This window comes from Citrobacter sp. CK194 (genome assembly GCF_030333395.1).
GTDB lineage: Bacteria > Pseudomonadota > Gammaproteobacteria > Enterobacterales > Enterobacteriaceae > Citrobacter_B > Citrobacter_B koseri.
Window position 1 is genome coordinate 461,373 of record NZ_JAOWGA010000013.1, and the last position, 111,030, is coordinate 572,402.

Genomic DNA, 111,030 nt, shown 5'->3' on the forward strand with positions numbered 1-111,030 from the left:
CTTAAACGCTGCTGGTACTGCTGCGCGCGCGTTTGATCGCTGACCGCGCCAACCTGAACCACGAAACCGCTGCTTGCGGCAGCCGGGGTTGGCGTCGGGGCAGCGACTGCGCCCTGAGTCGAACCAGGAGCCGTTACCGGCGCGGCGGGTGTCGCTGCGGCGGGTGTCGCTGCGGCGGGTTGTGGCGCGGGCGTTGCTTCGCTGCCTTCGAGCACCCCGGAGGCGAGCGTGGTCGGCGCGCCAAGGAAGCCGCTGCTGTTGACCGGTGCGCCGCTCGGGTCATCGCTTTTCAGCGTCGAATTGCTTATCGCCCGGACATCGCCTTGCGGCTGTACCGATTCCGGCGCGGAAGAGACGCTGCCCATGCCGCCGCTTAAATCAGGGCGCGCGGGCAGGGCGTAGGTCTGTTTCGCCACAGTCGTGCAGGCCATGCCTGGCCCTGACAGTGAACCGTCCTGCGCAACGATAATGGGATCAACGCGGACTTTGGTGTTATTCGACGTATTCAGACGATCGGCCGCCGCGCGGGAGAGTGAAATCACCCGATCGTTACCGTAAGGGCCGCGATCGTTAATGCGTACCACGATCATCCGGCCATTCGCCAGATTCGTGATTCGCGCATAGCTCGGGATCGGCAGCGTTGGATGCGCAGCGGTGAGCTGCATCGGGTCAAACGCTTCGCCTGATGCGGTCAAATTGCTGCCGGGTTCCGCATCATAAATGGCGGCAAGCCCGGCCTGGCTAAAGCGAGACGGGTCCTGGACAATTTTGTAGCTTCTACCGTCTCGTTGATAATCCTGATTTGCTGTCGGGCTCAGAGGTTCATAACGTGGCTCCGCCCCGCCGATCTCAACAATCGGCCCGTTACACACCGCAGGCTGCGGCGCGACGGCAACCTGCTGCTGACCATCATCACTCGAACACGCCGCGAGTAACATTATTCCTGCCGCGACGCAGACTCCTGGCAACTGCTTACGCATTGCGCACCCCTTACACGCTTTTCGACAACATTTTTCTGTGGGTGTGGATCGACATAACAATCCCGAACCCGGCCATCAGCACTATCAGTGCGGAGCCTCCGTAACTGACCAGCGGGAGTGGAACCCCTACAACGGGCAGAATACCGCTCACCATACCAATATTTACGAAGACATAAACGAATAATATCAACATTAAACCACCGGCCATCACGCGGCCAAAGGTGGTTTGCGCGCGGGCAGCGATCCACAGTCCGCGCATAATCAGCAGAATGTAGAGCGCCAGCAGGATTAATATTCCCACCAGGCCTAACTCTTCCGCCAGTACGGCGAAGATAAAGTCGGTGTGGCGTTCGGGTAAAAACTCAAGCTGCGACTGAGTGCCGTGCAGCCAGCCTTTACCGCGCAGGCCGCCGGAGCCAATCGCAATTTTAGACTGGATGATATGATAACCCGCGCCTAAAGGGTCGGTCTCCGGGTCGAGAAGCATCATGACGCGCTGGCGCTGATAATCATGCATCAGGAAGAACCACATGATCGGGATAAACGCGGCAATCAGCACCACCGCAATGCCGATTAAACGCCAGCTCAAACCAGACAAAAACAGCACGAACAGGCCGGAAAGGGCGACCAGAATCGAGGTGCCCAGGTCAGGCTGCGCGGCAACCAGCAGCGTCGGCATAAAAATCAATACCAGCGCGATAGCCGTGTTTTTCAGCGACGGCGGGCAGACATCACGGTTGATAAAGCGCGCCACCATCAGGGGGACGGCGATCTTGGCGATTTCAGAAGGCTGAAAACGGACGATCCCCAGATCCAGCCAGCGTTGCGCTCCTTTGGATATCGCCCCGAAGGCGTCTACCGCCACCAGCAGGATGATGCAGAAAATATAGAGATAGGGCGCCCATCCTTCGTAGACACGAGGCGGGATTTGCGCCATCACCACCATAATGACCAGACCCATCGCGATCTGACCGATTTTTCGCTCCATCATGCCAATATCCTGGCCGCTGGCGCTCCAGATGACTAATGAACTGTAAACCAGCAGCGCCAGCAGAATCAGTAACATCGTGGGATCGATATGGATTTTATCCCAGAATGTTTTTTTGTTCGGATTATCCGTCACGATTATTGGTCCTCCGCCGCTGCAACCGCCGGGTTTTCCGCAGGCAAATTGGTGTTGTTGTCGCCCAACATGATGTGGTCAAGAATCTGACGCATGATTGTACCGACAGCCGGGCCCGCGCCGCCGTTTTCCAGGATCATGGCGACAGCAACCTGGGGATTGTTATACGGCGCGAATGCCGTCATCAGTTTATGGTCGCGTAGTCGTTCAGCAATTTTGTGCGCGTTGTAGGTTTCGTTGGCTTTCAGGCCAAAGACCTGCGCCGTACCAGACTTCGCGGCGATTTTATACGGCGCGCTGGCGAAATATTTATGCGCAGTGCCGTTAGCGCGGTTTGCGACGCCGTACATGCCGTCTTTGGCGATTTCCCAGTAACCGGAGTGAATATCGCCGACAGGCGGTTCGTGCGGCTGTACCCACGGCACCTGTTTGCCATTCTCCGCCGTGCTCATCAGCAGATGCGGCACTTTTACCACCCCGTCGTTAATCAGGATCATCAGCGCTTTGCTCATCTGGATCGGGGTCGCCGTCCAGTAACCCTGGCCGATGCCCACCGGGATGGTATCGCCCTGATACCACGGCTTTTTAAAGCGTTTTTGCTTCCATTCACGGGTTGGCATATTGCCGGAACGCTCTTCAGCCAGATCGATGCCGGTATATTCCCCGTATCCAAATTTGCTCATCCACTCGGAGAGTCGGTCTATCCCCATGTCATAGGCCACCTGGTAGAAGAAGGTATCCGCTGACTCTTCAAGGGATTTGGTGATATTCAGATGACCGTGACCCCATTTTTTCCAGTCGCGGTAACGCTTCTCAGAACCCGGCAACTGCCACCATCCGGGGTCGAACAGGCTGGTATTGCGGGTGATCACCCCAGCGCTTAAAGCGGACACCGCGACATACGGTTTAACCGTTGAGGCCGGCGGGTAAACACCTTGCGTCGCCCGGTTAACCAGCGGCGTATTCGGGTCGTTGAGTAACCCTGAGTAATCTTTGCTGGAGATGCCATCCACAAACAGGTTCGGGTCGTAGCTCGGCATGGAAACCAGCGCCAGTACGCCGCCTGTCCGTGGGTCGGTTACGATCACGGCGGCGCGGCTGCCCGCCAGCAGCGTTTCAATATATTGCTGGAGTTTCAGGTCAATTGTGAGATGGATGTCATGCCCGGCCTGCGGCGGCACCTCTTTAAGCTGACGGATGACGCGGCCACGGTTGTTGACTTCAACCTCTTCATAACCCGTCTGGCCGTGCAGCACCTCTTCGTAATAGCGCTCAATCCCCAGCTTGCCGATATCGTGCGTGGCGGCGTAGTTGGCCAGCTTACCGTCTTTATCAAGGCGTTCGACGTCTTTATCGTTAATCTTCGAAACGTAGCCGATGACGTGGGTCAGCGCGGAGTTGTAAGGATAGTAGCGGCGCTTGTAGCCTTTCACTTCCACGCCAGGAAAACGGTACTGATTGACGGCAAAACGCGCGACCTGCACTTCGGTCAGGTTCGTTTTGACGGGAATAGAGGTAAAACGGTGTGAACGTGCGCGCTCTTTCTTGAACGCGGCAATGTCATCGTCGTTCAAATCGACCACGCTGCGTAACGCATCCAGCGTTTGCTGAACGTTATCGACCTTCTCCGGCATCATTTCTATCTGATAAATAGTGCGGTTGAGGGCGAGGGGGATGCCGTTACGGTCATAGATGATCCCACGGCTGGGGGCGATAGGGACCAGTTTGATGCGGTTTTCGTTCGAGCGGGTCTGGTAATCGGTAAAACGCACGATTTGCAGATTATAAAGGTTGGCGATGAGCACGCCGGTCAGCAGCAAAATACCCAAAAAAGCGACCAGCGCCCGGCGCACGAACAGCGCGGACTCAGCCGTATAGTCGCGAAAAGAATTCTGTAGTTTCATCCGCTGCTTAATCTACTCAAGGCTTAATAATCACTCACGGTGATAAGGGTGGTTGGTGGTAATGCTCCACGCCCGGTACAGACTCTCTGCCACCAGCACCCGAACCAGCGGGTGGGGGAGGGTTAACGCAGAAAGTGACCAGCTTTGTTCCGCCGCCGCTTTACAGGCCGGAGACAACCCCTCAGGGCCGCCAATCAGGAGACTGACGTCGCGACCATCCAGCTTCCAGCGCTCCAGCTCAGTCGCCAGTTGCGGCGTGTCCCAGGGTTTCCCTGGGATATCAAGGGTGACGATACGGTTTTTGCCTGCGGCTGCCAGCATCTGCTCACCCTCTTTATCGAGAATACGTTTAATATCCGCGTTCTTGCCGCGTTTGCCCGCTGGAATTTCGATCAGCTCAAACGGCATGTCTTTCGGAAAACGCCGGAGATACTCCGTAAAACCGGTTTGTACCCAGTCGGGCATTTTCGTACCGACAGCGACAAGTTGAAGCTTCACGCATTAACTCCAGAGTTTTTCCAGTTCATACAGGCGACGGCTCTCTTCCTGCATGACATGGACAATCACATCACCCAGGTCAACGACAATCCAGTCGGCTACGCTTTCACCTTCAACGCCAAGCGGCAACATGCCCGCCGCGCGAGATTCCTGTACAACGTGGTCAGCAATAGACATAACGTGACGGCTGGATGTACCGGTGCAGATAATCATGCAGTCGGTGATACTGGATTTACCCTGAACATCTAAGGTGATGATGTCCTGACCTTTCAGGTCATCAATTTTGTCGATTACAAAATCCTGGAGTGCTTTACCCTGCAAGTTTTCCCCCTGGGTATTACGGATGAATATAAATAAGCCTGTCAGTATACCTGAACCCGAGGCGATGTCGGGACTAATGTCATCAACGGGCGTTTAAAAGTGGGTTATCATCCCATCCCGCACAACAGATTGCATCGCCATTTTTGTAAAACAATTTCTGCAAAGCTCTGAAGGGCGGGAGAAGTCTGGCGCGGAGGATAGCAGCCTGTCAGGGGGTGTCAATGGTCGAAACGCCCCCGAGGAGAAAAAACAGAAATATCACTCGCCGTGATGCCAGACGGCCCGACTGTTTAACACCTTCAGCGTGGCGAAATCTTCACAAAAATCAATGGCGCTCCAGCATCCTTGCTCAACCCTGAAATGCCATAATGAGGCGGCGGGCATGGACAATAATCGCGCGATCATGAGACTCAGAACCCCCTGGTGGCTCACGACCAGCAGGTTTTTATTATCTTTATAATCAGTAAGTTGTGCAATAAAACGCTCTACGCGTTGTGAGAACGCCTGGAAGCCTTCCCCATTGGTCGGGACGGCGTTCTGCCAGTCGGTGCACCAGGCCGCGTAACTTGCCGCGTCTTCGCGGCTCAGATCGCGGTGATGACGCATCTCCCAGTCGCCAAAAAACATCTCGTTAAGCTCCGGGAACAGGCGCTGCGGTACGTCGCGGTCGTGAAGCACCAGCCGCGCCGTGTGGCGGGCGCGTTCCAGTTCGCTACAGAATACGTTGTCAAAGGGGACATTGCGCAGCAGATTATTCAGCGTTTGCGCCTGGGCTATCCCTTTTTCTGTCAGCGGAGTGGGGGCGTGGCCGCTGTATAATCCGGCTACATTGGCTTCGGTTTCCCCATGACGAACTAACCAGAGTCGCATGTTTTTCCTCGTGATACGTATTCGCGCAAAATATGATATTCACCCTGATTGCGCAGCGCTTTTTCACTAAAATAGACTTTTTATCGGAGGCAAGATGCCTTTACTGAAGAGTGCGCATGGCGGTAACACCCGGGAAGCCGCCGCATTGTTGGGCATCTCGCCTGAACAGTTGCTGGATTTTAGCGCAAATATTAATCCTCTGGGTATGCCAGGGCGCTTAAAACGCGCGCTTATCGACAATCTTACCTGCGCGGAGCGGTATCCTGATGTGGATTATCAGCATTTGCACCAGGCGCTGGCGCAGCACCATCAGATCCCCGCGTCATGGCTCCTGGCCGGAAATGGCGAGACGGAATCCATCTTCACGCTGGTTCACGGGCTGAAGCCGCGTCATGCCATGATCGTCACGCCGGGCTTTGCCGAGTATCGCCGTGCGCTACAGTGGGGCGCGTGTGAGATACATGAATTTGCGCTTCGCGAAGCCGATGGCTGGCAACTCACGGACGCCATTCTGAATGCGCTGACCCCGGAACTGGACTGCCTGTTTCTCTGTACGCCAAATAATCCAACCGGACTCCTGCCTGCTCGCGAACTGTTACTGGCTATTGCGGAGCGCTGTAAGACGCAGGGGATCGCGCTGATCCTGGATGAGGCGTTTATCGATTTTATTCCGGGTGAAGAGGGCTTTATTCCGTTGTTGCAGGGCAACCCGCATATCTGGGTGCTGCGTTCGCTCACCAAATTTTACGCCATTCCGGGGCTGCGGCTGGGCTATCTGGTGAACAGCGACGAGCAGGCGGTCGCGCGAATGAGAGCGCAACAGATGCCCTGGTCAATCAACGCGTTTGCGGCGCTGGCCGGAGAAGTTATCTTGCAGGATGCCGCCTATCACCAGGCGACCTGGCAGTGGCTGGCGGAGGAGGGACAGCGCTTCCGTCAGCGGTTACATGCGTTTCCTGAGCTAACGGTTTATCCCGGTCGGGCGAATTATCTTTTATTACGCTGTGAGCGGGAAGGTCTGGATTTGCAACGCGCCTTGCTGGAGAAGCACATTCTGATCCGCAGCTGTGCTAACTATCCGGGGCTTGACGCGCGTTATTACCGGGTGGCGATTCGCAGTCAGGAAGAGAACAGCCGCCTGCTGACGGCGCTGGCGGAAGTCTTTACCGATACAACCCTTGCTGGTTGATGTAGTTCAGGACGGATTCCGGCATGAGATCGTCGCACGGTTCGCCTTTCTCCAGCCGCTCGCGGATAAGGGTGGCGGAAATATTGAACCAGGGCGTTTCAGCCAGATAAATTTTACCCGCCGGGAGCGCGTGCAGATCGTCCGGCGTATGGGTTAAATGGCGCTCCAGCCACTGCTGATGTTGCTCTTTCACCATCTCAAGCGGGTAGCCGGGGCGTCGGCAAACGATCAGGTGAGTGTTGTCCAGAATGGTTTCATAGTCGTGCCAGGTCGGGAACGTCAGTAAGGAGTCCTGGCCGATGATAAACGCCAGCGGCGCGTCCGGGCCTTGCTCTTCCCGCCACTCTTTCAGCGTTTGCGCGGTGTAAGAGGCGGTATCGCGTTTGAGTTCGCGCTCATCCAGGATAAACAGCGGTTTGTCGGCGATAGCCAGCTCAAGCATATATTTACGCTGTGCGCTGGACGCTTCAGGCTGTGGACGATGAGGCGGTACGTTATTGGGCATGATAATCACCCGCGACAGGCCAATCAGATTGGCCAGCGTTTCCACGGGCTTGAGATGACCATAATGCACGGGATCAAAGGTGCCGCCGAACAGAGCCTGTAACGATTTCATATCAACCATCAATAAAAACATCTGCCAGCGCTTTGTGGCAGAGAAGAAGAGAAAGCCCCTCCAGCTCAGCCCACACTGACTGTCCATAATCTTGTTTTAGCGTAATTTCCGTCCGCGTCAACAGTTGCACTGCCTGGCGAAGCTGGGTTTGCTGGAGGCGATTCAACGCATCGCCAATCATGCCGCGACGGTTTTGCCATACCCGATGTTTATCAAACAGCGTGCGCAGAGGCGTATGGGCGGATTGCCGTTTAAGGTTAACCAGCATCAGTAATTCGCGTTGCAGGGTGCGCAGCAGGATCACGGGCTCACTGCCCTCAAGGCGCAGTTGCTGCAAAATATGCAGGGCGCGTTTGCTTTTGCCCATCAATAACGCATCCACCCAATGGTATGGCGTGAAGTGCGCCGCGTCGTTGACGGCCTGCTCTACGCGTGGAAGCGTGAGCTTACCGTCAGGCCAGAGGAGTGAAAGCCGCTCCAGCGCCTGCGCCAGCGCCAGCAGGTTGCCTTCGTAGCAATAACACAGCAGCTGATTCGCGGCGTCATCCAGTTGCAAATTATTCTGCTTTGCTCTGGCGGCAACCCAGCGCGGTAGCTGCGCCTGCTCCGGCGTCTGACAGCTTACCTGCACGCCAGTGCCCGCCAGCGAGGTATACCAGGCGGCGTTTTCCTGGGCTTTGGTGAGCTTGTTTCCGCGCACGATCAGCAGCAGGTCGTCATGCAGCAAACCGCTGAGCGTTGCGAGCTGTTCATTGATCGCCGCATTCGGGCCATTTTCCGGTAGCAATAACAGCAGCGTTTGACGGCTGGCAAACAGGCTCATTGCCTGACACTGTGAGAACAGAGTTCCCCAGTCGGTGCTGGTGTCGATCGTAAAGGCGTGGTGTTCTTCGAACCCTTGCGCAGCGGCCGTCAGACGAATAGCGTCCTGGCTTTCCTGCAACAAGAGAGGGTCGTTGCCCAGGAGCAAATACGCCGCGCGCAGCCCTTCATTGAGCTGTGCGCGGAGTTGTTCAGGGTACAACCGGATCATCAGTTACCCAGCGTGGTGGACACGCGTGCCGGGGAAGATGCTGGCGTCGCCGTGGTATTTTCAGCGGCGTCCGCGTTTTCCTGGGATGACTGAGCATCAGCGACATGGATACTCGGCAGCTTGCGAATCAACTGTTCGGCCGCTTTGTCATACATCTCTTTGATGATCATATCCTGTTCATTATCCTTCGCCAGCGCGGTTTGCGGGTTATCAAAGAATGAACGGTACACTTTCGTGCTGATCGGATAAATATCATGACCCGGGATCAGAACGCTTGCACTGACGCTCATGACCATCTGGTATTCCGCCGTACGGCCATCCTGGAACACGGAGGCGGTATCTTTAGAGATACTGGTCCGGCCAAGGCGCAGTGACGGAACATCCTGGCGCGTTGTATCTTTTTCAAGCAATTCAATATTGTTAAGACGCAGTTGGTTACGTACCGCCCGGCTTAATGGTCCATTCGGATCGCTTGTATCAAGAATCATAGTTTTCATCGTGCTGGGTACCTGCGTAGTGCTACGCAGGTGCCAGCCGCACCCAGCGGTGACCAGCACCGCCAGGGATAACAACAATGTTGTCAGATGTCGCACGCTTCCTCCCGCGCTTAGCCAACGACCAAATTGAGGAGTTTACCCGGAACGTAAATCACTTTACGCACGGTAACGCCATCAAGATATTTTGCGACCAAATGTTCCTGGCCAGCACGTTCACGAACCTGTTCTTCAGTGGCGTTCACCGGTACGGTGATTTTGCCACGGACTTTACCGTTCACCTGAACCACAACCAACGTAGAGTCTTCTACCATTGCTTTGTCGTCAGCGACCGGCCACGGCGCGTTATCGATATCGCCTTCGCCTTTCAGCGCTTCCCACAGCGTGAAGCAAGCATGTGGGGTGAACGGGTTGAGCATACGCACGACAGCCAGCAGCGCTTCCTGCATCAGGGCGCGATCCTGCTCGCCTTCCTGCGGCGCTTTCGCCAGTTTGTTCATCAGCTCCATAATTGCGGCAATCGCGGTGTTGAAGGTCTGACGGCGGCCGATATCATCGGTCACTTTCGCGATGGTTTTGTGGACGTCGCGACGCAGCGCTTTCTGATCTTCGCTCAGCGCATCAACGTTCAGTGCCGCAACCTCGCCTTTCGCGGTGTGCTCATAGACCAGTTTCCAGACGCGCTTCAGGAAGCGGTTTGCCCCTTCCACGCCAGATTCCTGCCATTCCAGCGTCATATCGGCTGGAGAAGCAAACATCATGAACAGACGCACGGTGTCCGCGCCGTAACGCTCAACCATTACCTGCGGGTCGATGCCGTTGTTTTTGGACTTGGACATCTTGCTCATGCCGGTGTACACCAGCTCATGGCCCGCCGCGTCTTTCGCCTTAACGATGCGGCCTTTCTCGTCGCGCTCAACGATGGCATCAACCGGGGAAACCCAGTTACGCTCGCCGTTTTCGCCTACATAGTAGAATGCGTCTGCCAGCACCATACCCTGGCACAGTAGCTGTTTCGCCGGTTCGTCAGAGTTCACCATGCCCGCGTCGCGCATCAGCTTGTGGAAGAAGCGGAAGTAGAGCAGGTGCATGATCGCGTGTTCAATACCGCCGATGTAGATATCGACCGGCAGCCAGTAATTTGCTGCTTCCGGGTCCAGCATCCCTTCGTTGTACTGCGGGCAGGTGTAGCGCGCGTAGTACCAGGAGGACTCCATAAAGGTGTCAAAGGTGTCGGTTTCACGCAGCGCAGGCTGACCGTTAACGGTGGTTTTCGCCCACTCAGGATCGGCTTTGATCGGGCTGGTGATGCCGTCCATGACGACGTCTTCCGGCAGGATGACCGGCAGTTGATCTTCCGGGGTCGGCAGAACGGTGCCGTCTTCCAGAGTCACCATCGGAATCGGCGCGCCCCAGTAACGCTGACGGGAAACGCCCCAGTCGCGCAGACGGTAGTTGACTTTTCGCTCGCCGACGCCTTTTGCCGCCAGTTTATCGGCAATCGCGTTGAAGGCGTCTTCAAAGCCCAGACCGTTAAATTCGCCGGAGTTAAACAGTACGCCTTTCTCGGTCAGCGCCTGCTCGGACAGATCCGGTTCAGAGCCGTCCGCCGCCAGGATAACCGGCTTGATGGTCAGGCCATATTTGGTGGCAAATTCATAGTCACGCTGATCGTGGCCCGGAACGGCCATGACCGCACCGGTACCGTATTCCATCAGCACGAAGTTGGCGGCCCATACCGGGATCGCTTCGCCGGTCAGTGGGTGAATGGCTTTAAAACCGGTGTCGACGCCTTTTTTCTCCATCGTCGCCATATCGGCTTCCGCCACTTTGGTGTTGCGGCATTCGTCGATAAAGGCAGCCAGTTCCGGGTTGTTGGCAGCCGCTTTCTGCGCCAGCGGGTGACCTGCGGCAACCGCCAGGTAAGTGGCGCCCATGAACGTGTCTGGACGCGTGGTGTACACCGTCAGCGTATTGTCGTAGCCGTTCACGTCAAAAGTGATCTCGACGCCTTCAGAACGGCCGATCCAGTTGCGCTGCATGGTTTTAACGGTGTCTGGCCAGTGATCCAGTTTATCCAGATCGTTCAGCAGTTCGTCAGCGTAGGCGGTGATCTTAATGAACCACTGCGGGATCTCTTTACGCTCAACTTTGGTGTCGCAGCGCCAGCAGCAGCCGTCGATAACCTGCTCGTTCGCCAGTACGGTCTGGTCGTTCGGGCACCAGTTCACCGCAGAGGTCTTTTTGTACACCAGGCCTTTTTTATACAGCTCGGTGAAGAATTTCTGCTCCCAGCGGTAGTATTCCGGGGTGCAGGTCGCCAGCTCGCGGCTCCAGTCATAGCCGAAGCCCAGCATTTTGAGCTGGTTTTTCATGTAGGCGATGTTGTCATAGGTCCACGGCGCCGGCGCCGTGTTGTTTTTCACCGCCGCGCCTTCAGCAGGCAGGCCGAAAGCATCCCAGCCGATGGGCTGTAGAACGTTTTTACCCAGCATGCGCTGGTAGCGGGCAATCACATCACCGATGGTGTAGTTACGCACATGGCCCATGTGTAGTCGACCAGAAGGATAGGGAAGCATCGACAGGCAGTAATACTTCTCTTTGCTCTCGTCTTCGGTTACTTCAAAGGTGCGCTTCTCGTCCCAGTGTTGCTGGACTTTTGATTCTATCTCTTCCGGGCGGTATTGCTCTTGCATGGCAGCCAGTGGTCCTGTTTTCATTACGGCTACAAACGTAGCGTTAGATGTGGTGTTTCAGATCCGCATAGCATAGCCCAAACGCCCGCGCCAAAACAGCCTTTCGCGCATTCTGCATTGAATTCCCGCCATGCTAATCCTTGCATGAATTTACACAGTCTGTGGGCGGTCTTGCAAAGCGCGGCGTAAATAACGTCTATTATTATAGACAGTTAACGACCCAGGAGGCGAAGCGATGAACAAGGTTGCTCAATATTACCGTGAACTGGTGACGTCATTAAGCGAACGCCTGCGTAATGGCGAACGCGATATTGACGCGCTGGTGGAACAGGCGCGTCAGAGCGTAATGAAAGCAGGGGAGTTAACGCGAATTGAGGTGGACGAACTGACGCGCGCCGTCAGACGCGACCTGGAAGAGTTCGCCATGAGCTACGAGGAGAGCCAGGAAGAGGAGAGCGACAGCGTCTTTATGCGGGTGATTAAAGAGAGCCTCTGGCAGGAGCTGGCGGACATCACCGACAAAACGCAACTGGAGTGGCGCGAAGTGTTCCAGGATCTCAATCACCACGGGGTCTACCACAGCGGCGAGGTGGTCGGCTTGGGCAACCTTGTGTGCGAGAAGTGTCATTACCATTTAGCGGTGTATACGCCGGATGTACTGCCGCTGTGCCCGAAATGCGGCCACGACCAGTTCCAGCGCAGACCGTTTGAGCCGTAATCGGCAGTGCCGGATGGCGACGCGAAGCGTCTTGTCCGGCCTACAAATTGTACGCTGATGTAGGCCGGATAAGCGTTAGCGCCATCCGGCTGGTTATGATGCGTAGAACGCCAGCCTCTCCGCCAGCAAATCCACAAAGCCCTGCCGGTCGATATCGACCATCACCGTCGCATTCGGTTTATTCCCCGTCAGGAAGTAATAATCCACGACCGTCATTCCCTGGGTGTATTTCCCCTGAGTCTCCACGCCGACCCAACGTTCAACGGTGGTGAAAAGCTCGGGTTTTAGCAGCCAGGCGATGGTGCAAGGGTCATGCAACGGCGCGCCGATAAAGCCCCACTTTTCGTCTTTGTGATATTCGAGGAAGAAATCCAGCAGCTCCGCCACGATCGTGGAAACAGGATTGCCTATCGCCCGGAAACGCTCGGTATCTTCAGCGTGAATCTGCGCTTTGTGCGTTACGTCCAGCCCGGCCATCACCACGGGAATCCCTGACTGGAAAACAATCTCTGCCGCTTCGGGGTCGACGTAAATATTGAATTCTGCCGCTGGCGTCCAGTTACCTAATCCCATCGCGCCGCCCATGATCACAATACGGGCGATTTTACGGTGCAATTCTGGATGGCTGTTCAGCAGCAAGGCGACGTTGGTTTGCGGCCCGGTGGCGACGATGGTTACCGGTTCCGGGCTTTCGCGCAGGGTTTTCGCCATCAGCTCAACGGCGGTGCAGGTCTGCGGCGCAAATGACGGCTCCGGTAGCGCCGGGCCGTCCAGTCCGCTTTCGCCGTGTACGTTATCGGCGATGATCAGATCGCGCATCAGCGGTTTTATCGCGCCACCCGCGACAGGAATATCGTTACGCCCCAGTAGCGTCAGCATACGCAATACGTTACGCAGCGTTTTGTCAGGCGTCTGGTTACCGGCGGAAGAGGTGATCGCTTTCACATCCAGTTCAGGCGATGCGAGGGCGAGAACAATTGCGATGGCGTCGTCATGACCTGGATCGCAATCAAAAAGGACTGGAAGTGCCATTGTTGCTCCTTGTAAGTGGTACTTTGTGACAAGGGTAACGCCGGGATGAGTGCGATTCGAGATATGAAGAGATAAAGCGTGATATGGCGCGCACTCTGTCGTGCGCGCCGGGAGGATTAATGCAGGATTTTCGCCAGGAAGTCTTTGGCGCGGTCCGATTTCGGGTTGGCGAAGAACTCCTCTTTCGGTGAGTCTTCGACAATTTTCCCCTCGTCCATAAAGATCACCCGATTGGCCACCTTACGGGCAAAGCCCATTTCGTGGGTGACGACCATCATGGTCATCCCTTCGTTTGCCAGCTCGACCATAACGTCCAGCACTTCGTTGATCATTTCAGGATCGAGTGCGGATGTCGGTTCATCAAACAGCATAGCGATAGGGTCCATGCACAGCGCGCGCGCGATTGCCACACGCTGTTGCTGCCCGCCGGAAAGCTGCGCCGGGAACTTATTGGCATGGGCCGAAAGTCCTACGCGCTCAAGCAACTTCTGCGCTTTTTCACGGGCGGGCGCTTTGCCGCGTTTGAGCACTTTCACCTGCGCCAGCGTCAGGTTTTCAATGATCGACAGATGTGGGAATAGTTCAAAGTGCTGGAACACCATTCCGACCCGCGAGCGGAGCTTCGCCAGATCCGTTTTTTTGTCATTCACTTTGGTGCCGTCAACGGTGATTTCACCCTGTTGCACCGGTTCCAGTCCGTTCACCGTTTTGATCAGGGTCGATTTACCGGAACCCGACGGGCCGCAGACCACCACCACTTCACCTTTTTTCACTTCCGTGGAGCAGTCGGTCAGCACCTGAAAGTGACCATACCATTTAGAAACATTTTTCAGGGTAATCATTAAACTGTCCTTTTCTTCAAATAGCTGACCAACAACGACGCGCTCAGGCTGATAACAAAGTAGACGGCACCGGCAAACAGGATCATTTCGACCTGCGTACCATCACGCTCGCCAATGGTGGTGGCGGTGCGGAAGAAATCCGCGAGGCTTAACACGTAAACCAGGGAGGTATCCTGGAACAGTACGATACCCTGGGTAAGCAGCAGCGGCACCATCGCACGGAACGCCTGCGGCAGGATGATGAGCTTCATCGACTGCCAGTGGGTCATCCCCAGCGCCAGCGCAGCGCTGGACTGCCCGCGTGAAATGCTCTGAATACCCGCACGGATAATCTCCGAGTAATACGCCGCTTCAAACATGGAAAACGCGACCATCGCTGAAATCAGGCGAATATCCGTTTTGGGCGAAATACCCAGTACGTCCTGCAACAGCCCCGGCACAATCAGGTAGAACCATAGCAGCACCATCACCAGCGGGATGGAGCGGAAAACGTTGACGTAAGCTTTCGCAAACCAGGCGACAGGGGCGAAACTTGAGAGACGCATTACCGCCAGAATAGTGCCCCAGAGAATCCCGATCACCACGGCGGTGACGGTAATTTTCAGGGTGATCACCAGCCCGGCCAGCAAGTACGGCATGGAAGGAACGATCGAACTCCAGTCAAACTCGTACATTATTTGCCTCCCATATTGCCAGGCAGGCGGACTTTACGTTCCACCAGATTCATCACCAGCATAATGACGGCATTAATCAGCACGTAGGCCAGCGTAATCGCGGTGAACGACTCCCAGGCGTGGGCGGAGTAATCCAGCAGCTTGCCCGCCTGCGCCGCCATATCCACCAGACCAATGGTCGATGCGATGGCGGAGTTTTTCACCAGGTTCATCATTTCCGAGGTCATCGGCGGGACAATCACCCGATAGGCGTTCGGTAGCAGAACATAGCGATAAGCCTGAGGCAGCGTCAGCCCCATCGCCAGCGCAGCGTTTTTCTGCCCGCGAGGCAGCGACTGAATCGCGGCGCGTACCTGCTCGCAGACGCGCGCAGCGGTAAACAGCCCCAGACAGATCATTGATGAGAGGAAAAATTGAATGTTCGGGTCCAGTTCCGCCTTGAACCACATGCCGATATTTTCCGGCAACAGCTCAGGCACGACCAGATACCAGGTAAAGAACTGAACAATCAGCGGGACGTTACGAAACAGTTCCACGTAAAGCGTCCCCATTCCTGAGAGGAAGCGGTTAGGTACAGTACGTAAAATGCCGAATAACGAGCCGACGAGGAAAGCAATAATCCAGGCGGTGATGGATAACGCGACGGTGACCTGGAAGCCGCTCCAGAGCCAGCCGAGATACGTGGTGTTGCCGAACGGGGCTTGTTGTAAAAAAATCCCCCAGTTCCAGTCTATTGACATAAATCTACTCCAGAAAAAAAAGGGTAGCAGCGCTACCCTCGAAGATTGTTATCCAGCGTTTTGCGGTTTTCAGGCCTGATGGGGAACGACCATCAGGCTTATAGTCTGTCCGTGCTGAATGACAATCGAGAGGGCAAGGAGATCCCGCCCCATTTATTTTAGTTAGTTAAGTGCTTTGTCATTCGGTTCTTTGAACAGCGCCTTCATCTCGTCGGACAGTTCGAAATTCATGTTCAGGTTTTTCGGCGGGATTGGGTTTTTAAACCACTTATCAAACCATTTTTCCGCTTCGCCTGAGGTCTGCACCTGGGCAATCGTGTCATCTACCAGCGTTTTAAACTCAGGATCGTTTTTACGCAGCATACAGCCGTAGGCTTCCTGAGATTGCGGCTTACCGACGATCTCCCAGTTGTCTGGTTTTTTGGCTTTCGCACGTTCACCCGCCAGCAGGGCATCATCCATCATAAAGGCGACGGCGCGACCGCTTTCCAGCGTACGGAAGGAGTCGCCGTGGTCTTTCGCGCTGATAATGCGCATATTCATTTTTTGTTCTTCATTCAGCTTGTGCAGCAGAATTTCAGAGGTGGTACCGGAGGTGACCACGACCGCTTTTCCTTTCAGGTCCGGGAAGTCTTTAATATCGCCGTCTTTTTTCGCCAGCAGACGCGTACCGACGATGAAAATGGTGTCAGAGAACGCAGCTTGTTTCTGGCGTTCGACGTTGTTGGTGGTGGAGCCACATTCAAAGTCGAAGGTTCCGTTCTGCAACAGCGGAATACGGTTCTGGGAGGTAATTGGGATCAACTTCACCTGCAGGTCAGGTTTGTTAAGCTTTTTCTTCACGGCTTCAACGATGGCGTTGGAGTAGTCCTGTGAATAACCGACCACTTTTTGCTGGTTGTCGTAGTAAGAGAACGGCACGGAGGACTCGCGGTGGCCAACGACGATAATGCCATTCTTCGCGATTTTATCCAGCGTACTGCCCGCCGCCGGCGCGGCGTCTTCCGCGTGTGCCAGACCGGCAGACATTCCCATGACCAGCATTGCTGTGGCTAGCTTACGTAATTGCATATCCAACTCCTTTATCGTCTGCGCCATCGACGCATTGATACCCATTGTGAGTGTTTGTGTTGTTATCGTCTGCAACTTGAGCGTGCAGTGTTATGCGTGTTTGTTAACATTTAGTTTGGCTGAATGTAAAGATTTTGCTGCTTTATTGTTTATTTTTGCGAAGTGCGCCGCACCGTTTAGAGGCAAAAATCTTTCATTGCACTGTTTGGGTGCTACCGATGATCGATATTGGTGCGACCAGGTTGCACATATAGCCAAAACAAGGTTTACCTTGTTTAACAAAGCAATAGGCGTGCCAGAATGGAGGGATATAGCCAGGCCGGGTAAGACGCATCGCGTCTTACCCGGTAATAAGGGAGATTATTTACGACGCTGACGCAGGCTCATCACCACGGCGCCAAAGCCCATCAGCGCGGTGAGCAACCATAACGGCCAGTTGCCGGTACGGGCATAAGGCGTTAAACCACGGGTTGGCGTAACGTGGGTGGTCAACACGTCGCGGGTAAACTGCGGGATCATCGCCTGAATTTCACCCTGCGGGCCAATGACTGCCGTAATGCCGTTGTTGGTGCTGCGCAACAGCGGGCGCGCCAGCTCCAGAGAACGCATTCTCGCCATCTGGAAGTGCTGCCACGGGCCGATAGATTTTCCGAACCAGGCGTCGTTAGAGATGGTCAGCAGATAGTCAGTGTCCGGGCGGAAATTGTCCCGAACCTGTTCACCCAGAATGATTTCGTAGCAAATCGCCGCCGTCAGTTTAAAGCCATGCGCATGCAGCTGTGGCTGTATGTACGGCCCACGGCTGAATGAGGACATCGGCAGGTCAAAGAACGGCGCTAACGGGCGCAGAATCGACTCCAGCGGCACGAACTCGCCAAACGGCACCAGGTGGTTTTTGTTGTAGCGATTGCTGGAATCGTAGTTGTACGGGCTGTCTTTACCCAGCGTGATAATCGTGTTGTAGGTGTCGTAGCGGTTCTGCTTGTTCAGACGCGCATCGACGATGCCGGTAATCAACGTGCTGTTTTTGGATTTCAGCAGATCGTCCATCATGCCCAGAAAACGCTGCTGATTAATCTCCAGATCGGGAATGGCGGACTCTGGCCAGATAATCAGTTGCGATTTACCCATTTCCGGCTGGGTGGCGTCGAGATAGATTTTCAGCGTATTGATAAGCTGACTCTCATCCCACTTCAGCGATTGGGGAATGTCGCCCTGAACCAGCGAGACCTGCGTTGTTTTTTCCGGCTCCAGCGTATACCACTGGATGTAACGCAGCGGGAAGGGCAGGGCAAATAACACCAGCGCGGCGACCAGAGGACGCCAGTTGCGGGTGACTGCCGCCAGCACCAGTAGGCCGCTGACCATCATCAGCAGGAAGTTGATGGCCTCAACGCCCATCACCGGCGCCAGCCCCTTCAGCGGGCCGTCAATCTGGCTATAGCCGAACTGTAGCCACGGGAAGCCGGTCAGTACCCAGCCACGCAGAAACTCGGTGATTTGCCAGACTACGGGGGCGGCGATCGCCACGCGCAGCCAGGTGGTTTTCGGCCACAGACGCGACAGAATACCGGCAAACAGGCCCGTGTAGAGGGAAAGGTATGCGGCAAGCAGCACCACAAGAAAGACGTTTATCGGGCCGGGCATACCGCCGAACTGCGCGATACTAACGTAGACCCAGTTGATGCCGGAGCCAAAGAGTCCCAGCCCCCAGAAGTAGCCGATAGCAGCCGACTGGAGCGGGCGGCGGTGTAAGGTTAACGCCTGTAGGCCCATAAGCGAGATAAGCGCGGCGGGCCAGACGTCATACGGAGAAAAAGCCAGCGTTCCGCAGGCGCCGAATAATAACGCCAGCAGCAGGCGAATGCGCTGGCGTTCAATCAGTGAGGCAAATGCCATTTAGTCTTTAGTCCACTTTTGGTTTTATTCGTCCAGTTTAGGCTGGGGCGAGTCATCCGGTATTCTGACATGAACCTGAATAATACGACGGCTGTCGGCCATAGCGACTTTGAACTGGTAACCATCAATGTCAATGGTTTCACCGCGCGCAGGCAGATGACCGAACGCCTGCATCACCAGACCGCCAATGGTATCGACCTCTTCATCGCTGAAGCTGGTGCCGAAGGCTTCGTTGAAGTCTTCAATCGGTGCGAGAGCGCGAATGGTCCAGGTGTGGCGACTGAGCTGACGGAAGTCGATATCGTCTTCTTCATCATACTCGTCTTCAATTTCACCCACGATCAGTTCGAGAATGTCTTCAATGGTCACCAGACCCGACACCCCGCCAAACTCGTCGATAACGATCGCCATATGGTAACGCTGGGAACGGAACTCTTTGAGCATACGGTCAACGCGCTTACTCTCCGGGACAACAACGGCCTGGCGTAACACTTTTTCCATGCTGAAGGCTTCGGCATCGCTGCGCATAAACGGCAGCAGATCCTTCGCCATCAGAATCCCTTCAATGTGATCTTTGTCTTCGCTGATGACCGGGAAACGCGAGTGTGCTGACTCAATGATGACATCAAGGCACTCATCCAGCGTCTGGTTGCGTTTCAGGGTAATCATCTGGGAGCGGGGGATCATGATGTCGCGAACGCGCTGGTCCGCAATGTCCATCACCCCTTCGAGCATATCGCGCGTATCTTCATCGATAAGGTCGTTCTGCCCGGAATCACGGATCAGCGCCAGCAGTTCGTCACGGTTTTTGGGTTCACCGTGGAAAAGTTGGCTCAGTAACAGGGAAAAAAATCCCTTTTTGCTGTTTAACGTGTCACTACTGTGTGAATTGTCGTCGCTCATGGCGTCGTATGGGTTCTCATGTTGGTTAATAGGTCGCTCGTCATGCATATACTTAACGGCTGACGGCATGTTTGTTCATCGTACTTAGTCTTTCTCGGAAATGTACGGGTCCTCATAGCCCAGAGCAAGCATAATCTCTGTTTCGAGGGCTTCCATCTCTTCCGCTTCATCATCTTCGATATGGTCGTAGCCCAGCAAATGCAGGCTGCCGTGCACGACCATATGCGCCCAGTGGGCCTCCAGCGGCTTATCTTGTTCTTTCGCTTCTTGCTCCACCACCTGGCGGCAGATGATCAGATCGCCCAGCAGCGGCATCTCCATACCTGGCGGCGCTTCAAACGGGAAAGAGAGCACGTTGGTTGGCTTATCTTTCCCGCGGTAGGTCAGGTTAAGATCGTGGCTTTCGGCCTCATCCACCAGGCGAATCGTCACTTCTGATTCTTCCTGAAACTGTGGGATCACCGCATTCAGCCACGTCTGAAACTGGCTCTCTTCCGGCAGGCCGGAATGGTCTTCACATGCCAGTTGTAAATCGAGGATCACCTGACTCATTTTTGTTCCTGCTCCTGCGCTTCACGCTTACGTTCTGCCGCCAGCGCTGCCTTGCGTTTTTGCTCCGCTTCTTCCCAGGCTTCATAGGCGTTAACGATACGGGCAACCACCGGATGGCGCACCACGTCTTCGCTGTGGAAGAAGTTAAAGCTGATCTCTTCGACTTCCGCCAGCACCTCTATCGCATGGCGCAGGCCAGACTTCGTATTGCGCGGCAGGTCAATCTGCGTGACGTCGCCGGTAATGACCGCTTTCGAATTAAAGCCGATACGCGTCAGGAACATCTTCATCTGTTCGATGGTGGTGTTCTGGCTCTCATCGAGAATAATAAAGGCGTCGTTCAGCGTACGACCGCGCATATAGGCCAGCGGCGCGACTTCAATGACGTTGCGCTCAATCAGCTTTTCTACTTTCTCGAAGCCGAGCATCTCAAACAGCGCGTCGTACAGCGGGCGAAGATACGGGTCGACCTTCTGGCTCAGGTCGCCTGGCAGAAAGCCCAGTTTTTCCCCGGCTTCCACCGCCGGACGGGTCAGCAGAATACGACGAATTTCCTGACGCTCAAGAGCGTCCACGGCGGCGGCAACGGCGAGGTAGGTTTTCCCCGTACCGGCAGGGCCAACGCCGAAAGTAATGTCGTGATCGAGAATGTTGGCGATGTACTGCGCCTGATTCGGCGTGCGCGGCTTAATCACGCCACGCTTGGTTTTAATATTTATCGCCTTGCCATAGTCAGGAACGCTCTCCGCGCTTTGTTCCAGCACGCGCGCTTCTTTAATCGCAAGGTGGATTTGTTCCGGCTCGATGTCCTGAATCTGACCGCGCATCGGGGCGGTATCGACGTACAGGCTGCGCAGGATATCTACCGCGGCGGTGACGCAAATCGGGCGACCGGTCAGCTTAAAGTGATTGTCACGACGGTTGATCTCGATGCCGAGACGGCGTTCCAGTTGTTTGATGTTGTCGTCAAACGGGCCGCAAAGGCTCAACAGACGGGCGTTGTCTGCGGGCTCAAGGGTAATTTCGCGAGTGTCTATGTTCAAACTGTTCCTCTTATGCCTGAGTCGCCGGAAAATGAAAATTCACCGGCAGATAAGGAAATTATTCACGCCACGGGATAAAGGCGCAAGCATTGCAATGAAGATGGGGGCGTAGGGGGGAATTACAAGGTCTGCCTGTTATTTGCCGGATGGCGGCACAAGTGCCTCATCCGGCCTACGAACCATATTGTGCCGTAGGCCCGATAAGTGCAGCGCCATCGGGCATTTTTTCGCTTTTCAGCAGGATTAAGGCTGGTAAAAACCGACGCCAATCTCGTTTTCTTTACGGGTGCGGGCAATGACTGACTCCGGCGTTTCAGCCACACGCAGCCCCATCTCATCTTCGGTGCGTACAACCTTGCCGCGCAGAGAGTTGGTGTAGACATCGGTGATTTCCACATCCACAAACTTACCGATCATCTCCGGGGTGCCTTCAAAGTTCACCACGCGGTTATTTTCGGTACGGCCTGACAGTTCCATAATGCTCTTACGCGAGGTGCCTTCCACCAGAATACGCTGGACGGTGCCGAGCATCCGACGGCTCCAGGCCATCGCCTGCTGGTTAATACGCTCCTGTAGAATATACAGACGCTGCTTTTTCTCTTCTTCCGGCACATCGTCAACCATATCGGCCGCCGGTGTTCCCGGACGCGCCGAGAAGATAAAGCTGTAGCTCATGTCGAAATTGACGTCGGCAATCAGCTTCATGGTCTGTTCGAAGTCCTGAGTCGTTTCGCCAGGGAAGCCAACGATGAAGTCCGAGCTAATTTGAATATCCGGGCGCGCCGCGCGCAGTTTACGGATGATCGCTTTGTACTCCAGCGCCGTGTGGGTACGCCCCATCAGGTTCAGTACGCGATCCGCGCCGCTCTGTACCGGCAGGTGCAGGAAGCTCACCAGTTCCGGCGTATCACGGTAAACTTCGATGATGTCGTCGGTGAACTCGATCGGGTGGCTGGTGGTGAAGCGGATGCGATCGATCCCGTCGATGGCGGCAACCAGACGCAGCAGGTCGGCAAAGGAGCCGGTGGTGCCGTCGTAGTTTTCACCGCGCCAGGCGTTAACGTTCTGACCGAGCAGGTTGACTTCACGCACGCCCTGAGCGGCAAGCTGGGCGATCTCAAACAGGATGTCGTCAGACGGACGGCTGACCTCTTCACCACGGGTATACGGCACCACACAGTACGTGCAGTATTTATTACACCCTTCCATGATGGAGACAAACGCGGTCGGGCCTTCCGCACGCGGTTCCGGCAGGCGGTCGAACTTCTCGATTTCCGGGAAGCTGATGTCCACCACCGGGCTGCGGTCGCCACGAACGGAGTTGATCATTTCCGGTAAGCGGTGCAGCGTTTGCGGGCCAAAAATAATATCGACATAGTGCGCACGCTGACGGATGTGGTCGCCTTCCTGGGAGGCCACGCAACCGCCGACGCCGATAATCAGGTCCGGGTTCTTCTCTTTTAAGAGCTTCCAGCGGCCTAATTGATGGAAGACTTTTTCCTGAGCCTTCTCGCGGATTGAGCAGGTATTCAGCAGCAGCACATCCGCTTCTTCCGCGACCTCGGTCAGTTGATACCCGTGGGTAGCATCCAGCAGATCGGCCATCTTCGATGAATCGTACTCGTTCATCTGACAGCCCCAGGTTTTAATATGGAGTTTTTTGGTCATCGACTTGCTCTTGCGAAATAGTGGCTGAATTGCAGGGCGCATAGTGTAATGCTTTGGCGCGGTTGTGACCAGTATGACGCTTATCAGCCCTTAGAGGTAAAAAATCCTGTAAACTTGTCTTATCAACGTAACAGGATGAGTGACCATGACAAATCAACCAACGGAAATTGCCATTGTTGGCGGGGGGATGGTCGGTGGCGCGCTGGCGCTGGGACTGGCGCAGCATGGATTTACCGTCACGGTGATTGAACATGCTGAGCCTGCGCCGTTTGTGGCCGACAGCCAGCCTGATGTGCGTATTTCAGCGATCAGCGCGGCGTCGGTGTCGCTGCTTAAAGGCCTGGGCGTCTGGGATGCGGTGCAGGGGATGCGCAGCCATCCGTACCGTCGTCTGGAAACCTGGGAGTGGGAAAACGCCCATGTGGTGTTTGACGCCGCCGAGCTTAAGTTACCGCTGCTTGGCTATATGGTTGAGAATATCGTGCTGCAACAGGCGCTGTGGCAGGCGCTGGATGCGCACCCAAAAGTGACGCTGCGCGCGCCTGCTTCACTGATTGCGTTGCATCGCCACAATGATCGACATGAGCTGGAGCTGGCGGATGGTGAGCGTCTTACCGCAAAACTGGTGATCGGCGCTGACGGTGCGAACTCGCAGGTACGACAGCTGGCGGGGATTGGCATTCATGCCTGGCAGTATGCTCAGTCCTGTATGCTGATTACCGTACAGTGTGAGAACGATCCCGGTGACAGCACCTGGCAGCAATTTACGCCAGACGGCCCACGGGCCTTTTTACCGTTGTTCGACAACTGGGCATCGCTGGTGTGGTATGACTCACCAGCGCGTATTCGCCAGTTGCAGAACCTGAGTATGCCGCAGTTGCAGGCGGAAATTATGCAACATTTTCCGTCGCGTCTGGGGGAGGTCACACCGGTTGCGGCAGGTGCTTTTCCGCTGACGCGCCGCCATGCGTTGCAATACGTACAGCCTGGCCTGGCGCTGGTGGGGGATGCGGCGCATACCATTCATCCATTAGCCGGGCAGGGGGTAAACCTGGGGTATCGTGATGTGGATGCGCTGCTGGATGTGTTGATCAGCGCCCGCAGTCATGGCGAAGTCTGGGCCAGTCACCAGGTGCTGAAACGCTATCAGACGCGCCGCATGGCGGATAACTTCATTATGCAAAGCGGGATGGATCTGTTCTATGCCGGTTTCAGCAATAATCTTCAGCCGCTGCGCATTATGCGTAATATTGGATTGATGGCGGCAGAGCGCGCAGGTGTGTTGAAACGTCAGGCTCTGAAGTATGCGTTAGGGTTGTAGGATGTTCTGTGCCTGATAGCGTTGCGCTTATCAGGCCAACACCGCCACCCGGCGTGCCGGGCAGAAAAGCAAAAAGCTCGCCGAAGCGAGCTTTTTTAATGTGGCTGGGGTACGAGGATTCGAACCTCGGAATGCCGGAATCAGAATCCGGTGCCTTACCGCTTGGCGATACCCCAATGATTGGGTTTTTGCGTTCGTCATCCGAACGTCTTTCAAATTTGGCTGGGGTACGAGGATTCGAACCTCGGAATGCCGGAATCAGAATCCGGTGCCTTACCGCTTGGCGATACCCCAAGAATTTGGTGGCTACGACGGGATTCGAACCTGTGACCCCATCATTATGAGTGATGTGCTCTAACCAACTGAGCTACGTAGCCAGATTGTTTTCTTCGATGGCTGGGGTACCTGGATTCGAACCAGGGAATGCCGGTATCAAAAACCGGTGCCTTACCGCTTGGCGATACCCCAATGACCGTCGCGGCAATCCGCAAACTCGAAGAAATATGGCTGGGGTACCTGGATTCGAACCAGGGAATGCCGGTATCAAAAACCGGTGCCTTACCGCTTGGCGATACCCCATCCGTGCAACGCGTACTGGTGAATGGTGCGGGAGGCGAGACTTGAACTCGCACACCTTGCGGCGCCAGAACCTAAATCTGGTGCGTCTACCAATTTCGCCACTCCCGCAAAAAAGATGGTGGCTACGACGGGATTCGAACCTGTGACCCCATCATTATGAGTGATGTGCTCTAACCAACTGAGCTACGTAGCCATCTTTTTTCGCGTTACCTTATCGGCGTTGCGGGGCGCATTATGCGTATTGAGTCTTGAAGCGTCAACCTCTTTTTCATTGAAAATGGCCGGAATGTGACTGTTTGGTTAGGTTGCGAACAGCGTGACGCAATATTCGGCAATTATTGGTTATTAATCGTTTTTTGCGGTGAAAAAACGGCGTAAAAAAAGAGCCCCGCAGGACTCTTTTTAACACGATAACTTATTTATAAGCGGACTGGTGTACGCCGACGGCGCGGCCTGATGGATCGTCCATCGTTTTGAACGCCTCATCCCATTCGATGGCCTTCGCAGAAGAACAGGCGACGGACGGGCCGCCTGGTACACATTCTGCCGCGCTGGGTACCGGGAACAACTCTTCGAAGATTTCACGGTACAGGTACGCTTCTTTAGAAGATGGCGTGTTGTACGGGAAACGGAAGCGGGCGGTTTCCAGTTGCTGGTCGGAAATTTGCTCCGCCGCGACCTCTTTCAGCGTGTCGATCCAGCTGTAGCCGACGCCGTCAGAGAACTGCTCTTTTTGACGCCATGCCACGCTTGCGGGCAGGTAGGATTCAAAACATTCACGCAGGATATGTTTCTCCATTTTGCCGTTGCCGCACATTTTGTCTTCCGGGTTGATGCGCATCGCCACATCGAGGAATTTCTTATCCAGGAACGGGACGCGGGCTTCGACGCCCCAGGCAGACATCGCTTTGTTGGCGCGAGCGCAGTCAAACATATGCAACGCCTGTAGCTTACGCACGGTCTCTTCGTGCAGTTCTTTGGCGTTTGGCGCTTTATGGAAGTAGAGATAGCCGCCGAACACTTCATCGGAACCTTCGCCGGACAGCACCATTTTGATTCCCATCGCTTTGATTTTACGCGACATTAAATACATCGGCGTCGAGGCGCGAATGGTGGTGACATCGTAAGTTTCGATGTGGTAAATCACGTCGCGAATCGCATCCAGACCTTCCTGCACGGTGAAGTGAATTTCGTGATGCACGGTGCCGAGATGGTTTGCCACTTCCTGCGCGGCTTTCAGGTCCGGGGAGCCTTCCAGACCGACAGCAAAGGAGTGCAACTGAGGCCACCAGGCTTCCGAACGTTCCTGATCTTCCACGCGGCGTGCGGCGAATTTCTTGGTGATGGCGGAAATGATGGAGGAATCCAGGCCGCCCGAGAGCAATACGCCGTATGGCACGTCTGACATCAGGTGGCTTTTGACGGACTCTTCCAGCGCCTGGCGCAGCACGTTTTTGTCCGTTTCGTTGTCTTTTACTGCGTCGAACTCGAACCAGTCGCGCTGGTAGTACTGACGAATCTCACCGTCTTTGCTCCACAGGTAGCTGCCTGCCGGGAACTCTTTAATCGTGCGGCAGACCGGCACCAGCGCCTTCATTTCAGAGGCGACATAAAAGTTGCCGTATTCGTCATGACCCATATAAAGCGGGATGATTCCAATGTGGTCGCGACCAATCAGCCAGGCATCCTGTTCGCTGTCGTACAGCGCAAAGGCGAACATACCCTGTAGGTCGTCGAGAAATTCCACCCCTTTTTCCTGGTACAGCGCGAGGATCACTTCACAGTCAGACCCGGTCTGGAACTGATAGCGGTCGCCATATTCCGCGCGTAATGCCTGGTGGTTATAAATTTCACCGTTAACGGCCAGCACATGTGTTTTCTTTTCGTTGTACAGCGGCTGCGCACCGGCGTTGACGTCGACAATAGACAGACGCTCGTGTGCCAGAATCGCGTTATCGCAGGCGTAAATACCGGACCAGTCAGGGCCGCGATGGCGCATCAAACGTGACAGCTCAAGGGCTTTTTTACGCAGCTCAACCGCGTCTGTTTTGATATCGAATACGCCAAAAATAGAACACATAACCTTCTCCATTAACCCGTTGCGTGGTGCTTTTTTGTGTTTGCTTGTTTATGAAAATGCCGCAAAGCCGCAGGGTTCGCAAGAGATTTGGCGTGATGAAAGCAAAAAATGCAATGGCAGTTGTTGAATGATGAAAAAAGATTACGTAATGAGCATGTTTATTGATGAATCGATAATTTTATGGCGATTTTATTAAACGATGTTTTTTATCAGGCCTACGATTCGAACAGAACAATATTGTAGGCCTGATAAGCGCAGCGCCATCAGGCAGGGGGATGTTTTCAGATAACGTCGATTTCGGCGACGGAAGGATAAATCCAGCTTGGTCTGAACGGCATGTCGTCGATATCGTTGAGCGTTGAGACGCCAGAGAGCACCAGAATGGTTTCCAGACCGGCCTGGAATCCCGCCAGAATATCGGTGCGCAGATTGTCGCCGACGATAACGGTCTCTTCCGAGTGCGCCTGCATTTTGTTTAACGCGGCGCGGATAATCCACGGGCTGGGTTTACCGACGTAAAAAGGCTTACGGCCAGAAATTTTTTCAATACCTGCACAGAGCGCACCGCAGGCCGGATAGAAACCACGACCGTGGGTATCGGGGTTAGTGGCGATGAAACGGGCGCCGTTGGCGACGAAGAAGGCCGCTTTATGCATCATGTCCCAGTTATAGGAGCGGGTCTCGCCGACAATCACAAAATCGGGATTGACGTCAGTAATGGTAAAACCTGCTTTATACAATTCGTGAATTAGTGCGCCTTCACCGACCACATAGGCTTTCTTGCCTTCCTGACGACGCAGGAAATCGGCGGTGGCCATCGCGGAAGTATAAAAAACGCTGTCCGGTACGTTAACCCCTGCGGTAGCAAAGCGGTTCGCCAGATCCTGGCCGGTCTGCGAAGGGTAATTGGTCAGCAGCACCAGCGGCAGACCTTTTTCCATTACATCCGTCAGAAATTCTGCCGCACCGGGTACGGCAACATTGTCGTGCATCAGCACGCCGTCAATATCACAAATTACATTCTTGATGGTCATGAACTACCCAAAGGATTTAGTCATAATGCGCCACTATAAAAGCTCATTAATTTTCCAGCAAATGTTGCAACAAAATGCCGTTGAGCATGGCGCGTTTCACCAGCGCAAATGCGCCGATGGCGGAGCGGTGATCCAGCGTGGAACGGACAACCGGCAAATTTTTGCGAAACGCTTTCAGCGCCTGTGTGTTGATGCAGCTTTCGATCGCCGGCAGCAGCACTTTATCCGCTTCGGTAATTTCACCGGCAATCACGATTTTTTGCGGATTAAACAGGTTGATAGCGATAGCGATGGTTTTGCCCAGATGACGACCAACGTGTTCAATCACCTCTGCCGCTAAGCTGTCACCTTTATTGGCTGCCTTGCAGATGGTTTTAATCGTGCAGTCGTCCAGCGTAACGCGACTTTGGTAGCCCTGCTTGAGTAAGTGCTGTACGCGTTGTTCAATGGCCGCGTTGGCGGCGATGGTTTCCAGACAGCCAAAATTGCCGCAGTGACAGCGCTCGCCCAGCGGCTCGACCTGAATATGGCCGATCTCTCCGACGTTGCCGTTGCGACCAATAAAAATGCGGCCATTTGAGATAATCCCGGCGCCAGTCCCCCGGTGTACGCGCACCAGAATGGAATCTTCGCAATCCTGGCTTGCACCGAAATAGTGCTCGGCCAGCGCCAGACTGCGGATATCGTGACCGACAAAACAGGTTACGTGAAAACGTTTTTCCAGCGCTTCAACTAATCCCCAGTTTTCAACCTGAATATGCGGCATATAGCGGATCACGCCGCTTTCGGGATCGACAAGACCCGGCAGGATCACAGAAATCGCGATTAACTCGCGAAGTTTACGCTGATTACTGTCGACGAATGTGGTGATGGCATTGAGCAGGGCATGTTCCAGCGTCTCCTGAGTGCGCTCTGGCAGCGGGTAGTGCTCTTCAGCCAGCACTTTACTGCTCAGGTCAAACAGGGTAATGGTTGCGTCATGACGACCCAAACGCACGCCAATAGCATGGAAATTACGGGTTTCGGTAACGATGGAGATGGCGCGGCGGCCCCCGGTGGAGGCCTGCTGATCAACTTCTTTGATCAGCCCGCGTTCAATGAGTTGACGCGTAATTTTGGTTACGCTGGCGGGAGCAAGCTGGCTTTGCTCGGCAATCTGAATACGCGAGATTGGCCCGTGCTGGTCAATCAGGCGGTAAACGGCCGCGCTGTTAAGCTGTTTTACGAGATCAACATTACCTATTTGAGCTTGTCCGCCTGGTGTCATACTTTCTCTTACTCAGTAACGACCTCGTTACCATTAACGATGGTCTTGATGATTTTAAAGTCGTGGGTGAAGGCGGTCAGGTTCGCAACTTTACCCGGCGCGAGGCTGCCGAGCTGCTTATCGACGCCAATCGCGCGCGCAGGGTAGAGCGTCGCCATACGCAGCACTTCATCCAGCGCAATACCACAATGTTCAACCAGATTACGCACGCCTTCGATCATGGTTAATGATGATCCGCTCAGCGTACCGTTCTCATCCACACACAGTCCATTACGGTAGTATATTGTTTTACCAGCAAAAATGAACTGTTCAATGTTTGCACCCGCCGGGGCGGTTGCATCGGTCACCAGGCAAAGTTTGTCACCTTTCAGACGTTTAGCGTTACGAATGTTGACGTAATCAACATGCAGACCATCCGCGATGATGCCGCAATAAATATCGGCATCGTCAAGAATGGCGCCCGCCAGACCCGGTTCACGGCCCGTAATATACGGCATCGCGTTGAACAGGTGGGTGGCAAAGGTGATCCCTGCGCGGAAACCGGCTTTCGCCTCTTTTAACGTCGCGTTGGAGTGACCGGCTGAAACCACAATGCCCGCCGCCGTCAGTTTGGCGATCACTTCCGCCGGCACCATTTCCGGCGCCAGCGTGACTTTGGTGATCACATCGGCATTATCGCACAGGAAGTCCACCAGCGCAGCGTCAGGTTGGCGGACAAAACTCGGATTATGGGTGCCTTTTTTGACCAGGTTCAGCCACGGACCTTCAAGATGAAGACCTAATGCCTGATTCGGGTATTTCGCCAGGTATTCACGCATGACGCGAATGCCCTGTTTCATCAGATCGTCGCTGGTGGTAATCAGCGTCGGCAGGTAGCTGGTGCAGCCTGATTTCTCATTGGCTTTCTGCATGATTTCCAGCGTTTCGACAGTCACCGCGTCAGCGGTATCGTTGAACTGGACGCCGCCGCAGCCGTTTAATTGCACATCAATAAAACCGGGGGAGAGAATGGCCCCATTCAACGCGCGTTGTTCTATCTCTGGCGGCAGTTCCGCCACTGGACAGATGCGATCAATCAGGCCATTGGCGACAACAATCGCATGGTCATCAAGAATTTCGTGACCGGTAAAAATCCGGCCCTGGGTTAAAGCATACATTCCGACCCCCGATTTCAAAAAATGCCGCCCTGCGTCTGCGTGCAGGGCGGAGATAACATTACAGACCTTTAATATTTTCGGCTTCTAACTCGTTGAAATATTTCAGCGTCTTAACTTTCAGTTCCATAGTGGAAGGTTCGTCGCACACCACGACCGCTTTCGGATGCAGTTGCAGACAGCTAATGGTCCACATGTGGTTGACGTTGCCTTCGACAGCCGCCTGTAGCGCCTGCGCTTTCTGATGGCCCAGCACCAGAATCATCACTTCTTCTGCGTCCAGCAGCGTACCCACGCCTACGGTCAGCGCATATTTCGGCACCTGGTTGACGTCGCCGTCAAAGAAGCGGGAGTTTGCCACGCGGGTGTCATGGGTCAGCGTTTTGATACGCGTACGGGAAGCCAGGGAAGAAGCCGGTTCGTTAAACGCGATATGGCCGTCGTTGCCTACGCCGCCCATAAACAGGTGAATTTTACCGTAAGAACGGATTTTTTCTTCATAATTACGGCATTCCGCATCGATATCCGGCGCGTTACCGTTGAGCAGGTTAATATTTTCTGCCGGAATATCAACGTGATCGAAGAAATTGCGGTGCATGAAGCTGTGGTAGCTTTCCGGGTGTTCTTTCGGAAGGCCAACATATTCGTCCATGTTGAACGTCACCACATGCTTAAAGCTGACCTGGCCCGCTTTGTGCATTTCGACTAATGCTTTATACGCCGTCAGCGGCGTGCCGCCGGTCGGCAGGCCCAGGACAAACGGGCGATCGGCGGTAGGTTTGAAGGCGTTAATACGGTTAACGATATGGCGAGCAGCCCATTTGCCGACCTGTTCAGCGGACGTCAGGGGGATCAGTCTCATTCTTCACCTCAAAAGTAAAAGTAATAAATTGGCGGATTGAGCATCTGTACGTTAGTAAGCGTAACCTGGATTCGTATGGACAGGCGCCAATCCGTGTTGATTTTTTGAATGATAAAATAAGTTTTCGCAGTTAGCCAGTATAAGGGAGGGTGAATAACGATATTTGGTGATTCAAATCACAAAAAACACGCGTTTAATTTGCGATACGAATTAATTTTTCACACACTCTGAGCGTAGATGAATAATTCATACCGTTGTTGCCAAACATCACGCTTTAACGATTTGTCGCACAATAAAAAAATGGCTTCCAGAAGCCTAATCGGGGTCTCGTAGGGGGAATAAGATGAATATTTTAGGTTTTTTCCAGCGACTGGGTAGGGCGTTACAGCTCCCTATCGCAGTGCTGCCGGTGGCGGCACTGTTGCTGCGATTCGGTCAACCAGATTTACTGAATGTCGCCTTTATCGCGCAGGCGGGCGGGGCGATCTTCGATAACCTCGCACTGATCTTCGCCATCGGTGTGGCATCTAGCTGGTCTAAGGACAGCGCGGGTGCAGCAGCGTTGGCGGGTGCGGTCGGGTACTTCGTCCTGACCAAAGCGATGGTGACGATTAACCCGGAAATCAACATGGGCGTCCTGGCGGGTATCATTACCGGTCTGGTGGGCGGCGCCGTTTATAACCGTTGGTCCGGTATCAAACTTCCTGATTTCCTGAGCTTCTTTGGCGGCAAACGTTTTGTGCCGATCGCCACGGGCTTCTTCTGTCTGGTGCTGGCGGCGATTTTCGGTTACGTCTGGCCTCCGGTTCAGCACGCTATTCATGCGGGCGGTGAATGGATTGTCGGCGCGGGCGCGCTGGGCTCCGGTATCTTCGGTTTCATCAACCGTCTGTTGATCCCGACAGGTCTGCATCAGGTGCTGAATACTATCGCCTGGTTCCAGATTGGCGAGTTCACTAACACGGCAGGTACGGTATTCCACGGCGACATCAACCGCTTCTACGCGGGTGACGGCACGGCGGGGATGTTCATGTCCGGCTTCTTCCCGATCATGATGTTCGGTCTGCCGGGTGCGGCGCTGGCGATGTACTTCGCTGCGCCGAAAGCGCGTCGTCCAATGGTTGGCGGTATGTTGCTGTCCGTTGCGATCACCGCGTTCCTGACCGGTGTTACTGAGCCGCTGGAATTCCTGTTCATGTTCCTGGCGCCGTTGCTGTACCTCCTGCACGCAATATTGACCGGTATCAGCCTGTTCATCGCGACGCTGCTGGGTATTCATGCGGGCTTCTCCTTCTCCGCAGGCGCAATTGACTACGTGTTGATGTATAGCCTGCCTGCGGCCAGCAAAAACGTCTGGATGCTGCTGGTGATGGGCGCGGTATTCTTCGTCATCTACTTCCTGCTGTTCAGCGCGGTAATTCGCGTGTTCAACCTGAAAACGCCAGGTCGTGAAGATAAAGACGATGATATCGTGACTGACGAAGCGAACAGCAACACTGAAGAAGGTATGACCCAACTGGCGACCAACTACATTGCTGCGGTTGGCGGTACGGATAACCTGAAAGCGATCGATGCCTGCATCACCCGTCTGCGTCTGACCGTTGCCGACGCGGCTCGCGTGAGCGATGCGATGTGTAAACGTCTTGGTGCGTCCGGCGTGGTGAAACTGAACAAACAGACCATCCAGGTTATCGTCGGCGCGAAAGCGGAATCTATCGGCGACGAAATGAAGAAAGTGGTGGCGCGTGGCCCGGTTGCGGCAGCGTCTGCTGACAGCGCGCCAGTGACTGCGGCGCCGGCGGCAAAACCGCAGGCGGTTCCTAATGCGGTGACTATCGCGACGCTGGTTTCTCCAGTCACGGGTGACGTGGTTGCGCTGGAACAGGTTCCTGACGAAGCGTTCGCCAGCAAAGCGGTTGGCGACGGCGTGGCGGTTAAACCAACGGATAAAACCGTTGTTTCCCCGGCGGCAGGCACCATTGTGAAAATCTTCAACACTAATCATGCGTTCTGCCTGGAAACTGAAAAGGGCGCGGAAATCGTTGTCCACATGGGGATCGATACCGTTGCGCTGAACGGTCAGGGCTTCAAACGCCTGGTGGAAGAGGGTGCCGAAGTGGTTGCCGGTCAGCCGATCCTGGAAATGGATCTGGAGTTCCTGAACGCCAATGCGCGCTCGATGATTAGCCCGGTGGTTTGCAGCAACATTGACGATTTCAGCGGTCTGGTGATTAAAGCTGAAGGTCAGGTGGTTGCGGGTCAAACGCCACTGTATGAGATTAAAGGCAAATAATCGCTCCTGAGTAGAGTTTGTGCCTGAGCGGCGGGGGGAAACCTCCGCCGCTTTTTTTGCAGCCTGTAGGCCGGATAAGGTATAGCCGCTATCCGGCAAATGCGCCTGATGGCGCTGCGCTTATCAGGCCTACGGTTCGACACAGTTTGTAGCAGTTTGTAGGCCGGATAAGGCGTAGCCGTCATCCGGCAAAGCGCCGTCGCTTTTTTTTACAGCAATCAGCCCCCATATTTTCTTCAAAGCCACTTTTTAAGTAACTAAAGGTTGTCAGTCTGTCCGGCTTATAAGATCATATGCCGTTATACGTTGTTTACGCTTTGAGGAATCCACGATGAGTGAGGCTGAAGCCCGCCCGACTAACTTTATTCGTCAGATCATCGATGAAGATCTGGCCAGTGGTAAGCACACCACAATCCACACCCGTTTTCCGCCGGAGCCGAATGGCTATCTGCACATCGGCCACGCGAAATCCATCTGTCTGAACTTTGGCATCGCGCAAGATTATCAGGGCCTGTGCAACCTGCGTTTCGATGATACCAACCCGGTAAAAGAAGATATCGAGTACGTTGATTCGATCAAAAACGACGTCGAGTGGTTAGGTTTTCACTGGGCTGGCAACGTTTGCTACTCCTCAGATTACTTCGATCAGCTGCATGCGTATGCGGTTGAGCTGATCACCAAAGGTCTGGCGTACGTCGATGAGCTGACGCCGGATCAGATCCGCGAATATCGCGGTACGCTGAAAGAGCCGGGTAAAAACAGCCCGTTCCGCGATCGCAGCGTGGAAGAGAACCTGGCGCTGTTTGAAAAAATGCGTACCGGTGGTTTTGAAGAAGGTAAAGCGTGCCTGCGCGCCAAAATTGATATGGCGTCGCCGTTTATCGTGATGCGCGATCCGGTGCTGTACCGCATTAAATTTGCCGAACACCACCAGACCGGCAACAAGTGGTGCATCTACCCGATGTACGACTTTACTCACTGCATCAGCGATGCGCTGGAAGGCATTACGCACTCTCTGTGTACGCTGGAATTCCAGGACAACCGTCGTCTGTACGACTGGGTGCTGGACAACATCACCATCCCGGTTCACCCGCGTCAGTACGAATTCTCGCGCCTGAATCTGGAATACACCGTGATGTCCAAGCGTAAGCTGAACCTGCTGGTGACGGACAAACACGTTGAAGGCTGGGACGATCCGCGTATGCCGACCATTTCTGGCCTGCGTCGTCGTGGCTATACCGCGGCCTCCATCCGTGAATTCTGCAAACGCATCGGCGTTACCAAGCAGGACAACACCATTGAGATGGCGTCGCTGGAGTCCTGCATTCGTGAAGATCTGAATGAAAACGCACCGCGCGCGATGGCGGTTATCGATCCGGTGAAACTGGTTATCGAAAACTACCCGCAGGGCGAAAGCGAAATGGTCACCATGCCGAACCATCCGAACAAACCGGAAATGGGCAGCCGTGAAGTACCGTTTAGCGGTGAGATCTGGATCGATCGTGCTGACTTCCGCGAAGAAGCGAACAAGCAGTACAAGCGTCTGGTGATGGGGAAAGAAGTGCGTCTGCGTAACGCCTATGTGGTGAAAGCTGAGCGCGTGGAGAAGGATGCGGAAGGCAATATCACCACCATCTTCTGTACCTATGATGCGGATACCCTGAGCAAAGATCCGGCCGATGGCCGTAAAGTGAAGGGCGTCATTCACTGGGTAAGCGCGGCACACGCGCTGCCGGTTGAAATTCGTCTGTACGATCGTCTGTTCAGCGTGCCGAACCCGGGCGCCGCAGAGGACTTCCTGTCCGTGATCAACCCTGAATCGCTGGTGATTAAGCAGGGTTACGCAGAACCGTCGTTGCAGAACGCCGTAGCGGGTAAAGCGTATCAGTTTGAGCGTGAAGGCTACTTCTGCCTGGACAGCCGCTACACAACGGCGGATAAACGCGTGTTTAACCGTACCGTAGGTCTGCGCGATACGTGGGCTAAAGCGGGCGAGTAAAGCCACCGCATCACATCACCTCATCACCTTCCAACGCCGCATTTTGCGGCGTTTTTTTATCCTTTCCATTTTGTCATCCCGCTCTCTGTTTGCAGAGCGAATTAATGCCGCCAGGAAAATAATTTCGCAACAAAATAGTTTTGGCATAGTGAATTTATGGAATGAATATCATTTCATGTGAAACCGATTTCATGTGCATGGAAAACAAGACAATTTTAACTTTTGTTCATCTTTTTTAGCGCCTGATGAAAATGTAACAGAAAGCAATGAAATATGTGCGGTTGCTCATACTCTTACATTCTCGTTACAGAAAGAGATTGATAATTCGCGTCGCGAAAAATAGTCTGTTCACTGTAGTCTGCGAGGTTTTTCTCAACGCTACTTTTACATTTTTATTTTTCGCTGTCCGCTTTTGTTCGGCAGCATTTTATACGTCAAAGAGGATTAACACATGCGTACGTTTAGTGGCAAACGTAGTACGCTGGCGCTGGCTATCGCCGGTATTACAGCAATGTCAGGTTTGGTCGTCGTTCCACAGGCTCAGGCCGAAGGCTTTATTGACGATTCCACGTTAACAGGCGGCATCTATTACTGGCAGCGTGAGCGTGACCGTAAAGATGTCACCGACGATGACAAATATAAAACCAACCTTTCACACGCGACCTGGAACGCCAACCTGGATTTCCAGTCTGGTTATGCGGCTGATATGTTCGGTCTGGATATCGCGGCATTTACCGCGATAGAAATGACGGAAAACGGCGACAGCGGACACCCCAACGAAATCGCCTTCTCGAAAAAGAATAAAGGTTACGATGAAGATTATTCTGGCGATAAGAGCGGGATCAGCCTTTATAAAGCCGCGGCAAAATTTAAGTACGGGCCAACCTGGGCGCGTGCGGGGTATATCCAGCCGACCGGTCAGACGCTGTTAGCGCCGCACTGGAGCTTTATGCCGGGTACTTATCAGGGCGCGGAAGCCGGAGCGAATTTTGACTACGGTGATGCGGGCGCGCTGAGTTTCTCCTATATGTGGGCCAACCAATATAAAGCGCCGTGGCACACCGATGTTGATAAATTCTATCAGGCCGATAAAAAGACCAAAGTGGATTACCTCCACTCTATCGGCGCTAAATACGATTTCAAAAATGACCTCGTGCTGGAAGCGGCATTTGGTCAGTCAGAAGGGTATGTCGACCAGTATTTTGCCAAAGCCAGCTACAAATTTGATTTGGGCGGCAACCCGTTCACCACCAGCTATCAGTTCTATGGTGCGCGCGACAAAGTTGATGATCGCAGCGTAAACGATATTTATGACGGCACCGCCTGGTTGCAGGCGCTGACTTTCGGTTACAAAGTGGCCGAAGTCGTCGATTTGCGCCTGGAAGGGACCTGGGTTAAGGCGGACGGTCAACAAGGTTACTTCCTGCAACGTATGACGCCAACTTACGCATCCTCAAACGGTCGTCTGGATATCTGGTGGGATAACCGCTCAGACTTTAACGCCAACGGCGAAAAAGCCGTCTTCTTCGGTGCGATGTACGATCTGAAAAACTGGAACCTGCCGGGCTGGGCAGTGGGGGCGTCATACGTTTACGCCTGGGACGCGAAGCCATCAACCTGGCAGATTACCCCGGATGCGTACTATGACAAAAACCGTACCATTGAAGAGTCTTCTTACAGCCTTGATGCGGTCTACACCCTACAGGAAGGCCGTGCCAAAGGCACCATGTTTAAACTGCACTTCACGGAATATGACAACCACTCCAACATCCCAAGCTGGGGCGGCGGTTACGGCAACATCTTCCAGGATGAACGTGACGTGAAGTTCATGGTTATCGCTCCGTTCACTATTTTCTGATGCCCGTTGCGGCAGGCGATTTGTCTGCCGCAACGTTGAGGACACTGATATGAAAAAACTGTTACTCATCGCCATGATGGCATCGGGACTGGTGGCCTGCGCGCAGCCAACCGCGCCCAAAGAAGACAGTCAGTTAAAAGAGGCGTACAGCGCCTGCATCAATACGGCGCAAGGTTCACCAGAGAAAATCGAGGCCTGTCAGAGCGTACTGAACGTGCTGAAGAAAGATGACCAGCACAAGCAGTTTGCTACAGAAGAGAGCGTGCGCGTGCTGGATTATCAGCAGTGCATTCAGGCTACGCGTACGGGGAACGATCAGGCGGTGACCGCCGATTGCGACAAAATCTGGCAGGAAATTCGCAGTAAAAATAGCGCCAAATAAAAGCAGGGCGGGTTAATGGCGGGCGGAGAGAACTCTCCGCCCGTTTGCGTTTTTTAAGGCCGCTACCGGGTCGGAGGCATAAAAAAAGCCAACCGGTCGGTTGGCTTTTTAGGAGGTTTCACATTACTTCGCGTCGTGCGCGTGCTCGTCTTCCCGGCAATCGCCTTCAGCGCAGTGGCCGTAGAGATAGAGGCTGTGGTTCGTCAAACGAATGCCATGCTTAGCCGCAATCTCACGCTGGCGCGCTTCGATAGAATCATCACTGAATTCGATCACTTTGCCACAATCGAGGCAAATAAGGTGATCGTGATGATGCTGTTGGGTCAGCTCAAAAACGGATTTACCGCCTTCAAAATTGTGGCGGGTTACGATACCGGCGTCATCAAACTGGTTCAGCACGCGGTACACGGTCGCCAGCCCAATCTCTTCACCCATGTCGATCAGACGTTTATATAAATCTTCCGCACTGACGTGATGGTTATCCGGTTCCTGAAGAACTTCCAGAATTTTTAAACGAGGAAGCGTTACTTTCAGGCCAGCCTTCTTTAATGCGGTATTGTTGTCAGTCATGCGGAATCTGTCCTGTTGCTAAACGATTCACTTCAAACAAAGAAGTGACAGAAATTGCACTTGAGATAATGCGTTTCATTATAGAACTGCCACGCCTAAATGAAAACTGCAAGCCTCCGGCAAATATTGTTAATAAAAACGAGGTATCGCCAACAAACACACTGTGCAATACCAGAATAACACCCGGACATTGTACAGGGTCAGGCAAGAAAGTTACAAATTTGTAGCAATTATTTTAATTGGTTTTATCTATTGATGCGACGCAGATGCTTTTCTGCGCCGCACAAAATCAGGCGTTAATGATTTCGTCGAGGTGCAGTTCGCCGGAAATCTGTTTAACCCATTTTTCAACGCGCTCTGCGGTCAGTTCAGGCTGACGGTCTTCGTCGATAGCCAGACCAACAAAGTGATCGTCGTCAGCCAGACCTTTGGACGCTTCAAAATGGTAGCCCGCCGTTGGCCAGTGGCCGACGATGGTCGCGCCGCGCGGCTCAATGATGTCGCGGATGGTGCCTAACGCGTCGCAGAAATATTCTGCGTAATCTTCCTGGTCGCCGCAGCCGAACAGCGCCACCAGTTTACCGTTAAAATCAATCTCTTCGAGAGTCGGGAAGAAGTCATCCCAGTCACATTGCGCTTCACCGTAGTACCAGGTCGGGATGCCCAGCAGCAGGATGTCGTACCCTTCCAGGTCCTCTTTGCTGCTTTTCGCAATGTCATGCACATCGGCAACGTCTTTACCAAGCTGTTTTTGAATCATTTTTGCGATATTTTCGGTATTACCGGTGTCGCTGCCGAAAAAGATGCCAGTGATTGCCATGAGTAAAATAACCTCTTGAAACTTATTGAAATGGTGGTGGCGTATTGCCCGCAGATAAGGGCAATCATAGCAGAACAGTCAGGCATGCGGAAACAGCAATCACGCGGGACTGCACTCTGTGCTACATGATTTATGATATTGAGCAGTTTTTCAGACTACGCCCTGGCCGCGCAGCGCTGCCAGTTGAGTCATCAGCATCTCTTCGATGAGTTCGCTACGGCTCATATTGCGGGATTCGGCCAGCTCGTTCAGCGCATCGACAGCCTCAGCGTTGAGTTTCAGTTCGACACGCTTAAGGCCACGTACTTTGTCGCGTTTTAGCTGGTTACGCTTATTAATGCGCAGCTGTTCATCACGCGAAAGCGGATTGGTTTTGGGTCGTCCCGGGCGACGCTCGTGTGCGAACAGATCTAATGTCGTACGGTCCGTTTGTTCTTTGGCCATGATTTTGGTGACTTCGGGGAAACAATCAGCCAGGCGTCTGCCCGGATGGATAGCGCGCCATCATACATCAGCAAGGCAGACACGCCAACGCCCGCGGACGTAATCGCGCGCGGACGCTGAGTTTTTAATCAGTTGGCCTTATCTGCCAGATAGCGACGAATGGCGCGCAGCACCGCATCGGGTTTTTCCGCGTGAACCCAGTGGCCCGCTCCGGCGATGACGTGCGCTCGCGCCTGAGGGAACTGCGCCAGCAGATCGTGACGATATGCTTCGGTCACATAAGGGGAGTTGCCGCCGGGGATAAACAACGCCGGGCGATCCCAGGCTGGAATGGTCTCCCAGCCCACAATATGTGGATACTGTTCCCACAACACCGGTACGTTAAAGCGCCATTCGCCGTCGATAAACGATTTCAGCAGAAACTGGATGACGCCTTCTTCTTGCAGATGTTGACGCATAACGGTGGCGGCCTGTTGACGGGTTTCGGCGCCCGCGTCGGTGACGGCATTGATGGCGGCGAAGATTTCATCGTGGCGGCGAACGTGGTAATCGACCGGCGCGATGTCGATCGCGACCAACTGGTCAATACGCTCCGGCGCCAGCGCGGTGAGCGCCATTACCGCTTTACCGCCCATAGAGTGGCCGATAAAGGTGGCTTTCTCAATGCCTTCGGCATCGATGGTATCCAGTAAGTCTTGCGCCATCGCCGGGTAGTCCATCACCGGATCGCGAGGGGAGAGACCGTGGTTGCGCATATCAACCTGAATGATATCGTGATCGGTCACCAGGTCGCGCGCCAGCACGCCGAGGTTGTCCAGGCTGCCAAACAAACCGTGAACGAGGACGATGGGAGAATTATTGTGCAGGTTTTGTGCAGTTTGCGCTCGGATATTCAATTTCATGGCAAAGTTCTTTTTTTCGCTCTGTCGGGTTAGGGTATTATGTTGACTATTCTGCCACAGGGCTGCAACAACTACGGTTTACTCCGAGTTTTTCCGTCAGCCAGGTTTGACGCTATCCGCTGTTGGAATTTGCCTTTACACTACGTGCAGGTAATCCCAACGACTTGTATTCAGATAAGACACCGCACTGGATTAAGATGAAAACGATTGAAGTTGATGATGAACTCTATAGCTATATTGCCAGCCACACCAAGCATATTGGCGAGAGCGCATCCGACATTTTACGGCGCATGTTGAAGTTTTCCGCCGTATCACAGCCTGTCACTCCGGCGGCGAAAGAGGTTCGCATCGCGCAACCTGCTATCGTGGAAGCGAAGCCCGTCAACCCCGTAAAAGATAAAGTCCGCGCCATGCGTGAACTGCTGCTTTCCGACGAGTACGCGGAGCAGAAGAAAGCGGTAAACCGCTTCATGCTGGTGCTGTCTACACTCTACTCACTGGATAATCGCGCGTTTGCCGAAGCGACGGAGTCGTTGCATGGCCGTACGCGCGTCTATTTTGCGGCTGATGAACAAACGCTGCTGAAAAATGGTAATCAAACCAAACCGAAACATGTGCCCGGCACGCCGTATTGGGTGATTACCAACACCAACACCGGCCGTAAATGCAGCATGGTTGAACACATCATGCAGTCAATGCAATTCCCGGCGGAATTGATTGAGAAGGTTTGCGGAACAATTTAATCCTTGCATTAAAAGGACCAGGCAATGGCAATCCACAACCGTGCAGGTCAACCTGCGCAACAGAGTGATTTGATTAACGTCGCCCAACTGACGGCACAGTACTATGTACTGAAACCCGAAGCAGGGAATGCAGAGCACGCCGTGAAGTTCGGTACGTCCGGGCATCGCGGTAGCGCAGGTCGTCATAGTTTTAACGAGCCGCACATCCTGGCGATCGCCCAGGCGATTGCGGAAGAGCGTGCAAAAAACGGTATTACTGGTCCTTGTTATGTGGGCAAAGATACCCACGCGCTGTCTGAACCGGCATTTATCTCTGTACTGGAAGTGCTGGCGGCGAACGGTGTTGATGTCATCGTGCAGGAAAACAATGGCTTCACGCCAACGCCTGCCGTTTCTAACGCTATCCTGGTTCACAATAAAAAAGGCGGCCCGCTGGCTGATGGCATCGTGATCACGCCATCTCACAACCCACCGGAAGACGGCGGTATTAAGTACAATCCGCCAAACGGCGGCCCGGCGGATACCAACGTCACCAAAGTGGTGGAAGACAGGGCCAACGCGCTGCTGGCTGACGGCCTGAATGGCGTGAAGCGTATCTCTCTGGATGCGGCGATGGCCTCAGGCCACGTTAAAGAGCAGGATCTGGTGCAGCCGTTCGTTGAAGGGCTGGCGGATATCGTCGATATGGCGGCGATTCAGAAAGCGGGCCTGACGCTGGGCGTCGATCCGCTGGGCGGTTCCGGTATCGAATACTGGAAGCGTATTGCTAAGCACTACAACCTGAATCTGACTATCGTTAACGATCACGTTGATCAGACGTTCCGCTTTATGCATCTCGACAAAGACGGTGCAATCCGTATGGACTGCTCCTCCGAGTGCGCGATGGCGGGTCTGCTGGCGCTGCGTGATAAGTTCGATCTGGCGTTCGCCAACGACCCGGACTATGACCGCCACGGCATTGTGACTCCGGCAGGGCTGATGAACCCGAACCACTATCTGGCGGTAGCGATCAACTATCTGTTCCAGCACCGTCCGCAGTGGGGCAAAGAGGTGGCGGTCGGTAAAACGCTGGTTTCCTCTGCGATGATCGATCGCGTGGTGAACGATTTGGGGCGTAAACTGGTGGAAGTGCCGGTCGGCTTTAAATGGTTCGTTGACGGTCTGTTCGACGGCAGCTTCGGCTTCGGCGGCGAAGAGAGCGCCGGGGCGTCTTTCCTGCGTTTCGACGGCACGCCGTGGTCTACCGATAAAGACGGCATCATCATGTGCCTGCTGGCGGCGGAAATCACGGCCGTCACCGGGAAAAACCCGCAGGAGCACTACAACGAGCTGGCGGCTCGCTTTGGCGCGCCGAGCTATAACCGTTTGCAGGCAAGCGCAACGTCTGCGCAGAAAGCCGCATTGTCTAAGCTCTCTCCAGAAATGGTGAGCGCCAGCACGCTGGCGGGCGATCCGATCACCGCGCGTCTGACGGCGGCGCCGGGTAACGGCGCGTCGATTGGCGGCCTGAAAGTGATGACCGACAACGGCTGGTTTGCCGCGCGGCCTTCTGGCACGGAAGACGCTTATAAGATTTATTGCGAAAGCTTCCTCGGCGAGGAACACCGCAAGCAGATCGAAAAAGAAGCGGTTGAGATTGTCAGCGAAGTGCTGAAAAACGCGTAAGTGCGGTTTGTGTGCCGGGCGGTACTGCGTTTGCCCGGCCTACAACAACGATCGTAGGCCCGGTAAGCGTTAGCACCACCGGGCTTTTTTTTTAGCCGTGTTTGTTTTTCAGCTCAAAGCGCGGCGATACCAGTCCATACAGCGTCCAGCCGAGGAAGGTCACGATGGAGCCGTACAGCATCGCTTCTTCACCGGAGGAATACAGCGCATAGAAGCTGTACAGCGCACCGATGAATGCCACGAAGTTCGCCGTTTTGGCTTTTGACGACGGAACATTTGCCACTTTCTGAATGATCACCAGCGCGGCCATCGACAGAATGTACGGGATAATGTTTGTTACCACCGCCAGGTTAACCAGCACGTTGAACTGGCTGTTCAGCGATGGGCTGATGGTCATCAGCGATAATCCGCTCTGGATAATCACGATGGTCAGCATCCCCTGAACCGGCGCATCCACTTTCGTTACGCGAGAGAAGATTTTCGGGAAATAACCTTCATCCGCCGAGGATTTGAAGACCTGGGCGATAGTGAACTGCCAGCCCAGCAGCGAACCGCAGCAGGACATCACCATCAACGCCATGATCACTTTACCGACTTCCGGGGTAAACATCTGTGCGAACGCCAGACCGAACGGCGCGGTGGAGTTGGCCAGATCCATGTTCGGTACGATCCCGGCAATCACGTTGGTGGAGATGATGTAAATCACCGCCGCGCCCAGCGTACCGCCTAATACCGCAATCGGTACGTTACGCTCCGGGTTTTCCACCACTTCGGCGTTGGCGCAGGCAGATTCCAGACCGAGGAAGGCCCACAGCGTCATCGCAATAGAAGAACCGACGGCGGTGAAGAACGGTACGTGATGCGGGTTCCAGGAGTTGGCGTACAGCGTCGGGCTAAACCAGAACCAGCCGATGATGCACAGACCGACAACTGGAATAATCACGCCCCAGACGGTGATACTGCTGATTTGCCCGGTAATGCGCGCGCCGCCGAAGTTGGCGACGGTGCACAGCCACAGCACGCCGATGGTCGCCAGACCGATCTGCACCGGTGACAGCGTGGCGCCGAACAGCTCGGTGCCGTAGCCGACGGCGGAGATGGCGATAGCGACGTTGGCAATCAACAGCGAAACGCCATAGGTGTAGTTCGCCATAAAGTTGCCGGACTTACCAAAGGCATACTCCGCGTAGCCGCCCATACCGCCGGATTTACGGCTGAACATCCCGCATTTGGCGAAAGCCCATGCCAGCGCCATTGAACCAACGGCAGTCACCAGCCACGAGATGATCGAGATGGTGCCGACCTCTGCAAGTTTGGTGGGCAGCATGATAATCCCGGAGCCCATCATATTGACCATTGTCAGGATGGTGAGCTGAACGACGCCCATTTTATTGGATTTGGCTTTACTCATAATTTTTCCCCTTTCAGCAGGGTGTTCTGTGCTTCGCGCGGTTTAATGACGTAGCACCACACCTGTTTACGGCCGTCGTGTTCTTCGATGTAAACGCCCTGTAGTTCAGGCGCAAAGCCCGGCAGCAGGTTGATCCCTTCTTCCAGCGCGCTGAAATAACGCAGCACCGCACCGCCCCAGATTTCACCCGGAACAACGCACAAAACCCCTGGCGGATACGGAAGCGCGCCTTCTGCCGCGATCCGTCCTTCCGCGTCCGGCAGGCGAACCAGTTCGACTTCACCGCGCAGATAGGCGTAGTTGGCGTCCTGCGGGTTCATGCTGACGCGTGGGAAATGGGATTTACGGAACATCTCTTTTTGCAGCTGTTTCACGTTATGGCGTGCGTACAGATCGTGCATCTCCTGGCACAGCTGACGCAGGGTGTAGCCGGCATAACGCGCTTCATGCTGCTTATAAATTGACGGCAGAACGTCAGCCAGCGGCGCATCGGCTTCCAGCAGTTTCTCAAAGCGCACCAGCAGGGCGACGAGTTGCTGCAATTTCGCCATATCTTCCGCTGGCGTCAGCAGGAACAGGATCGAGTTGAGATCGCATTTTTCCGGTACCACGCCGTTTTCACGCAGGAAGTTGGCAAGGATGGTCGCCGGAACGCCGAAGGTGTCGTATTCGCCGTTGCGCGCATTGATGCCCGGCGTCGTGAGCAGCAGTTTGCACGGATCAACAAAGTACTGGTGTTCGGCGTAGCCTTCGAAGGCATGCCAGTGTTCGCCCGGCACAAAGTGGAAGAAGCGCAGGTCGTTTGCGATCTCCGCCGTGGGGTAAGACTGCCACGGTTTGCCGTCGATCAGTTCCGGCACGAACGGACGGATGTGATGGCAGTTATCAAGGATCAGCTTACGTGCATTGATGCCGTTCGCCACGCAGTCCATCCACATGTTACGGCCACCGACGCCTTCGTGCATTTTGGCGTTGATGTCCAGGGCGGCGAACAGCGGGTAGAACGGGCTGGTGGAGGCGTGCATCATGAACGCGTTATTCATACGTTTATGCGGCACATAGCGAGACTGACCTTTGATATGGCTGTCTTTCTTGTGGATCTGCGAGGTCTGGGAGAAACCGGCCTGCTGTTTGTGAACAGACTGCGTGACCAGGATACCCGGATCGTTCTCGTTCAGGTCCAGCAGCAACGGCGAGCAATCGGCCATCATCGGAATAAACTGCTCGTAGCCGACCCATGCGGAGTCAAACAGGATGTAGTCGCACAGATGACCAATCTTATCCACCACCTGACGGGCGTTGTAGATGGTGCCGTCGTAGGTGCCTAACTGGATCACCGCCAGGCGGAACGGACGGGCGTCTTGCGCGCGTTGCGGCGCCACTTCGCTGACCAGTTCACGCAGATAGCCTTCTTCAAAGCAGTGGGCGTCGATCCCGCCGATGAAACCGTACGGGTTGCGCGCGGTTTCCAGATAAACCGGCGTCGCGCCCGCCTGCAACAGCGCGCCGTGGTGGTTCGATTTGTGGTTATTACGATCGAACAGCACCAGATCGCCTGGGGTCAGCAGCGCGTTAAGTACCACTTTGTTTGACGATGAGGTGCCGTTCAGCACAAAGTAGGTTTTATCGGCGTTGAACACTTTCGCGGCGTGTTGTTGCGCGATGCACGGCGCGCCTTCATGGATAAGCAGATCGCCCATCGCCACGTCGGCATTACACAAATCAGAGCGGAAAAGCGTTTCGCCAAAGTACTCAACAAACTGGTTCCCTGCGGGGTGACGGCGGAAGAATTCACCGCCCTGATGCCCCGGACAGTCAAATGCGCTGTTGCCCTGATTTACGTAGTCCACCAGCGCCCGGAAGAACGGCGGGCGCAGTTGCGTTTCATAGTGGCTGGCAGCGGTCTCCAGTTGGAGGCCATAGAAGGCGTTACGGGCTTCATTATGTTCGAATACGCCCGAGATCCGCGGCAGATATTCCGCCGGAACGCGCTCTTCATTTTGTGTCGCGATAAACACGGGAATACCGTAGCCCGTCGCATCAATCTCATCGAGTTTACCTCGTTCAATATCATTGATGGATAACACGATAGCGGCAACATCAATGAAATTACTTTCATCAACATTAACGATACTGCGCTGTGTAGAAAAACAATCAGGGCAGGAACGACTGACGGCAATTTTTAATTCAGACATTTTCATCTCTTTATTTTCAGGTAATAGCAGGTCCTCAATTTCTCGAATGAGAAACTGATAGCTCCGGAAAAAAAGCAATACGACGCCACTGATAAATAAATCAGTAAATTGCTTTTTAGAAGATGCAATAAACCCTAACCTTTCCGGTCACAGGTAAAACAGGGTTATGCAGTGTGAGCACCACGAGATACAGGCGTTAGCCTGCGATACAAGGGGTCAGGAAGACCTGTATGCTGGAGTGCCCTTAGTCGAAAGACTAACGGGCATTAAAGAAATGAAAGTCGAAGCTGTTACGGTGAGCAAACATCATAATATGAGTTGTCCGCCTTATATGGGGCATTGTACGGCTATTATTTTCCATTTTGGTTACCTTTACTGGATAAGTGGAAGGTGAGGGTATTTTATCCAGGAAATGAGCCTGATCTGTGAAGAAGATCAATAAAAAACGATCATTTCTAAAATATTTAGTCGTTGTTTATGCATATCACACGATAAGATATCGTATTGTTGTTTATATGTTATAAGTTTGTGTTTTTATATTTTTTAAGGAATGAGCTTACACTGCAAAATACATTATTTGCAGTGTGGTTAATGATAAAAATGATATTTAGGAATTAATTAAAAAAAATGAATAACCATTCATGGCATAAAACGATAACCGATTCCGGTTTCGGTAATGAAATGGCGGGGGCGGGCGGGATCTTTCTCCAGTTTCTGTCGCAGGTGACCCATATAAATACGCAAATAGTGACTGTGCTCGACGGCGTTCGGGCCCCAGACCTGGTTCAACAGCTGCCGCTGGGTGAGCACTTTGCCCGCATTATTCAGCAACACGGCCAGTAAGCGAAACTCAATCGGCGTCAGGTGAATTTCTTCTTCATCACGGTGGACAAGGTGTGCTGCTAAGTCCACTTTTATGCTGGAAAAGTGCACGATGGGGTCAGGAGAAGGGCCGCTGGCGTGACGGCGCAGCGCCACGCGTAAGCGCGCCTGTAGTTCGCCAATGCCGAAGGGTTTACTCAGATAGTCATCGGCGCCTGCATCCAGCGCAGTGATTTTATCGCTCTCCTCGCTGCGAGCAGAAAGCACAATCACCGGAATTGCGCTCCATTGTCGCAGGTCGCGAATAAAATCGATGCCGTCGCCGTCAGGCAGGCCAAGATCAAGAATGATGAGATCGGGTTTCCGCGTGGCGGCTTCCAGCAACCCACGGCTTAGCGTCTCTGCTTCGTACACGCGCAGCCCGTCGCTTTCCAGCGCGCTGCGCAGAAAGCGACGAATAGCCTGTTCGTCTTCAACAATCAGAACGTTGGTCACATATCCTCATGAAAATCTTCAAGTTCAGGCGCAGTTTCCTGCGGGAGTGTAACACGGAAACAGGCTCCGCCCTGCGGGCGATTGTGGGCGGAAATCGTTCCACCGTGCACTTCAACAATCGCCTGGCAAATAGCCAGCCCCAGCCCAACGCCCGGTACGGCAGACTCTTTATTTCCCCGGGCAAATTTGTCGAAGATGCTTTTCTCCTGCCCGTCAGGAATGCCGGGGCCATTATCCCAGACGTCAAGCTGAAGATGTTCGTCTTCAACATGGGCATCAATGCCGATCTCTGCCTGTGAACCGGCGTATTTGACGGCGTTTTCCAGAAGGTTGATCAGTACCCGTTCAAACAGCGGGCCGTCAACGTGTATCAGCATCAGCGGCGCTGGCAGCGACAGGTTAATGGGGTGGGATAGCCCCGGCTCCAGCATTTGCAGAGCGCTGCCGACAACCTCTTCCAGCGTCAGCCACTCTTTTTTAAGATTAAATCCACCGGACTGGATGCGCGCCATATCCAGCAGGTTATTCACCAGCCGGGTGGTGTTGAGTATGTGCTGGCGGATTTCGCTGGCCTGGCGCGCATGTGGCGATCCTTCACTTGCCAAATCCAGGGTTAAAATCTCCGCCTGACCAAACAGCACCGTCAGCGGCGTGCGCAAGTCGTGGGAGAGGGCGGCGAGCAGGGCATTGCGAATGCTCTCGCGCTCGCTGGCGAGTCGGGCCAGCTCTTCACTGGCGGTAAGCGTCAGACGCTCCAGCGCGCTGGCGACCAGCAAGGTGAATGTTTCCAGTAGCCGCTGTTGCTCCGGGATCATCAACTGACGAAGATTCCCCGGCTCGACCACCACCAGTCCATGCGTTTTATCGGCGCTTTTTAACGGTAAAATTTGATACGGCACGCCGGGCAGGGTATCCGTGCCCGCCCCGGCCGGCAGGCCTTTGTCAAAGCTCCACCGGGCGATGGCGTCATCCCACGGCGTTATGCCCTGCTGGTGGGTCAGCGGCGTCAGCGTGCCGTTTTCATCCGGCAATAACACCTGGCTGCGGGCCTGAAACGTGGAAGCGATAAACTGTTCGCTGGTGGCGGCGATATCCTGCCTGCTTCGCCCCACCGCCAGCGCTTTGGACATCTCGTACAGATGGCGCGTGCGCTGTTCCCGATAGCGGGCAACCCGCGCCTGATAGCGCACGCCCGCCGTCAGGTTACCGATCACCAGCCCCACCGTCAGCATCACGGCGAAGGTCAACAGATACTGCACATCGGAAACGGCAAGCGTGCCGCGAGGAGCAATAAAAAAGAGATCGAAGCTGGCGACGTTAATAAAGGTTGCCACTACCGAGGGCCAGCGCCCATAAAACAGAGCGATAATCACCACGCCCAGTAGATACAGCATCACCAGGTTAGCGGCATCAAAGGCGACCATCCACTGTACGGCGATGACGGTGGTCACCGCGCAAAGGGCGATCGCGACCAGGCAGCCCTGTATCTGCACCCGCCACTTATCTTTGAAGGCACGGGTATCCGGTGTCTGATTCAACGGGTGAGTCGGGGGATCATCAAGGGCGACGACCACCTGATCGAGATCCGGCGCCTGTTTCGCCAGGCGATCGGCAAACGAATCTCTGCGCCACCAGCGTCGCGTTGCCGGGCGACCCAGCACAATTTTGCCGAGGTTATGTTCCCGGGCGTAACGCACAACCGCTTTTTCTTCGGCGGGATCTGAAAGCGTGGCGGTCTCTGCGCCCAGCTCCTGCGCCAGACGCAGGGCGCTTAAGATGGCGCGCCGCTGCTTTTCCGGCAGGCGATGCAGCGCCGGGGTTTCGACATACACCGCGTGCCAGACGCTGCCGAGGCGGGCAGCCAGCCGCGCGGCGGTACGCACCAGTTTTTCACTGCCGGTGTTGTGCCCGATGCACAGCAGAATGGCGTCGCGGGTATGCCACACTTTCTCTTCGCCCGGATGGCTCCGCCAGGCGCGCATTTGATCGTCCACCCGGTCGGCCGTGCGGCGCAGCGCCAGTTCACGCAGGGCGATCAAATTGCCTTTGCGAAAGAAGTGCTCAATGGCGCGTTCAGCCTGACCGGCAATGTACACCTTGCCCTCCTTCAGACGCGCTCGCAGATCGTCAGGCGGCAGGTCGACCAGAACCACCTCGTCGGCGGCATCGAAGAAAGGGTCTGGCACGGTTTCACGAACCTGAATGCCGGTCACGCCGCTGACCACATCGTTGAGGCTTTCCAGGTGCTGGACGTTGACGGTGGTAAAGACGTCAATACCCGCTTCCAGCAGCTCTTCAATATCCTGCCAGCGTTTGGGATGGCGCGAGCCTGGCGCATTACTGTGCGCCAGTTCGTCCATGAGAATAAGCGCCGGGCGACGGGCCAGCGCCGCGTCAAGATCGAACTCGCTGAGATGGCGTCCGTGACGCGTCTGCCGTTTTAGCGGCAGGATGCTGAGGCCGTCCAGCAGCGCGGCGGTCTCTTTACGCCCGTGGGTTTCCACGACACCCGTCAAAATATCCAGCCCTTGTGCCCGCAGTCGCTGCGCCTCAGCCAGCATCGCCCAGGTTTTCCCGACGCCTGCGCAGGCGCCGAAGAAGATTTTCAGTTTTCCCCGGTGTGGTGCGGCGGTCTGTTCCAGCAGGCGATCGGGGTCAGGGCGTAGCGGTTCTTCATTAACCATCAGAGCTTATCCAGCGCTAAATTGAGTTCCACGATATTGACCACTGGCTGGCCGATAAAACTCACCAGCGGCTTTTGCGTATATTCTGCGACCAACTGCGTCACGGCTTCAACGCTGAGATTTCGCGCTTTGGCGACGCGCGGGATCTGCCACGCCGCCGCTGCTGGCGTCAGGTTATTGTCCAGCCCGCTGGCGGAGGCGGTGAGCAGTTCCACCGGAATCGTCGTGCTGGCGTCCGGGTTAGCGGCCCGCAGCGCCTTCACCCGCTGCTGCAACTGTTTATCCAGCACCGGGTTGCTGACCGCCAGATTACTGCCGCCGGAAGCCATGGGATTATAGGGCATTTCCGCCGTTGCTGACGGGCGTCCCTGAAAATGGCCGTCGGCGGTAAAATTCTGCCCGATAAGCGCAGAGCCGCGCACGAGACTGCCATCAACAATCAGTGAGCCGTTAGCCTGATGCGGGAACCACCATTGCCCCAGCGCGGTAGTAAGCAGCGGGTAAATGCCGCCGGTTAGCAGCGTCAGAAACACCAGCGTTGATAATGCAGGACGTAATCCACTCATTATAAACCTCACACCAGACCCAGCAGAGTCAGCAGTAAATCAATCACTTTAATGCCGATAAACGGCACAACCAGACCACCCAGGCCGTAGATCCACAGATTACGGCGCAGCATGGCAGAGGCCGAAAGCGGCTTATAGCTCACCCCTTTCAATGCCAGCGGGATCAGAAAAACGATAATCAACGCATTGAAGATCACCGCGCTGAGGATTGCGGAATCCGGCGAATGCAGACGCATAATGTTCAGCGTATTCAACTGCGGGTACGTCGCGGCAAACGCCGCCGGAATGATGGCGAAATATTTCGCCACGTCATTGGCGATACTGAACGTGGTGAGCGAACCGCGCGTCATCAGCATCTGTTTACCGATATGCACCACTTCGATCAGCTTGGTCGGGTTGGAATCCAGATCCACCATGTTACCGGCTTCTTTCGCTGCCTGAGTACCGGAGTTCATCGCCACCGCCACATCAGCCTGCGCCAGCGCCGGTGCATCGTTGGTTCCATCGCCGGTCATCGCCACCAGGCGACCTTCAGCCTGGTACTGGCGGATCAACGCCAGCTTGGCCTCTGGTGTGGCTTCCGCCAGGAAATCATCCACACCGGCTTCGGCGGCAATCGCCGCTGCCGTCAGGCGGTTGTCGCCGGTGATCATCACCGTTTTGATGCCCATTTTGCGCAACTGGGCAAAACGTTCCTTAATCCCGCCTTTGACAATATCTTTCAGCGCGATAACGCCCAGCACGCGGGAACCTTCCACCACCACCAGCGGCGTGGCGCCAAGACGGGCGACGCTATCCACTTTTTGCTCCACGTCAGCGGGGAAGTGACCGCCGCTGGCTTCAACGTGGCGGCGAATGGCATCCACGGAACCTTTACGGATCATTCGGTTATCAATGTTGATACCGCTCATCCGGCTTTGCGCGGTAAAGGGAACAAAGGTGGCATGGCGCGACTGCACATCGCGCTCGCGCAGATTAAAACGCTGTTTGGCGAGAATGACGATGCTGCGGCCTTCCGGCGTCTCGTCGGCCAGCGAAGAGAGTTGCGCTGCGTCGGCCAGCGTCTTTTCATCCACGCCCTGAGCGGGCAGAAAGTCCGAGGCCTGACGGTTGCCGAGGGTGATGGTGCCGGTTTTATCCAGCAGCAGGACGTCCACGTCGCCTGCGGCTTCTACCGCCCGCCCGCTGGTGGCGATGACGTTTGCTCCCAGCATTCGACTCATCCCGGCGACGCCGATCGCCGAAAGTAATCCGCCGATAGTGGTGGGGATCAGGCAAACCAGCAGGGCGACCAGCACCGTCACGCTGACGGCATGGCCGCCCCAGGCGGAAAAGGGCCAGAGCGTGGCGGTTGCCAGTAAAAAGACAATAGTCAGGGCAACCAGCAGAATGGTCAGCGCGATTTCGTTTGGCGTTTTACGGCGCTGCGCGCCTTCCACCATCGCGATCATCCGGTCAAGGAAGGTTTCGCCGGGATTCACGCTGCATTCGATGACCAGCCAGTCGGAGAGAATACGTGTTCCGCCGGTCACTGAGGCAAAGTCGCCGCCGGATTCACGAATCACCGGCGCGGACTCACCGGTAATGGCGCTTTCGTCCACCGATGCGCCGCCTTCAATGACCTCGCCGTCGCAGGGAATAATATCGCCCGCTTCAACCAGGACGATATCCCCTTTACGCAGCTCATCGGCAGGGAGGCGATCCGCCTGCGCGCCATACTTTGGTTCACGCAGTTTGCGGGCAAATGCCGTTTTCTTCACCCCTTTCAGACTGCTGGCCTGCGCTTTGCTGCGACCTTCCGCCAGCGCTTCGGCAACGTTAGCGAACAGGACGGTAACCCACAGCCAGAGGCTTATCGCGCCAGTAAACCGGGGATTCCCTGGCATCTGCCCGGTTGCCATCGCCACCGTGATAAAGGTCGTCAGCAGACTGCCGATCCAGACAATAAACATGACCGGATTGCGCCACTGGGTATGTGGGCTTAATTTTTTCACGGCCTCGATCAGCGCCTGAGCGACCAGGGAGGGTTCGAACAGCGCCAGTTGTTTGCGACTCATCACCATGTACTCCGCTTCGCTCAATATAAAGAGAGGTGTTCAGCAACCGGCCCAAGCGCCAGCGCAGGAATAAAGGTCAGTGCGCCCACCAGCAACACCGTACCGATCAGCAGGCCGACAAACAGCGCGCCGTGCGTCGGCAGTGTGCCGGGGCTGGCCGGCTGGCGCTTTTTACCGACCAGCGATCCGGCAATTGCCATGACCGGGATAATCACCCCGAAGCGACCGACAAACATGCAGAAGGCCAGCAGGCAGTTCCAGAAGGGTGTGCTGGCGTTCAGACCGGCAAAGGCGCTGCCGTTGTTGTTGGCCGCCGAAGAGACGGCGTACAGCACTTCGCTAAAACCGTGTGGGCCGGGGTTGAGCATTCCGCTACGGCCGGTTTCGGTCATCATCGCCAGCGCCGTACCGAGCAATACCAACGTCGGGGTAATCAGAATCGCCAGAGCGGTCATTTTCATTTCGCGCACGTCGATTTTTTTACCCAGATATTCTGGCGTGCGGCCAATCATCAGCCCGGCGATAAATACGGCTAACAATACGAACAACAGCATGCCGTACAAACCCGAACCGACGCCGCCAAAAACCACTTCGCCGATTTGCATCAGCCACATTGGCACCATGCCGCCCTGCGCGGTAAAGGAGTCATGCATAGCGATAACCGCCCCGCAGGAGGCCGCCGTGGTCACGACGGCGAACAGGCTGCTGACCAGCACGCCAAAGCGACTCTCTTTGCCTTCCATATTGAGGCTGCTGTCGGCGCCAAACTTCAGCAGATGAGGATTGCCCTGGACTTCCGCCGACATCACCACGGCGACGCAGACCACGAAAATGATCGACATCGCCCACAGCAGCATCTGCCCCTGACGGCGATCGCCTGACGCATCGCCAAAGGCAAAGCAAAGCGCGGCGGGAATCAAAAAGATCGCCAGCATCTGTACCATGTTGGTTAATGCGCTCGGGTTTTCAAACGGATGCGATGAGTTGGCGTTGAAGAACCCGCCGCCGTTGGTGCCGAGCATCTTTATGGCTTCCTGTGAAGCTACCGGCCCCATCGGCAAAAGCTGTTTCACACCTTCAACGCTGGTGAACGGTTGATAGGGCAGCAGGTTTTGCAGTGCGCCCTGCTGGATGAAAAGCAGGGCGATTAACAGGGCGAGCGGCAATAAGATCCACAGCGTAATGCGCACCAAATCCATCCAGGCGTTGCCCAGCGTATCCATGTTCTGGCGCGTAAAGGCGCGGATCAGGGCGAAGATCACTGCGATACCGGTAGCCGCCGACAGGAAGTTCTGTACGGTCAGTCCCGCCATCTGGCTGAAGTAGCTTAAGGTGGTTTCCCCGCCGTAGGACTGCCAGTTGGTATTGGTGACAAAACTGATGGCCGTATTGAGCGCCAGATGCCAGGAAAGGCCAGGCAACTGCTGCGGGTTCAGCGGCAGCAGGTTTTGCCCCAGCAGCATCAGAAACAGCACTGCCAGACCCAACAGATTCAGGGTAAGAATGGCCAGCAGATACTGTTTCCAGTCCATTTCCTGCGTCGGTATCCCCAACCCGCGCCATAGCAGACGCTCTACGCTGGCGGTGCCTGGCAGGGGAATGTCGTTGATAAGTCGCGCCAGACCCACGCCTAAAGGGCGGGCGAGCACGAACAGGATCAGTAAAAAACTGGCTGTCAGTAAAAATCCCTGGGCCGCCATCAGAATGCCTCCGCATTAATCAGGGCATACACCAGGTAACCCAAAAGTAAGAAAATCAGCACGATGCCGATGATTACGCCTGCACTCACGGTGCACCTCCAGTGGTTTTTCTTCTGATATGCGGAGGGTAATTTTTTGCCTGCAAAGATTTCGCAAAAATCGGCGCGTAGGGTGTAAAAAAAGTATAAAAATGGAAAAGACCATCATTTAACTAATGATTAGTATTAATTTAACTTTTATGTAACTTAATTACAGGGCGAATGTAAATAAAGCTTAAATAGACAAAAATAAGTGGTCGGATGAGTAGTAAAATTACACGCAAAGCGGTACTATTTTCAGCAGATAACCAATTTGACTTTACCGGTGATGATTACCGGCCAGATAAAGGGGAGAAAAGTATGGAACTCTATAAAGAATATCCAGCTCATGTTGTTTTGTTGCGCCGCATTCTCGCCGTTGTGGCTGGGGTTCTGGCGCTGCCGGTCATGTTGTTCTGGAAAGACCGTGCTCGTTTTTACAGCTATCTGCATCGCGTCTGGTCGAAAACCAGCGATAAACCGGTGTGGATGGAGCAGGCAGAAAAAGTGACCTGCGATTTCTACTGATATACAGCATCGTCCGAGAAAACCGCCAACAGAAATGTGGCGGTTTTTTTATACGTTATGCCGGATGGCGGCGATGCCTTATCCGGCCTACAGAATAGAGCCACACTGTAGGCCCGGTAAGCGCCGCGCCACCGGGCGTAAGGAATGTGGCGGTTTTTTTTATACGTTATGCCGGATGGCGGCGATGCCTTATCCGGCCTACAGGATAGTGCCACACTGTAGGCCCGGTAAGCGCTGCGCCACCGGGCGTAAGAAATGTGGCGGTTTTTTATACGTTATGCCGGATGGCGGCGATGCCTTATCCGGCCTACAGGATAGTGCCACGCTGTAGGCCCGGTAAGCGCCGCGCCACCGGGCGTAAGGAATGTGGCGGTCGGATGGCGGCGATGCCTTATCCGGCCTACAGATAGTGCCACACTGTAGGCCCGGTAAGCGTAGCGCCACCGGGCGTAATGTCATTCAGGACTCAACCGCCAGCGGGTGGTTTCTGAATTTGAGTGACTGATACAGCCAAATCAGCAGTACCAGCGCCACGCAGGCCAGCGCTCCCCAGGTTATCTGGTCGAACACATCGATATAGGCATTGATGGCGTAGTTGATCGCGCCGCTTGCATCAAACGCGCTCTGCGAGGTCTGATCGGCAATGACGCCAGCCAGATAGTTGGCGATTGCGCCGGAGAGCAACATATAGATACCGGTCAGAACGCCCGTCACGCCAGGGATCTCAATACGTGTAATCTGCGACATTGCGACCGGGTCGATGAACAACTCGGCAAAACCCATTACCGCCAACCCTAAGATCATCAGTGGCATAGAAGAGTGACCGTAGGCGGCAGATAACCGGGCGCTTACGGTCAGAATGCAGAATCCGGCGCTCATCAAACCGAGGCCCAGGGCGAATTTCCCCCAGATCCGCACGGTACGGTTGCCGCCCATACTCTCCTTAATCAGCCAGGCCAGCACCACGCCGCACAGCATGACCGCGAAGGCATTCACTGACTGGAACGTCGCCGTCGGTACTTCGTAACCCAGAATCGTACGGTTCACAAATCGGTCGATGTACAAACTGATGGAGCTGCCGCCCTGTTGGGCGAACGCCCAGAACAACATGCTGAAGAAGGTGAGAACCACAATCAGCCCCAGCTCTTTACGCTGTTTTTGCGTCTGTGCCTGACGGTAGATTTTTGTCAGTACCGCAAGACCAATGACGGTGGCGACAATCAGCGCATAGACCGACCATTCTTTCCAGAACAGCACCGTGATCAGCAGCGGCGCGGCGACCAACAGCACCAGCAGCCAACACCAGTTGGGCAGAACAAACGTTCTGGCGTGCAGTGCAGTTTTATTCACCCCAGTGGTGTGGGCGAAATGGCGATTGCCGCACAGAAAGATAATTAACCCGGCGATCATGCCGATAGCGGCCAGCGCAAAACCCATCGCCCAGCTGTACTCTTCCTGAACATAACCACAGGCGATAGGGGCAACGATCGAGCCGATATTGCCGGCGGCATACAGCAGTGAGAATCCCCCGTCGCGGCGTGGATCTTCCGGTTTATACAGCTCACCCAGCAGGCAACTGATGTTGGATTTGAACAGACCGTAACCGCAGACGATGATCGCCAGCGACAAGTAAAGGAAGGTCGGCGCGATTTCACTCGCCCCCAGCACCAGATGCCCAACGGCCATCAAAAATGCTCCCAGCATGACCGCCATGCGATTACCGAGCACTTTATCCGCCAGATACCCGCCGAGAATCGGGGTGACATAGACCAGCGAACAGTAAGCGCTGAACAGCGCATACGCATGGTTATCGTCGTATTTTAGCTGGTTGGTGAGATAGAGAATCAGCAGGGCGCGCATGCCGTAAAAGCTGAAGTATTCCCAAATTTGCAGTGCGACGACGTAATAAATGGCGCGCGGTTGAGAAGATGGTTTATTCATTGTGATTCCGGGATGGATGTCACACCGCAAAAGAAATCCGCGGCGTGAGTGTGTTTCCTTAAAGTTATAACTTCGATACAGATCTGATTATTTTTGCAATATGCTGTCTGATTGCATAAATATACATGAATCAGATCGAGTAAGGGTAAGCATTTTGCATCTTAAAACGGCGTGATTGTTTCTCAATGTGTCGAAGAAATGGCTATCGACGAAGTGACGGGAGAACGCTATTTTAACGTAGTGCACATATGAAGAAGGGAGCGATGATGAAAAACACCGAACTGGAACAACTGATCAATGAAAAGCTGAACAGCGCGGCCATCAGCGATTACGCGCCGAATGGCTTACAGGTTGAAGGCAAAGAGACGGTGCAAAAAATCGTGACCGGCGTGACGGCAAGCCAGGCCTTACTGGATGAAGCGGTACGCCAGCAGGCTGATGCGGTCATCGTTCATCATGGTTACTTCTGGAAAGGGGAATCTCCGGTCATTCGCGGTATGAAACGCAACCGGCTGAAAACGCTGCTGGCGAATGACATTAACCTCTATGGCTGGCATCTGCCGTTGGATGCGCACCCGGAACTGGGAAACAACGTGCAGCTGGCGGCGCTGCTTGGCATTACCGTGATGGGGGAAATCGAGCCGCTGGTGCCGTGGGGAGAGTTATCAATGCCGGTGCCGGGCCTGGAACTGGCCTCGTGGATTGAAGCGCGCCTGGGACGTAAACCGTTATGGTGCGGCGATACCGGGCCGGAAAAAGTGCAGCGTGTGGCCTGGTGTACCGGTGGCGGGCAAAGTTTTATCGACAGCGCCGCGCGATTTGGCGTGGATGCGTTTATTACTGGCGAGGTCTCTGAACAAACGATTCACTCCGCCCGCGAACAGGGGCTGCATTTCTATGCCGCCGGACACCACGCCACCGAGCGCGGCGGTATTCGCGCGTTAAGCGAATGGCTGACTGAAAATACGAGTCTGGATGTGACCTTTATTGATATTCCTAATCCGGCATAACGCATAAAACACGAGAGGGACGAAAGTGCAACGAGCGCGTTGTTATCTGTTAGGTGAAACGGCGGTGGTGCTGGAGCTTGAGCCGCCGGTCACGCTGGCATCCCAGAAACGCATCTGGCGACTGGCGCAGCGCCTGGTCGATATGCCGAATGTTGTTGAAGCAATTCCGGGTATGAACAATATCACGGTGATCCTGCGCGAGCCGCAGACGCTGGCGCTGGATGCGATTGAACGTTTGCAGCGCTGGTGGGAAGAGAGCGAGGCGCTGGAGCCTGATTCACGCTTTATCGAAATTCCCGTGACCTACGGCGGCGAGGGCGGCCCGGATCTGGCGGAGGTGGCGCGACACAGCGGATTAAGCGAAAAGCAGGTGGTTGAACTGCACGCTTCAGTAGAGTACGTCGTCTGGTTTTTAGGTTTTCAGCCGGGCTTCCCGTATCTCGGGGGCTTACCGGAACAATTGCACACGCCAAGACGGGCAGAACCGCGCCTGATTGTTCCGGCTGGTTCCGTGGGGATTGGCGGCCCGCAAACCGGGATTTACCCTCTGCCGACGCCGGGTGGCTGGCAATTAATCGGCCATACGCCGCTGAAGCTGTTCGACCCACAGCGGGATGAGCCCATCCTGTTACGTCCGGGCGACACCATACGCTTTGTTCCGCAGAAGGAGGGGGTATGCTGAACATTATTCGCGCGGGTATGTACACCTCAGTGCAGGATGGGGGACGACACGGCTATCGTCAGTCCGGTATTAGCCATTGCGGCGCGCTGGACAAACCGGCGCTGCATATCGCAAACCTGCTGGTGGGGAATGACGCCAGTGCTCCGGCGCTGGAGATTACGCTCGGCCAACTGGTGGTGGAATTTGAATCCGACGGCTGGTTTGCATTGACCGGCGCCGGGTGCGAGGCCCGTCTGGACGACCAACCGGTCTGGACCGGCTGGCGGCTGCCGGTGAAAGCGGGGCAGCGTCTGGCGCTGAAGCGCCCGCTCCACGGAATGCGCAGCTATCTGGCCGTGGCGGGCGGTATTGACGTGCCTGAAGTGATGGGGTCATGCAGCACCGACCTGAAAGTCGGCATTGGCGGGCTGGAAGGGCGCTTGTTAAAAGATGGCGATCGGCTGGCGACAGGAAGGTCAGAACGCCAGTTCAGCGGCCCGCAGGGCGTTAAACAGCTGCTGTGGGGGAACCGGATTCGCGCGTTGCCTGGCCCGGAATACCAGGAGTTTGAAGCGGCCTCGCAGGAGGCGTTCTGGCGCTCGCCGTGGCAGCTTAGCCCGCAAAGTAACCGTATGGGCTATCGTTTGCAGGGGCAACCGCTGAAACGTACCACCGAACGTGAGTTACTGTCGCACGGGCTGCTGCCGGGCGTTATTCAGGTGCCGCATAATGGTCAGCCGATCGTGCTGATGAACGATGCCCAGACCACCGGCGGCTACCCGCGTATCGCCTGCATCATTGAGGCGGATATGTATCATCTGGCGCAGATCCCTCTCGGGCAACCGATCCATTTTGTTCAGTGTACGCTGGAGGAGGCGCTTAAGGCGCGTCACGACCAGCAGCGTTATCTGGAACAGTTAACATGGCGACTCAACGATGAACATTGATCTTAACGCAGACTTAGGAGAAGGGTGCGCCAGCGATGCGGCGTTACTGCAACTGGTGTCATCCGCCAACATCGCCTGCGGATTTCACGCGGGCGATGCGCAAACCATGCTGGCGAGCGTGCGCGAAGCGCTGAAAAATGGCGTGGCGATTGGCGCGCATCCCAGTTTCCCTGACCGGGAAAACTTTGGCCGCACCGCCATGACGTTACCGCCGGAAACCGTCTACGGCCAGACGCTGTACCAGATCGGCGCGCTGGCGGCGATAGCCCGCGCGGAAGGCGGCGTTATGCGTCATGTCAAACCGCACGGTATGTTGTACAACCAGGCGGCGAAAGATCCACAGCTGGCGGATGCCATCGCCAGAGCGGTACATGCCTGCGATCCGTCGCTGATTCTGGTCGGGCTGGCGGGTAGCGAACTGATTCGCGCAGGCGAGCATTATGGCCTGACGACGCGTCAGGAGGTTTTTGCCGATCGGGGGTATCAGGCTGACGGCAGCCTGGTGCCGCGAACCCAGCCGGGCGCGCTGGTAGAAGACGAAGAACACGCGTTGGCGCAAACGCTGGGCATGGTGGAATCCGGTAGAGTGAAAAGCATTACCGGTGAATGGGCGAACGTTGTGGCGCAAACGGTATGTATTCACGGCGACGGCGAGCACGCACTCGCTTTTGCCCGTCGTTTGCGCGCGGCGTTTGAAGAACGCAGTATCAGGATTATGGCATAACCAATAACCAGGCTGACACAGTGCCCGAAGAGGCGCTGTGCAAATAAAAACAACGCAACACGACTGACAGGAACGGATCATGGGAGACGCAATTTCTCTCTGGCCACTGATGGGTATCGCCGTCATTGTGGCTGGATTTCTTTTACGCTTTAACCCGGTATTAGTGGTCATTATTGCCGGGATCGTTACGGGACTGGCGGCGCAGATGCCGATCGCCACGATCCTCGAAAAACTGGGTGAAGGGTTCCTCAATACCCGTAACCTGCCCTTTATTCTGCTGATTCCGCTGGCGGTTATCGGTCTGCTGGAACGCCACGGGCTCAAAGAGCGCGCGCAGGCGTGGATCGCGAAAATCCGCAGCGCCACGGCAGGACGTCTGCTGATTGTCTATCTGTTTGTCCGCGAAGCGACGGCAGCGCTGGGGCTGACCAGTCTCGGCGGCCATCCGCAAATGGTGCGTCCGTTGCTGGCGCCGATGGCGGAAGGGGCGGCAGAGAAAATACACGGGGAACTGCCAGGCACGGTTCGCTACCGGCTGCGGGCAATGTCAGCAGCCACCGATAACGTCGGGTTGTTTTTTGGTGAAGACATTTTCGTGGCTTTTGGCGCCATCATCTTTATGCACAACTTCATGCTGGAGTCCGGCGGGATTCAGACCGAGCCGCTGCATATTGCGCTGTGGGGGATTCCGACGGCGATCTGCGCTTTTCTGATTCACGGCGCGCGCCTGTGGCGTCTGGACAATTATCTGCAACGTGAAGTGGCGAAAGTCAGCGCGGCGATGAGCAAAGGAGAGGTGAAATGAATTTTCAACAAAGCTATCTCTATTGGCTGGCCGGTGTGGTGCTGTTGATTGTCGCCGTCATGTCGTGGCAGGACAAAGCCAACCCGCGTCGCCTGACGACGGGGTTATTCTGGGGCGTTTATGGCGTACTGTTCCTGCTCGGCGACTGGACTTATCAGCTGGTGGGCGACAAACGCATGGTTAACATCGCCGTCGGTGGGGCGGTGGTGGTGATGGCGCTGATTGCCGGTTTTGGCGGCGTGAAGCTCGGAAGCTATCACCAGCGAACTCGCGAACAGCGTGAGGAAAGCGCCAGTCGTCTGGGCAACCGCCTGTTTTATCCGGCGCTGGCGATCCCGGTGGTCACGGTGATCGGCGTGCTTATGTTCAACCATGTTCCCGGATTGCAGGAGGCGCTGTTCGGGCCGGGCAATCACGCCACGCTGGTGACGCTGTTTTCCATGACTGTGGGGTCATTGATTGGTCTGGGGATGGCGATAAAGATGACGCATGAGAAGGTGCACCAGCCGATTCAGGAAGCGCGTCGTCTGCTGGATTCCATCGGTTGGGCGTTCATTTTGCCGCAGATCCTCGCCACGTTAGGGCTGTTATTTACCGCGGCAGGCGTCGGCAGTGGAATTTCGTATCTCACCCAGGAATATCTTGCCGTCGATAGCCGTTTTATCGCCGTGGCGGTCTACACCATCGGTATGGCGCTACTGACGATGGTGATGGGGAACGCCTTTGCCGCATTCCCGATTGTGACGGCGGGGATTGGGATTCCAATCCTGGTGCTGCAACATGGCGGGAACCCGGCGGTGATGGCGGCAATCGGCATGTTCTCCGGCTACTGCGGAACGCTGATGACGCCGATGGCGGCAAACTTTAATATCGTGCCTGCGGCGCTGCTGGAACTGCCGGATAAAAATGCGGTGATCAAAGCGCAGGTGCCGACCGGTATTGTGCTGCTGTTGGTTAACGTGTTTCTGATGTATTTCCTGATGTTTCTGTAAGGAGGAAGGATGAAGACGGTATTAATCACCGGGTTTGAACCCTTCGGCGGCGAGCAGGTTAACCCTTCCTGGGAAGTGGTCTCGCGTCTCGACAATGCTATCATCGCAGGGTGTCGCGTGGTGGCCCGCCAGCTCCCTTGCGTCTTTGGCGACTCTCTCACCGTGCTGAATGCGGCGATTGACGCGTTATCCCCGGTGCTGGTGCTGGCGATAGGGCAGGCCGGAGGGCGTACGGATATTACCGTGGAGCGCGTGGCGATTAATATTGACGATGCGCGTATCCCCGATAATCGCGGCAGACAGCCGGTTGATGAGCCCATCGTGGCGGAAGGCCCGGCAGCCTGGTTTAGCACGCTGCCGATCAAAGCGATGGTCTCGGCGATGCGCGAAGCGGGGATTCCTGCATCGGTCTCTCAGACCGCAGGCACTTTTGTCTGCAACCACGTAATGTATGGACTGTTGCATAAATTGCGCGATATTCAGGACGTGAAGGGTGGATTTATCCATATTCCTTATCTGCCGGAACAGGCGGCGGCACATCCTGGTGCGCCCAGCATGGCGGCGGAAACGGTGCGTCAGGCGTTGGAAATCGCCATTGTCACAGCGCTTCATGTGGAAACTGACATTGCAGTAACAGGCGGAGCAACTCACTAACAAAGGACAGAACTATGCCTGAAGGCCCGGAGATCCGTCGTGCGGCGGATAACCTGGAGGCGGCGATCAAAGGCAAACCGTTGACGGACGTCTGGTTTGCCTTTTCGCAGTTAAAACCGTATGAATCGCCGCTGATTGGGCAGACGGTCACCCATATCGAAACGCGGGGGAAAGCGTTGCTGACCCACTTTTCGCAGGGGCTGACGCTCTACAGCCATAACCAGTTGTATGGCGTATGGCGAGTAGTGGAGACGGGGAACATCCCGGCAACCAGCCGGGTATTACGCGTTAACCTGCAAACGGCGGATAAAACCATTCTGCTTTACAGCGCGTCCGACATTGAAATGTTGACGCCGGAACAGCTCGCCACCCACCCGTTTCTGCAACGCGTCGGGCCGGACGTGCTGGACCCGCGGCTGACGCCCAGTGATGTAAAAGCGCGTCTGCTCTCTGCGCGTTTTCGTAATCGTCAGTTTTCCGGGCTGTTGCTGGATCAGGCGTTTCTCGCCGGGCTGGGCAACTATCTGCGTGTGGAAATTCTCTGGCAGGTAGGGCTGACGGGGCAGCATAAGGCGAAAGATCTCAGTGACCAACAGCTGGAGGCGTTATCTCATGCGCTGCTCGATATCCCGCGTCTTTCTTATACCACGCGCGGTCAGGCGGATGAGAACACGCATCACGGCGCGCTGTTTCGCTTTAAGGTGTTCCACCGGGACGGCGAAGCCTGCGAGCGCTGCGGCGGCATTATTGAGAAAACGACGCTCTCCTCGCGCCCGTTCTACTGGTGTCCACACTGCCAGACGTAATCTGTCAACGCGCCGGGTGGCGGCTTCGCCTTATCCGGCCTACAGACCAGACCATCCAGCGTGGAAACTAGGCGGGGGAATACGTTTTGCGATATTGCAACGGCGTTTTACCCATATTCTTGCGAAAACAGGTAATAAACCAGGCGTACTCGGAGAAACCGACCTGTTCGGCAATCTCACGCACTGAGCTGTTGGTGTGCAACAGCAATTCACATGCCTGACGGATACGGCGCATCATCAGATACTCCTGAATGGTGCCGCCCGTTTCCTCGTGAAAGCGGCGTGAGGCATGTCCGCGCGAGCAGCCCATCTCGCGGGCGATATCGTCCAGCGAGCAGCGCTGGTGAAAATGAGTTTCTATCCAACGGATAATGCTGACCGAAAAGGTATTGTATCCCGTCGCCTGCTCCTGATGCGGCAGCAGGCTGATAATCTGCATCACCAGAAATGCGCTGTCGCTGACGCTGAACGTTTTGCTTTTTACCAGCGTTTCAAAACGGCTCAGCAGCGTTTCAATCACCGGCTGTACGTCGCCGACATCAAATACCCGCGCCTTTTCTCCCCGACCGCAGAGCTGACGCAGCAACATTTGCTGACGCGGAAAATCCCGCAGGTACTGCTCAATAATTGAACCATTAAAATGCAGCGTTGTACGGTGATAAACATTACGATCGTCCTGCTCGACAAACACCTTATGCAGCTTTCCCGGCGGAAAAATAAAAATGCGCCCCGGTTTAACGGTGTACTGCTGGTGCTCCATTAGCGCGATGCCAACTCCCTGAGAAACTGACAGGATCTCCACACACTGATGCCAGTGGTAGTAGTTGGCAGGCATATTCTTCATGCGGTTAAAGTAAATCGACTTATCGTTGAGGTTGATATTCTCAAGATAACTGCTGTCTTCCATTCGCTGCATTTCTGCCCGCCTCTCCCGCAATGTGAATAAACTTAAACTTTTATCACTCTAATCGAATTTTTGTCGCTAAAAGAGGATGAATGTTGTTATTCATCACCGACGTTGTCCGAAAATACGACAATTATCACATTTGTCTGTCCGTCTGAATCCTTATTATGCGTCCAACATTTATCAAATGAAACGAGGTTTCATTATGCGAATAAGGCAAGAATATGTCGGACTGGCGCAACAATGGCTGGCGTCAGCCGTCCCCCATTTGAGGCGAGGGAACACGCGTCTGGACGCCGGAGAAACGTCTGCACACTACCCGGCGGATGTCGCCGGAATGGAAGGTTTCTCCCGTCTGCTGTGGCTGCTGGCGCCGTTACTGAGCGGTGGCGAAGCCGATGATTTTCGCGAGACGTTTATCGACGGTATTCGTCACGGCTGCGATCCCGAACATCCTGATTACTGGGGTTCTCTGGCGGATAACGATCAGCGATGCGTCGAAATGGCGGCGTTTGGCCTGGCGCTGGCGTTACCGGGAACGGGGCTTTGGTCAGCGCTCTCCATCGACGAGCAAAACAATCTGGAGCGCTGGTTACGCCAGAGCGCCGACATTCAGATCCCCGATAACAACTGGCATTTCTTCCCGGTGCTGGTGCAGGTGGGGCTTAAGTGCGTCGGGCGGCATTACGACATGATGGTGATTGATAAGCATCTGAATGCCATTGAACCGTTCTGGCTTGGCAACGGCTGGTACGCCGATGGCGCCGGTAAGCCGCGCGACTACTACATCTCCAGCGGGTTTCACTTTTACAGCCTGCTGTACAGCCACTTTATGCAGGATGCTGATCCCGAACGTTGCCTGCGCTATCGTCAGCGCGCGCGTCAGTTCGCGAAAGATTATATCCATTACTTTACCGGTGACGGCAATGCGATCCCCTTTGGCCGTAGCCTGACTTATCGCTTCGTACAGGTCGCATTCTGGAGCGCGGTGGCATATACCGGGCTGGATGTGTTTAGCGTACCGGTTATCAAAGGGCTGATCCTGCGGCATATCGACTGGTGGCTGAGCCAACCGTTTATCGGCCCGGATGGTTTGTTCACGCTGGGGTACACATACCCGAATCTGGTGATGACCGAAGATTACAACAGCCCCGGTTCGCCGTACTGGGCATGTAAGGCATTGCTGATTCTGGCGCTGCCGCAAGAGAGTGCGTTCTGGCAGGCGGAACCCGCGCCATTGCCCGCGCTGGAGACGGTTCACCCGATAGCGGAAGCCGGGCAGTTTATTGTTCATGCGGAGGATAACCATCACGTCTGGATGCTGATGTCCGGGCAGTACGATCGCAATAACTTCGTCAATTTCGACGCCAAATACTGCAAGTTCGCCTATTCCAGCCACTTTGGTTTCACCCTTGAACGCGGCGTGTATGGTCTGAACCATGCCGCCTGTGACTCGACGCTGATGTTCAGTGAGCAGGACGGCTACTGGCGCGGGCGTCGCGAGTGTGATGCGGTGGAGATGACGCCAGCGTGGCTTCGAAGCGTCTGGCGCCCCTGGCCGGATGTCAGCGTCACCACCTGGCTTATTCCGCATGAGCAGGGACATCTCCGGCTGCATCGCGTTGTAACCCCACGCACGCTCGACTGCGTGGAAGGCGGATTCGCACTGAATCGCCATCATCTGACGACGACCCGAATGGCAAAAAACGGGCTGACTCTCAGTACCACTTCCGGCGTGTGTCAGATCGAGGATTTGCTGGCTGAACGCCAACCGCGGGTCGTCACCACCCCGCCGAACAGCAACATTCTGTATGCCTCTCCTGGAGAGATCCCCTGTCTCGGCACGACGCTCACGCCGGGCACTCACTGGCTGGCCTGTAGCGTTAACGCCACGATGTCTCCGTCGCTGCCGCCGCCGGTGGTCATGGCATTCGATCGTGTCAATCAGGTGCTGACGCTGAACTCGAAAACGCTGGAAATAAAATAATTGACGCTGATGCGGAGAAAATAATGATGAACCCTGTTCAGTCGACACGTTCGGCTTACATCAAGCTGAGTCTGTTTGTATTTCTGTTTACCTTTACCTGGGCGGCCAGTTTTGGCCTGTATGCTATCTGGCTGGGGGATAAAGCCGGGCTGGATGGCGTGGAAATCGGCACGGTGTTTGCCGTTAACGGCGTTTTTGCGGTGATTATCAAACCCGTTTACGGCTACATCATGGACAAAATGGGCATGAAAAAACACCTGCTCTATTTTGTCTGTATTGTTTCGGCACTGATGGCGCCGTTTTACATCTGGTGCTATCTGCCGCTGCTGCAAACCCATTTTGTCAGCGGAATGATTGTCGGCGCGCTGTTTTTCAGCCTCGGCTGGTATGCGGGCGTGGCGGCGGAAGAGTCGTATGTTGACCGTTTCAGTCGTCTGTATGACATGGAGTTTGGCCGCATCCGCATGTGGGCGGCGCTGGGCTGGGCGACGGCGTCGTCGTTTTCCGGCTATCTCTACAATATCTCCCCCAAAATCAACTTTGTTATCAGCACCGTTTCCGCGCTGTGCATGTTTGCGGTGCTGCTGACGCTGAAGGTCGATCACTTTGGTCAGGAAGAAAACAACGTTCTGTCGAAAGAGAAGATTGTCATTGGCGATGTGTTCCAGCTGCTGCGCAATAAAAAGTTCTGGACCTTCTCCCTGTATATCGCGGGCGTGGCATGGATGATGTTTATTGCCGAGCAGCAATTCTCTCGCTATTTCGTCACCTTCTTCAGTACTAAAGAAGAAGGAAACGCCATGTTTGGCTATATGAGCACCGCGCAGTCCGCCGCCGAGTTCTTCGGCATGATGCTGGTGCCCGTCATTATTAACCGCATCGGCGCCAAGCAGGGGATGCTCCTGACAGGGCTGGTGATCAGCCTGCGTTTGATTATCTCCGGGTTAACTAACGATCCGCTGATTATCTGCCTGGTGAAACCGCTGTATGGAATTGAAATTGCGCTGATTCTGGTCTCGGTTTTCAAATATATCGCCGAACACTTCGACAAGCGCGTCAACGCCACGATGTATCTGCTGGGTTATCAGGCCATGATTTACGTCGGCTCTATCGTGGTGGCGCCGCCTGCCGGGTATGCCTATCAGAAGATCGGTTTTGAGCACACCTATCTGATTATGGGCATCATCGCGCTGATATTTACCGGGATCTCCGCCATCACGCTATCTCCCTGCTATCAGCATAAAAAAAACACCGCCATCCCTGCCCACGGGCAAGAAGCCATTCATTAAAGTAAAGAAAACGAGAGAATTATGTCTGCAACTATCCGTAAAGAAACGATTGTCCCTGTTGCGCTACAGCGCGGCGAGCGCGCTGCTATCGCGCAGAAAATTCGTCATGCGTTGCCGGTGATTTTGAAGGCTGTTGATCGTAACAGCGCTTATTTCGGCCAGCGTTTTCCCGACGCGGCATGTAAAAACGGTATCTATCCGATTATCGATAATCAGGAGTGGACGACCAGTTTCTGGACCGGGCAACTGTGGCTGGCATGGGAGTGGACAGGGAATGCCGCATATCGCGCGTTAGCCGGGCAGCATGTCCGCTCCTTTGGCGAACGTATCGCAAAGCGCGACCACACTAACCACCACGACCTTGGGTTTCTGTACAGCCTTTCATGCGTGGCTGCCAGCAAATTGACCGATAACCGGGAGGCAATATATATCGCCCAGCAGGCGGCAGAAGTGTTGATGGAGCGCTATCACGACAAGTGCGGCATTATTCAGGCGTGGGGCGAGCTGGATAACCCGGAGCAGCAGGGGAGGATGATCATTGACTGCAATATGAATTTGCCGTTGTTGTATCAGGCCAGCGCGACAACGGGCGACCCGCGCTATGCCCAGGCGGCGAAAAGCCATATTGAGCAGGCGCGACGCTATATTGTGCGCGAGGACGGCTCGACGTTTCACACGTACTATATGGATGTTCACACCGGTGAGCCACGCTTTGGCAATACCCATCAGGGGTTCTCCGACGATTCCTGCTGGTCGCGTGGGCAGGCATGGGGCGTGTATGGCTTTCTGCTGAACTACCTCTATACCGGAGATGAGAAACTGCTGGAATTGAGCCAGACGCTGGCAAACTATTTTATTAACCGTTTGCCGGAAGACCTGGTCTGTTACTGGGATCTGGCGCTGACCGATCCCAACAGCGAAAAAGACAGTTCTGCCAGCGCGATTCTCGCCTGCGCCTTGCTGGAGCTGGTAAAACAGCTTCCGGCGACTCATCCCGATCGCGAAAGCTATGAGGCGCTGGCATTGCGAATGATTGAGCGGATGCTCGACGGCTATCTCAATCTGGAGCACAAAGAAGGCGAAGGATTATTAAAACATTCTGTTTATTATTTTAAAGGTAACGTCGGCGTGAATGAATGCTGTGCCTGGGGTGATTATTTCCTGATGGAGGCCATTACCCGCGCAACGTCATGCTGGAATAGTTACTGGTAATATCCCACTCCTCCTGTTGAATAATAATGCTATTCAGTTAGCAGGGGGAGATTTTATCTCTGTTTCTGCAAGGAAAATATAATGCAAAGTAAGAATATGAATACAGCCCTATTAGCGACTGCACTGGTCATGCCTTCCGCCAGCGTTTTTGCGGACAATAACAGTCATTCAACGACGGCGCCACAGGCAAAAGAAAAACCGTTCACGACGGTTTATTTTGCGCCACGCACACAATATCGTACGGCCAGCGAGCGTTTTTTACAACGACTGATGCTGACAGGCGTGGTGCAGGATCCGAACAGTATTTTCGCCCGAATGTACTGGAGTTTTGAGACGGACTCCGATCTCGGTAAAAATATGGAGCAGTGGAAAAGCAGCTACGAAGAAGCGGAGTTTAACAAGCCGTTCCCGCTGGGCGAGAGCGACTTCTGGCTTGAACCTGGGGTTGTCTTTCATTGGGAGTCCGCCGGTTCGCGTATCGATCCTTACCTCGGCATTGGTTATCACTTCGACCCAACGCTGGGTGCCGTTTTACGCTATCGCTATAATCATCAAAATCACGACAGCCAGACGCTACAGGGCGACTGGGATGACTCTTCGGAACATCGCGTTGATATTTATCTGACCAAATATTTTACGCCAGATTTTTGGGTGCAATATAATCCGACATATTACAGTAAAACGCATGGTGATAAATTTGAATATGCGAATGGTAAAAACCATACGCTGCAACATAATTTTGTTTTTAACTTCCATGCAACGCCGCGTTTTTATCCCTTCTTTGAATTAGGTTATCTGGATGAATATAAAGATGGTGATGACACCAAAAACGAATACCAGATCAGGGTTGGGTTTAAATATAATTTAAATTAAACATTTTATGCCTGCGGCTGTTTCGGCGCATAGGTTGAAATAAAACGGGCAACCGCAGGCCCGGTCAACAAAATGCTGAACAGCCGCAGGGTTTGCATCGCCATAATCAGCGCCATGTCGGCGTTGCTACCGGCGGCGATCACCGCCACGGTATCCAGCCCGCCGGGGCTGGTGGCAAGCCAGGCGGTGATAAAATCAATCTGCATGTAGTGGGCGAGTCCCCAGGCCATCGCCGCGCAAATCGCCATCAGGGCAAAGATGGAGGCCAGAATCTGCGGCAGCGGACGCAGCGCCATAAAAAAGACCTGCCTGTCGAACCCTAATCCGATGCGCCAGCCAATGGCCATATACGCAATCGCCAGCAGCCATTCCGGCAGTTCAATCACGATCATGCCGCCTGCATGAAGCCATGCGCCGACGATCATCGGTGCCAGCATCGTACCGGAAGGAATGCGCAATATGCGCCCGGCGAAGCCTGCAACCGCAGCCAGCAGCAGCGTGCTCCACAGATTGCCGCTCAGCGGCGGGAACCACTCAATCTGCTGGCTGACCGCTTCTGCGCTGTCGCCGAGGATCAGCCGCGTGACCAGCACGGCGGCGCCTGCGACAAACAGTACCCGCAGGTACTGCATAAACGCCACCAGGCGGATATCCGCGCCGTAGTCCTGCGCCATCGCCACCATTGCCGCCGCGCCGCCGGGGGAGGAACCCCATGCGCCGGTATTGCCCGGCAGTGAGCTGTAGCGCACCAGCAGCCAGCCGACCACCGCGCTGGAGAGCAGCGTCACCAGCAGAATGGCTAACACCACCGGCCAGTTCACCGCCAGCGTGGTGAGAATCGAACCAGTAAGGTTTTGCGCAATCATGCAGCCGAGAATGGCCTGCGCTGCGAGAAAAGTGGAGCGGGGGAGTTGCAGCGTAATGCCTTTCAGACTGAATGCGATACCGGCAATCATCGGGCCGAGCAGCAGCGCCGCCGGAAGGTGGATGCAGAGAAAAGCCAGCGAAAGAAGGAGTGATAGCAGGAACAACAAACCCCACTGCAAAACCGGCATCCTGTGCTCCCTGTGTTAACTCTCGTGAAATCTCAATAAATCATAGGGAAAGCGTGATGAGAATAACATAACGGGGGTCAAGAAAAGGTGGGTTTGCTGTTATTTGCCTGATGGTGGCATAAATGTCTTATCCGGCCTACAAAAGTGAATCATCGTAGGCCGGATAAGATCCGGCGTTTACAGATTAACGCTTAATATCAGACTTGAAATCGCGCTTTTCGTAGCCGGTGTACAGCTGACGTGGACGGGCGATTTTCATGCCTTCGCTGTGCATTTCGTTCCAGTGTGCAATCCAGCCCACGGTACGCGCCATCGCGAAGATCACGGTGAACATGGAGGACGGAATGCCCATCGCTTTCAGAATGATGCCGGAGTAGAAGTCTACGTTCGGGTAGAGTTTCTTCTCGATAAAGTACGGGTCGTTCAGCGCGATGTGTTCCAGCTCCATCGCGACTTCCAGCAGGTCATCTTTGGTGCCCAGCTCTTTCAGAACTTCGTGGCAGGTTTCACGCATGACGGTAGCGCGCGGGTCATAGTTTTTGTAAACACGGTGACCGAAGCCCATCAGGCGGAAAGAATCATTCTTGTCTTTTGCCCGGCGAATAAATTCCGGGATGTGTTTAACAGAGCTGATTTCTACCAGCATTTTCAGCGCCGCTTCGTTCGCGCCGCCATGCGCCGGTCCCCACAGGGAGGCAATGCCCGCCGCGATGCAGGCGAACGGGTTCGCGCCGGAGGAGCCTGCGGTACGGACGGTTGACGTCGATGCGTTCTGTTCGTGATCGGCGTGAAGAATCAGAATCCTGTCCATTGCGCGTTCCAGCACCGGGTTAACTTCATAGTTTTCGCACGGTGTGGAGAACATCATGTTCAGGAAGTTGCCGGAATAGGAGAGGTCGTTGCGCGGGTAGACGAACGGTTGACCGATAGAATACTTGTAACACATTGCCGCCATTGTCGGCATTTTTGACAGCAGGCGGAACGCGGCGATTTCACGATGACGCGGATTATTCACATCCATCGAGTCGTGGTAGAACGCAGCCAGCGCACCGGTGACGCCGCACATAACGGCCATCGGATGCGAGTCGCGGCGAAAACCGTGGAACAGACGGGTAATCTGCTCATGGATCATGGTATGGCGTGTGACGGTGGTTTTGAACTCGTCGTACTCTGCCTGGGTCGGTTTCTCGCCGTACAGCAGGATGTAACATACTTCCAGATAGTTAGACTCGGTAGCCAGTTGGTCAATCGGGAAGCCGCGATGTAACAGAATGCCTTCGTCGCCGTCGATGAAGGTGATTTTGGATTCGCAGGATGCGGTAGAGGTGAAACCTGGATCAAAAGTGAACATCCCCTTTGAGCCGAGACTACGAATATCAATAACGTCTTGACCGAGTGTGCCCTTTAGCACATCCAGTTCAATAGCAGAGTCACCATTTAGGGTGAGTTTTGCTTTTGTATCAGCCATTTACGGTCTCCTTAGCGCCTTATTGCTTAAGACTACTCAGTGAGATTTGCTTCGTTACATAAATCAACCGTTACCAGTTTGTTATTTGGCTCGCCGCTCTGCGAAAGAGGAGAAAACCAGGGTACAGAGCAATGGGCGCTTGCAGGTAAAAACAGTTAACTTATGGCGAATTAGCAACAAATCAACAACTTAGCAATCCGAATTATTAAACCTGACTATCACTAATAACTGTCCTGAATAAATTGGTCAATACCGCCACACTGTTACATAACTTATTAGCAGGTGAAAGAGTGACCCCATAACTTTTGCGCATTATATGCCTTTTCTGGTGTTGTTTGTAACAACTTTGTTTAATGTTTGTCAAATCAGATGATTAAAAATTAAATAAATGTTGTTATCGTGACCTATGTCACTGTTCGGGATAAAACCCGACAAACTATATGTAGGTTAATTGTAATGATTTTGTGAACGTCCTATACTGCCGCCAGGTCTCCGGAATACCCTGCAATCCCGAGCCACCCAGCGTTGTAACGTGTCGTTTTAGCAACTGGAAGCAGTGTTTTACATGACGCGCAGTTATAGAAAGGACGCTGTCTGACCCGCAAGCAGACCGGAGGAAGGAAATCCCGTCGTCTTTCTGGCTACAGGTAGATTCACCCTCTGTACCCGAAGTCCAAAGGGAATAATAAGAACAGCATGTGGGCGTTATTCATGATAAGAAATGTGAAAAAACAAAGACCTGTCAATCTGGATCTGACAACGATCCGGTTCCCAATCACGGCGATAGCGTCCATTCTCCATCGCGTTTCTGGAGTGATCACCTTCGTGGCGGTCGGGATTCTGTTGTGGTTATTGGGCACCAGCCTCTCTTCCCCTGAAGGATTCCAGCAGGCATCCGCCATCATGGGGAGCTTCTTTGTTAAATTTATTATGTGGGGCATCCTCACCGCGCTGGCGTATCACGTCGTGGTCGGTATTCGTCACATGATGATGGATTTTGGCTATCTGGAAGAAACATTCGAAGCGGGTAAACGCTCAGCCAAAATCTCTTTTGTTATCACTGTCGTGCTTTCACTTCTCGCAGGAGTCCTCGTATGGTAAGCAACGCCTCCGCATTAGGACGCAATGGCGTACATGACTTCATCCTGGTCCGTGCTACCGCTATCGTTCTGACCCTCTACATCGTTTATATGGTGGGCTTTTTCGCAATAAGCGGCGAGCTGACCTTTGATGTCTGGAGCGGTTTCTTCTCATCGGCATTCACCAAAGTCTTCACCCTGCTGGCACTTTTCTCCATCTTGATTCATGCCTGGATCGGCATGTGGCAGGTGTTGACCGACTACGTTAAACCTCTGGCCCTGCGCCTTGTGCTACAGCTGGCAATCGTTGTTGCGCTGGTGGTTTACGTCATTTATGGATTTGTTGTGGTGTGGGGTGTGTAATGAAACTGCCAGTCAGAGAATTTGATGCTGTTGTTATTGGCGCAGGCGGCGCAGGTATGCGCGCAGCGCTGCAAATTTCCCAGAGCGGCCAGACCTGTGCGCTGCTCTCCAAAGTCTTCCCAACCCGTTCCCATACCGTATCCGCACAAGGTGGCATCACCGTGGCGCTCGGTAATACCCATGAAGATAACTGGGAATGGCACATGTACGATACCGTAAAAGGATCGGACTACATCGGCGACCAGGACGCGATTGAATATATGTGCAAAACCGGCCCGGAAGCGATTCTGGAACTGGAGCACATGGGGCTGCCTTTCTCCCGTCTTGACGATGGCCGTATCTATCAGCGTCCGTTCGGCGGCCAGTCGAAAAACTTCGGCGGCGAACAGGCGGCGCGTACCGCAGCAGCGGCTGACCGTACCGGTCACGCGCTGTTGCACACGCTGTACCAGCAGAACCTGAAAAACCACACCACCATTTTTTCTGAATGGTATGCGCTGGATCTGGTGAAAAACCAGGATGGCGCGGTAGTGGGGTGTACCGCGCTGTGTATCGAAACCGGCGAAGTGGTCTACTTCAAAGCGCGCGCAACCGTGCTGGCGACCGGCGGCGCAGGCCGTATTTACCAGTCCACCACTAACGCTCATATCAACACCGGCGACGGCGTGGGTATGGCGCTGCGTGCCGGTGTTCCGGTGCAGGATATGGAAATGTGGCAGTTCCACCCGACCGGCATTGCGGGCGCGGGCGTGCTGGTGACAGAAGGCTGCCGTGGTGAAGGCGGTTATCTGCTGAATAAACATGGCGAGCGCTTTATGGAGCGCTATGCCCCGAACGCGAAGGACCTGGCCGGTCGTGACGTGGTCGCGCGTTCTATTATGATCGAAATCCGTGAAGGTCGCGGCTGCGACGGCCCGTGGGGGCCGCACGCGAAACTGAAGCTCGACCATCTGGGTAAAGAAGTACTCGAATCCCGTCTGCCGGGTATCCTCGAATTGTCCCGTACCTTTGCGCACGTTGACCCGGTTAAAGAGCCGATCCCGGTTATTCCAACCTGTCACTACATGATGGGCGGTATCCCGACCAAAGTGACCGGTCAGGCGCTGACCGTGAACGAGCAGGGCGAAGACGTGGTGATTCCTGGTCTGTTCGCGGTGGGTGAGATCGCCTGCGTATCCGTACACGGCGCTAACCGTCTGGGCGGCAACTCGCTGCTTGACCTGGTGGTCTTCGGACGTGCGGCCGGTCTGCATTTGCAGGAGTCCATCGCCGAGCAGGGCGCGCTGCGTGACGCCAGCGAGTCTGACATTGAGGCCTCTCTGGAACGTCTCAACCGCTGGAACAACAACCGTGACGGCGAAGATCCGGTGGTTATCCGTAAAGCGTTGCAGGAATGTATGCAGCACAACTTCTCGGTATTCCGTGAAGGCGACGCGATGGCGAAAGGGCTTGAGCAACTGAAGGTGATCCGTGAGCGTCTGAAAAACGCCCGTCTGGATGACACCTCCAGCGAGTTCAACACCCAGCGCGTCGAGTGTCTGGAGCTGGACAACCTGATGGAAACGGCTTACGCAACTGCGGTATCCGCCAACTTCCGTACCGAAAGCCGTGGCGCGCATAGCCGCTTCGACTTCCCGGATCGCGATGATGAAAACTGGCTGTGCCATTCCCTGTATCTGCCAGAGACGGAATCCATGACGCGTCGTAGCGTCAATATGGAACCGAAACTGCGCCCGGCATTCCCGCCGAAGATTCGTACTTACTAATGCGGAGACAGGAAAATGAAACTCGAGTTTTCGATTTATCGCTATAACCCGGATGTTGATGACGCTCCGCGTATGCAGGATTACACCCTGGAAGGCGAAGAAGGGCGTGACATGATGCTGCTGGATGCGCTGATGCAGCTGAAAGAGAAAGATCCCAGCCTCTCTTTCCGTCGCTCATGCCGTGAAGGCGTGTGCGGTTCAGATGGCCTGAACATGAACGGCAAAAACGGCCTGGCGTGTATTACGCCGGTTTCGGCGCTACACCAGCCGGGTAAGAAGATTGTTATCCGTCCGCTGCCCGGTTTACCGGTTATCCGCGATTTGGTGGTAGACATGGGGCAATTCTACGCACAATATGAGAAGATTAAGCCTTACTTATTGAATAATGGGCAAAATCCACCCGCTCGTGAGCATTTACAGATGCCCGAGCAGCGTGAAAAACTCGATGGGCTGTATGAGTGTATTCTTTGTGCGTGCTGTTCAACGTCGTGCCCGTCGTTCTGGTGGAACCCGGATAAGTTTATCGGCCCGGCAGGTCTGTTAGCAGCGTATCGTTTCCTGATCGATAGCCGTGATACCGAGACCGACAGCCGCCTGGAAGACCTGAGCGATGCATTCAGCGTATTCCGCTGTCATAGCATCATGAACTGCGTCAGTGTATGTCCTAAGGGGCTGAACCCGACGCGCGCCATCGGCCATATTAAGTCGATGTTGTTGCAACGCAGTGCGTAAATAATAACGCCGGTAAGCGCAGTAAATGACAGTCCCGTAGGCCGGATAAGACGTTGGCGTCGTCATCCGGCATATATTGCCCGATGGCGCTACGCTTATCAGGTCTACGGGGCCACCACCGGTTTGAAATGCAGGAAACCTTTAAAAACTGCCCTGATGGTTAGACAGTTTCTAAAGGTTCCTTCGCGAGCCGCTACACAGAGAAGAGCTCGCAAGTGAACCCCGGCACGCACAGCAATGTGCGTGGTAGTATCCACGGCGAAGTAAGCATACAGAATGCTTAAGGGATCACGATGCAGAACAGCGCTTTGAAAGCCTGGTTGGACTCTTCTTACCTCTCTGGCGCAAACCAGAGCTGGATAGAACAGCTCTATGAAGACTTCTTAACCGATCCTGACTCGGTAGACGCTAACTGGCGTTCGACGTTCCAGCAGTTACCTGGCACCGGAGTCAAACCGGATCAATTCCATTCAAAAACGCGTGATTATTTCCGTCGTCTGGCGAAGGATGCCTCACGTTACTCTTCTTCGATTTCCGACCCTGACACCAATACGAAGCAGGTCAAAGTCCTGCAACTTATCAACGCTTATCGTTTCCGTGGTCACCAGCATGCGAATCTCGATCCGCTGGGACTGTGGGAACAAGAAAACGTGGCGGATCTGGACCCCTCTTTCCACGATCTGACAGAGGCCGATTTCCAGGAAAGCTTTAACGTAGGTTCTTTTGCGATTGGCAAAGAGACGATGAAGCTGGGCGAACTTATTTCCGCGCTCAAACAAACATACTGCGGCCCGATTGGCGCCGAGTATATGCACATCACCAGCACCGAAGAGAAACGCTGGATTCAGCAGCGTATCGAATCCGGCCGCGCCGCCTTCAGCGCGGAAGAGAAAAAACGCTTCCTCAACGAACTGACCGCCGCCGAAGGGCTGGAGCGTTATCTGGGGGCGAAATTCCCGGGGGCGAAACGCTTCTCGCTGGAAGGCGGCGATGCGTTAATCCCGATGCTCAAAGAGATGATCCGCCATGCGGGCAACAGCGGCACCCGCGAAGTGGTGCTGGGTATGGCGCACCGTGGTCGTCTGAACGTGCTGGTCAACGTGCTGGGTAAAAAACCGCAGGATCTGTTCGACGAATTTGCGGGCAAACATAAAGAACACCTCGGCACCGGCGACGTGAAGTACCACATGGGCTTCTCGTCTGATATCGAAACCGAAGGCGGTCTGGTTCACCTGGCGCTGGCGTTTAACCCGTCGCACCTGGAAATCGTCAGCCCGGTGGTGATCGGTTCCGTGCGCGCCCGTCTGGATCGTCTGGATGAGCCGAGCAGCAATAAAGTGCTGCCAATCACCATTCACGGCGACGCCGCAGTGACGGGCCAGGGCGTGGTTCAGGAAACCCTGAACATGTCCAAGGCGCGTGGTTACGAAGTGGGCGGTACGGTGCGTATCGTCATCAACAACCAGGTGGGCTTTACCACCTCCAACCCGCTGGATGCGCGTTCCACCCCATACTGCACCGACATTGGCAAGATGGTTCAGGCGCCGATTTTCCACGTTAACGCGGATGACCCGGAAGCGGTGGCTTTCGTTACCCGTCTGGCGCTGGACTTCCGTAACACCTTTAAACGCGATGTCTTCATCGATCTGGTGTGCTACCGCCGTCACGGCCATAACGAAGCCGACGAGCCGAGCGCAACCCAGCCGCTGATGTACCAGAAAATCAAAAAGCATCCGACGCCGCGTAAACTCTACGCCGACAAGCTGGAAGCGGACAAGGTCGCTACGCTGGAAGACGCCACTGAAATGGTCAACCTCTACCGCGATGCGCTGGATGCAGGCGAATGCGTGGTGAAAGAGTGGCGTCCGATGAACATGCACTCCTTCACCTGGTCGCCGTACCTCAACCATGAATGGGATGAGAGCTACCCGAACAAGGTGGAAATGAAGCGTTTGCAGGAACTGGCTAAACGCATCAGCACGGTGCCGGAAGCGGTAGAAATGCAGTCGCGCGTCGCCAAAATTTACGGCGATCGTCAGTCGATGGCCGCTGGCGAGAAGCTGTTCGACTGGGGCGGCGCGGAAACGCTGGCCTACGCCACGCTGGTTGATGAGGGGATTCCGGTGCGTCTGTCCGGCGAGGACTCCGGTCGCGGCACCTTCTTCCACCGTCATGCGGTGATTCATAACCAGGCAAATGGTTCCACGTATACGCCGTTGCAGCACATTCATAACGGTCAGGGCACCTTCCGCGTCTGGGACTCCGTCCTGTCTGAAGAAGCGGTGCTGGCGTTCGAATACGGCTATGCGACCGCTGAACCGCGCACCCTGACCATCTGGGAAGCGCAGTTCGGCGACTTCGCCAACGGCGCGCAGGTGGTGATCGATCAGTTCATCTCCTCTGGCGAGCAGAAATGGGGGCGGATGTGCGGCCTGGTGATGCTGCTGCCGCACGGCTACGAAGGGCAGGGGCCGGAGCACTCCTCCGCGCGTCTGGAACGTTATCTGCAACTTTGCGCTGAGCAAAACATGCAGGTTTGCGTCCCGTCCACTCCGGCGCAGGTTTACCACATGCTGCGTCGTCAGGCGCTGCGCGGTATGCGCCGTCCGCTGGTCGTTATGTCGCCGAAGTCGCTGCTGCGTCATCCGCTGGCGGTCTCCAGCCTGGACGAACTGGCCAACGGCGCCTTCCAGCCAGCGATTGGCGAGGTTGATGAGCTCGATCCGCAAGGCGTGAAGCGCGTGGTGATGTGTTCTGGTAAGGTTTATTACGACCTGCTGGAACAACGCCGTAAAAACGATCAGAAAGATGTCGCCATTGTGCGCATTGAACAGCTCTACCCGTTCCCGCACAAAGCGGTTCAGGAAGCGCTGAAACCGTACGCCCACGTACATGATTTTGTCTGGTGCCAGGAAGAGCCGCTCAACCAGGGCGCATGGTACTGTAGTCAGCATCATTTCCGTGAAGTGATTCCATTTGGGTCTGCTCTGCGTTACGCAGGTCGCCCGGCCTCCGCCTCTCCGGCGGTAGGGTATCTGTCCGTTCACCAGAAACAGCAACAAGATCTGGTTAATGACGCGCTGAACGTCGATTAATTAAAGGATAAATAATGAGTAGCGTAGATATTCTTGTTCCCGACCTGCCTGAGTCCGTAGCGGACGCAACCGTTGCGACCTGGCACAAAAAACCGGGCGATAGTGTCCAGCGTGATGAAGTGCTGGTAGAAATCGAAACTGACAAAGTGGTACTGGAAGTACCGGCATCGGCTGACGGCATTCTGGATGCGGTTCTGGAAGATGAAGGTACGACGGTAACGTCTCGCCAGATCCTGGGTCGCCTGCGTGAAGGCAACAGCTCCGGTAAAGAGACCAGCGCCAAATCCGAAGAGAAAGCGTCTACACCGGCTCAGCGCCAGCAGGCGTCGCTATCCGAGCAGAACAACGATGCCCTCAGCCCGGCGATCCGCCGTCTGTTGGGTGAACATAACCTCGACGCCAGCGCCATCAAAGGCACGGGCGTAGGCGGTCGCATCACGCGCGAAGATGTGGAAAAACATCTGGCGAAGGCACCGGCGAAAGTGGAAGCCAAAGCGCCGGAAGCCGCGCCTGCCGCACAGCCTGCGCTTGGCGCTCGCAGTGAAAAACGCGTCCCGATGACCCGTCTGCGCAAGCGCGTAGCCGAGCGTCTGCTGGAAGCGAAAAACTCCACCGCGATGCTGACCACGTTCAACGAAGTCAACATGAAGCCAATCATGGATCTGCGTAAGCAGTACGGCGACGCGTTTGAAAAACGTCATGGCATTCGTCTGGGCTTCATGTCCTTCTACGTGAAAGCGGTGGTTGAAGCGCTGAAACGCTACCCGGAAGTGAACGCCTCCATTGATGGCGACGACGTGGTGTATCACAACTACTTCGACGTCAGCATGGCGGTTTCCACGCCGCGTGGTCTGGTAACGCCGGTACTGCGTGATGTCGATACCCTCGGCATGGCGGATATCGAGAAAAAAATCAAAGAACTGGCCGTGAAAGGGCGTGACGGTAAGCTGACGGTGGACGATCTGACCGGCGGTAACTTCACCATCACCAACGGTGGCGTGTTCGGCTCGCTGATGTCTACCCCGATCATCAACCCGCCGCAGAGCGCAATCCTCGGCATGCATGCGATCAAAGATCGTCCGATGGCGGTGGATGGTAAGGTTGAGATCCTGCCGATGATGTACCTGGCGCTGTCTTACGATCACCGTCTGATCGATGGTCGTGAATCAGTGGGCTTCCTGGTCGCCATTAAAGAGCTGCTGGAAGATCCGACGCGTCTGCTGCTGGACGTGTAGTCACTTTTTAGTGTCACCTGCCCTGTAGGCCGGATAAGGCGCTGGTGAGATGCCTGATGGCGACGCAGCCGCGTCTTATCAGGCCTACAGGTTTAAAGATAACGATTACCTGAAGGATGGACAGAACACATGAACTTACATGAATATCAGGCAAAACAACTTTTTGCCCGCTATGGCTTACCGGCGCCGGTGGGTTATGCCTGTACTACTCCGCGTGAAGCAGAAGAAGCCGCTTCAAAAATCGGCGCGGGTCCGTGGGTAGTAAAATGTCAGGTTCACGCAGGCGGCCGTGGCAAAGCGGGCGGTGTGAAGGTTGTTAACAGCAAAGAAGAGATTCGCGCGTTCGCGGAACACTGGCTGGGTAAACGCCTCGTGACCTACCAGACAGACGCTAACGGTCAACCGGTCAACCAGATTCTGGTTGAAGCGGCGACCGATATCGATAAAGAGCTGTATCTTGGCGCGGTTGTTGACCGTAGTTCCCGCCGCGTGGTCTTTATGGCCTCCACCGAAGGCGGCGTGGAAATCGAAAAAGTGGCGGAAGAGACCCCGCACCTGATCCACAAAATCGCCCTCGATCCGCTGGCGGGCCCAATGCCGTATCAGGGCCGTGAACTGGCGTTCAAACTGGGTCTGGAAGGTAAGCAGGTTCAGCAATTTACGAAGATCTTTATGGGTCTGGCGACCATTTTCCTTGAGCGCGATCTGGCGCTGATCGAAATCAACCCGCTGGTGATCACTAAACAAGGCGATCTGATCTGTCTCGACGGTAAACTGGGCGCTGACGGCAACGCGCTGTTCCGCCAGCCGGATCTGCGCGAAATGCGCGACCAGTCTCAGGAAGACCCGCGTGAAGCGCAGGCGGCGCAGTGGGAACTGAACTACGTGGCGCTGGACGGCAACATCGGCTGCATGGTTAACGGCGCAGGTCTGGCGATGGGCACGATGGACATCGTTAAACTGCACGGCGGCGAACCGGCTAACTTCCTCGACGTAGGCGGCGGCGCGACCAAAGAGCGCGTAACCGAAGCGTTCAAAATCATCCTCTCTGATGACAACGTGAAAGCGGTTCTGGTTAACATCTTCGGCGGCATCGTCCGTTGCGACCTGATTGCCGACGGTATCATCGGCGCGGTAGAAGAAGTGGGTGTTAGCGTACCGGTTGTCGTACGTCTGGAAGGCAACAACGCCGAACTCGGCGCGAAAAAACTGGCTGACAGCGGCCTGAATATTATTGCAGCGAAAAGTCTGACGGATGCAGCTCAGCAGGTTGTTGCCGCAGTGGAGGGGAAATAATGTCTGTTTTAATCGATAAAAACACCAAGGTTATCTGCCAGGGCTTTACCGGTAGCCAGGGGACTTTCCACTCTGAACAGGCGATTGCTTACGGCACGCAGATGGTGGGCGGCGTAACGCCAGGCAAAGGCGGCACCACGCATCTGGGTCTGCCGGTGTTCAATACCGTGCGTGAAGCGGTAGAAGCCACTGGCGCCACCGCAACGGTTATCTACGTTCCGGCGCCGTTCTGTAAAGACTCCATTCTGGAAGCTGTCGACGCGGGCATCAAACTGATTATCACCATCACTGAAGGCATCCCGACGCTGGATATGCTGACCGTGAAAGTCGCGCTTGACGAAGCGGGCGTGCGCATGATCGGGCCGAACTGCCCGGGCGTGATCACCCCAGGCGAGTGCAAAATCGGCATCATGCCGGGCCACATCCACAAGCCGGGCAAAGTGGGCATCGTGTCCCGCTCCGGTACGCTGACCTATGAAGCGGTTAAGCAGACCACTGACTACGGTTTCGGCCAGTCCACCTGTGTGGGCATCGGCGGCGACCCGATCCCGGGCTCTAACTTCATCGATATCCTGAAACTGTTCCAGGAAGATCCGCAGACTGAAGCGATCGTGATGATCGGTGAGATCGGCGGTAGCGCGGAAGAAGAGGCGGCGGCATACATCAAAGAACACGTAACCAAGCCGGTTGTTGGTTACATCGCGGGCGTTACCGCGCCGAAAGGCAAGCGTATGGGTCACGCGGGCGCGATTATCGCGGGTGGTAAAGGTACGGCGGATGAGAAATTCGCCGCGCTGGAAGCCGCAGGCGTGAAAACCGTTCGTAGCCTGGCGGATATCGGCGAAGCGCTGAAAGCCGTAATGAAGTAATTCTCAAAAAGCAGCAATAAGGCCCGACTCCTTCGTGCGACAGGGGAATACCTGAAGCGCGAAGGATGCAGGGCTGGTCCGTTTTCGACATGGTTGGTCACCTTCTGGTGACCTTTTTTTTGCCTGTTTTGCCGCTTAACCGTGTTGAAAATAAGCATCTTGCTGCGGTAAACGTTTACCCGCGCTTATTGTTATTAATATCATCCTGCCAGCAGGTGACGAACAGAAAATTATCAGACACATAAACAGTCGCTTTCTGTTATGCCGCGTGTTAAATCCTCCTTAAATAAACCACAAATAATATTGATTCACCTCGCAACATTTTTTCTCCATAAAACAAGTTAACATGAAAAATTATTAAGAACTTATTAGCACTATTTGCCTGTAATTAACCGCGTTTAAATTGTGTTTATTGTCGGGGTTGAGTATTATTGCTTAATATTTAAACACTGGCAGTGTGCGTAAATCATGGAGTGGATCAATGACATTAGCGGAGAAAATAAAATATAACTCTCGGGGATAATCTGGAGGGGTTGCATTAATTTTTTATAAATTAAACTATTTTTGTACGCTGCATATGGAAGACGTTATGAGAGGAAAGATACCCAAGACCGAATTACTGGTGACTTTTGAAGTGGTGGCGCGTCACGAAAGCTATACCCGGGCAGCAGAAGAGTTGGCGTTGACTCAGAGTGCCGTGTTCCGGCAGGTGAATGCGCTGGAGGATTTTTTACATACCTCGTTATTTAACCATGCTAAAAAGCGAATTTTTTTAAATGCAGCCGGTAAGCATTATCTGAGCATTGTTAAAGAAACACTTAACAAACTTGAACGCGATACCAATACGATAATGACCTGGCAACCCACCGTTCAGGTCATTGAGCTGGCGGTGAACCCAACGTTCAGTACCCACTGGCTGATTCCGAATTTACGTGAATTTAATAAAATAAATCCTGACATTATCGTTAATATTCATTCGCTGGCGAATATTGGCGATTTTCTTAACCGTGAGTATGACGCCGCCATTATGCGGGAAGATTTTTGCTCGCCCTGGTCAGAGGTGGAGTATTTATTTGAAGAGGAAATTTTACCCGTATGCAGTGGCAGCCTTTTACCTCAGCCGAATCAAAAACTGACCGTAGAAGAGTTGCTCAATGAATTTCCCCTTTTGCATCAAAGTACGCGCATCAAAGGCTGGCAGGAATGGTTCGCGCTGTCGGATATCAACAGTCCGCTGGTGAATAAAGGCCCGCGCTTTGATTTATTGTCGATGCTGATTGCCGCCGTGCGTTCTAATCTGGGCGTGGCGCTATTGCCCCGGTTTGCGATCCAGCACGATCTGGATAACGGTGAGATGGTGATTCCCTGCGATGTGCCGATGCGTACAGGGAACCGGTTTATTATGACGTGGCGCGAAGAAAAAGCGGAATCCCGGTATTTACAGATCTTCCGTGACTGGCTGCTGCAAAAATCGGTAATCTCAGCGGTGGAGCGCTGACGCCGGATGCCGGCCAGTGGCCTTATCCGGCCTACAAACGGTGAGAACTGATGCCGGATGGCGGCCAATGGCCTTATCAGGCCTACAAATGGTAAGGACTGTAGGCCTGATAAGCGCAGCGCCATCAGGCAAAGGCGCGGCTACCAGTCTATCCCGGCCTGCGCCTGAATGCCGCTATCAAATGCATGTTTCACCGGGCGGACTTCGCTAACCGTATCGGCGAGTTCCAGTAACTGCGTATGACACCCGCGACCGGTAACGATCACGCTCTGCTGTTCGGGACGATTCACAATCGCGGCGATCACGTCCTGGGTGTCCAGGTAGTGATAAGCCAGCATGTACGTCAGTTCATCCAGCACCACCAGATCGTAACGCGGGTCGGCGAGCATGCGCCTGCCTTCCTGCCAGACGGCTTCCGCCGCCTGTATATCCGCTTCCCGATCCTGCGTCTCCCAGGTAAAACCGGTGCCCATAATGTGAAACTCAACGCCCAGCGGTTGCAGCGTGTTGTATTCACCGTTATCCCACTGACCTTTAATAAATTGCGCGACGCCAACGGTTTTGCCGTGACCGACCGCGCGGGTCGCGGTGCCAAAGGCCGCCGTCGATTTTCCTTTACCGTTCCCGGTGAAAACAATCAGGACTCCTTTCTGTTCCGTGGCCGCCGCCACGCGGGTGTCCACCTGTTCTTTCAGTTTTTGCTGCCGCTGGCGGTGCCTGTCAGTATTGGCTCGCGCTTCCATAAATGCTCCTTAATGTCCTGCCGGACAGGTCGCGCAGCGATGTTGCTGCTCAAACTGGCTGAAGAAGTTATTGCCTTTATCATCCACCAGCACAAAGGCGGGCAGGTTTTTGACCTCCATCATCCACACGGCTTCCATCCCCAGTTCGGGATACTCAAGGCAGCGCAAGCTTTTAACGTACTGCTGCGCCAGAAGCGCGGCGGCGCCGCCAATGCTGCCAAGATTGAAGCCGCCATGCTTGTGGCAGGCCTCGGTCACTTGCTGGCTGCGGTTGCCTTTCGAAAGCATGATCAAACTGCCGCCCGCCGCCTGGAAGGCGTCAACATAGCCGTCCATGCGCCCGCCGGTGGTCGGGCCGAGCGAGCCGCAGGCCTGTTTTTCCGGCGTTTTGGCTGGCCCCGCGTAATAAACAATGTGATTTTTCATGTAGTCCGGCATCGGTTCGCCGTTATCCAGACGCTCTTTAATTTTGGCGTGCGCGATATCGCGGGCGACGACAATCGGGCCGTTCAGCGACAGTCGGGTGCCGACAGGCAGCGTGGAAAGGTTATGCAGGATCTCGCGCAGCGGACGGTTGAGATCGAGCTGTACGGTCTGGGCGCTGTTTTCCACGCGCAGGGATTCAGGAATAAATTTTCCCGGATTGTGTTCGAGTTTTTCCAGCCAGATGCCGCGCTTGTTGATTTTCGCTTTAATATTGCGGTCGGCAGAGCAGGAGAGCGCCATTGCGATGGGGCAGGAGCCGCCGTGACGCGGCAGGCGGATAACGCGGATATCATGAGCGAAATATTTGCCACCAAACTGTGCTCCGATGCCAAACTCGCGGCTGGCATTGAGCAGGGTTGTTTCCAGCGCCGTGTCGCGAAACGCCTGGCCCAGCTCGTTTCCGCTGGTCGGCAGGGTGTCGTAATATTTGGTTGAGGCCAGCTTCGCCACTTTCAGCGCTTGGTCGGCAGACAATCCGCCAACCACAAAAGCGATATGGTAGGGCGGGCAGGCTGCTGTTCCCAGCGACCGCATTTTTTCGATCAGGAAAGCGGTGAGTTTTTCGGGTTGCAGAATAGATTTGGTTTCCTGAAACAGCGCCGCTTTGTTGGCGGAACCGCCGCCTTTATTGACGAAGAGAAACCGGTATTCGTCACCCGGCGTCGCGCTGATATCAATCTGGGCGGGCAGGTTGGTTTGGGTATTCACCTCGGTGTACATGTCCAGCGGGGCGTTCTGGGAGTAGCGTAAGTTATTTTCCTGGAAAGTGATGTACACGCCTTTGCTCAGGGCTTCGGCATCGTTGCCGCCTGTCCAGACGTGCTGACCTTTGCTCGCCACAATGGTTGCCGTTCCTGTGTCCTGGCAGTTTGGCAGTACGCCTTTCGCCGAGACTTCGGCATTGCGTAACAGTTGCAGCGCGACGTACTTATCATTACTGCTGGCCTGTGGATCGTGCAGGATGCTGGCAATCTGTTTCAGATGCGCGGTGCGCAGGAAAAACGAGGCTTCATAAAATGCCTGTTGGGCCAGCAGAGTCAGCGCTTCAGGCGCGACTTTGATAACCTCTTCACCGTCTAACTCCGTTACCGTAATGTGCTTGTCGCTGAGTAATTCATATTCCGTCGTATCTTTGCTTTGAACAAACGGTTCCTGCCAGACAAATGGTTTAGACATATTAACTTCTCACCTTTAAGTTATTTTTGCCGGACGGCTGTCCGGCCTACAACAATGCGCAAACCGTAGGCCGGATAAGCGTTAGCGCCATCCGGCATCGCTGTGGTATCAGGACATCGCCACTTCTGAGTGTTCGGTTGCCGGGCGCTCCTGTTCCGGGGTTTTGACCGGCGCTTTGCCACGGCAGCCTGCGCCGAAGTGCTCGCCTTCCCAACGACCGACAATCGCCGCCCCCATCGCATTACTCATCACGTTGGTGGCAGAACGGCCCATATCGAGGAACGGATCGACGCCCATCAGCAGGATCAGACCGGCTTCTGGAATGTTGAACTGGTTGAGAGTGGCGGCGATAACCACCATTGACGCACGCGGCACGCCTGCCATTCCTTTGGAGGTCAGCATCAGAATCAGCAGCATGGTGATCTGCTCGCCCATGCTCAGTTCAATGTTGCACGCCTGGGCGATAAACACGGTGGCAAACGAGCAGTAGGCCATTGAGCCGACGAGGTTAAAGGAGTAACCGATAGGCAGTACGAAGCTGGCAATCTTGGAAGAGACGCCAAACTTCTCCAGCTTGTCCAGCGTACCGGGGAAAGCCGCTTCCGAGCTGGACGTGGTAAAGGCCAGCAGCGCGGGTTCGAAGATTGCTTTGGTCAGACGACTGATGCACGGCCCGACAATCATTGTCGACAGGCCAATCAGGATCGCCCACAGCATCCCCAGCGTCAGGTAGAACTCGCCCATGAAGATCCCGGCGCTGACCATCACGCCCAGACCGCGTTCAGCAATCAAACCGGAGATGGCGGCAAAGACGGTCAGCGGCGCAAACAGCATCACGTAACCTGTCAGCTTCAGCATGACGTGCACCAGCGAGTCGAGCACTTTAACGATGGCGGCGCCTTTTTCACCAACAGCGGCCAGGCTGCAACCGAGGAAAATGGAGAACACCACAATTTGCAGGATCTCGTTGCGCGCCATCGCATCGATAATACTGGTGGGCACGGCGTGCGAGATAAAGACTTTCAGCGTGAAGGGTTCAGACTGCACGGCGGCAACCGCGCCTGCGTCGTGTGCCACAAAGTTAATGCCTGCGCCTGGCTGGAACATATTGACGATGACCAGACCCAACGCAATAGACAACAATGAGGCGCAAATAAACAGGAAAAAGGTTTTAGAGAATATACGCCCCAGCGTTTTGGCATCGCCCATTTTGGCGATCCCCACCACTAACGTTGAAATAACCAGGGGGGCAATAATCATTTTTACCATGCGCAAAAATATGGTGGTAAAAATAGAGATGTCCTGGGCGTACGATTTTGCTGTTTCAGCCGATGCCATATTATTAATGGCCACCCCGGCAATCATGCCGAGTATCAGGCCTAATATGATCATTTTGGTTAAACTTATTTTTTTCATGTTTGCTCCATCGGATAATGGTTGGAGAATAATGTGTAGGGCAGCGCATACCCGAACGCAGACAACCGCTCAGGTACGCGCTTGTTATGACCAACCGCATGAATAATCAGGAAAACAGTGATACAGCAAAATCCTGTATCCTGATGGCTGTTGTTGTATTGTTATGACTACAAGTCGAAGGTAATACTTAATAGCGGCGCGTGTTGCTGTGCGCCATAAACATCATTGTCACCAACGTTGCCGGAAATAATATCGCGCGGCATGACAATTTTTACCGCATTTGCCGGATCAAACCAGACAATGCGATGAATAAAATCAGGCTCGACGTTATATAAACGGGCAATAAGCTGCGGCGTTAATTGTTCCGATGCTTTTACCCGCTGATAGTCTTCCCGGGTTTTAAACAAAATATCTAAAACCAGTTCGTACGGTCCGGCGTTTTTGGAACGGATCACCTGCGCCAGTGAGCAAATCGAGTGTTTCATGCCTGAACTCCTTCCGGCGTCACCTGTTCGAGGTGGAAATCAAATTGCAGCGCGTCGCTCGCTTCAATCAGGTGATAGATTGAAAACTCATACACTGGCCCGCTTTGAATGTCGGAAGGCGAGAACGGGAAGGCGAGGTTGCCCGCCGTCGCAATCCGGTTTTCATAGCCATAGTGCAGGAGGGTGGAACGCACCAGCGAACAGACGCTGTTGGCGATATCCTGCGTCGGCGCGACTACGTCGAGCAATATGCCCAGTTCGTGCCCGGCGCTCTGCATCGGTTCGTGATTGCCCATCACCCCGTTCTTACCGTACAGGTGGAACGTCATGCGGATGCTGTCATCATTCAGCGAGAGGTTACGCGCCACGCTGGTCTTCACCTCTTCGAGAATGGTGTCAATGCTGGCAATCATGATCGGGTCGCGCGTCCCGGCGATGGTCAGACAGCGGAAGCCCACCTGACGCGCGCCTTCCAGCTTCAGCGCGTACGGCGTCTCTTCGTGACGGGAACCGCTGACGTAGACCTCGCCCTCGTTGACCGCTTTGAAGCTGCACCCTTTCAGATTCAGCACGCCGCCCGGCCCCGGCAGGTAGTACGGATCGGATTTCTCATACAGGGTGTGCGCCGCCGCAGAGGTTTCGGTGAACTTGCGCTTTGGATTGAACGTTTTGAGCGTAAAGCCGTTATCGTCAATGATCCCCATCGCGCAGTCGGAACCGGAACCCGGCGTCGCGGCGATGGCCGCGCACTCAAGGATCTTGCCGCAGTGCAGCGCCAGACCTTCATCAAAGCCCTGCATGATCGGCAGCGCCGCGAAGCAGGCCGGATCGTAAGCGCGTCCGCCCAGCACCACCTGCGCACCGGCTTTCAGCGCCCGCTGGAAAGGTTCGATGCCCATTTGCGCGACGATATAGGTGCTTTGGTCGATCGCGTCGTGGGTCAGTTCCGGGACGAAATCCAGCGCGGTGATTTTGCCGTTATCCAGCGCCTGGTGAACGATCGCTTTATCAACATCTGACGGGATAAGCGCCATCGAGAACGACAGTTTCTCTTCCTGCGCAATCTCAAGGATTATCTGGCGACACCACTCCAGATGCGGCGCCGCGCCGGAGCCTCCGGCAGTGCCGATCACCACCGGGATGTCGTTTTTTACGCCAGCGGTGATCATATAGCGCAGATCGCGTTTCACTCCCGCCCTGTCGGTAAAGGGTTTCCCTGCCCCCAGGTAGTGAGGGCCAGGATCGGAGGAACCGGCGTCAACGGCGATCAGATCCGGCGACTCCTCCATCGCTTTGCGAAAGCTCTCTTCCGGGAAGCCATAGCCCAGAATGGCCGTCGGCGATAAGATCTTAAATGTGCGTGCCATTTCTCAATCCTTTGTCTGCAACATCGCGATGGTACGGTTCATCTCGTTAAACACGATGTTGAGACCTTCATCGAAGCCCATACCCGGTTTCACCAGCATCCGCATCGGGCGCGCGGCCAGCGCGACATGTACGCAAGTGCGGGCGCTGATCTCGGTTTCGTTACAGGTACCGCCCTGATAGGCTTCCATCCCGTGTTTGTTGCAATAGAGCACGGCGTCGACGATGTTATGAATGCCGCCGAGATCCGGGGTTTTGATCTGCACCATGTGGCAACTGCCCGCGTCAGTGAAATCGACGATGTCCTGATAGGTGTTACACCATTCGTCAGCGACAATTTTCACGCCGGAACCGAGGCGGGTCAGCTCTTTGGTGATGGCGGTCAGCAGACGGATCTGATCCGGTTTGTTACCGGCATCCACCGGGCCTTCAATGTACAACGGCAGACCCTGCGCTTCTTTCTCCAGGCTGGCGATGTACTCCGCGCAGCGTACCGGGTCCATATCGAAGATCAGACCGATGGTGCCGTAGACATCAATATGCAGCGTCGGGTGATAGCGTGGGCTGGTGCGCAGGCTCAGGATGCGGTCGGACAGCCAGCGTACATACTCACGCAGTTTCTCGCCCTGAAAGCCCAGTTTCTCTTCCACGTTGTTGATCAGCGCATGCGGCAGCACGTCAACGCCTTTGAGGATCATCTTATCGACGGCGATATAGCGATCGTCGCCGCTCTGACCAAATAACGGAATCGTTTCCGGGACGCACGGCAACTGCCATTCATCGCAAACCACTTCTGCTTTCAGACGACCGGACGCCAGCGCGGTGGCGTCGAGCAGCGCCTGCGACAGGCCGTAACGCACGGCGGTGTGCAGCAGATTGCCGTCAATGCGCAGCTTGTCGAAGAAGCGGGCGTTCGGCAGGAACGCATCAACATCACGGCCTTCCAGCAGCGGTTTAATGTGATCGTTCAGGAACGGAATAAAGTGTTCCGCCAGGAACAGCGGGTCACGACCGCCAGCGCCGGAATACTGCACGGCGGCGCAGTCACCGACCGCTACCGCGCCATTTTCCAGAATCAGCTGTACCGAGATGCACTCGCCCGCCTGACGCACAGAGGTAAAGCCGGGCGTGACCGGCGCGCCGGTATAAATGAATCCATCATGACCCGCGCCGTTTTTAATCGCCTGCTGATCGTCGAAATAGAATGAGGAGTAGCCAGCGGTGAAAAGGGCCTGTTTAATTTTCATTATGGTCTTCCTATTAATTGACTGTGGGATACCGCGTTGATGTCATCAACAACCATCTGGAATGAGGGCTTGCGTCCTTCAAAATGGGCGCGCTCAGCGACGTAATCGTGGTGCAGGGCGAGGATATCTTTCGGCAGCGGAACCGCACCGGCTTCAAGGATGCGAATGGCGCCGGAGTTATCGCGAACCGGCAGGATTTTGCCTGCGTTACAGGAGGCCGGGGCGAAAGGTACGTCCAGCACGCCAGCTTCAAAAGCCAGCACCGTGCCGCGCGCCACATCGCCGTTACCCAGCTCAAAGACTTTTTTCAGCACCGCACGGACTTCGCACTTAATCAGTTCGACTTCCTGTTCCACGGCCGCGCACGGCGGGAACTTCTGGTCGCTGACCATATTGAGCATCTGGCGAGAGGCTTTAAGCCCCTGGGCGTTTGCGGCGGCCGTTGGGATACCGAAGGCTTCGTGCGGACTCTTGGTGATCACTTTGGTCGCGCCGGACATACCCGCCACCGCCGCGCCCCAGGAGATAATGGCGAACGCTTTGGATTCATCTTCCGGGAAGCCGCCCATCCACTGGTGGAAGACGGTGCTCAGTTCGTAATCATCAAAGCCGTAGTTCTGGAAATATTCGTGGGACAGTTCGCGCAGTGACTGAATGGCGGCGATATCCTGCGTCAGGCTGCCCACCTGGCCATAGCCGACGGTAATCGACTTCACGCCCTGTTCCAGCGCCAGCAGACCTTCGATGATGGCGACCGCGTGGGACATAAACGGCGGGATCAGCGTGCCGGTCAGCGGGCCGAACGGCTCGCGGTTAATGCGGATGCCGTGTTCTTCATACATTCCCATCAGACGGTCGCAGTACTGCCAGTCGCGGATTGATTTTTCCAGCGTGACGCGCTTGGCGTAAGGAATGTTGTAGGAGATGCCGCCGCCTTCATAGCTGGTGAAGCCGCTGGCCATCGCGATTTCCGCCAGCAGTCGCGCATCCGGCGTACCGTGACGAACCTGAATGGGTTTTTCCAGCGCTTCCGTCATCCGGCGGCAGGCAGCAACGCCGTGGTTGACAACCGGCAGGCCGTTCAGCTTAGAGGTGCCTGCTTCGATGGATTTTTGAATACCGATCGCCGCTTCTTCGTAACGGTTCAGACGGGTATAGGCATCGATGGTGCTGGGAAGCAGATCGCACTCTTCCTGCAACGTTTTGAGCAGCGCGATGTGTTCATCCATCAGCGCCACGCCCGCGCGCGGCTGGCTGAGCGTTTTGCCTTCCTGATCGGCTTTTAACAGGGCGTGAGAAAAGCGTTTTTTCTCTGGAATGGTTTGCTGATACTTCACGCCATCTTCAAAATTCTCGACGTCCTTGCCGGTATGCCAGGTTTGTAATACCTGATGCCGCTCGGTCATGAATTCGTCATGGGTTAATTTTTTATTTCGGAGTTCCATTCGTAGCTGCCTTAGGTTTTATAGGGTTAAACATTGAATACTGGTGCGAGCGGCGAGCTGCGGGTACAGCCTGGCGACGTTCGCCAGCAGAGGAAGCAAGCCTTTTGAATCGCGGTAATAGTCAAACTGCCCGGGTAAGAGAATGCGTCTGCCGTCATCGTCCAGCTCGCGGTATTTCAACCAGCGATGGATGTCGAACTGACTGGCGCGGGAGAGCCATCCGCCGGAACCGACAACTTTGCGAACGGTGGTGAGGTCGCGCCCCATCTGTAAGTCGACGTTGCCCACGCAGGTGCAGACCTGCTTTTTGGTGCCCGCGTGACGTTCGCTGGCATAACCCACGCACAGCCCAGCCAGCAGGGCGTCGAAGAATTTCTCTTCGTCGCTGCGGGGGAGGTAATCGGGGTGGGAAACCAGGTGGCGCAGATAGCCGTAGAACGCCTCCTGACGCTCAGGCTGTTGGGCAAACACGACGTTTACCATCTCCTGGGTGCTTTCTCCGACCACAAGGGCAGAGACGCGCATCCCGAGATCGCCTTCAACGGTGCGTTTGACGAACGGTTCCGGCACGCCATGCAGCACGGTATCGGGAGAGAGCATATTGGCGCAGGCGGAGTACACGTCGGTGGTGGCGCCGCCCATATCGATCAGCATGAACTCTTTCCATGCGCTGTCGATGTCGCTGATGGCTTTAACCAGCTCGTAGACGGTCCACGGCGTTGGCATCGGCTCTTCGCCGGTTTCGCCAACAATCACGTCCAGCCCTTTGCCTTTCACGATGCGGGACAGGAACAGATCGCAAATGGCCTGGCGGGCGGCATACGGATTCGGGTGATCGAGGTCGGGCAGAATGTTGTCTACCGTGGTCAGATCTTTGTGCCCCAGAATGGCCTGTACCTCATCCTGAATGTCACGGTTTCCGGCATAAATAATCGCGCAATCCAGATTTGAGTTCGCCAGCGCGCGCGCATTCGCCAGGCCGTAGCTTTCTTCGCCGCCATCCGTACCGCCGGTAAACAGCAGGATGTCCGGCGGCGAGTTTTCTAACGCCTGGATGTCATGGCGGTTGAGCTTATACGCGTAATATTGCGCGATCTTCGCCCCCGCTGAGTGGGCAGTAACTTTTGCTGATTCCAGCGTGATAGATGGCACCAGCCCCATAGCGGCGACGGCGAGCCCGCCTTTTGCCGATGAGGAGTATTTCAACTGCACTTCGCCGCTTTTCAGCAACGGACGAGCATCGGCGACATTCAGCACCTGATTCAGACTGGCAAAAAAACCGTCTGCCAGATGGTATGTGGTGGTTGGCGTCAGGACATGGTTCACCAGGGTTAACGCATCCCCCTCCCTGGCGAAGAGGGCGGCTTTGGTCCATGTCGAGCCGATATCGACAGAGACGATTTGCATCAGATGGCCTCTTCAAGGCAGCGCTGTTCAACACCATGACGCGGGTTAATGTCCCCGGCCATTAACCGGCACACATCTTCCAGATCATGACTTGGCGCAAAGACGCGGTTAAAGCCCATCTCTTTAAACTTCGCTTCCACGTCGGCAAAGTCATGTTTACCCACCACCAGATTGCCGCCGACATAGAGCAGAATGTCACCAATACCGCGTTCGATGCAGCGTTCACGTAAACCGAGGCAGTCGATATCTCCGTGGCCGTAAATGGATGACACGACAATCGCATCGGCGCCGGTTTCGATTGCGGCATCAATATATTCATCCTGGCTTACCATGACCCCCAGATTGATTACGCGAAAATCATGGGCAGTAAAAACGCGATCCAAAACTTTATTGCCTACTGCATGGCAGTCAGCACCAATGACGCCAATAACAAGTGTTGATTTTTTCATGAGTAATCCTCTGTAGAGCTGATGAACAAAAGGTAAGAGTCTTCGTTTAATATTGCGCACTCAGGTTTCTGCAACCTTTTAATAGTCATGGAGTGTCTGTGCAGGCGGGAAGGGATGCAATTGATCTATTTTCAAAATATCTTTCTTAAAACTAATGTTCTTAATTAATCATTAGAAGTGTGTTTGTTATCAATGAGTTATTATTGATTGCCCAGCTCTGGTTAATTTAATTGGAACAGGGAGTTAATAAATAATATGCTGTGTTTGTGATCGCGGTCTTATTTATTTTTGCAAACGGTTATTGAGAGATAAATATAATACAAAGGCAAAACTGTGAGTTAAATAACGGAACAGAAATGGATGTTTCTATAGGAACACGGTTTATTGTTAATGAAAGGATAAATATGATAATAATTTGTTCTTTCTTACCGGGCGGATTATTTGTGAGCCCGGTAGCATATTGTCACAATACCGTGAACAGAAAACATGATCAGCGCTGTTTTCTGCGCGCGATCAACGTAAATTTATAATCATCGGTATTAAACGCATTACGGCTATATTCAAATACCTGACCGTCTTTCAGAAATCCGCGAGAGACCTTTTCCAGGATCGGTTTACTTGCGCTGATCGCCAGCGTGCGGCTCATTTCTTCGGTTGGCATGATCGGGATCAGCTCCTGCTCGCTGCGATCAATGACCATCTGCTTCACCTCTTCAATAAAGTGATACTTGGAATTTTCCATCACCTGCCAGGTCAGGTCGGGAAAGAGCGCCAGCGGCATCCATGTCTCTTCGAGGGCGACGGGTTTTTGCTTAATGTAACGCACGCGTTTTACGTGCCAGGCCCGGTTGTTCTCCGCCAGTTGTAACTGGTTGCGCAGAAAGTCGTCCGCCGGGATCACTTCAAAAACCAAAACGTCACTGTGGGTGTCAACATGGCGATCGGCGAGTTTTTCGTAAAAGCTGGTTAGCTGGTAGATATCGTAATTGACCCGCTCTTCTTTCACATAGGTCCCGCTGCCCTGAATGCTTTCGATGATCTGCTGTTCGGTCAGTTGCTTGAGCGCCTGGCGTACCGTGACCCGGCTCACGCCAAACGCATGCTGCAATGCCTGCTCGGTGGGTAACGCGTCGCCTGCTTTCAGTTCGCCACGTTCAATCTGCTCGCGGATTCGATCGGCAATCTGTCGGTATAACGGTTTTTGGCTCATCTTTTTACTTTTGTATGAATGAATTAATACGACTTCGTTGATTATGCCCGATCAATAGCTCTTGTAAATAATACAAATTAAATACAAATTATTTTGCGTAAGTGAAAATGATCACATAAATGTATTGTTTCATCTGGCGCAATTTCTGAAACATACAATGACAGTGTGAGGACTATGATGAACCTGACGACGTTAACCCACCGCGACGCTTTATGCCTGAACGCCCGGTTTGGCAGTCGTGAAGAGGCTATTCACGCGTTAACCCAGCGGCTCGTGCAACTGGGGAAAATTTCAGATTCCGATGCTTACCTTGAAGAAGTCTTTTTGCGTGAAAGCCAGGGGCCAACGGCGTTGGGAGAAGGGCTGGCGGTGCCGCATGGTAAAACGTCGGCGGTTAAAGAAGCGGCATTTGCCGTGGCCACCCTGCGCGAACCCATGATGTGGGAAGGGGTTGACGGGCCGGAAGCGGTGACGCTGATTTTTCTGCTCGCCATTCCGCCAGGCGAAGCGGGAAGCACCCATATGCAGTTGCTGACCGCACTCACCACGCGACTGGCGGATGATGACACCCGCGCGAGGATTCTGGCAGCGACCACGGCGGATGAGCTACTGTCGACGCTGGACGACCAATATCAGGAAAGCGCTTTTCAGCCCTTACAGGATGCGCCGACCATCGTTTGCGTAACGGCGTGCCCGGCAGGGATTGCGCACACCTATATGGCGGCGGAGTATCTGGAAAAAGCGGGACGCAAACTGGGCGTGAACGTGTATGTGGAAAAGCAGGGCGCTAACGGAATTGAAGGCCGTCTTACCGCGCAGCAGCTCAACGCGGCAAAAGCCTGCATTTTCGCCGCAGAGGTGGCGATAAAAGAGAGTGAGCGCTTTGCGGGCATTCCTGCGCTGTCGGTACCCGTCGCCGAACCTATCCGCCATGCCGAAGCATTGATCCAACAAACGCTGGCGCTGGAGCCCGTGCAGGGCGATCGCGCGGTTTACCAGGAAACGGCAGCGCCTAAGAGTCTGAAAACGGAGTTAAAACAGGCGCTGTTGAGCGGCATCTCGTTCGCCGTGCCGCTGATTGTCGCCGGGGGAACCGTACTGGCCGTGTCGGTGCTGCTGGCGCAAATGCTCGGCTTGCAGCATCTCTTCGATCAGGAGAACTCCTGGCTGTGGATGTACCGCAAGCTGGGCGGTGGGATGCTCGGCATCCTGATGGTGCCGGTGCTCGCCGCTTATACCGCCTATTCGCTGGCGGATAAACCCGCGCTGGCTCCCGGATTCGCCGCCGGTCTTGCCGCCAATATGATTGGCTCCGGCTTTCTCGGCGCGATTGCGGGGGGGTTGATCGCCGGATATCTGATGCGCTGGGTGAAAAACCATCTTCGCCTGAGCAGCAAATTCAACGGCTTCCTGACCTTCTATCTGTATCCGGTCATCGGCACCTTAGGCGCGGGCAGCCTGATGCTGTTTGTGGTGGGCGAGCCCGTTGCGTGGATCAACAACGCGCTGACCGCCTGGCTTAATGGGCTGAGCGGCGCCAATGCGCTGCTGCTTGGCGCGATTCTCGGCTTTATGTGTTCTTTCGATTTGGGCGGGCCGGTCAATAAAGCGTCTTACGCGTTCTGCCTTGGGGCGATGGCGAACGGCGTCTACGGCCCGTATGCCATTTTCGCCTCGGTCAAAATGGTGTCCGCCTTCACCGTAACGGCATCAACGATGCTGGCGCCGAGGCTGTTCAAAGAGTTTGAGATCGAAACAGGAAAGTCGACCTGGCTACTGGGGCTGGCGGGCATTACGGAAGGGGCAATCCCGATGGCGATTGAAGATCCGCTGCGGGTTATCGGTTCTTTTGTTCTGGGGTCAATGGTGACGGGCGCGATTGTCGGCGCGATGAACATTGGTCTTTCGACGCCGGGCGCAGGCATTTTTTCACTCTTTCTTTTGCATGACGCCGGATACGGCGGTTTCGCCGCCGCCGCAGGCTGGTTTGGCGCAGCGTTAGTGGGGACAGCGATATCGACCACTATCCTGCTGTTCTGGCGTCGTCATGCGGTAAAGCAGGGCAAGTATCTGACTAACAATGTGTTGCCATAAACGAACTAACAGGAAACGAAGATGAAAGCAGTATCTCGCGTTCACATTACGCCGCACATGCACTGGGATCGTGAATGGTATTTCACCACGGAAGCGTCACGTATTTTGCTGGTCAACAATATGGAGGAGATCCTGACCCGCCTGGAGCAGGATGCAGAGTATAAATACTATGTCCTTGACGGGCAGACGGCGGTGCTGGAGGACTATTTCGCCGTCAAAGCGGAAAATAAAGCGCGGGTAAGAAAACTGGTGCAGGCCGGAAAACTGATTATCGGCCCGTGGTATACCCAAACGGATACCACGCTGGTATCCGGGGAGTCGATCGTGCGTAATCTGATGTACGGTATGCGCGACTGCCAGGCGTTTGGCGAACCGATGAAAATTGGCTATCTGCCGGATTCGTTCGGCATGTCGGGGCAGCTTCCGCATATCTATAACGGTTTCGGTATTACCCGCGCCATGTTCTGGCGTGGTTGTTCGGAACGCCACGGCACCGATAAAACCGAGTTTTTATGGCAAAGCGCGGATGGCAGTGAAGTGACGGCGCAGGTGCTGCCGCTGGGCTACGCGATTGGTAAGTACTTACCGGAGGACGAGGCCGGGCTGCGTAAACGTCTCGACAGCTACTTCGATGTGCTGGAGCGCGCGTCGCTGACCAAAGAAATTTTGCTGCCGAATGGCCACGATCAGATGCCGTTGCAGCAAAATATCTTTGCGGTGATGGATAAACTGCGCGAAATCTACCCGCAGCGTAAGTTTGTGATGAGCCGCTTTGAAGAGGTGTTTGAACACATAGAAGCCCGCCGCGAGCAGCTTGCCACGCTGAAAGGCGAGTTTATTGATGGCAAATATATGCGCGTTCATCGCACCATTGGTTCGACGCGGATGGACATCAAAATCGCCCATGCGCGCATTGAGAACAAAATCGTCAACATTCTTGAGCCGCTGGCGACGCTGGCCTGGACGCTGGGGTTTGAGTATCACCACGGCCTGCTGGAGAAAATGTGGAAAGAGATTCTGAAGAATCACGCCCACGACAGCATCGGCTGCTGTTGCAGTGACAAAGTACACCGCGAAATTGCGTCCCGTTTCGAGCTGGCTGAGGATATGGCCGACAACCTGATCTGTTTTTATCAGCGCAAAATCGCCGACAACATGCCGCAGAGCGATGCCGACAAACTGGTGCTGTTTAACCTGATGCCGTGGCCGCGTGAAGAGGTGATTAACACCACGGTACGCCTGCGCGCCAGCCAGTTCTCTCTGCGGGATGATCGGGGCAACGCCATTCCTTATTGCATTCGCCAGGCCCGGGAGATCGATCCCGGTTTAATCGACCGCCAGATTGTGCATTACGGTAACTACGAGCCGTTTATGGAATTTGATATCCAGATCCAGCAGATTATCCCTTCAATGGGCTATCGCACGCTTTATATCGAACCGAACGCAGCGGGCAATGTGGTGAGCCCGACGGTTTCATCAGACGCGCTGCTGGAGAACGCGTTCTGGCAGATTACGGCGAATGATGACGGTACTCTGAACCTGCGCGATAAAGACAGCGGCGTGCGTTATCAGCGCATACTGGCGCTGGAAGAGGGATCCGACGATGGCGATGAGTACGATTACTCCCCCGCCAGAGAAGAGTGGCTGCTTACTTCGACGACGGCAAAACCGGAATATGAAGTGATTCATGACGCGTGGCAGAGCAGGGTTGTCATTCGCTATGCCCTGGCGGTTCCGGCGAATCTTGCCGAACGCAGCGCGCGGCAGCGCAACGGAACGTTAGGCGTGGAGATCGCCGTTACCCTGAGCCATAACAGCAGACGCATTGATGTTGAGGTGGCGCTGGATAATCAGGCTGACGATCACCGCGTGCGGGTGTTAATCCCCACGCCGTTCACGACGGATGTTGTGCTGGCGGACACCCAGTTTGGCGCAGTGACGCGCCCAGTACAGGACAGCGCGATGGAAAACTGGCAGGAAGAGGGGTGGAAAGAGGCGCCGGTACCGGTCTGGAATATGCTGAACTATGCGGCGCTTCAGGAAGAGAGAAATGGCCTTGCGCTTTTCACGGAGGGATTACGTGAATTTGAAGTTATCGGCGAAGGGAAGAAAACGTTCGCCTTAACGCTCCTGCGTGGGGTGGGGCTGCTGGGGAAAGAGGATCTACTGCTGCGGCCAGGGCGGCCTTCCGGCATCAAAATGGCGGTGCCGGATTCACAAATGCGCGGAATGCTACGCAGTCGGTTTAGCCTGTTCAGCTATAGCGGAACGCCTTTTAGCGCCGGTGTCGCGCAACAGGCGAAGGCGTGGCTGACGCCTGTTCAGTGCTATAACAAAATTCCCTGGGATGCGATGAAACTCAACAAGGCCGATGTTTGCGTACCGGAACATTACAGCCTGTTAACGATGTCGCCGGTGGGCTGCCTGTTAAGCGCGCTGAAAAAAGCAGAGGATCGCGATGATGTCATCCTGCGCCTGTACAATCCGTCCGAAACAACCTCATGTGATGCCACCGTTGCCTTCGGCAGAGCCGTTAGCGCATGTACAGAGACCATGATGGATGAACAGGCGTGCCCTGCGAAAGGAGAGGGCGCAAGTGGGGCTGGCCTCTTTCTGCCGGGGCAGTCCCGAACGTTTAGCTACACGCTTGCCTGAATCTCAGACAAACAGATTAAAGCCACGCTTAGCGTGGCTTTATTGTTAACGGAATAATAACAATCCGGTGTTAATTTCAATGGGCTTAAAAGTAAAATATTTGTGATTATTTTCATGGCGAATTGACCCTGTGGAAAATTACGCTGAAGCGTCTACGCTAAATAGTTGCAGACGGCAAAAGAATGTCGTCGATGATAACGTTAAATGAAATGCTGTTTTTTTATATATACCTTTCTATTAGATAACCGCCAACACCCTCAGAGATACATATGCGCAACATTGTTTTCACTGTGTTTACGCATTGTATACACCGTTAACGAATTTTGGTGTTTTTGATTTAAATCAATGTTTAATGCTTGGAAAAAGATGTCAAAACACGATAAATTGTCGCCGATCAAATTGGCCTGAAACTGGTAAATTAGCTATAAATTGATCAATGTCGAAAAATGCAAATTTGACTCAATAAAAACCTGTTTATTGTAGGGATTTTACGGCGTAATATATTTGCGGGATCAATTTAGGTTTTTTATTAACATGTTTGTAACTTTTTATCATTGCTGTTTCCTCTGATGATGAAACGGCAACGGTGAAGGGGAGCAAATAAATTTTATTGGGGCATGCGTGTGACCCTTTCTAACGGGGTTCACTCTCGGAGTCTTCATGCGATGAGCAAGGAGTCATGATGTTAGATATAGTCGAACTGTCGCGCTTACAGTTTGCCTTGACCGCGATGTACCACTTCCTGTTTGTGCCGCTGACGCTCGGTATGGCGTTCCTGCTGGCCATTATGGAAACGGTATACGTCCTTTCCGGCAAACAGATTTATAAAGATATGACCAAGTTCTGGGGCAAGTTGTTTGGTATCAACTTCGCTCTGGGTGTGGCTACCGGTCTGACCATGGAGTTCCAGTTCGGGACTAACTGGTCTTACTATTCCCACTATGTAGGGGATATCTTCGGTGCGCCGCTGGCAATCGAAGGTTTGATGGCCTTCTTCCTCGAATCCACCTTTGTAGGTCTGTTCTTCTTTGGCTGGGACCGTCTGGGTAAAGTCCAGCATATGTGTGTTACCTGGCTGGTGGCGCTGGGTTCCAACCTGTCTGCGCTGTGGATACTTGTGGCGAACGGCTGGATGCAGAACCCTATCGCATCGGATTTCAACTTCGAAACCATGCGTATGGAGATGGTGAGCTTCTCCGAACTGGTGCTTAACCCGGTTGCGCAGGTGAAATTCGTTCACACTGTGGCGTCTGGCTATGTGACCGGTGCAATGTTCATCCTCGGTATCAGTGCTTACTACCTGCTGAAAGGTCGCGACATCGCGTTCGCTAAACGCTCCTTTGCTATCGCCGCCAGCTTCGGTATGGCTGCTGTACTGTCTGTTATCGTGCTGGGTGACGAATCCGGCTACGAAATGGGCGACGTGCAGAAAACCAAACTCGCCGCGATTGAAGCGGAATGGGAAACCCAGCCAGCGCCTGCTTCCTTCACCCTGTTCGGTATCCCGGATCAGGAGACGCAGGAAAACAAACTGGCTATCCAGATCCCTTACGCGCTGGGTATTATCGCGACTCGCTCCGTCGATACGCCGGTCATCGGTCTGAAAGACCTGATGGTGCAGCATGAAGAACGTATCCGTAGCGGGATGAAAGCCTACGCGCTGCTGGAAGAACTGCGTGCCGGTTCTACCGACCAGGCCGTTCGCGACCAGTTCAATAACGTGAAGAAAGATCTGGGCTACGGTCTGCTGCTTAAACGCTATACGCCGAACGTCACTGACGCGACCGAAGCGCAAATTGAGATGGCGACCAAAGACTCCATCCCACGCGTTGCGCCGCTGTACTTTGCGTTCCGTATCATGGTTGCGTGCGGCTTCCTGCTGCTGGCGATCATCGCGCTCTCCTTCTGGAGCGTCATTCGTAACCGCATCGGTGAGAAAAAATGGCTGCTGCGTGCGGCGCTGTACGGCATCCCGCTGCCGTGGATTGCTGTAGAAGCAGGCTGGTTCGTTGCCGAATATGGTCGTCAGCCGTGGGCGATCGGTGAGGTGCTGCCAACCGCCGTGGCGAACTCGTCACTGACGGTCGGTGACCTGCTGTTCTCCATGATCCTGATTTGCGGCCTGTATACCCTGTTCCTGGTGGCGGAGCTGTACTTAATGTTCAAGTTTGCACGCCGTGGCCCAAGCAGCCTGAAAACCGGTCGCTATCACTTTGAGCAGCCCAATGTGGCCTCTCAGCCGGCACGCTAAGACAGGAGTCGTCAAATGATCGATTATGAAGTATTGCGTTTTATCTGGTGGCTGCTGGTTGGCATTCTGCTGATCGGTTTTGCGGTTACCGATGGCTTCGACATGGGGGTGGGCATGCTCACCCGTTTCCTCGGTCGTAACGACACCGAGCGTCGAATTATGATCAACTCCATCGCCCCGCACTGGGATGGTAACCAGGTGTGGCTGATCACCGCCGGTGGCGCGCTGTTCGCCGCCTGGCCGATGGTTTACGCTGCGGCGTTTTCCGGTTTCTATGTGGCGATGATCCTCGTGCTGGCGTCCTTGTTCTTCCGTCCGGTTGGTTTTGACTACCGTTCCAAGATTGAAGACACCCGCTGGCGCAACATGTGGGACTGGGGCATCTTCGTGGGGAGCTTTGTGCCGCCGTTGGTTATCGGCGTGGCGTTTGGCAACCTGTTGCAGGGCGTACCGTTCCATATCGACGAGTATCTGCGTCTGTACTACACCGGTAACTTCTTCCAGCTGCTGAACCCGTTTGGCCTGCTGGCAGGTATCGTCAGCGTAGGGATGATCATTACCCAGGGCGCGACCTATCTGCAAATGCGTACCGTAGGTGAGCTGCACCTGCGTTCCCGCACGACGGCACAGGTAGCCGCGCTGGTTACGCTGGTGTGCTTCGCGCTGGCGGGCGTATGGGTGGTTTACGGTATTGATGGTTATGTCGTGACGTCCGCGATGGATCATCACGCCGCATCTAACCCGCTGACCAAAGAAGTCGCGCGTGAAGCCGGTGCGTGGATGGTGAACTTCAACAGTACGCCGATCCTGTGGCTGGTTCCGGCGCTGGGCGTGGTTCTGCCGCTGCTGACTATCCTGACCTCCCGTATGGAGAAAGGAGCATGGGCATTCCTGTTCTCTTCTCTGACCCTGGCCTGCATCATCCTGACTGCCGGTATCGCAATGTTCCCGTTTGTGATGCCTTCCAGCACCATGATGAATGCGAGCCTGACCATGTGGGATGCGACCTCCAGCCAGAGAACGCTGAACCTGATGACCTGGGTTGCGTTGGTGTTTGTACCGATCATTCTGATCTACACCAGCTGGTGTTACTGGAAAATGTTCGGCCGCATCACTAAAGAACATATTGAAAGCAACACCCACTCTCTGTACTAAGTAAGGAGCTAAAAATGTGGTATTTCGCATGGATTCTGGGAACGCTTCTTGCCTGTGCATTTGGGATAATCACTGCGCTGGCGCTTGAGCACGTAGAATCAGGTAAAGCCGGACAAGAAGACAGCTAATGACCAGTATTATCGCAACGTTGTATGCGGTAATGGATAAGCGCCCATTACGGGCGCTTTCCTTTATGCTGGCGTTAGTGTTGGCAGGCTGCATCTTCTGGGACCCGACGCGTTTCGCGGCGAAAACAAGCGAGCTGGAAATCTGGCATGGTTTTCTGCTGATGTGGGCCGTCTGTACGGGCGTGATTCATGGCGTAGGATTTCGTCCTCGCGCGGTTCACTGGCAAGGGATCTTTTGCCCGCTGCTCGCCGATATCGTGCTTATTGTTGGTCTGATTTTTTTCTTCTTTTGAATAAGAAGTATCCTTAAAAATTTATGGGTTTTCATAAGCCCATAAATTTTTACTCTCCCTTAACTTCCCCCCATTCCCAAGCCTCATTCGCGCGCGTATAGTAGCAACGTTTAAAAGCGTTAACTTTTTTTGCATTACCGGGATGTACAGTGAATATATTTCGATGGCCGGTTCGTGTCTATTATGAGGATACCGACGCCGGTGGTGTGGTTTACCACGCTAGTTACGTCGCTTTTTATGAAAGAGCACGCACAGAGATGCTGCGTCATCATCACTTCAGTCAGCAGGTGCTGTTGGCTGAACGGGTTGCTTTCGTGGTGCGTAAAATGACGCTGGAATATTATGCGCCTGCGCGACTCGACGATATGCTCGAAGTCCAAACTGAAATTACGTCAATGCGTGGCACCTCTTTGGTTTTCACGCAACGCATTGTCAACGCAGAGAACAACGTGCTCAACGAAGCGGAAGTTCTGATTGTTTGCGTTGATCCACTCAAAATGAAGCCTCGTGCGCTTCCCAAGTCTATTGTCGCGGAGTTTAAGCAGTGACTGACATGAATATCCTTGATTTGTTCCTGAAGGCAAGCCTTCTGGTTAAACTTATCATGTTGATTTTGATTGGTTTTTCAATCGCATCCTGGGCTATCATCATCCAGCGGACTCGTATTCTTAACGCTGCGGCGCGCGAAGCGGAAGCGTTCGAAGATAAATTCTGGTCTGGAATCGAACTGTCTCGCCTGTATCAGGAGAGCCAGGGGCGTCGTGATAGCCTCGCGGGTTCGGAACAAATCTTCTATAGCGGGTTCAAAGAGTTTGTGCGACTGCATCGTGCAAACAACCATGCGCCGGAAGCGGTTGTTGAGGGGGCGTCCCGTGCGATGCGTATCTCCATGAACCGTGAGCTGGAAACATTAGAGACGCACATTCCTTTCCTCGGCACCGTGGGTTCCATCAGTCCGTATATTGGTCTGTTTGGTACGGTATGGGGGATTATGCACGCGTTTATCGCCCTCGGTGCGGTGAAACAGGCGACGCTGCAAATGGTGGCGCCGGGTATCGCGGAAGCGCTGATTGCAACGGCTATCGGTCTGTTTGCGGCGATTCCAGCGGTTATGGCCTACAACCGTCTGAATCAGCGCGTGAACAAGCTGGAACTGAATTACGACAACTTTATGGAAGAGTTCACCGCCATTCTGCACCGTCAGGCGTTTACCAGTAGCGAGAGCAACAAGGGGTAAGCCATGGCCAGAACGCGTGGACGAGGTCGTCGCGATCTCAAGTCCGAAATCAACATTGTACCGTTGCTCGACGTACTGTTGGTGCTGCTGCTGATTTTCATGGCGACGGCGCCGATCATTACCCAGAGTGTGGAAGTCGATCTGCCGGACGCGACCGAGTCGCAGGCTGTCAGCACCAATGACGATCCGCCGGTCATTATTGAAGTTTCCGGTATTGGGCAATACAGCGTGGTGGTTGAGAAAGACAGGATGGATCAGTTGCCGCCAGAGCAGGTTATTGCCGAAGCGAAAAGTCGCCTGGAATCCAATCCGAAAACGGTCTTCTTAATCGGTGGCGCGAAAGACGTGCCTTACGATGAAATAATTAAAGCGCTGAACTTGTTACACAGTGCGGGCGTGAAATCGGTTGGCTTGATGACGCAGCCTATCTGATCTTCTGCGTCTCCGGGACGTAAAGATAGCAAGTAACAGGCGCACAGTTTTTGGGAACCGAGAGTGTCAAAGGCAACCGAACAAAACGACAAGCTCAAACGGGCGATAATTATTTCAGCGGTACTGCATGTCATCTTATTTGCAGTGCTGATCTGGAGTTCGTTCGATGAGCATATAGAGGCTTCAGCCGGGGGCGGCGGTGGTTCTTCCATCGACGCCGTCATGGTCGATCCCGGCGCAGTTGTTCAGCAGTACGATCGTCAGCAGCAGCAACAGGCGAGCGCGAAGCGGGCGGCGGAACAGCGTGAAAAACAGGCGCAGCAGCAAGCTGAAGAGCTTCGCGAGAAGCAGGTGGCTGAACAGGAACGACTGAAGCAACTTGAGAAAGAACGTTTAGCCGCGCAGGAACAGGCGCGCGAGCAGGCGGAACAGCAGAAACAAGCGGAAGCGGCCGCGAAGAAAGCGCAGGAGCAGCAGAAACAGGCTGAAGAAGCGGCGGCGAAAGCCGCAGCGGATGCGAAAGCGAAAGCGGACGCGCAGGCTAAAGCAGCGGCGGAAGCGCAGAAGAAAGCGGAAGCTGAAGCGGTAAAAGCGGCTGCTGATGCGAAGAAGAAAGCCGAAGCTGAAGCGGCAAAAGCCGCCGCCGACGCGAAGAAAAAAGCGGAAGCCGAGGCGGCTAAGCAGGCTCAGGCAGAGGCCGCGAAGAAAGCCGCAGCAGAAAAGGCTGCTGCTGAAAAAGCGGCCGCAGAGAAGAAAGCTGCCGCCGACAAAGCCGCCGCTGAGAAAGCGGCAGCAGCAAAAAAAGCTGCTGCTGAGAAGGCTGCTGCCGATAAGAAAGCTGCGGCAGATAAAGCGGCTGCTGCGAAGAAAGCCGCAGCCGAAAAAGCCGCTGCCGCATCTGGCGTCGACGACCTGTTGGGCGATTTAAGCTCCGGTAAGAATGCGCCGAAAACCGGCGGCGGAGCGGCAGGAAGCAATGCTTCTCCTGCGGGGAGTGGTAATACTAAAAACAATGGTGCATCAGGCGCGGATATCAGCAACTATGCCGGGCAGATTAAATCGGCCATTGAAAGTAAGTTTTACGACGCATCGTCCTATGCAGGTAAAACCTGTACGCTGCGTATAAAACTGGCTCCAGATGGCCTGTTGCTGGATATTCAGTCTGAAGGTGGCGATCCCGCGCTTTGTCAGGCAGCGCTTGCTGCGGCCCGACAGGCGAAGATTCCAAAACCACCAAGCCAGGCGGTATACGAAGTGTTTAAAAACGCACCTCTGGACTTTAAACCGTAAGCTAAACTTTCCCCGTCACGGCGGGGAAAGGCACGCAACGGGAGTCGCTGGGTTCTGGTAGTTTTGTGTATTTGAGTTTGTTAACATTCTGCTAAATTATCGTGGGCTTTCCGCCCGGATAAGGGAGATATGATGAAGCAGGCATTACGAGTAGCATTTGGTTTCTTAATGCTGTGGGCAGCGGTGCTGCACGCAGAAGTACGTATCGAGATCACCCAGGGGGTGGACTCGGCGCGCCCGATTGGCGTTGTGCCATTCCAGTGGGCAGGGCCGGGAGCTGCGCCTGAAGATATTGGCGGCATCGTTGGCGCTGACCTGCGCAACAGCGGTAAATTCAATCCGTTGGATCGTTCTCGTCTGCCGCAGCAGCCGGGTACGGCGCAAGAAGTTCAGCCGGCGGCATGGTCTGCGCTGGGTATTGATGCGGTTGTTGTCGGCCAGGTGACTCCGAATCCTGACGGTTCCTACAATGTTGCTTATCAGCTGGTTGACACCGGCGGCGCACCGGGTACTGTACTGGCGCAGAACTCTTACAAAGTGAACAAGCAGTGGCTGCGTTATGCTGGCCATACTGCAAGTGATGAAGTGTTTGAGAAGCTGACCGGCATCAAGGGCGCATTCCGCACCCGTATCGCTTACGTAGTGCAGACTAACGGCGGCCAGTTCCCGTATGAGTTGCGCGTGTCTGACTACGATGGCTACAACCAGTTCGTGGTTCACCGTTCTCCGCAGCCGCTGATGTCTCCGGCGTGGTCTCCTGACGGCTCTAAACTGGCCTACGTGACCTTCGAAAGCGGTCGTTCCGCGCTGGTTATCCAGACGCTGGCTAACGGGGCTGTGCGTCAGGTTGCGTCGTTCCCGCGTCACAACGGCGCGCCTGCGTTCTCGCCGGATGGCAGCAAACTGGCGTTTGCGTTGTCTAAAACCGGTAGCCTGAACCTGTATGTGATGGACATTGGTTCTGGTCAGATTCGTCAGGTGACGGATGGTCGCAGCAACAACACCGAACCAACATGGTTCCCGGACAGCCAGAACCTGGCCTTTACCTCTGACCAGGCCGGTCGTCCGCAGGTGTATAAAGTTAACGTGAACGGCGGTGCTCCGCAGCGTATCACCTGGGAAGGTTCGCAAAACCAGGATGCGGATGTGAGCAGCGACGGTAAATTTATGGTAATGGTAAGCTCGGCGAATGGTCAGCAGCACATTGCCAAACAAGATCTGGTAGCGGGTGGCGTACAGGTTCTGTCGTCAACGTTCCTGGATGAAACGCCAAGTCTGGCACCTAACGGCACTATGGTAATCTACAGCTCTTCTCAGGGGATGGGATCCGTGCTGAATTTGGTTTCTACAGATGGGCGTTTCAAGGCGCGTCTTCCGGCAACTGATGGTCAGGTTAAATTCCCTGCCTGGTCGCCGTATCTGTGATAATAATTAATTGATTAGTAAAGGAATCATTGAAATGCAACTGAACAAAGTGCTGAAAGGGCTGATGATCGCTCTGCCTGTTATGGCAATTGCTGCATGTTCTTCCAACAAGAACGCCAGCAATGACGGCAGCGAAGGCATGCTGGGTGCAGGCACTGGTATGGATGCGAACGGCAGCGGCAACATGTCTTCTGAAGAGCAAGCGCGTTTGCAGATGCAGCAATTGCAGCAGAACAACATCGTTTACTTCGATCTGGACAAGTACGATATCCGTTCTGACTTCGCGGCAATGCTGGATGCGCACGCTAACTTCCTGCGTAGCAACCCGTCTTACAAAGTCACCGTAGAAGGTCATGCGGACGAACGTGGTACTCCTGAGTACAACATCTCCCTGGGCGAACGCCGTGCTAACGCTGTTAAGATGTACTTGCAGGGTAAAGGCGTTTCTGCTGACCAGATCTCCATCGTTTCTTACGGTAAAGAAAAACCCGCAGTACTGGGTCACGACGAAGCGGCTTACGCTAAAAACCGTCGCGCCGTACTGGTTTACTAAGAGAATTGCATGAGCAGTAACTTCAGACATCACCTGTTGAGTCTGTCGTTACTGGTTGGCATAGCGGCCCCCTGGGCCGCTTTTGCTCAGGCGCCAATCAGTAGTGTCGGCTCAGGCTCGGTCGAAGACCGCGTCACTCAACTCGAGCGTATTTCGAATGCTCACAGCCAGCTTTTAACCCAACTCCAGCAACAACTCTCTGATAATCAGTCCGATATTGATTCCCTGCGTGGTCAAATCCAGGAAAGCCAGTATCAGCTGAATCAGGTTGTTGAACGGCAGAAGCAGATCCTGCTACAGATGGACAGTCTGAGCAGCGGTAGCACAGCGACGCCATCGGCGGGCGGCGAGCAAAGCGGGGCGGCAACCGCAATACCTGCGCCTGGCGCGGGCGCGGCGACGTCAGGCGCGCCGGTACAAAGCGGCGACGCCAATACCGATTACAATGCGGCAATTGCTCTGGTGCAGGATAAGTCCCGCCAGGATGATGCGATTGTGGCGTTTCAGAACTTCATCAAAAAATACCCGGACTCAACTTATCAGCCGAATGCCAATTACTGGCTCGGCCAGTTGAATTACAACAAGGGTAAAAAAGATGATGCCGCATTTTATTTTGCCTCGGTAGTCAAAAACTACCCGAAGTCACCAAAAGCGTCTGATGCGATGTACAAAGTCGGCGTCATCATGCAGGACAAAGGCGACGCGGCAAAAGCCAAAGCGGTTTATCAGCAGGTTATCAGTAAATACCCTGGCACTGATGGCGCAAAACAAGCGCAAAAACGTCTTAACACGATGTAATGCACACCACGCGACCAGAAATCGCGTTATTTCTGGTCTCGTCGTGCGATTCCTAAGCAGTTGAGTGATCTACATCGAAATTTTTGTTGCGCTGAAATCTGAAATCAGTAATATATGCCGCCGTTGCCAGGGGATATCAAACAAACCGAAAGCAGCGCAAAAGTGGGTCGTTAGCTCAGTTGGTAGAGCAGTTGACTTTTAATCAATTGGTCGCAGGTTCGAATCCTGCACGACCCACCACTAATTTAGTTAGTAAGCAGTATCCAGCGTAGTATCGGGTGATTAGCTCAGCTGGGAGAGCACCTCCCTTACAAGGAGGGGGTCGGCGGTTCGATCCCGTCATCACCCACCACTCGGGTCGTTAGCTCAGTTGGTAGAGCAGTTGACTTTTAATCAATTGGTCGCAGGTTCGAATCCTGCACGACCCACCAGTTTTAGCATCACACTCAGATGTTAAGCGTGAAGGATAACGTTGCATCAGCAACGGCCCGTAGGGCGAGGCGAAGCCGAGTCATCCTGCACGACCCACCAATTTTAAATTGGTGCCGAGTAAAATCTTTCAGGTAACACCCGTATGGGTCGTTAGCTCAGTTGGTAGAGCAGTTGACTTTTAATCAATTGGTCGCAGGTTCGAATCCTGCACGACCCACCAGTT

Annotated in this window: 97 protein-coding genes and 11 tRNA genes (1 of these 108 cut by a window edge); 48 read left to right on the top strand and 60 right to left on the bottom strand. The window is 54.6% G+C overall.

The annotated features are described in order from the left end of the window. The 6 genes from rlpA to OGX80_RS04960 all read right to left on the bottom strand — a co-directional run. Positions 1–980: the 5' portion of an endolytic peptidoglycan transglycosylase RlpA gene (gene rlpA / locus OGX80_RS04935; protein ID WP_115181852.1), read on the bottom strand. Its footprint begins 154 nt before the window's first position; the window shows 980 of its 1,134 coding nt (coding positions 1–980); it begins with the start codon at positions 978–980; its stop codon lies beyond the left edge, outside the window. A gap of 10 nt (positions 981–990) precedes the next feature. Then, complete coding sequence (gene mrdB / locus OGX80_RS04940) at positions 991–2,103, bottom strand: peptidoglycan glycosyltransferase MrdB (protein WP_012133352.1); 1,113 nt, start codon at positions 2,101–2,103, stop codon at positions 991–993. Positions 2,104–2,105: 2 nt separating this feature from the next. Beyond that, positions 2,106–4,007 (bottom strand): peptidoglycan DD-transpeptidase MrdA, encoded by a 1,902-nt coding sequence (gene mrdA, locus OGX80_RS04945; protein ID WP_071259763.1) that lies wholly within the window; start codon positions 4,005–4,007, stop codon positions 2,106–2,108. Positions 4,008–4,037: 30 nt separating this feature from the next. Beyond that, positions 4,038–4,505: a 23S rRNA (pseudouridine(1915)-N(3))-methyltransferase RlmH gene (gene rlmH / locus OGX80_RS04950; protein WP_003022725.1), complete on the bottom strand. Its 468-nt coding sequence runs from the start codon at positions 4,503–4,505 to the stop codon at positions 4,038–4,040. Between the two features lie 3 nt (positions 4,506–4,508). Further along, a complete protein-coding gene (gene rsfS, locus OGX80_RS04955) occupies positions 4,509–4,826 on the bottom strand; it encodes a ribosome silencing factor (protein WP_012133350.1) in 318 nt (105 codons plus the stop codon). A gap of 258 nt (positions 4,827–5,084) precedes the next feature. Next, positions 5,085–5,696, bottom strand: coding sequence for an adenosylcobalamin/alpha-ribazole phosphatase (locus OGX80_RS04960; RefSeq protein WP_115181851.1), 612 nt, complete (start codon positions 5,694–5,696; stop codon positions 5,085–5,087). Between the two features lie 94 nt (positions 5,697–5,790). On the opposite strand from OGX80_RS04960, the gene cobD reads away from it, so the two are divergent. Beyond that, the gene (gene cobD / locus OGX80_RS04965; protein ID WP_115181850.1) at positions 5,791–6,885 is read left to right on the top strand and encodes a threonine-phosphate decarboxylase CobD; all 1,095 of its coding nucleotides are present in this window, start codon (positions 5,791–5,793) and stop codon (positions 6,883–6,885) included. On the opposite strand, the gene nadD is transcribed toward cobD, so the two are convergent. From nadD to leuS, 4 genes are read right to left on the bottom strand one after another with little or no spacing between them, the layout of a single operon-like run. After that, positions 6,860–7,501, bottom strand: a complete 642-nt coding sequence (gene nadD / locus OGX80_RS04970; RefSeq protein WP_024130547.1) for a nicotinate-nucleotide adenylyltransferase — start codon at positions 7,499–7,501, stop codon at positions 6,860–6,862. The genes cobD and nadD overlap by 26 nt on opposite strands. A gap of 1 nt (position 7,502) precedes the next feature. Next, the gene (gene holA / locus OGX80_RS04975) at positions 7,503–8,534 is read right to left on the bottom strand and encodes a DNA polymerase III subunit delta (protein WP_012133346.1); all 1,032 of its coding nucleotides are present in this window, start codon (positions 8,532–8,534) and stop codon (positions 7,503–7,505) included. Next, positions 8,534–9,127: an LPS assembly lipoprotein LptE gene (lptE, locus tag OGX80_RS04980; RefSeq protein ID WP_024130546.1), complete on the bottom strand. Its 594-nt coding sequence runs from the start codon at positions 9,125–9,127 to the stop codon at positions 8,534–8,536. Before lptE ends, holA begins: the two co-directional genes overlap by 1 nt. Before the next feature lie 14 nt (positions 9,128–9,141). Then, complete coding sequence (gene leuS, locus OGX80_RS04985; protein ID WP_024130545.1) at positions 9,142–11,724, bottom strand: leucine--tRNA ligase; 2,583 nt, start codon at positions 11,722–11,724, stop codon at positions 9,142–9,144. A gap of 235 nt (positions 11,725–11,959) precedes the next feature. Here leuS and OGX80_RS04990 point away from each other — a divergent pair, with 235 nt between their 5' ends. Then, the gene (locus tag OGX80_RS04990; RefSeq protein WP_012133343.1) at positions 11,960–12,442 is read left to right on the top strand and encodes a zinc ribbon-containing protein; all 483 of its coding nucleotides are present in this window, start codon (positions 11,960–11,962) and stop codon (positions 12,440–12,442) included. Between the two features lie 93 nt (positions 12,443–12,535). Here the strand turns inward: OGX80_RS04990 and rihA are convergent, their stop codons facing one another. The 10 genes from rihA to miaB form a co-directional block, all read right to left on the bottom strand. After that, positions 12,536–13,474 carry a pyrimidine-specific ribonucleoside hydrolase RihA gene (rihA, locus tag OGX80_RS04995; protein WP_115181849.1) on the bottom strand — a complete coding sequence of 313 codons (939 nt, stop codon included), beginning with the start codon at positions 13,472–13,474 and terminating at the stop codon, positions 12,536–12,538. 116 nt (positions 13,475–13,590) lie between these two features. Continuing rightward, positions 13,591–14,316, bottom strand: a complete 726-nt coding sequence (gene gltL / locus OGX80_RS05000; protein WP_012133341.1) for a glutamate/aspartate ABC transporter ATP-binding protein GltL — start codon at positions 14,314–14,316, stop codon at positions 13,591–13,593. Continuing rightward, positions 14,316–14,990 (bottom strand): glutamate/aspartate ABC transporter permease GltK, encoded by a 675-nt coding sequence (gene gltK / locus OGX80_RS05005; RefSeq protein WP_012133340.1) that lies wholly within the window; start codon positions 14,988–14,990, stop codon positions 14,316–14,318. The genes gltL and gltK overlap by 1 nt, the downstream gene beginning before the upstream one ends. Continuing rightward, positions 14,990–15,730 (bottom strand): glutamate/aspartate ABC transporter permease GltJ, encoded by a 741-nt coding sequence (gene gltJ / locus OGX80_RS05010; protein ID WP_012133339.1) that lies wholly within the window; start codon positions 15,728–15,730, stop codon positions 14,990–14,992. The genes gltK and gltJ overlap by 1 nt, the downstream gene beginning before the upstream one ends. A 162-nt stretch (positions 15,731–15,892) precedes the next feature. Continuing rightward, positions 15,893–16,801 carry an amino acid ABC transporter substrate-binding protein gene (locus tag OGX80_RS05015; protein ID WP_047458175.1) on the bottom strand — a complete coding sequence of 303 codons (909 nt, stop codon included), beginning with the start codon at positions 16,799–16,801 and terminating at the stop codon, positions 15,893–15,895. A 360-nt stretch (positions 16,802–17,161) separates the two neighbouring features. Further along, entirely contained in the window at positions 17,162–18,700 is a 1,539-nt protein-coding gene (gene lnt, locus OGX80_RS05020; protein WP_115181848.1) for an apolipoprotein N-acyltransferase, read from the bottom strand. A gap of 24 nt (positions 18,701–18,724) precedes the next feature. Beyond that, a complete protein-coding gene (corC, locus tag OGX80_RS05025) occupies positions 18,725–19,603 on the bottom strand; it encodes a CNNM family magnesium/cobalt transport protein CorC (RefSeq protein WP_024130542.1) in 879 nt (292 codons plus the stop codon). A gap of 84 nt (positions 19,604–19,687) precedes the next feature. Beyond that, entirely contained in the window at positions 19,688–20,155 is a 468-nt protein-coding gene (gene ybeY / locus OGX80_RS05030; protein ID WP_012133335.1) for an rRNA maturation RNase YbeY, read from the bottom strand. Beyond that, positions 20,152–21,198: a PhoH family protein gene (locus OGX80_RS05035; RefSeq protein WP_012133334.1), complete on the bottom strand. Its 1,047-nt coding sequence runs from the start codon at positions 21,196–21,198 to the stop codon at positions 20,152–20,154. Before OGX80_RS05035 ends, ybeY begins: the two co-directional genes overlap by 4 nt. Before the next feature lie 243 nt (positions 21,199–21,441). Continuing rightward, the gene (miaB, locus tag OGX80_RS05040; protein WP_024130541.1) at positions 21,442–22,866 is read right to left on the bottom strand and encodes a tRNA (N6-isopentenyl adenosine(37)-C2)-methylthiotransferase MiaB; all 1,425 of its coding nucleotides are present in this window, start codon (positions 22,864–22,866) and stop codon (positions 21,442–21,444) included. 145 nt (positions 22,867–23,011) lie between these two features. On the opposite strand from miaB, the gene ubiF reads away from it, so the two are divergent. Beyond that, positions 23,012–24,187 carry a 3-demethoxyubiquinol 3-hydroxylase gene (gene ubiF, locus OGX80_RS05045; protein ID WP_115181847.1) on the top strand — a complete coding sequence of 392 codons (1,176 nt, stop codon included), beginning with the start codon at positions 23,012–23,014 and terminating at the stop codon, positions 24,185–24,187. A 101-nt stretch (positions 24,188–24,288) separates the two neighbouring features. Here the strand turns inward: ubiF and OGX80_RS05050 are convergent. The 12 genes from OGX80_RS05050 to nagB all read right to left on the bottom strand — a co-directional run bounded on the left by OGX80_RS05050 (position 24,289) and on the right by nagB (position 31,163). Beyond that, a tRNA-Gln gene (locus OGX80_RS05050) sits at positions 24,289–24,363 on the bottom strand. Between the two features lie 43 nt (positions 24,364–24,406). Then, positions 24,407–24,481: transfer RNA gene (locus tag OGX80_RS05055), tRNA-Gln, on the bottom strand. Between the two features lie 6 nt (positions 24,482–24,487). Continuing rightward, positions 24,488–24,564: transfer RNA gene (locus tag OGX80_RS05060), tRNA-Met, on the bottom strand. Positions 24,565–24,580: 16 nt separating this feature from the next. Continuing rightward, positions 24,581–24,655 (bottom strand) — tRNA-Gln (locus OGX80_RS05065). A 36-nt stretch (positions 24,656–24,691) separates the two neighbouring features. Then, a tRNA-Gln gene (locus OGX80_RS05070) sits at positions 24,692–24,766 on the bottom strand. Between the two features lie 23 nt (positions 24,767–24,789). Further along, positions 24,790–24,874, bottom strand: a tRNA-Leu gene (locus OGX80_RS05075). A gap of 8 nt (positions 24,875–24,882) precedes the next feature. Then, positions 24,883–24,959 (bottom strand) — tRNA-Met (locus OGX80_RS05080). A 222-nt stretch (positions 24,960–25,181) separates the two neighbouring features. Then, the gene (gene asnB, locus OGX80_RS05085) at positions 25,182–26,846 is read right to left on the bottom strand and encodes an asparagine synthase B (protein ID WP_115181846.1); all 1,665 of its coding nucleotides are present in this window, start codon (positions 26,844–26,846) and stop codon (positions 25,182–25,184) included. 281 nt (positions 26,847–27,127) lie between these two features. Then, positions 27,128–27,880 (bottom strand): ribonucleotide monophosphatase NagD, encoded by a 753-nt coding sequence (gene nagD, locus OGX80_RS05090; RefSeq protein WP_012133329.1) that lies wholly within the window; start codon positions 27,878–27,880, stop codon positions 27,128–27,130. A gap of 46 nt (positions 27,881–27,926) precedes the next feature. Beyond that, entirely contained in the window at positions 27,927–29,147 is a 1,221-nt protein-coding gene (nagC, locus tag OGX80_RS05095) for a DNA-binding transcriptional regulator NagC (RefSeq protein WP_012133328.1), read from the bottom strand. A gap of 8 nt (positions 29,148–29,155) precedes the next feature. Further along, on the bottom strand, positions 29,156–30,304 hold the full coding sequence (gene nagA, locus OGX80_RS05100; protein WP_012133327.1) for an N-acetylglucosamine-6-phosphate deacetylase: 1,149 nt from the start codon (positions 30,302–30,304) through the stop codon (positions 29,156–29,158). A gap of 58 nt (positions 30,305–30,362) precedes the next feature. Then, a complete protein-coding gene (gene nagB, locus OGX80_RS05105) occupies positions 30,363–31,163 on the bottom strand; it encodes a glucosamine-6-phosphate deaminase (RefSeq protein WP_012133326.1) in 801 nt (266 codons plus the stop codon). A 343-nt stretch (positions 31,164–31,506) separates the two neighbouring features. On the opposite strand from nagB, the gene nagE reads away from it, so the two are divergent. The 4 genes from nagE to chiQ all read left to right on the top strand — a co-directional run bounded on the left by nagE (position 31,507) and on the right by chiQ (position 37,695). Then, positions 31,507–33,456: a PTS N-acetyl glucosamine transporter subunit IIABC gene (gene nagE, locus OGX80_RS05110; protein ID WP_012133325.1), complete on the top strand. Its 1,950-nt coding sequence runs from the start codon at positions 31,507–31,509 to the stop codon at positions 33,454–33,456. Positions 33,457–33,787: 331 nt separating this feature from the next. After that, positions 33,788–35,455 (top strand): glutamine--tRNA ligase, encoded by a 1,668-nt coding sequence (gene glnS, locus OGX80_RS05115; RefSeq protein WP_012133322.1) that lies wholly within the window; start codon positions 33,788–33,790, stop codon positions 35,453–35,455. Between the two features lie 451 nt (positions 35,456–35,906). Next, positions 35,907–37,313, top strand: coding sequence for a chitoporin ChiP (gene chiP, locus OGX80_RS05120; RefSeq protein ID WP_115181845.1), 1,407 nt, complete (start codon positions 35,907–35,909; stop codon positions 37,311–37,313). A 49-nt stretch (positions 37,314–37,362) separates the two neighbouring features. Further along, entirely contained in the window at positions 37,363–37,695 is a 333-nt protein-coding gene (chiQ, locus tag OGX80_RS05125) for a ChiQ/YbfN family lipoprotein (RefSeq protein WP_047458156.1), read from the top strand. Positions 37,696–37,818: 123 nt separating this feature from the next. On the opposite strand, the gene fur is transcribed toward chiQ, so the two are convergent. The 4 genes from fur to ybfF all read right to left on the bottom strand — a co-directional run bounded on the left by fur (position 37,819) and on the right by ybfF (position 40,431). Beyond that, entirely contained in the window at positions 37,819–38,265 is a 447-nt protein-coding gene (gene fur / locus OGX80_RS05130; RefSeq protein ID WP_007373881.1) for a ferric iron uptake transcriptional regulator, read from the bottom strand. A gap of 289 nt (positions 38,266–38,554) precedes the next feature. Continuing rightward, complete coding sequence (gene fldA, locus OGX80_RS05135; RefSeq protein WP_047458152.1) at positions 38,555–39,085, bottom strand: flavodoxin FldA; 531 nt, start codon at positions 39,083–39,085, stop codon at positions 38,555–38,557. Positions 39,086–39,235: 150 nt separating this feature from the next. Next, positions 39,236–39,529, bottom strand: a complete 294-nt coding sequence (gene ybfE, locus OGX80_RS05140; protein WP_012133315.1) for a LexA regulated protein — start codon at positions 39,527–39,529, stop codon at positions 39,236–39,238. A 128-nt stretch (positions 39,530–39,657) separates the two neighbouring features. Beyond that, positions 39,658–40,431 carry an esterase gene (gene ybfF, locus OGX80_RS05145; protein WP_049009846.1) on the bottom strand — a complete coding sequence of 258 codons (774 nt, stop codon included), beginning with the start codon at positions 40,429–40,431 and terminating at the stop codon, positions 39,658–39,660. A gap of 197 nt (positions 40,432–40,628) precedes the next feature. On the opposite strand from ybfF, the gene seqA reads away from it, so the two are divergent. Together seqA and pgm are read left to right on the top strand one after the other, a co-directional pair. Continuing rightward, a complete protein-coding gene (gene seqA, locus OGX80_RS05150; RefSeq protein ID WP_071259742.1) occupies positions 40,629–41,174 on the top strand; it encodes a replication initiation negative regulator SeqA in 546 nt (181 codons plus the stop codon). 24 nt (positions 41,175–41,198) lie between these two features. Further along, positions 41,199–42,839 carry a phosphoglucomutase (alpha-D-glucose-1,6-bisphosphate-dependent) gene (gene pgm / locus OGX80_RS05155; RefSeq protein WP_286471116.1) on the top strand — a complete coding sequence of 547 codons (1,641 nt, stop codon included), beginning with the start codon at positions 41,199–41,201 and terminating at the stop codon, positions 42,837–42,839. A 91-nt stretch (positions 42,840–42,930) separates the two neighbouring features. On the opposite strand, the gene potE is transcribed toward pgm, so the two are convergent. The 9 genes from potE to kdpF form a co-directional block, all read right to left on the bottom strand. Further along, entirely contained in the window at positions 42,931–44,250 is a 1,320-nt protein-coding gene (potE, locus tag OGX80_RS05160; RefSeq protein WP_012133311.1) for a putrescine-ornithine antiporter, read from the bottom strand. Further along, positions 44,247–46,445: an ornithine decarboxylase SpeF gene (gene speF / locus OGX80_RS05165; RefSeq protein WP_286471118.1), complete on the bottom strand. Its 2,199-nt coding sequence runs from the start codon at positions 46,443–46,445 to the stop codon at positions 44,247–44,249. Before speF ends, potE begins: the two co-directional genes overlap by 4 nt. A 256-nt stretch (positions 46,446–46,701) precedes the next feature. Further along, the gene (speFL, locus tag OGX80_RS05170; protein WP_114149115.1) at positions 46,702–46,806 is read right to left on the bottom strand and encodes a leader peptide SpeFL; all 105 of its coding nucleotides are present in this window, start codon (positions 46,804–46,806) and stop codon (positions 46,702–46,704) included. 278 nt (positions 46,807–47,084) lie between these two features. After that, positions 47,085–47,762: a two-component system response regulator KdpE gene (kdpE, locus tag OGX80_RS05175; RefSeq protein WP_115181844.1), complete on the bottom strand. Its 678-nt coding sequence runs from the start codon at positions 47,760–47,762 to the stop codon at positions 47,085–47,087. Further along, positions 47,759–50,446, bottom strand: a complete 2,688-nt coding sequence (gene kdpD, locus OGX80_RS05180; RefSeq protein WP_115181843.1) for a two-component system sensor histidine kinase KdpD — start codon at positions 50,444–50,446, stop codon at positions 47,759–47,761. The genes kdpE and kdpD overlap by 4 nt, the downstream gene beginning before the upstream one ends. After that, a complete protein-coding gene (gene kdpC, locus OGX80_RS05185; protein ID WP_115181842.1) occupies positions 50,446–51,012 on the bottom strand; it encodes a potassium-transporting ATPase subunit KdpC in 567 nt (188 codons plus the stop codon). The genes kdpD and kdpC overlap by 1 nt, the downstream gene beginning before the upstream one ends. Positions 51,013–51,020: 8 nt before the next feature. Further along, positions 51,021–53,069, bottom strand: coding sequence for a potassium-transporting ATPase subunit KdpB (gene kdpB, locus OGX80_RS05190; RefSeq protein WP_049009858.1), 2,049 nt, complete (start codon positions 53,067–53,069; stop codon positions 51,021–51,023). Positions 53,070–53,089: 20 nt separating this feature from the next. After that, positions 53,090–54,769 (bottom strand): potassium-transporting ATPase subunit KdpA, encoded by a 1,680-nt coding sequence (kdpA, locus tag OGX80_RS05195; protein WP_115181841.1) that lies wholly within the window; start codon positions 54,767–54,769, stop codon positions 53,090–53,092. Continuing rightward, positions 54,769–54,858, bottom strand: a complete 90-nt coding sequence (gene kdpF / locus OGX80_RS05200) for a K(+)-transporting ATPase subunit F (RefSeq protein ID WP_042285393.1) — start codon at positions 54,856–54,858, stop codon at positions 54,769–54,771. The genes kdpA and kdpF overlap by 1 nt, the downstream gene beginning before the upstream one ends. A gap of 309 nt (positions 54,859–55,167) precedes the next feature. Between kdpF and OGX80_RS05205 the strand changes: the two genes are divergently transcribed. After that, entirely contained in the window at positions 55,168–55,374 is a 207-nt protein-coding gene (locus tag OGX80_RS05205; RefSeq protein WP_115182348.1) for a YbfA family protein, read from the top strand. 459 nt (positions 55,375–55,833) lie between these two features. Here OGX80_RS05205 and OGX80_RS05210 read toward each other — a convergent pair whose 3' ends face one another. Beyond that, positions 55,834–57,315: an MFS transporter gene (locus tag OGX80_RS05210; protein ID WP_115181840.1), complete on the bottom strand. Its 1,482-nt coding sequence runs from the start codon at positions 57,313–57,315 to the stop codon at positions 55,834–55,836. A 266-nt stretch (positions 57,316–57,581) separates the two neighbouring features. Here OGX80_RS05210 and ybgI point away from each other — a divergent pair, with 266 nt between their 5' ends. The 8 genes from ybgI to nei all read left to right on the top strand — a co-directional run bounded on the left by ybgI (position 57,582) and on the right by nei (position 63,914). Then, on the top strand, positions 57,582–58,325 hold the full coding sequence (ybgI, locus tag OGX80_RS05215) for a radiation resistance protein YbgI (RefSeq protein WP_024130534.1): 744 nt from the start codon (positions 57,582–57,584) through the stop codon (positions 58,323–58,325). A 25-nt stretch (positions 58,326–58,350) separates the two neighbouring features. After that, positions 58,351–59,007, top strand: coding sequence for a 5-oxoprolinase subunit PxpB (gene pxpB, locus OGX80_RS05220; RefSeq protein ID WP_047458123.1), 657 nt, complete (start codon positions 58,351–58,353; stop codon positions 59,005–59,007). Beyond that, positions 59,001–59,933 (top strand): 5-oxoprolinase subunit PxpC, encoded by a 933-nt coding sequence (gene pxpC, locus OGX80_RS05225; protein ID WP_012133297.1) that lies wholly within the window; start codon positions 59,001–59,003, stop codon positions 59,931–59,933. The genes pxpB and pxpC overlap by 7 nt, the downstream gene beginning before the upstream one ends. Beyond that, a complete protein-coding gene (gene pxpA, locus OGX80_RS05230) occupies positions 59,923–60,657 on the top strand; it encodes a 5-oxoprolinase subunit PxpA (RefSeq protein WP_049009860.1) in 735 nt (244 codons plus the stop codon). The genes pxpC and pxpA overlap by 11 nt, the downstream gene beginning before the upstream one ends. Before the next feature lie 79 nt (positions 60,658–60,736). Further along, a complete protein-coding gene (locus OGX80_RS05235; protein WP_115181839.1) occupies positions 60,737–61,462 on the top strand; it encodes a DUF969 domain-containing protein in 726 nt (241 codons plus the stop codon). Then, positions 61,459–62,454 carry a DUF979 domain-containing protein gene (locus OGX80_RS05240; RefSeq protein ID WP_115181838.1) on the top strand — a complete coding sequence of 332 codons (996 nt, stop codon included), beginning with the start codon at positions 61,459–61,461 and terminating at the stop codon, positions 62,452–62,454. Before OGX80_RS05235 ends, OGX80_RS05240 begins: the two co-directional genes overlap by 4 nt. Positions 62,455–62,463: 9 nt before the next feature. Beyond that, positions 62,464–63,108, top strand: coding sequence for a pyroglutamyl-peptidase I (pcp, locus tag OGX80_RS05245; protein ID WP_012133293.1), 645 nt, complete (start codon positions 62,464–62,466; stop codon positions 63,106–63,108). A gap of 14 nt (positions 63,109–63,122) precedes the next feature. Beyond that, positions 63,123–63,914, top strand: a complete 792-nt coding sequence (gene nei / locus OGX80_RS05250) for an endonuclease VIII (protein WP_047458116.1) — start codon at positions 63,123–63,125, stop codon at positions 63,912–63,914. A gap of 67 nt (positions 63,915–63,981) precedes the next feature. On the opposite strand, the gene OGX80_RS05255 is transcribed toward nei, so the two are convergent. Further along, on the bottom strand, positions 63,982–64,830 hold the full coding sequence (locus tag OGX80_RS05255; RefSeq protein ID WP_058668776.1) for an AraC family transcriptional regulator: 849 nt from the start codon (positions 64,828–64,830) through the stop codon (positions 63,982–63,984). Positions 64,831–65,023: 193 nt separating this feature from the next. On the opposite strand from OGX80_RS05255, the gene OGX80_RS05260 reads away from it, so the two are divergent. From OGX80_RS05260 to OGX80_RS05275, 4 genes are all read left to right on the top strand, one after another. Beyond that, complete coding sequence (locus tag OGX80_RS05260) at positions 65,024–66,805, top strand: DUF2264 domain-containing protein (RefSeq protein ID WP_233644125.1); 1,782 nt, start codon at positions 65,024–65,026, stop codon at positions 66,803–66,805. Positions 66,806–66,828: 23 nt separating this feature from the next. After that, positions 66,829–68,094, top strand: a complete 1,266-nt coding sequence (locus OGX80_RS05265; protein WP_181899088.1) for an oligosaccharide MFS transporter — start codon at positions 66,829–66,831, stop codon at positions 68,092–68,094. A gap of 21 nt (positions 68,095–68,115) precedes the next feature. After that, positions 68,116–69,306, top strand: a complete 1,191-nt coding sequence (locus OGX80_RS05270; protein WP_114847765.1) for a glycoside hydrolase family 88 protein — start codon at positions 68,116–68,118, stop codon at positions 69,304–69,306. A gap of 81 nt (positions 69,307–69,387) precedes the next feature. Then, positions 69,388–70,179 carry an oligogalacturonate-specific porin KdgM family protein gene (locus tag OGX80_RS05275; RefSeq protein WP_115181836.1) on the top strand — a complete coding sequence of 264 codons (792 nt, stop codon included), beginning with the start codon at positions 69,388–69,390 and terminating at the stop codon, positions 70,177–70,179. 5 nt (positions 70,180–70,184) lie between these two features. Here OGX80_RS05275 and OGX80_RS05280 read toward each other — a convergent pair whose 3' ends face one another. From OGX80_RS05280 to OGX80_RS22390, 3 genes are all read right to left on the bottom strand, one after another. Continuing rightward, entirely contained in the window at positions 70,185–71,234 is a 1,050-nt protein-coding gene (locus OGX80_RS05280) for an AbrB family transcriptional regulator (RefSeq protein ID WP_012133286.1), read from the bottom strand. A 184-nt stretch (positions 71,235–71,418) separates the two neighbouring features. Then, positions 71,419–72,702, bottom strand: a complete 1,284-nt coding sequence (locus OGX80_RS05285; protein ID WP_012133280.1) for a citrate synthase — start codon at positions 72,700–72,702, stop codon at positions 71,419–71,421. A 205-nt stretch (positions 72,703–72,907) separates the two neighbouring features. Continuing rightward, positions 72,908–73,015: a hypothetical protein gene (locus OGX80_RS22390; RefSeq protein WP_418222314.1), complete on the bottom strand. Its 108-nt coding sequence runs from the start codon at positions 73,013–73,015 to the stop codon at positions 72,908–72,910. Between the two features lie 383 nt (positions 73,016–73,398). Between OGX80_RS22390 and sdhC the strand changes: the two genes are divergently transcribed. The 9 genes from sdhC (at position 73,399) to OGX80_RS05330 (ending at position 84,635) form a co-directional block, all read left to right on the top strand. Beyond that, a complete protein-coding gene (gene sdhC / locus OGX80_RS05290) occupies positions 73,399–73,803 on the top strand; it encodes a succinate dehydrogenase cytochrome b556 subunit (protein ID WP_047458089.1) in 405 nt (134 codons plus the stop codon). Further along, on the top strand, positions 73,797–74,144 hold the full coding sequence (sdhD, locus tag OGX80_RS05295; RefSeq protein WP_012133278.1) for a succinate dehydrogenase membrane anchor subunit: 348 nt from the start codon (positions 73,797–73,799) through the stop codon (positions 74,142–74,144). Before sdhC ends, sdhD begins: the two co-directional genes overlap by 7 nt. Then, positions 74,144–75,910, top strand: a complete 1,767-nt coding sequence (sdhA, locus tag OGX80_RS05300) for a succinate dehydrogenase flavoprotein subunit (RefSeq protein ID WP_012133277.1) — start codon at positions 74,144–74,146, stop codon at positions 75,908–75,910. Before sdhD ends, sdhA begins: the two co-directional genes overlap by 1 nt. 15 nt (positions 75,911–75,925) lie before the next feature. Continuing rightward, the gene (gene sdhB / locus OGX80_RS05305) at positions 75,926–76,642 is read left to right on the top strand and encodes a succinate dehydrogenase iron-sulfur subunit SdhB (RefSeq protein WP_012133276.1); all 717 of its coding nucleotides are present in this window, start codon (positions 75,926–75,928) and stop codon (positions 76,640–76,642) included. 293 nt (positions 76,643–76,935) lie between these two features. After that, on the top strand, positions 76,936–79,737 hold the full coding sequence (sucA, locus tag OGX80_RS05310; protein ID WP_012133275.1) for a 2-oxoglutarate dehydrogenase E1 component: 2,802 nt from the start codon (positions 76,936–76,938) through the stop codon (positions 79,735–79,737). Between the two features lie 14 nt (positions 79,738–79,751). Further along, positions 79,752–80,972 carry a 2-oxoglutarate dehydrogenase complex dihydrolipoyllysine-residue succinyltransferase gene (gene odhB, locus OGX80_RS05315; RefSeq protein ID WP_049011590.1) on the top strand — a complete coding sequence of 407 codons (1,221 nt, stop codon included), beginning with the start codon at positions 79,752–79,754 and terminating at the stop codon, positions 80,970–80,972. Positions 80,973–81,101: 129 nt separating this feature from the next. Next, on the top strand, positions 81,102–82,268 hold the full coding sequence (gene sucC, locus OGX80_RS05320) for an ADP-forming succinate--CoA ligase subunit beta (RefSeq protein ID WP_012133271.1): 1,167 nt from the start codon (positions 81,102–81,104) through the stop codon (positions 82,266–82,268). Beyond that, positions 82,268–83,137, top strand: a complete 870-nt coding sequence (gene sucD, locus OGX80_RS05325) for a succinate--CoA ligase subunit alpha (protein ID WP_012133270.1) — start codon at positions 82,268–82,270, stop codon at positions 83,135–83,137. The genes sucC and sucD overlap by 1 nt, the downstream gene beginning before the upstream one ends. Before the next feature lie 589 nt (positions 83,138–83,726). Continuing rightward, on the top strand, positions 83,727–84,635 hold the full coding sequence (locus OGX80_RS05330) for a LysR family transcriptional regulator (RefSeq protein ID WP_024130527.1): 909 nt from the start codon (positions 83,727–83,729) through the stop codon (positions 84,633–84,635). A gap of 140 nt (positions 84,636–84,775) precedes the next feature. Here OGX80_RS05330 and cobO read toward each other — a convergent pair whose 3' ends face one another. The 10 genes from cobO to OGX80_RS05380 all read right to left on the bottom strand — a co-directional run bounded on the left by cobO (position 84,776) and on the right by OGX80_RS05380 (position 96,064). Continuing rightward, on the bottom strand, positions 84,776–85,378 hold the full coding sequence (cobO, locus tag OGX80_RS05335; RefSeq protein WP_012133266.1) for a cob(I)yrinic acid a,c-diamide adenosyltransferase: 603 nt from the start codon (positions 85,376–85,378) through the stop codon (positions 84,776–84,778). Positions 85,379–85,387: 9 nt separating this feature from the next. Further along, a complete protein-coding gene (locus OGX80_RS05340) occupies positions 85,388–87,040 on the bottom strand; it encodes a class I fumarate hydratase (protein ID WP_071259700.1) in 1,653 nt (550 codons plus the stop codon). 108 nt (positions 87,041–87,148) lie between these two features. Further along, positions 87,149–88,456 carry a dicarboxylate/amino acid:cation symporter gene (locus tag OGX80_RS05345; RefSeq protein WP_012133264.1) on the bottom strand — a complete coding sequence of 436 codons (1,308 nt, stop codon included), beginning with the start codon at positions 88,454–88,456 and terminating at the stop codon, positions 87,149–87,151. A gap of 167 nt (positions 88,457–88,623) precedes the next feature. Continuing rightward, a complete protein-coding gene (locus tag OGX80_RS05350) occupies positions 88,624–88,941 on the bottom strand; it encodes a DUF4387 domain-containing protein (protein ID WP_012133262.1) in 318 nt (105 codons plus the stop codon). Then, complete coding sequence (locus tag OGX80_RS05355) at positions 88,938–90,308, bottom strand: acyclic terpene utilization AtuA family protein (RefSeq protein ID WP_047458076.1); 1,371 nt, start codon at positions 90,306–90,308, stop codon at positions 88,938–88,940. Before OGX80_RS05355 ends, OGX80_RS05350 begins: the two co-directional genes overlap by 4 nt. A 3-nt stretch (positions 90,309–90,311) precedes the next feature. After that, positions 90,312–91,553, bottom strand: coding sequence for a methylaspartate ammonia-lyase (locus OGX80_RS05360; protein ID WP_115181835.1), 1,242 nt, complete (start codon positions 91,551–91,553; stop codon positions 90,312–90,314). Then, complete coding sequence (locus OGX80_RS05365) at positions 91,553–92,998, bottom strand: methylaspartate mutase subunit E (protein WP_012133259.1); 1,446 nt, start codon at positions 92,996–92,998, stop codon at positions 91,553–91,555. The genes OGX80_RS05360 and OGX80_RS05365 overlap by 1 nt, the downstream gene beginning before the upstream one ends. An 18-nt stretch (positions 92,999–93,016) precedes the next feature. Next, positions 93,017–94,405 (bottom strand): methylaspartate mutase accessory protein GlmL, encoded by a 1,389-nt coding sequence (gene glmL, locus OGX80_RS05370; RefSeq protein ID WP_012133258.1) that lies wholly within the window; start codon positions 94,403–94,405, stop codon positions 93,017–93,019. Then, entirely contained in the window at positions 94,405–94,854 is a 450-nt protein-coding gene (gene glmS / locus OGX80_RS05375) for a methylaspartate mutase subunit S (protein WP_012133257.1), read from the bottom strand. The genes glmL and glmS overlap by 1 nt, the downstream gene beginning before the upstream one ends. 490 nt (positions 94,855–95,344) lie before the next feature. Then, entirely contained in the window at positions 95,345–96,064 is a 720-nt protein-coding gene (locus OGX80_RS05380) for a GntR family transcriptional regulator (RefSeq protein WP_071259691.1), read from the bottom strand. A 177-nt stretch (positions 96,065–96,241) separates the two neighbouring features. Here OGX80_RS05380 and mngA point away from each other — a divergent pair, with 177 nt between their 5' ends. The 17 genes from mngA (at position 96,242) to OGX80_RS05465 (ending at position 111,027) form a co-directional block, all read left to right on the top strand. Continuing rightward, positions 96,242–98,158, top strand: a complete 1,917-nt coding sequence (gene mngA / locus OGX80_RS05385) for a PTS 2-O-a-mannosyl-D-glycerate transporter subunit IIABC (protein ID WP_071260120.1) — start codon at positions 96,242–96,244, stop codon at positions 98,156–98,158. A gap of 21 nt (positions 98,159–98,179) precedes the next feature. Continuing rightward, positions 98,180–100,813, top strand: coding sequence for a mannosylglycerate hydrolase (gene mngB, locus OGX80_RS05390; protein ID WP_071259689.1), 2,634 nt, complete (start codon positions 98,180–98,182; stop codon positions 100,811–100,813). Positions 100,814–101,495: 682 nt separating this feature from the next. Beyond that, positions 101,496–103,064 (top strand): cytochrome ubiquinol oxidase subunit I, encoded by a 1,569-nt coding sequence (gene cydA / locus OGX80_RS05395; RefSeq protein ID WP_024130525.1) that lies wholly within the window; start codon positions 101,496–101,498, stop codon positions 103,062–103,064. A 15-nt stretch (positions 103,065–103,079) separates the two neighbouring features. Further along, on the top strand, positions 103,080–104,219 hold the full coding sequence (gene cydB / locus OGX80_RS05400) for a cytochrome d ubiquinol oxidase subunit II (protein ID WP_012133250.1): 1,140 nt from the start codon (positions 103,080–103,082) through the stop codon (positions 104,217–104,219). 14 nt (positions 104,220–104,233) lie between these two features. Next, the gene (cydX, locus tag OGX80_RS05405) at positions 104,234–104,347 is read left to right on the top strand and encodes a cytochrome bd-I oxidase subunit CydX (protein WP_003022970.1); all 114 of its coding nucleotides are present in this window, start codon (positions 104,234–104,236) and stop codon (positions 104,345–104,347) included. Further along, the gene (ybgE, locus tag OGX80_RS05410; RefSeq protein ID WP_012133248.1) at positions 104,347–104,640 is read left to right on the top strand and encodes a cyd operon protein YbgE; all 294 of its coding nucleotides are present in this window, start codon (positions 104,347–104,349) and stop codon (positions 104,638–104,640) included. The genes cydX and ybgE overlap by 1 nt, the downstream gene beginning before the upstream one ends. A 149-nt stretch (positions 104,641–104,789) precedes the next feature. Further along, positions 104,790–105,188 carry a tol-pal system-associated acyl-CoA thioesterase gene (gene ybgC, locus OGX80_RS05415; RefSeq protein ID WP_012133247.1) on the top strand — a complete coding sequence of 133 codons (399 nt, stop codon included), beginning with the start codon at positions 104,790–104,792 and terminating at the stop codon, positions 105,186–105,188. After that, positions 105,185–105,877: a Tol-Pal system protein TolQ gene (tolQ, locus tag OGX80_RS05420; RefSeq protein ID WP_024130524.1), complete on the top strand. Its 693-nt coding sequence runs from the start codon at positions 105,185–105,187 to the stop codon at positions 105,875–105,877. The genes ybgC and tolQ overlap by 4 nt, the downstream gene beginning before the upstream one ends. 3 nt (positions 105,878–105,880) lie before the next feature. Then, positions 105,881–106,309, top strand: a complete 429-nt coding sequence (gene tolR / locus OGX80_RS05425) for a colicin uptake protein TolR (RefSeq protein ID WP_012133245.1) — start codon at positions 105,881–105,883, stop codon at positions 106,307–106,309. Between the two features lie 63 nt (positions 106,310–106,372). Next, on the top strand, positions 106,373–107,599 hold the full coding sequence (gene tolA, locus OGX80_RS05430) for a cell envelope integrity protein TolA (RefSeq protein ID WP_115181834.1): 1,227 nt from the start codon (positions 106,373–106,375) through the stop codon (positions 107,597–107,599). A gap of 132 nt (positions 107,600–107,731) precedes the next feature. After that, positions 107,732–109,024, top strand: a complete 1,293-nt coding sequence (tolB, locus tag OGX80_RS05435; RefSeq protein WP_024130523.1) for a Tol-Pal system beta propeller repeat protein TolB — start codon at positions 107,732–107,734, stop codon at positions 109,022–109,024. 34 nt (positions 109,025–109,058) lie between these two features. Beyond that, positions 109,059–109,577, top strand: a complete 519-nt coding sequence (gene pal, locus OGX80_RS05440; RefSeq protein ID WP_003022983.1) for a peptidoglycan-associated lipoprotein Pal — start codon at positions 109,059–109,061, stop codon at positions 109,575–109,577. A gap of 9 nt (positions 109,578–109,586) precedes the next feature. After that, on the top strand, positions 109,587–110,375 hold the full coding sequence (gene cpoB / locus OGX80_RS05445) for a cell division protein CpoB (protein ID WP_115181833.1): 789 nt from the start codon (positions 109,587–109,589) through the stop codon (positions 110,373–110,375). Between the two features lie 164 nt (positions 110,376–110,539). After that, positions 110,540–110,615 (top strand) — tRNA-Lys (locus OGX80_RS05450). A 36-nt stretch (positions 110,616–110,651) separates the two neighbouring features. After that, positions 110,652–110,727 (top strand) — tRNA-Val (locus OGX80_RS05455). Positions 110,728–110,730: 3 nt separating this feature from the next. Next, a tRNA-Lys gene (locus tag OGX80_RS05460) sits at positions 110,731–110,806 on the top strand. Positions 110,807–110,951: 145 nt separating this feature from the next. Beyond that, positions 110,952–111,027: transfer RNA gene (locus OGX80_RS05465), tRNA-Lys, on the top strand. Positions 111,028–111,030 lie beyond the last annotated feature (3 nt).

Coding starts and splice junctions, on each gene's coding strand:
- mrdA (WP_071259763.1), bottom strand. CDS start 4,007: ATGAAACTACAGAATTCTTTTCGCGACTATACGGCTGAGTCCGCGCTG.
- OGX80_RS04960 (WP_115181851.1), bottom strand. CDS start 5,696: ATGCGACTCTGGTTAGTTCGTCATGGGGAAACCGAAGCCAATGTAGCC.
- cobD (WP_115181850.1), top strand. CDS start 5,791: ATGCCTTTACTGAAGAGTGCGCATGGCGGTAACACCCGGGAAGCCGCC.
- nadD (WP_024130547.1), bottom strand. CDS start 7,501: ATGAAATCGTTACAGGCTCTGTTCGGCGGCACCTTTGATCCCGTGCAT.
- holA (WP_012133346.1), bottom strand. CDS start 8,534: ATGATCCGGTTGTACCCTGAACAACTCCGCGCACAGCTCAATGAAGGG.
- leuS (WP_024130545.1), bottom strand. CDS start 11,724: ATGCAAGAGCAATACCGCCCGGAAGAGATAGAATCAAAAGTCCAGCAA.
- OGX80_RS04990 (WP_012133343.1), top strand. CDS start 11,960: ATGAACAAGGTTGCTCAATATTACCGTGAACTGGTGACGTCATTAAGC.
- rihA (WP_115181849.1), bottom strand. CDS start 13,474: ATGGCACTTCCAGTCCTTTTTGATTGCGATCCAGGTCATGACGACGCC.
- gltL (WP_012133341.1), bottom strand. CDS start 14,316: ATGATTACCCTGAAAAATGTTTCTAAATGGTATGGTCACTTTCAGGTG.
- gltK (WP_012133340.1), bottom strand. CDS start 14,990: ATGTACGAGTTTGACTGGAGTTCGATCGTTCCTTCCATGCCGTACTTG.
- gltJ (WP_012133339.1), bottom strand. CDS start 15,730: ATGTCAATAGACTGGAACTGGGGGATTTTTTTACAACAAGCCCCGTTC.
- OGX80_RS05015 (WP_047458175.1), bottom strand. CDS start 16,801: ATGCAATTACGTAAGCTAGCCACAGCAATGCTGGTCATGGGAATGTCT.
- lnt (WP_115181848.1), bottom strand. CDS start 18,700: ATGGCATTTGCCTCACTGATTGAACGCCAGCGCATTCGCCTGCTGCTG.
- corC (WP_024130542.1), bottom strand. CDS start 19,603: ATGAGCGACGACAATTCACACAGTAGTGACACGTTAAACAGCAAAAAG.
- ybeY (WP_012133335.1), bottom strand. CDS start 20,155: ATGAGTCAGGTGATCCTCGATTTACAACTGGCATGTGAAGACCATTCC.
- miaB (WP_024130541.1), bottom strand. CDS start 22,866: ATGACCAAAAAACTCCATATTAAAACCTGGGGCTGTCAGATGAACGAG.
- ubiF (WP_115181847.1), top strand. CDS start 23,012: ATGACAAATCAACCAACGGAAATTGCCATTGTTGGCGGGGGGATGGTC.
- asnB (WP_115181846.1), bottom strand. CDS start 26,846: ATGTGTTCTATTTTTGGCGTATTCGATATCAAAACAGACGCGGTTGAG.
- nagD (WP_012133329.1), bottom strand. CDS start 27,880: ATGACCATCAAGAATGTAATTTGTGATATTGACGGCGTGCTGATGCAC.
- nagC (WP_012133328.1), bottom strand. CDS start 29,147: ATGACACCAGGCGGACAAGCTCAAATAGGTAATGTTGATCTCGTAAAA.
- nagA (WP_012133327.1), bottom strand. CDS start 30,304: ATGTATGCTTTAACCCAGGGCCGGATTTTTACCGGTCACGAAATTCTT.
- nagB (WP_012133326.1), bottom strand. CDS start 31,163: ATGAGACTGATCCCCCTGACGTCCGCTGAACAGGTCGGCAAATGGGCT.
- nagE (WP_012133325.1), top strand. CDS start 31,507: ATGAATATTTTAGGTTTTTTCCAGCGACTGGGTAGGGCGTTACAGCTC.
- glnS (WP_012133322.1), top strand. CDS start 33,788: ATGAGTGAGGCTGAAGCCCGCCCGACTAACTTTATTCGTCAGATCATC.
- chiP (WP_115181845.1), top strand. CDS start 35,907: ATGCGTACGTTTAGTGGCAAACGTAGTACGCTGGCGCTGGCTATCGCC.
- chiQ (WP_047458156.1), top strand. CDS start 37,363: ATGAAAAAACTGTTACTCATCGCCATGATGGCATCGGGACTGGTGGCC.
- fur (WP_007373881.1), bottom strand. CDS start 38,265: ATGACTGACAACAATACCGCATTAAAGAAGGCTGGCCTGAAAGTAACG.
- fldA (WP_047458152.1), bottom strand. CDS start 39,085: ATGGCAATCACTGGCATCTTTTTCGGCAGCGACACCGGTAATACCGAA.
- ybfE (WP_012133315.1), bottom strand. CDS start 39,529: ATGGCCAAAGAACAAACGGACCGTACGACATTAGATCTGTTCGCACAC.
- ybfF (WP_049009846.1), bottom strand. CDS start 40,431: ATGAAATTGAATATCCGAGCGCAAACTGCACAAAACCTGCACAATAAT.
- seqA (WP_071259742.1), top strand. CDS start 40,629: ATGAAAACGATTGAAGTTGATGATGAACTCTATAGCTATATTGCCAGC.
- pgm (WP_286471116.1), top strand. CDS start 41,199: ATGGCAATCCACAACCGTGCAGGTCAACCTGCGCAACAGAGTGATTTG.
- potE (WP_012133311.1), bottom strand. CDS start 44,250: ATGAGTAAAGCCAAATCCAATAAAATGGGCGTCGTTCAGCTCACCATC.
- speF (WP_286471118.1), bottom strand. CDS start 46,445: ATGTCTGAATTAAAAATTGCCGTCAGTCGTTCCTGCCCTGATTGTTTT.
- speFL (WP_114149115.1), bottom strand. CDS start 46,806: ATGGAAAATAATAGCCGTACAATGCCCCATATAAGGCGGACAACTCAT.
- kdpD (WP_115181843.1), bottom strand. CDS start 50,446: ATGGTTAATGAAGAACCGCTACGCCCTGACCCCGATCGCCTGCTGGAA.
- kdpC (WP_115181842.1), bottom strand. CDS start 51,012: ATGAGTGGATTACGTCCTGCATTATCAACGCTGGTGTTTCTGACGCTG.
- kdpB (WP_049009858.1), bottom strand. CDS start 53,069: ATGAGTCGCAAACAACTGGCGCTGTTCGAACCCTCCCTGGTCGCTCAG.
- kdpA (WP_115181841.1), bottom strand. CDS start 54,769: ATGGCGGCCCAGGGATTTTTACTGACAGCCAGTTTTTTACTGATCCTG.
- OGX80_RS05205 (WP_115182348.1), top strand. CDS start 55,168: ATGGAACTCTATAAAGAATATCCAGCTCATGTTGTTTTGTTGCGCCGC.
- OGX80_RS05210 (WP_115181840.1), bottom strand. CDS start 57,315: ATGAATAAACCATCTTCTCAACCGCGCGCCATTTATTACGTCGTCGCA.
- ybgI (WP_024130534.1), top strand. CDS start 57,582: ATGAAAAACACCGAACTGGAACAACTGATCAATGAAAAGCTGAACAGC.
- pxpC (WP_012133297.1), top strand. CDS start 59,001: ATGCTGAACATTATTCGCGCGGGTATGTACACCTCAGTGCAGGATGGG.
- pxpA (WP_049009860.1), top strand. CDS start 59,923: ATGAACATTGATCTTAACGCAGACTTAGGAGAAGGGTGCGCCAGCGAT.
- OGX80_RS05235 (WP_115181839.1), top strand. CDS start 60,737: ATGGGAGACGCAATTTCTCTCTGGCCACTGATGGGTATCGCCGTCATT.
- OGX80_RS05240 (WP_115181838.1), top strand. CDS start 61,459: ATGAATTTTCAACAAAGCTATCTCTATTGGCTGGCCGGTGTGGTGCTG.
- pcp (WP_012133293.1), top strand. CDS start 62,464: ATGAAGACGGTATTAATCACCGGGTTTGAACCCTTCGGCGGCGAGCAG.
- nei (WP_047458116.1), top strand. CDS start 63,123: ATGCCTGAAGGCCCGGAGATCCGTCGTGCGGCGGATAACCTGGAGGCG.
- OGX80_RS05255 (WP_058668776.1), bottom strand. CDS start 64,830: ATGCAGCGAATGGAAGACAGCAGTTATCTTGAGAATATCAACCTCAAC.
- OGX80_RS05260 (WP_233644125.1), top strand. CDS start 65,024: ATGCGAATAAGGCAAGAATATGTCGGACTGGCGCAACAATGGCTGGCG.
- OGX80_RS05265 (WP_181899088.1), top strand. CDS start 66,829: ATGATGAACCCTGTTCAGTCGACACGTTCGGCTTACATCAAGCTGAGT.
- OGX80_RS05270 (WP_114847765.1), top strand. CDS start 68,116: ATGTCTGCAACTATCCGTAAAGAAACGATTGTCCCTGTTGCGCTACAG.
- OGX80_RS05275 (WP_115181836.1), top strand. CDS start 69,388: ATGCAAAGTAAGAATATGAATACAGCCCTATTAGCGACTGCACTGGTC.
- OGX80_RS05280 (WP_012133286.1), bottom strand. CDS start 71,234: ATGCCGGTTTTGCAGTGGGGTTTGTTGTTCCTGCTATCACTCCTTCTT.
- OGX80_RS05285 (WP_012133280.1), bottom strand. CDS start 72,702: ATGGCTGATACAAAAGCAAAACTCACCCTAAATGGTGACTCTGCTATT.
- OGX80_RS22390 (WP_418222314.1), bottom strand. CDS start 73,015: ATGCGCAAAAGTTATGGGGTCACTCTTTCACCTGCTAATAAGTTATGT.
- sdhC (WP_047458089.1), top strand. CDS start 73,399: ATGTGGGCGTTATTCATGATAAGAAATGTGAAAAAACAAAGACCTGTC.
- sdhD (WP_012133278.1), top strand. CDS start 73,797: ATGGTAAGCAACGCCTCCGCATTAGGACGCAATGGCGTACATGACTTC.
- sdhA (WP_012133277.1), top strand. CDS start 74,144: ATGAAACTGCCAGTCAGAGAATTTGATGCTGTTGTTATTGGCGCAGGC.
- sdhB (WP_012133276.1), top strand. CDS start 75,926: ATGAAACTCGAGTTTTCGATTTATCGCTATAACCCGGATGTTGATGAC.
- sucA (WP_012133275.1), top strand. CDS start 76,936: ATGCAGAACAGCGCTTTGAAAGCCTGGTTGGACTCTTCTTACCTCTCT.
- odhB (WP_049011590.1), top strand. CDS start 79,752: ATGAGTAGCGTAGATATTCTTGTTCCCGACCTGCCTGAGTCCGTAGCG.
- sucC (WP_012133271.1), top strand. CDS start 81,102: ATGAACTTACATGAATATCAGGCAAAACAACTTTTTGCCCGCTATGGC.
- sucD (WP_012133270.1), top strand. CDS start 82,268: ATGTCTGTTTTAATCGATAAAAACACCAAGGTTATCTGCCAGGGCTTT.
- OGX80_RS05330 (WP_024130527.1), top strand. CDS start 83,727: ATGAGAGGAAAGATACCCAAGACCGAATTACTGGTGACTTTTGAAGTG.
- cobO (WP_012133266.1), bottom strand. CDS start 85,378: ATGGAAGCGCGAGCCAATACTGACAGGCACCGCCAGCGGCAGCAAAAA.
- OGX80_RS05340 (WP_071259700.1), bottom strand. CDS start 87,040: ATGTCTAAACCATTTGTCTGGCAGGAACCGTTTGTTCAAAGCAAAGAT.
- OGX80_RS05345 (WP_012133264.1), bottom strand. CDS start 88,456: ATGAAAAAAATAAGTTTAACCAAAATGATCATATTAGGCCTGATACTC.
- OGX80_RS05350 (WP_012133262.1), bottom strand. CDS start 88,941: ATGAAACACTCGATTTGCTCACTGGCGCAGGTGATCCGTTCCAAAAAC.
- OGX80_RS05355 (WP_047458076.1), bottom strand. CDS start 90,308: ATGGCACGCACATTTAAGATCTTATCGCCGACGGCCATTCTGGGCTAT.
- OGX80_RS05360 (WP_115181835.1), bottom strand. CDS start 91,553: ATGAAAATTAAACAGGCCCTTTTCACCGCTGGCTACTCCTCATTCTAT.
- OGX80_RS05365 (WP_012133259.1), bottom strand. CDS start 92,998: ATGGAACTCCGAAATAAAAAATTAACCCATGACGAATTCATGACCGAG.
- glmL (WP_012133258.1), bottom strand. CDS start 94,405: ATGCAAATCGTCTCTGTCGATATCGGCTCGACATGGACCAAAGCCGCC.
- glmS (WP_012133257.1), bottom strand. CDS start 94,854: ATGAAAAAATCAACACTTGTTATTGGCGTCATTGGTGCTGACTGCCAT.
- OGX80_RS05380 (WP_071259691.1), bottom strand. CDS start 96,064: ATGAGCCAAAAACCGTTATACCGACAGATTGCCGATCGAATCCGCGAG.
- mngA (WP_071260120.1), top strand. CDS start 96,242: ATGAACCTGACGACGTTAACCCACCGCGACGCTTTATGCCTGAACGCC.
- mngB (WP_071259689.1), top strand. CDS start 98,180: ATGAAAGCAGTATCTCGCGTTCACATTACGCCGCACATGCACTGGGAT.
- cydA (WP_024130525.1), top strand. CDS start 101,496: ATGTTAGATATAGTCGAACTGTCGCGCTTACAGTTTGCCTTGACCGCG.
- cydB (WP_012133250.1), top strand. CDS start 103,080: ATGATCGATTATGAAGTATTGCGTTTTATCTGGTGGCTGCTGGTTGGC.
- cydX (WP_003022970.1), top strand. CDS start 104,234: ATGTGGTATTTCGCATGGATTCTGGGAACGCTTCTTGCCTGTGCATTT.
- ybgE (WP_012133248.1), top strand. CDS start 104,347: ATGACCAGTATTATCGCAACGTTGTATGCGGTAATGGATAAGCGCCCA.
- tolR (WP_012133245.1), top strand. CDS start 105,881: ATGGCCAGAACGCGTGGACGAGGTCGTCGCGATCTCAAGTCCGAAATC.
- tolB (WP_024130523.1), top strand. CDS start 107,732: ATGAAGCAGGCATTACGAGTAGCATTTGGTTTCTTAATGCTGTGGGCA.
- pal (WP_003022983.1), top strand. CDS start 109,059: ATGCAACTGAACAAAGTGCTGAAAGGGCTGATGATCGCTCTGCCTGTT.
- cpoB (WP_115181833.1), top strand. CDS start 109,587: ATGAGCAGTAACTTCAGACATCACCTGTTGAGTCTGTCGTTACTGGTT.